Source organism: Polynucleobacter sp. 73C-SIWE (assembly GCF_018882465.1).
Classification (GTDB): Bacteria; Pseudomonadota; Gammaproteobacteria; order Burkholderiales; family Burkholderiaceae; genus Polynucleobacter.
In genome coordinates this window covers 457544-568474 of record NZ_JACVOK010000001.1, presented here as the reverse complement: position 1 = coordinate 568474, position 110931 = coordinate 457544, and the positions used below count along the sequence as shown (strand labels likewise).

General features: G+C 46.0%; 123 protein-coding genes, 8 tRNA genes, 3 rRNA genes and 1 pseudogene (2 of these 135 only partly in view). 111 read left to right on the top strand and 24 right to left on the bottom strand.

Annotated elements, in window-relative coordinates; translation table 11 throughout:
- The 14 genes from rsmG to priA form a co-directional block, all read left to right on the top strand.
- Positions 1 to 297 carry the 3' end of a 16S rRNA (guanine(527)-N(7))-methyltransferase RsmG gene (gene rsmG / locus ICN17_RS03010; RefSeq protein WP_216236077.1) on the top strand. 372 nt of this gene lie to the left of the window's left edge, so only the last 297 of its 669 coding nucleotides appear in the window; its start codon lies beyond the left edge, outside the window; it ends in the stop codon at positions 295 to 297.
- Positions 298 to 316: 19 nt separating this feature from the next.
- Positions 317 to 1087, top strand: coding sequence for a ParA family protein (locus ICN17_RS03005; protein ID WP_216236076.1), 771 nt, complete (start codon positions 317 to 319; stop codon positions 1085 to 1087).
- A 22-nt stretch (positions 1088 to 1109) separates the two neighbouring features.
- Positions 1110 to 2003, top strand: a complete 894-nt coding sequence (locus tag ICN17_RS03000) for a ParB/RepB/Spo0J family partition protein (RefSeq protein WP_216236075.1) — start codon at positions 1110 to 1112, stop codon at positions 2001 to 2003.
- 6 nt (positions 2004 to 2009) lie between these two features.
- Positions 2010 to 2513 (top strand): ATP synthase subunit I, encoded by a 504-nt coding sequence (locus ICN17_RS02995; RefSeq protein WP_216236074.1) that lies wholly within the window; start codon positions 2010 to 2012, stop codon positions 2511 to 2513.
- A 31-nt stretch (positions 2514 to 2544) separates the two neighbouring features.
- Positions 2545 to 3435, top strand: a complete 891-nt coding sequence (gene atpB / locus ICN17_RS02990) for a F0F1 ATP synthase subunit A (RefSeq protein ID WP_216236073.1) — start codon at positions 2545 to 2547, stop codon at positions 3433 to 3435.
- A gap of 42 nt (positions 3436 to 3477) precedes the next feature.
- Positions 3478 to 3744, top strand: a complete 267-nt coding sequence (gene atpE / locus ICN17_RS02985; RefSeq protein WP_028818346.1) for a F0F1 ATP synthase subunit C — start codon at positions 3478 to 3480, stop codon at positions 3742 to 3744.
- Between the two features lie 63 nt (positions 3745 to 3807).
- On the top strand, positions 3808 to 4278 hold the full coding sequence (locus ICN17_RS02980) for a F0F1 ATP synthase subunit B (protein ID WP_068947668.1): 471 nt from the start codon (positions 3808 to 3810) through the stop codon (positions 4276 to 4278).
- 1 nt (position 4279) lies between these two features.
- The gene (locus ICN17_RS02975; RefSeq protein WP_087908778.1) at positions 4280 to 4816 is read left to right on the top strand and encodes a F0F1 ATP synthase subunit delta; all 537 of its coding nucleotides are present in this window, start codon (positions 4280 to 4282) and stop codon (positions 4814 to 4816) included.
- 45 nt (positions 4817 to 4861) lie between these two features.
- A complete protein-coding gene (gene atpA / locus ICN17_RS02970; RefSeq protein WP_216236072.1) occupies positions 4862 to 6403 on the top strand; it encodes a F0F1 ATP synthase subunit alpha in 1542 nt (513 codons plus the stop codon).
- Positions 6404 to 6420: 17 nt separating this feature from the next.
- Positions 6421 to 7290 carry a F0F1 ATP synthase subunit gamma gene (gene atpG / locus ICN17_RS02965; protein WP_216236071.1) on the top strand — a complete coding sequence of 290 codons (870 nt, stop codon included), beginning with the start codon at positions 6421 to 6423 and terminating at the stop codon, positions 7288 to 7290.
- Positions 7291 to 7344: 54 nt separating this feature from the next.
- Positions 7345 to 8745, top strand: a complete 1401-nt coding sequence (gene atpD, locus ICN17_RS02960; RefSeq protein ID WP_087908781.1) for a F0F1 ATP synthase subunit beta — start codon at positions 7345 to 7347, stop codon at positions 8743 to 8745.
- Between the two features lie 21 nt (positions 8746 to 8766).
- Entirely contained in the window at positions 8767 to 9183 is a 417-nt protein-coding gene (locus tag ICN17_RS02955; RefSeq protein WP_087908782.1) for a F0F1 ATP synthase subunit epsilon, read from the top strand.
- Between the two features lie 9 nt (positions 9184 to 9192).
- Positions 9193 to 10311: a uroporphyrinogen decarboxylase gene (gene hemE, locus ICN17_RS02950; RefSeq protein ID WP_370625957.1), complete on the top strand. Its 1119-nt coding sequence runs from the start codon at positions 9193 to 9195 to the stop codon at positions 10309 to 10311.
- A gap of 264 nt (positions 10312 to 10575) precedes the next feature.
- The gene (gene priA / locus ICN17_RS02945; protein WP_216236069.1) at positions 10576 to 12708 is read left to right on the top strand and encodes a primosomal protein N'; all 2133 of its coding nucleotides are present in this window, start codon (positions 10576 to 10578) and stop codon (positions 12706 to 12708) included.
- Between the two features lie 7 nt (positions 12709 to 12715).
- Here the strand turns inward: priA and gcvH are convergent, their stop codons facing one another.
- The 4 genes from gcvH to ICN17_RS02925 all read right to left on the bottom strand — a co-directional run bounded on the left by gcvH (position 12716) and on the right by ICN17_RS02925 (position 14704).
- Complete coding sequence (gcvH, locus tag ICN17_RS02940; protein ID WP_216236640.1) at positions 12716 to 13108, bottom strand: glycine cleavage system protein GcvH; 393 nt, start codon at positions 13106 to 13108, stop codon at positions 12716 to 12718.
- 67 nt (positions 13109 to 13175) lie between these two features.
- Complete coding sequence (locus ICN17_RS02935; RefSeq protein WP_129560400.1) at positions 13176 to 13361, bottom strand: hypothetical protein; 186 nt, start codon at positions 13359 to 13361, stop codon at positions 13176 to 13178.
- A gap of 42 nt (positions 13362 to 13403) precedes the next feature.
- On the bottom strand, positions 13404 to 14546 hold the full coding sequence (locus ICN17_RS02930; RefSeq protein ID WP_370625938.1) for a fatty acid desaturase: 1143 nt from the start codon (positions 14544 to 14546) through the stop codon (positions 13404 to 13406).
- Between the two features lie 82 nt (positions 14547 to 14628).
- Positions 14629 to 14704 (bottom strand) — tRNA-Arg (locus ICN17_RS02925).
- A 102-nt stretch (positions 14705 to 14806) separates the two neighbouring features.
- Here ICN17_RS02925 and ICN17_RS02920 point away from each other — a divergent pair.
- A complete protein-coding gene (locus tag ICN17_RS02920) occupies positions 14807 to 15037 on the top strand; it encodes a hypothetical protein (RefSeq protein WP_255538261.1) in 231 nt (76 codons plus the stop codon).
- A 6-nt stretch (positions 15038 to 15043) separates the two neighbouring features.
- Here the strand turns inward: ICN17_RS02920 and rsmI are convergent, their stop codons facing one another.
- Positions 15044 to 16030: a 16S rRNA (cytidine(1402)-2'-O)-methyltransferase gene (gene rsmI / locus ICN17_RS02915; protein WP_255538260.1), complete on the bottom strand. Its 987-nt coding sequence runs from the start codon at positions 16028 to 16030 to the stop codon at positions 15044 to 15046.
- Between rsmI and ICN17_RS02910 the strand changes: the two genes are divergently transcribed.
- From ICN17_RS02910 to ICN17_RS02900, 3 genes are all read left to right on the top strand, one after another.
- Positions 16029 to 16631, top strand: coding sequence for a phosphoheptose isomerase (locus ICN17_RS02910; protein WP_087908786.1), 603 nt, complete (start codon positions 16029 to 16031; stop codon positions 16629 to 16631). The genes rsmI and ICN17_RS02910 overlap by 2 nt on opposite strands.
- A 74-nt stretch (positions 16632 to 16705) precedes the next feature.
- Complete coding sequence (locus ICN17_RS02905; protein ID WP_255538259.1) at positions 16706 to 17317, top strand: BON domain-containing protein; 612 nt, start codon at positions 16706 to 16708, stop codon at positions 17315 to 17317.
- 21 nt (positions 17318 to 17338) lie between these two features.
- On the top strand, positions 17339 to 17698 hold the full coding sequence (locus ICN17_RS02900; protein ID WP_216236067.1) for a c-type cytochrome: 360 nt from the start codon (positions 17339 to 17341) through the stop codon (positions 17696 to 17698).
- Positions 17699 to 17701: 3 nt separating this feature from the next.
- Here the strand turns inward: ICN17_RS02900 and ICN17_RS02895 are convergent, their stop codons facing one another.
- Positions 17702 to 18358 (bottom strand): GNAT family N-acetyltransferase, encoded by a 657-nt coding sequence (locus ICN17_RS02895; protein ID WP_216236066.1) that lies wholly within the window; start codon positions 18356 to 18358, stop codon positions 17702 to 17704.
- Positions 18359 to 18833: 475 nt separating this feature from the next.
- Between ICN17_RS02895 and ICN17_RS02890 the strand changes: the two genes are divergently transcribed.
- From ICN17_RS02890 to dsbD, 53 genes and pseudogenes are all read left to right on the top strand, one after another.
- A 16S ribosomal RNA gene (locus tag ICN17_RS02890) occupies positions 18834 to 20366 on the top strand.
- 59 nt (positions 20367 to 20425) lie between these two features.
- Positions 20426 to 20502: transfer RNA gene (locus tag ICN17_RS02885), tRNA-Ile, on the top strand.
- A 30-nt stretch (positions 20503 to 20532) separates the two neighbouring features.
- Positions 20533 to 20608: transfer RNA gene (locus ICN17_RS02880), tRNA-Ala, on the top strand.
- Positions 20609 to 20876: 268 nt separating this feature from the next.
- A 23S ribosomal RNA gene (locus ICN17_RS02875) occupies positions 20877 to 23750 on the top strand.
- 105 nt (positions 23751 to 23855) lie between these two features.
- Positions 23856 to 23969 (top strand): 5S ribosomal RNA (gene rrf, locus ICN17_RS02870).
- Together the 16S, 23S and 5S rRNA genes with 5 tRNA genes alongside form the textbook arrangement of a ribosomal RNA operon.
- Before the next feature lie 105 nt (positions 23970 to 24074).
- Positions 24075 to 24159: transfer RNA gene (locus ICN17_RS02865), tRNA-Tyr, on the top strand.
- A 5-nt stretch (positions 24160 to 24164) separates the two neighbouring features.
- A tRNA-Gly gene (locus ICN17_RS02860) sits at positions 24165 to 24238 on the top strand.
- A 20-nt stretch (positions 24239 to 24258) separates the two neighbouring features.
- Positions 24259 to 24333 (top strand) — tRNA-Thr (locus ICN17_RS02855).
- 64 nt (positions 24334 to 24397) lie between these two features.
- Positions 24398 to 25588: an elongation factor Tu gene (tuf, locus tag ICN17_RS02850; protein ID WP_087908789.1), complete on the top strand. Its 1191-nt coding sequence runs from the start codon at positions 24398 to 24400 to the stop codon at positions 25586 to 25588.
- A 15-nt stretch (positions 25589 to 25603) separates the two neighbouring features.
- Positions 25604 to 25679: transfer RNA gene (locus tag ICN17_RS02845), tRNA-Trp, on the top strand.
- Positions 25680 to 25699: 20 nt separating this feature from the next.
- Positions 25700 to 26077 carry a preprotein translocase subunit SecE gene (gene secE / locus ICN17_RS02840; RefSeq protein WP_216236065.1) on the top strand — a complete coding sequence of 126 codons (378 nt, stop codon included), beginning with the start codon at positions 25700 to 25702 and terminating at the stop codon, positions 26075 to 26077.
- Between the two features lie 7 nt (positions 26078 to 26084).
- A complete protein-coding gene (gene nusG, locus ICN17_RS02835; RefSeq protein ID WP_087908791.1) occupies positions 26085 to 26657 on the top strand; it encodes a transcription termination/antitermination protein NusG in 573 nt (190 codons plus the stop codon).
- Between the two features lie 147 nt (positions 26658 to 26804).
- Positions 26805 to 27236 carry a 50S ribosomal protein L11 gene (gene rplK, locus ICN17_RS02830; RefSeq protein ID WP_011901890.1) on the top strand — a complete coding sequence of 144 codons (432 nt, stop codon included), beginning with the start codon at positions 26805 to 26807 and terminating at the stop codon, positions 27234 to 27236.
- Between the two features lie 2 nt (positions 27237 to 27238).
- Positions 27239 to 27940, top strand: coding sequence for a 50S ribosomal protein L1 (gene rplA / locus ICN17_RS02825; protein ID WP_216236064.1), 702 nt, complete (start codon positions 27239 to 27241; stop codon positions 27938 to 27940).
- Positions 27941 to 28177: 237 nt separating this feature from the next.
- Positions 28178 to 28696 (top strand): annotated as a pseudogene (gene rplJ / locus ICN17_RS02820) (50S ribosomal protein L10); the annotation flags it as partial.
- Between the two features lie 156 nt (positions 28697 to 28852).
- Positions 28853 to 29230: a 50S ribosomal protein L7/L12 gene (rplL, locus tag ICN17_RS02815; RefSeq protein WP_087908794.1), complete on the top strand. Its 378-nt coding sequence runs from the start codon at positions 28853 to 28855 to the stop codon at positions 29228 to 29230.
- Between the two features lie 227 nt (positions 29231 to 29457).
- On the top strand, positions 29458 to 33558 hold the full coding sequence (gene rpoB, locus ICN17_RS02810) for a DNA-directed RNA polymerase subunit beta (protein ID WP_087908795.1): 4101 nt from the start codon (positions 29458 to 29460) through the stop codon (positions 33556 to 33558).
- A gap of 1 nt (position 33559) precedes the next feature.
- Positions 33560 to 37822, top strand: a complete 4263-nt coding sequence (gene rpoC / locus ICN17_RS02805; RefSeq protein WP_216236637.1) for a DNA-directed RNA polymerase subunit beta' — start codon at positions 33560 to 33562, stop codon at positions 37820 to 37822.
- 176 nt (positions 37823 to 37998) lie between these two features.
- Positions 37999 to 38379 (top strand): 30S ribosomal protein S12, encoded by a 381-nt coding sequence (gene rpsL / locus ICN17_RS02800; RefSeq protein WP_068947691.1) that lies wholly within the window; start codon positions 37999 to 38001, stop codon positions 38377 to 38379.
- A 159-nt stretch (positions 38380 to 38538) separates the two neighbouring features.
- Positions 38539 to 39009: a 30S ribosomal protein S7 gene (gene rpsG / locus ICN17_RS02795; protein WP_068320103.1), complete on the top strand. Its 471-nt coding sequence runs from the start codon at positions 38539 to 38541 to the stop codon at positions 39007 to 39009.
- Between the two features lie 27 nt (positions 39010 to 39036).
- Positions 39037 to 41139 carry an elongation factor G gene (gene fusA, locus ICN17_RS02790; RefSeq protein WP_087908797.1) on the top strand — a complete coding sequence of 701 codons (2103 nt, stop codon included), beginning with the start codon at positions 39037 to 39039 and terminating at the stop codon, positions 41137 to 41139.
- 49 nt (positions 41140 to 41188) lie between these two features.
- Positions 41189 to 42379 (top strand): elongation factor Tu, encoded by a 1191-nt coding sequence (tuf, locus tag ICN17_RS02785; RefSeq protein ID WP_087908789.1) that lies wholly within the window; start codon positions 41189 to 41191, stop codon positions 42377 to 42379.
- A gap of 117 nt (positions 42380 to 42496) precedes the next feature.
- Positions 42497 to 42808: a 30S ribosomal protein S10 gene (gene rpsJ, locus ICN17_RS02780; RefSeq protein WP_011901899.1), complete on the top strand. Its 312-nt coding sequence runs from the start codon at positions 42497 to 42499 to the stop codon at positions 42806 to 42808.
- Between the two features lie 197 nt (positions 42809 to 43005).
- The gene (rplC, locus tag ICN17_RS02775) at positions 43006 to 43662 is read left to right on the top strand and encodes a 50S ribosomal protein L3 (RefSeq protein WP_087908909.1); all 657 of its coding nucleotides are present in this window, start codon (positions 43006 to 43008) and stop codon (positions 43660 to 43662) included.
- A gap of 11 nt (positions 43663 to 43673) precedes the next feature.
- Positions 43674 to 44294 carry a 50S ribosomal protein L4 gene (gene rplD / locus ICN17_RS02770; protein WP_087908798.1) on the top strand — a complete coding sequence of 207 codons (621 nt, stop codon included), beginning with the start codon at positions 43674 to 43676 and terminating at the stop codon, positions 44292 to 44294.
- A complete protein-coding gene (rplW, locus tag ICN17_RS02765; protein WP_068947693.1) occupies positions 44291 to 44605 on the top strand; it encodes a 50S ribosomal protein L23 in 315 nt (104 codons plus the stop codon). The genes rplD and rplW overlap by 4 nt, the downstream gene beginning before the upstream one ends.
- Positions 44606 to 44607: 2 nt before the next feature.
- Positions 44608 to 45438, top strand: a complete 831-nt coding sequence (gene rplB, locus ICN17_RS02760; protein ID WP_216236063.1) for a 50S ribosomal protein L2 — start codon at positions 44608 to 44610, stop codon at positions 45436 to 45438.
- Between the two features lie 19 nt (positions 45439 to 45457).
- Positions 45458 to 45736, top strand: a complete 279-nt coding sequence (rpsS, locus tag ICN17_RS02755; RefSeq protein ID WP_087908800.1) for a 30S ribosomal protein S19 — start codon at positions 45458 to 45460, stop codon at positions 45734 to 45736.
- 7 nt (positions 45737 to 45743) lie between these two features.
- The gene (gene rplV, locus ICN17_RS02750; RefSeq protein ID WP_201721455.1) at positions 45744 to 46076 is read left to right on the top strand and encodes a 50S ribosomal protein L22; all 333 of its coding nucleotides are present in this window, start codon (positions 45744 to 45746) and stop codon (positions 46074 to 46076) included.
- A gap of 8 nt (positions 46077 to 46084) precedes the next feature.
- Positions 46085 to 46912 carry a 30S ribosomal protein S3 gene (gene rpsC / locus ICN17_RS02745; RefSeq protein WP_087908802.1) on the top strand — a complete coding sequence of 276 codons (828 nt, stop codon included), beginning with the start codon at positions 46085 to 46087 and terminating at the stop codon, positions 46910 to 46912.
- Between the two features lie 2 nt (positions 46913 to 46914).
- Positions 46915 to 47328 (top strand): 50S ribosomal protein L16, encoded by a 414-nt coding sequence (gene rplP / locus ICN17_RS02740; RefSeq protein WP_071464443.1) that lies wholly within the window; start codon positions 46915 to 46917, stop codon positions 47326 to 47328.
- A 14-nt stretch (positions 47329 to 47342) separates the two neighbouring features.
- Entirely contained in the window at positions 47343 to 47537 is a 195-nt protein-coding gene (rpmC, locus tag ICN17_RS02735) for a 50S ribosomal protein L29 (protein WP_216175961.1), read from the top strand.
- 12 nt (positions 47538 to 47549) lie between these two features.
- Positions 47550 to 47819, top strand: coding sequence for a 30S ribosomal protein S17 (rpsQ, locus tag ICN17_RS02730; RefSeq protein ID WP_011901909.1), 270 nt, complete (start codon positions 47550 to 47552; stop codon positions 47817 to 47819).
- Between the two features lie 184 nt (positions 47820 to 48003).
- The gene (gene rplN, locus ICN17_RS02725; RefSeq protein ID WP_011901910.1) at positions 48004 to 48372 is read left to right on the top strand and encodes a 50S ribosomal protein L14; all 369 of its coding nucleotides are present in this window, start codon (positions 48004 to 48006) and stop codon (positions 48370 to 48372) included.
- Between the two features lie 9 nt (positions 48373 to 48381).
- The gene (gene rplX, locus ICN17_RS02720; protein ID WP_068947698.1) at positions 48382 to 48690 is read left to right on the top strand and encodes a 50S ribosomal protein L24; all 309 of its coding nucleotides are present in this window, start codon (positions 48382 to 48384) and stop codon (positions 48688 to 48690) included.
- Between the two features lie 16 nt (positions 48691 to 48706).
- Complete coding sequence (gene rplE, locus ICN17_RS02715; RefSeq protein ID WP_015420243.1) at positions 48707 to 49249, top strand: 50S ribosomal protein L5; 543 nt, start codon at positions 48707 to 48709, stop codon at positions 49247 to 49249.
- A 9-nt stretch (positions 49250 to 49258) separates the two neighbouring features.
- Positions 49259 to 49564, top strand: a complete 306-nt coding sequence (rpsN, locus tag ICN17_RS02710) for a 30S ribosomal protein S14 (protein ID WP_071464445.1) — start codon at positions 49259 to 49261, stop codon at positions 49562 to 49564.
- 24 nt (positions 49565 to 49588) lie between these two features.
- Positions 49589 to 49984, top strand: a complete 396-nt coding sequence (gene rpsH, locus ICN17_RS02705) for a 30S ribosomal protein S8 (protein WP_068947700.1) — start codon at positions 49589 to 49591, stop codon at positions 49982 to 49984.
- 10 nt (positions 49985 to 49994) lie between these two features.
- Positions 49995 to 50528 carry a 50S ribosomal protein L6 gene (rplF, locus tag ICN17_RS02700; protein WP_216139837.1) on the top strand — a complete coding sequence of 178 codons (534 nt, stop codon included), beginning with the start codon at positions 49995 to 49997 and terminating at the stop codon, positions 50526 to 50528.
- A 13-nt stretch (positions 50529 to 50541) separates the two neighbouring features.
- A complete protein-coding gene (gene rplR / locus ICN17_RS02695; protein ID WP_087908806.1) occupies positions 50542 to 50895 on the top strand; it encodes a 50S ribosomal protein L18 in 354 nt (117 codons plus the stop codon).
- An 18-nt stretch (positions 50896 to 50913) separates the two neighbouring features.
- The gene (rpsE, locus tag ICN17_RS02690; protein ID WP_068947703.1) at positions 50914 to 51432 is read left to right on the top strand and encodes a 30S ribosomal protein S5; all 519 of its coding nucleotides are present in this window, start codon (positions 50914 to 50916) and stop codon (positions 51430 to 51432) included.
- 24 nt (positions 51433 to 51456) lie between these two features.
- The gene (rpmD, locus tag ICN17_RS02685; protein ID WP_087908807.1) at positions 51457 to 51645 is read left to right on the top strand and encodes a 50S ribosomal protein L30; all 189 of its coding nucleotides are present in this window, start codon (positions 51457 to 51459) and stop codon (positions 51643 to 51645) included.
- 24 nt (positions 51646 to 51669) lie between these two features.
- Positions 51670 to 52110, top strand: a complete 441-nt coding sequence (gene rplO, locus ICN17_RS02680; RefSeq protein ID WP_216236062.1) for a 50S ribosomal protein L15 — start codon at positions 51670 to 51672, stop codon at positions 52108 to 52110.
- Positions 52111 to 52128: 18 nt separating this feature from the next.
- Positions 52129 to 53466: a preprotein translocase subunit SecY gene (gene secY / locus ICN17_RS02675; RefSeq protein WP_216236061.1), complete on the top strand. Its 1338-nt coding sequence runs from the start codon at positions 52129 to 52131 to the stop codon at positions 53464 to 53466.
- Positions 53467 to 53470: 4 nt separating this feature from the next.
- The gene (infA, locus tag ICN17_RS02670; protein ID WP_068320132.1) at positions 53471 to 53689 is read left to right on the top strand and encodes a translation initiation factor IF-1; all 219 of its coding nucleotides are present in this window, start codon (positions 53471 to 53473) and stop codon (positions 53687 to 53689) included.
- Between the two features lie 34 nt (positions 53690 to 53723).
- Entirely contained in the window at positions 53724 to 53840 is a 117-nt protein-coding gene (gene rpmJ, locus ICN17_RS02665; RefSeq protein WP_012357167.1) for a 50S ribosomal protein L36, read from the top strand.
- A gap of 24 nt (positions 53841 to 53864) precedes the next feature.
- Entirely contained in the window at positions 53865 to 54230 is a 366-nt protein-coding gene (gene rpsM / locus ICN17_RS02660; RefSeq protein WP_068947707.1) for a 30S ribosomal protein S13, read from the top strand.
- Positions 54231 to 54248: 18 nt separating this feature from the next.
- Entirely contained in the window at positions 54249 to 54656 is a 408-nt protein-coding gene (gene rpsK / locus ICN17_RS02655) for a 30S ribosomal protein S11 (protein WP_011901923.1), read from the top strand.
- A gap of 117 nt (positions 54657 to 54773) precedes the next feature.
- The gene (gene rpsD, locus ICN17_RS02650) at positions 54774 to 55397 is read left to right on the top strand and encodes a 30S ribosomal protein S4 (protein ID WP_087908810.1); all 624 of its coding nucleotides are present in this window, start codon (positions 54774 to 54776) and stop codon (positions 55395 to 55397) included.
- 23 nt (positions 55398 to 55420) lie between these two features.
- Positions 55421 to 56401: a DNA-directed RNA polymerase subunit alpha gene (rpoA, locus tag ICN17_RS02645; protein ID WP_071464451.1), complete on the top strand. Its 981-nt coding sequence runs from the start codon at positions 55421 to 55423 to the stop codon at positions 56399 to 56401.
- Between the two features lie 16 nt (positions 56402 to 56417).
- Positions 56418 to 56813 (top strand): 50S ribosomal protein L17, encoded by a 396-nt coding sequence (rplQ, locus tag ICN17_RS02640; RefSeq protein WP_087908811.1) that lies wholly within the window; start codon positions 56418 to 56420, stop codon positions 56811 to 56813.
- A 67-nt stretch (positions 56814 to 56880) separates the two neighbouring features.
- The gene (gene cutA, locus ICN17_RS02635; protein ID WP_216236060.1) at positions 56881 to 57231 is read left to right on the top strand and encodes a divalent-cation tolerance protein CutA; all 351 of its coding nucleotides are present in this window, start codon (positions 56881 to 56883) and stop codon (positions 57229 to 57231) included.
- A 2-nt stretch (positions 57232 to 57233) separates the two neighbouring features.
- Positions 57234 to 58904: a protein-disulfide reductase DsbD gene (gene dsbD / locus ICN17_RS02630; RefSeq protein WP_255538255.1), complete on the top strand. Its 1671-nt coding sequence runs from the start codon at positions 57234 to 57236 to the stop codon at positions 58902 to 58904.
- 18 nt (positions 58905 to 58922) lie between these two features.
- Here dsbD and hemB read toward each other — a convergent pair whose 3' ends face one another.
- Together hemB and yihA are read right to left on the bottom strand one after the other, a co-directional pair.
- Positions 58923 to 59957: a porphobilinogen synthase gene (gene hemB / locus ICN17_RS02625; RefSeq protein WP_216236058.1), complete on the bottom strand. Its 1035-nt coding sequence runs from the start codon at positions 59955 to 59957 to the stop codon at positions 58923 to 58925.
- Entirely contained in the window at positions 59935 to 60600 is a 666-nt protein-coding gene (gene yihA / locus ICN17_RS02620; protein WP_216236057.1) for a ribosome biogenesis GTP-binding protein YihA/YsxC, read from the bottom strand. The genes hemB and yihA overlap by 23 nt, the downstream gene beginning before the upstream one ends.
- Positions 60601 to 60715: 115 nt before the next feature.
- On the opposite strand from yihA, the gene ICN17_RS02615 reads away from it, so the two are divergent.
- Entirely contained in the window at positions 60716 to 61444 is a 729-nt protein-coding gene (locus ICN17_RS02615; protein ID WP_216236056.1) for a cytochrome c, read from the top strand.
- A gap of 71 nt (positions 61445 to 61515) precedes the next feature.
- On the opposite strand, the gene lysA is transcribed toward ICN17_RS02615, so the two are convergent.
- The gene (lysA, locus tag ICN17_RS02610) at positions 61516 to 62814 is read right to left on the bottom strand and encodes a diaminopimelate decarboxylase (protein ID WP_216236055.1); all 1299 of its coding nucleotides are present in this window, start codon (positions 62812 to 62814) and stop codon (positions 61516 to 61518) included.
- The gene (locus tag ICN17_RS02605; protein ID WP_216236054.1) at positions 62814 to 63005 is read right to left on the bottom strand and encodes a lipoprotein; all 192 of its coding nucleotides are present in this window, start codon (positions 63003 to 63005) and stop codon (positions 62814 to 62816) included. Before ICN17_RS02605 ends, lysA begins: the two co-directional genes overlap by 1 nt.
- Positions 63006 to 63052: 47 nt before the next feature.
- Here ICN17_RS02605 and cyaY point away from each other — a divergent pair, with 47 nt between their 5' ends.
- Positions 63053 to 63436, top strand: coding sequence for an iron donor protein CyaY (cyaY, locus tag ICN17_RS02600; RefSeq protein ID WP_216236053.1), 384 nt, complete (start codon positions 63053 to 63055; stop codon positions 63434 to 63436).
- 4 nt (positions 63437 to 63440) lie between these two features.
- Here the strand turns inward: cyaY and aroB are convergent, their stop codons facing one another.
- From aroB to ICN17_RS02580, 4 genes are read right to left on the bottom strand one after another with little or no spacing between them, the layout of a single operon-like run.
- The gene (gene aroB, locus ICN17_RS02595; protein WP_255538322.1) at positions 63441 to 64523 is read right to left on the bottom strand and encodes a 3-dehydroquinate synthase; all 1083 of its coding nucleotides are present in this window, start codon (positions 64521 to 64523) and stop codon (positions 63441 to 63443) included.
- A 16-nt stretch (positions 64524 to 64539) separates the two neighbouring features.
- On the bottom strand, positions 64540 to 65064 hold the full coding sequence (locus ICN17_RS02590) for a shikimate kinase (protein ID WP_216236051.1): 525 nt from the start codon (positions 65062 to 65064) through the stop codon (positions 64540 to 64542).
- A gap of 12 nt (positions 65065 to 65076) precedes the next feature.
- A complete protein-coding gene (locus ICN17_RS02585; protein WP_255538254.1) occupies positions 65077 to 66198 on the bottom strand; it encodes a type II and III secretion system protein in 1122 nt (373 codons plus the stop codon).
- Positions 66195 to 66887 carry a hypothetical protein gene (locus tag ICN17_RS02580; RefSeq protein WP_216236050.1) on the bottom strand — a complete coding sequence of 231 codons (693 nt, stop codon included), beginning with the start codon at positions 66885 to 66887 and terminating at the stop codon, positions 66195 to 66197. The genes ICN17_RS02585 and ICN17_RS02580 overlap by 4 nt, the downstream gene beginning before the upstream one ends.
- 141 nt (positions 66888 to 67028) lie before the next feature.
- Between ICN17_RS02580 and ICN17_RS02575 the strand changes: the two genes are divergently transcribed.
- The 16 genes from ICN17_RS02575 to hisD all read left to right on the top strand — a co-directional run bounded on the left by ICN17_RS02575 (position 67029) and on the right by hisD (position 85562).
- A complete protein-coding gene (locus tag ICN17_RS02575; RefSeq protein WP_216236049.1) occupies positions 67029 to 69368 on the top strand; it encodes a penicillin-binding protein 1A in 2340 nt (779 codons plus the stop codon).
- Between the two features lie 12 nt (positions 69369 to 69380).
- Complete coding sequence (locus tag ICN17_RS02570; RefSeq protein WP_216236048.1) at positions 69381 to 70085, top strand: transposase; 705 nt, start codon at positions 69381 to 69383, stop codon at positions 70083 to 70085.
- 184 nt (positions 70086 to 70269) lie between these two features.
- A complete protein-coding gene (locus tag ICN17_RS02565) occupies positions 70270 to 75015 on the top strand; it encodes a glutamate synthase-related protein (RefSeq protein ID WP_216236047.1) in 4746 nt (1581 codons plus the stop codon).
- 38 nt (positions 75016 to 75053) lie between these two features.
- On the top strand, positions 75054 to 76517 hold the full coding sequence (locus ICN17_RS02560) for a glutamate synthase subunit beta (RefSeq protein WP_216236046.1): 1464 nt from the start codon (positions 75054 to 75056) through the stop codon (positions 76515 to 76517).
- A gap of 10 nt (positions 76518 to 76527) precedes the next feature.
- The gene (locus ICN17_RS02555; RefSeq protein ID WP_216236045.1) at positions 76528 to 77379 is read left to right on the top strand and encodes an ABC transporter ATP-binding protein; all 852 of its coding nucleotides are present in this window, start codon (positions 76528 to 76530) and stop codon (positions 77377 to 77379) included.
- The gene (gene mlaE, locus ICN17_RS02550) at positions 77379 to 78176 is read left to right on the top strand and encodes a lipid asymmetry maintenance ABC transporter permease subunit MlaE (RefSeq protein WP_216236044.1); all 798 of its coding nucleotides are present in this window, start codon (positions 77379 to 77381) and stop codon (positions 78174 to 78176) included. Before ICN17_RS02555 ends, mlaE begins: the two co-directional genes overlap by 1 nt.
- 21 nt (positions 78177 to 78197) lie before the next feature.
- On the top strand, positions 78198 to 78680 hold the full coding sequence (gene mlaD / locus ICN17_RS02545; protein ID WP_216236043.1) for an outer membrane lipid asymmetry maintenance protein MlaD: 483 nt from the start codon (positions 78198 to 78200) through the stop codon (positions 78678 to 78680).
- Positions 78680 to 79438, top strand: a complete 759-nt coding sequence (locus tag ICN17_RS02540) for a VacJ family lipoprotein (protein ID WP_255538253.1) — start codon at positions 78680 to 78682, stop codon at positions 79436 to 79438. Before mlaD ends, ICN17_RS02540 begins: the two co-directional genes overlap by 1 nt.
- Positions 79439 to 79500: 62 nt before the next feature.
- Positions 79501 to 80142 (top strand): phospholipid-binding protein MlaC, encoded by a 642-nt coding sequence (locus ICN17_RS02535; RefSeq protein ID WP_216236042.1) that lies wholly within the window; start codon positions 79501 to 79503, stop codon positions 80140 to 80142.
- Positions 80143 to 80169: 27 nt separating this feature from the next.
- The gene (locus ICN17_RS02530) at positions 80170 to 80427 is read left to right on the top strand and encodes a lipid asymmetry maintenance protein MlaB (RefSeq protein ID WP_216236041.1); all 258 of its coding nucleotides are present in this window, start codon (positions 80170 to 80172) and stop codon (positions 80425 to 80427) included.
- 4 nt (positions 80428 to 80431) lie between these two features.
- Positions 80432 to 81184, top strand: coding sequence for an ABC transporter ATP-binding protein (locus tag ICN17_RS02525; RefSeq protein WP_216236040.1), 753 nt, complete (start codon positions 80432 to 80434; stop codon positions 81182 to 81184).
- Positions 81181 to 81969 carry an ABC transporter permease gene (locus ICN17_RS02520; RefSeq protein WP_216236039.1) on the top strand — a complete coding sequence of 263 codons (789 nt, stop codon included), beginning with the start codon at positions 81181 to 81183 and terminating at the stop codon, positions 81967 to 81969. Before ICN17_RS02525 ends, ICN17_RS02520 begins: the two co-directional genes overlap by 4 nt.
- Positions 81970 to 82004: 35 nt before the next feature.
- Entirely contained in the window at positions 82005 to 82253 is a 249-nt protein-coding gene (locus tag ICN17_RS02515) for a BolA family protein (RefSeq protein WP_216236038.1), read from the top strand.
- Positions 82254 to 82296: 43 nt separating this feature from the next.
- Complete coding sequence (gene murA / locus ICN17_RS02510) at positions 82297 to 83571, top strand: UDP-N-acetylglucosamine 1-carboxyvinyltransferase (protein WP_216236037.1); 1275 nt, start codon at positions 82297 to 82299, stop codon at positions 83569 to 83571.
- 20 nt (positions 83572 to 83591) lie between these two features.
- Complete coding sequence (hisG, locus tag ICN17_RS02505) at positions 83592 to 84218, top strand: ATP phosphoribosyltransferase (RefSeq protein ID WP_216236036.1); 627 nt, start codon at positions 83592 to 83594, stop codon at positions 84216 to 84218.
- Between the two features lie 21 nt (positions 84219 to 84239).
- Entirely contained in the window at positions 84240 to 85562 is a 1323-nt protein-coding gene (gene hisD / locus ICN17_RS02500; protein ID WP_216236035.1) for a histidinol dehydrogenase, read from the top strand.
- Between the two features lie 23 nt (positions 85563 to 85585).
- On the opposite strand, the gene hisC is transcribed toward hisD, so the two are convergent.
- Positions 85586 to 86653: a histidinol-phosphate transaminase gene (hisC, locus tag ICN17_RS02495; RefSeq protein ID WP_216236034.1), complete on the bottom strand. Its 1068-nt coding sequence runs from the start codon at positions 86651 to 86653 to the stop codon at positions 85586 to 85588.
- 116 nt (positions 86654 to 86769) lie between these two features.
- On the opposite strand from hisC, the gene hisB reads away from it, so the two are divergent.
- The 10 genes from hisB to tatC are packed head-to-tail and all read left to right on the top strand — an operon-like array spanning position 86770 to position 92442.
- On the top strand, positions 86770 to 87357 hold the full coding sequence (gene hisB / locus ICN17_RS02490; RefSeq protein ID WP_215376713.1) for an imidazoleglycerol-phosphate dehydratase HisB: 588 nt from the start codon (positions 86770 to 86772) through the stop codon (positions 87355 to 87357).
- 49 nt (positions 87358 to 87406) lie between these two features.
- Entirely contained in the window at positions 87407 to 88069 is a 663-nt protein-coding gene (gene hisH / locus ICN17_RS02485) for an imidazole glycerol phosphate synthase subunit HisH (protein ID WP_216236033.1), read from the top strand.
- A gap of 18 nt (positions 88070 to 88087) precedes the next feature.
- Entirely contained in the window at positions 88088 to 88849 is a 762-nt protein-coding gene (hisA, locus tag ICN17_RS02480) for a 1-(5-phosphoribosyl)-5-[(5-phosphoribosylamino)methylideneamino]imidazole-4-carboxamide isomerase (RefSeq protein WP_216236032.1), read from the top strand.
- Positions 88849 to 89607: an imidazole glycerol phosphate synthase subunit HisF gene (gene hisF, locus ICN17_RS02475; protein ID WP_216236031.1), complete on the top strand. Its 759-nt coding sequence runs from the start codon at positions 88849 to 88851 to the stop codon at positions 89605 to 89607. The genes hisA and hisF overlap by 1 nt, the downstream gene beginning before the upstream one ends.
- Before the next feature lie 33 nt (positions 89608 to 89640).
- Positions 89641 to 90060 carry a phosphoribosyl-AMP cyclohydrolase gene (hisI, locus tag ICN17_RS02470; RefSeq protein ID WP_370625937.1) on the top strand — a complete coding sequence of 140 codons (420 nt, stop codon included), beginning with the start codon at positions 89641 to 89643 and terminating at the stop codon, positions 90058 to 90060.
- 31 nt (positions 90061 to 90091) lie between these two features.
- Positions 90092 to 90493, top strand: a complete 402-nt coding sequence (locus ICN17_RS02465; protein ID WP_216236030.1) for a phosphoribosyl-ATP diphosphatase — start codon at positions 90092 to 90094, stop codon at positions 90491 to 90493.
- Positions 90494 to 90499: 6 nt separating this feature from the next.
- Complete coding sequence (locus ICN17_RS02460; protein WP_215374785.1) at positions 90500 to 90856, top strand: histidine triad nucleotide-binding protein; 357 nt, start codon at positions 90500 to 90502, stop codon at positions 90854 to 90856.
- 16 nt (positions 90857 to 90872) lie between these two features.
- Positions 90873 to 91094, top strand: a complete 222-nt coding sequence (tatA, locus tag ICN17_RS02455; RefSeq protein ID WP_087908848.1) for a Sec-independent protein translocase subunit TatA — start codon at positions 90873 to 90875, stop codon at positions 91092 to 91094.
- Positions 91095 to 91143: 49 nt separating this feature from the next.
- Positions 91144 to 91620: a Sec-independent protein translocase protein TatB gene (gene tatB, locus ICN17_RS02450; protein ID WP_216236029.1), complete on the top strand. Its 477-nt coding sequence runs from the start codon at positions 91144 to 91146 to the stop codon at positions 91618 to 91620.
- 27 nt (positions 91621 to 91647) lie between these two features.
- On the top strand, positions 91648 to 92442 hold the full coding sequence (tatC, locus tag ICN17_RS02445; protein ID WP_216236028.1) for a twin-arginine translocase subunit TatC: 795 nt from the start codon (positions 91648 to 91650) through the stop codon (positions 92440 to 92442).
- Here tatC and ICN17_RS02440 read toward each other — a convergent pair.
- Positions 92418 to 93878 carry a tetratricopeptide repeat protein gene (locus ICN17_RS02440; RefSeq protein ID WP_216236027.1) on the bottom strand — a complete coding sequence of 487 codons (1461 nt, stop codon included), beginning with the start codon at positions 93876 to 93878 and terminating at the stop codon, positions 92418 to 92420. The genes tatC and ICN17_RS02440 overlap by 25 nt on opposite strands.
- A 208-nt stretch (positions 93879 to 94086) precedes the next feature.
- Between ICN17_RS02440 and ICN17_RS02435 the strand changes: the two genes are divergently transcribed.
- The 5 genes from ICN17_RS02435 (at position 94087) to ICN17_RS02415 (ending at position 98676) form a co-directional block, all read left to right on the top strand.
- The gene (locus ICN17_RS02435; RefSeq protein WP_216236026.1) at positions 94087 to 95307 is read left to right on the top strand and encodes a porin; all 1221 of its coding nucleotides are present in this window, start codon (positions 94087 to 94089) and stop codon (positions 95305 to 95307) included.
- Positions 95308 to 95500: 193 nt separating this feature from the next.
- Positions 95501 to 96412: an amino acid ABC transporter substrate-binding protein gene (locus tag ICN17_RS02430; RefSeq protein ID WP_216236025.1), complete on the top strand. Its 912-nt coding sequence runs from the start codon at positions 95501 to 95503 to the stop codon at positions 96410 to 96412.
- A 22-nt stretch (positions 96413 to 96434) separates the two neighbouring features.
- Positions 96435 to 97226, top strand: a complete 792-nt coding sequence (locus ICN17_RS02425; RefSeq protein WP_216236024.1) for an amino acid ABC transporter permease — start codon at positions 96435 to 96437, stop codon at positions 97224 to 97226.
- 11 nt (positions 97227 to 97237) lie between these two features.
- On the top strand, positions 97238 to 97906 hold the full coding sequence (locus tag ICN17_RS02420; RefSeq protein WP_216236023.1) for an amino acid ABC transporter permease: 669 nt from the start codon (positions 97238 to 97240) through the stop codon (positions 97904 to 97906).
- Between the two features lie 35 nt (positions 97907 to 97941).
- Positions 97942 to 98676, top strand: coding sequence for an amino acid ABC transporter ATP-binding protein (locus tag ICN17_RS02415; RefSeq protein WP_216236022.1), 735 nt, complete (start codon positions 97942 to 97944; stop codon positions 98674 to 98676).
- Between the two features lie 13 nt (positions 98677 to 98689).
- Here ICN17_RS02415 and ICN17_RS02410 read toward each other — a convergent pair whose 3' ends face one another.
- Positions 98690 to 99868: a Do family serine endopeptidase gene (locus ICN17_RS02410; protein ID WP_216236021.1), complete on the bottom strand. Its 1179-nt coding sequence runs from the start codon at positions 99866 to 99868 to the stop codon at positions 98690 to 98692.
- Positions 99869 to 99889: 21 nt separating this feature from the next.
- Positions 99890 to 100309: a large conductance mechanosensitive channel protein MscL gene (gene mscL, locus ICN17_RS02405; protein ID WP_216236020.1), complete on the bottom strand. Its 420-nt coding sequence runs from the start codon at positions 100307 to 100309 to the stop codon at positions 99890 to 99892.
- A gap of 136 nt (positions 100310 to 100445) precedes the next feature.
- Between mscL and petA the strand changes: the two genes are divergently transcribed.
- The 6 genes from petA (at position 100446) to ICN17_RS02375 (ending at position 104500) form a co-directional block, all read left to right on the top strand.
- Positions 100446 to 101048, top strand: a complete 603-nt coding sequence (gene petA / locus ICN17_RS02400) for a ubiquinol-cytochrome c reductase iron-sulfur subunit (RefSeq protein ID WP_087908858.1) — start codon at positions 100446 to 100448, stop codon at positions 101046 to 101048.
- A 10-nt stretch (positions 101049 to 101058) separates the two neighbouring features.
- Positions 101059 to 102459: a cytochrome bc complex cytochrome b subunit gene (locus ICN17_RS02395; RefSeq protein ID WP_216236019.1), complete on the top strand. Its 1401-nt coding sequence runs from the start codon at positions 101059 to 101061 to the stop codon at positions 102457 to 102459.
- Positions 102460 to 102488: 29 nt separating this feature from the next.
- Positions 102489 to 103262 (top strand): cytochrome c1, encoded by a 774-nt coding sequence (locus ICN17_RS02390; RefSeq protein WP_370625936.1) that lies wholly within the window; start codon positions 102489 to 102491, stop codon positions 103260 to 103262.
- Positions 103263 to 103359: 97 nt separating this feature from the next.
- Positions 103360 to 103971 carry a glutathione S-transferase N-terminal domain-containing protein gene (locus ICN17_RS02385; protein ID WP_028819209.1) on the top strand — a complete coding sequence of 204 codons (612 nt, stop codon included), beginning with the start codon at positions 103360 to 103362 and terminating at the stop codon, positions 103969 to 103971.
- Positions 103972 to 103999: 28 nt separating this feature from the next.
- Positions 104000 to 104407, top strand: coding sequence for a ClpXP protease specificity-enhancing factor (locus ICN17_RS02380; protein ID WP_087908861.1), 408 nt, complete (start codon positions 104000 to 104002; stop codon positions 104405 to 104407).
- Between the two features lie 17 nt (positions 104408 to 104424).
- Positions 104425 to 104500 (top strand) — tRNA-Thr (locus ICN17_RS02375).
- 57 nt (positions 104501 to 104557) lie between these two features.
- Here the strand turns inward: ICN17_RS02375 and ICN17_RS02370 are convergent.
- Positions 104558 to 105907, bottom strand: coding sequence for an MFS transporter (locus ICN17_RS02370; RefSeq protein WP_216236018.1), 1350 nt, complete (start codon positions 105905 to 105907; stop codon positions 104558 to 104560).
- A gap of 173 nt (positions 105908 to 106080) precedes the next feature.
- Here ICN17_RS02370 and ICN17_RS02365 point away from each other — a divergent pair, with 173 nt between their 5' ends.
- A complete protein-coding gene (locus ICN17_RS02365; protein ID WP_216236017.1) occupies positions 106081 to 106665 on the top strand; it encodes a phasin family protein in 585 nt (194 codons plus the stop codon).
- Between the two features lie 80 nt (positions 106666 to 106745).
- On the opposite strand, the gene rmuC is transcribed toward ICN17_RS02365, so the two are convergent.
- From rmuC to hemA, 5 genes are all read right to left on the bottom strand, one after another.
- Entirely contained in the window at positions 106746 to 108020 is a 1275-nt protein-coding gene (rmuC, locus tag ICN17_RS02360; protein ID WP_216236016.1) for a DNA recombination protein RmuC, read from the bottom strand.
- A gap of 14 nt (positions 108021 to 108034) precedes the next feature.
- On the bottom strand, positions 108035 to 108343 hold the full coding sequence (gene grxD, locus ICN17_RS02355; protein ID WP_087908865.1) for a Grx4 family monothiol glutaredoxin: 309 nt from the start codon (positions 108341 to 108343) through the stop codon (positions 108035 to 108037).
- Between the two features lie 97 nt (positions 108344 to 108440).
- Positions 108441 to 109292, bottom strand: coding sequence for a peptide chain release factor N(5)-glutamine methyltransferase (gene prmC / locus ICN17_RS02350; RefSeq protein WP_216236015.1), 852 nt, complete (start codon positions 109290 to 109292; stop codon positions 108441 to 108443).
- 6 nt (positions 109293 to 109298) lie between these two features.
- Positions 109299 to 110378: a peptide chain release factor 1 gene (prfA, locus tag ICN17_RS02345; protein ID WP_216236014.1), complete on the bottom strand. Its 1080-nt coding sequence runs from the start codon at positions 110376 to 110378 to the stop codon at positions 109299 to 109301.
- Positions 110379 to 110931, bottom strand: the final stretch of a protein-coding gene (hemA, locus tag ICN17_RS02340) for a glutamyl-tRNA reductase (protein ID WP_216236013.1). The gene runs 764 nt beyond the window's last position; the window shows 553 of its 1317 coding nt (coding positions 765-1317); its start codon lies beyond the right edge, outside the window; it ends in the stop codon at positions 110379 to 110381. It abuts the gene before it with no gap.

Sequence of the window (110931 nt, the reverse complement as noted above, 5' to 3'; positions counted from 1 at the left end):
GAAATCTTAAGTGAGCGCGTTGAAGATGTTGCAGTGCAACAACCAGGTCAGTTTGATGCCGTTATTTCTAGGGCCTTTACCAATCTGGCTCGCTTTTTAGACTTGTCATTACCTTTTTTAAAGCCTGACGGCCTAGTGTTTGCAATGAAAGGTAAGCGCGCAGATGAAGAGATGCAGGCGGTTTGTATGAATGACTGGCGCTTACTGGCAGACCAACCCTTGCATATACCTAATTTATCGGTGGAAAGACGCCTTTTGGTCTTGAGCCCCATGAGAAAATCACTCCTCACCCCTTAAGCAAAGTCACAAAGTAGCTATGGCAAAAATATTCTGTATCGCAAATCAAAAAGGCGGCGTTGGCAAAACCACCACCGCTGTAAATTTGGCCGCAGGCCTAGCTGGGCTTAAGCAACGAGCGCTATTGGTAGATTTGGATCCGCAAGGTAATGCCACCATGGGCTCGGGCATTGAGAAGGCAGATTTAGAGAACAGTATTTATCAAGTTTTAATTGGTTTGGCATCAGTGAAAAATTGCGCGCAACGTTGTGAGAGTTCTGCTTATGACGTATTGCCTGCTAATCGTGATTTAGCTGGTGCAGAAATTGAGCTAGTAGATATCGATGCGCGCGAATCTCGTTTAAAAGATGCTTTAGCTGAAGTGGCAAATGATTACGATTTTATTTTGATCGATTGTCCGCCTGCGCTGTCATTACTAACACTCAATGGATTGTGTGCCGCAAACGGCGTCATTGTCCCGATGCAGTGTGAATATTTTGCGCTCGAAGGTTTGTCGGATTTAGTGAACACCATTAAACAAGTGCATGCAAATTTAAATCCTGATTTAGTGATCATTGGTTTATTGCGCGTGATGTTTGATGCGCGCATGACGCTGCAACAACAAGTTTCTGATCAGCTGTTAGAGCACTTTGGCGACAAAGTATTTAAGACAATTATTCCGCGCAATGTACGCCTGGCCGAAGCCCCGTCTTACGGGCTTCCTGGCGTTGCATTTGATAAGTCATCGCGCGGTGCAAAAGCCTATTTAGAGTTTGGTGCGGAGATGGTTGAGCGCATCAAACACATGTAATTTTTTTAGAAGATAAAACACCATGGTTGCAATTAAGAAAAAAGGTTTGGGTAGAGGGCTAGAGGCGTTGCTCGGAGAGAAGAGTTCTCAAGCAAATTCAACAGCAGAAATTAATCGCTTGCCATTGACTGCATTGCAGGCCGGCAAGTATCAACCTCGTCAAAAAATGGAAGTTGGTGCTTTGCAAGAATTAGCAGAGAGCATTCGTGAACAAGGCGTGATGCAGCCGCTATTGGTCAGACTTGTATCGCCAGGAAAGTACGAAATCATCGCCGGCGAACGACGCTTTCGTGCGGCCACAATTGCTGGTCTAAAAGAAGTTCCAGTTTTGGTTTCTAGCGCAGATGATCAAGCAGCAGCAGCAATGGCTTTGGTCGAGAACATGCAGCGGGAAGATTTAAATCCCCTTGAGGAGTCACAAGGCCTGGCGAGATTGATCGAAGAGTTTGGCTTTACACATGAACAGGCTGCAAAAGCGGTAGGAAAGTCTCGCAGTGCCATTACTAACCTCTTGCGCCTGGCCCAGCTCGCAAAACCTGTGCAGGCAATGCTTTTGGCTGGTGATATCGATATGGGCCATGCCCGCGCCCTATTGCCCCTCCCGGGAGCTAGCCAGGTTGCTTTGGCTCAAAGAATTGCCGCACAAGGCCTGTCTGTTCGTGAGGCGGAAAAAATGTCAGCCGCTTTAGCAATTGCTGGGGGCCAGATTGGTGACAAAAAGCCCAAAAGCAAGACTGGCGTCACTTCGCCAAGTCGCGACCCTGATATGCGTCGTCTATCTCAAGAAATGGCCGATTTAATTGGCTTAAACGTCGAATTTAAGTTCAAAGGTAAGGGCGGCGAGCTTCGCATTGGCTTTAGCCAGTTTGATGAGCTTGATTCCTTATTAAAAAAGTTGGGTATTGCGGCTGATTAGTGGCCCATGAGAAACAATTTTGTGAATAAAAACCAGCCAACAAGCGCTCATCAATGGGATGAAATCGAGGAAGACTCCTTTAAAACTCTCAGCAAAGACGAGATGGATGCCTTGCGCAAAGCAAAACCGCGTAATTTTGCTTCAATCAACTCATGGTGGGTTGTTCTGAGTCAGGTTGTGATCACCCTAGTAATTGCTAGTGCCTGCTATGTTTTTTCAAGTCTGGCTGACAAAAACGTTTATACTTATTCGGCTTTAGTAGGCGGTTTGATTGGATTTTTGCCTTCCGCGTTGTTTTTGATGCGCATAGAGGCGGCAAAAAAGAGTGTCAAATCTAGCCCCGGCGGCTTTTTGGCGGCAGTGGTTTCTGGTGAATTTATCAAAATCCTAGCAACTATCGTTTTGTTCATAGGCTTTGCCCTAAAGCAGCCTGATTTGAAATGGATCCCGTTGCTTGTTACTTATTTGGCTACCCTCAAGTGTTACTTGTTGGCGTGGTTTTGGAAGTAACAAGAAGCAAATAAACAAGGACAAGTAATAGATGTCTAGCGAAGTTAACGCAGCAGCAGAAGTTGGCCACCACGCGGCTAAAGAAGCGCTCACACCTACAGCCTACATTGCAGAACATCTGCAGAACCTCAACAATATTGGTGGGCCACAGCAATCCATTATTGATTTCAGCGTTATTCATTTAGACACCATGTTCTGGACCACCCTTATGGGGTTGATCGCAGTCCTTTTGCTGGTAATTGCAGCACGTAGAGCTTCCCCTGGCGTACCAGGCCGCTTTCAATGTTTGGTTGAAATGCTAGTTGAGATGGTCGAGACCCAGTCAAAGGGAATAGTTCATGGCGACAGATCCTACATTGCTCCTTTGGCACTATTCGTTTTTTGCTGGATTATTCTTCTAAATACTCTGGACTTGGTTCCGGTGGATTGGGTTGTTGGTGTAAATCACTTTATTGAAGGTTTTGGTGTTCACGTGCCGCACCACAAGATTGTTCCAACTACCGACCTGAATGCCACCCTTGGCATGTCTTTCTCAGTATTGCTATTGGTCTTCTTCTACAGCTTTAAAGTAAAAGGCCTTGGCGGCTTTATGCATGAGCTTGTCTCAGCTCCATTCGGTGCAAAGTGGTACTTAGCCCCATTCAATTTAATCCTTAACATTATTGAGTATGTTGCTAAAGGCGTTTCTTTGGGGATGCGACTTTTTGGAAACATGTATGCGGGCGAATTGATCTTTTTGTTGATCGCTCTCTTAGGAAGTATGTGGACCTTTAATTTTGATTTGTACATGCTTGGCTTTGTGGGCAACGTGCTCGCCGGCTCTGCTTGGGCAATCTTCCACATCTTGGTCATTTTGTTGCAAGCATTTATTTTCATGATGTTGACTTTGGTTTATATAGGCCAAGCTCATAGTCACCATTAACTTTTTTATTTTTAACCTCACTTTCAATACTTAGGAGTAAACATGCAAGCATTCTTAGCCAACATTCAAGGACTAACCGCTATCGGTATTGGCCTCATCATCGGCCTCGGCGCTTTAGGAGCCTGTTTGGGCATTGGCCTTATGGGTGGTAAGTTCATTGAGGGCGCTGCCCGTCAACCAGAACTCATCAACGAATTGCAAACCAAAATGTTCCTGTTGGCTGGTTTGATCGACGCTGCGTTTTTGATCGGCGTTGGTGTTGCAATGTTGTTTGCTTTCGCAAACCCACTGCTCGCAGTTATTAAGTAATTGTTTTGGCGTGGATGACCATAAGGTCATCCAACCGTTCTCAACAATACTGAAAGGAATATCGTGAATCTGAACGCGACCCTATTCGCGCAAATGATCGTCTTCTTCGTCTTATGGTGGGTTGTTGCACGCTTCGTGTGGCCACCACTGGTTAAGGCGCTAGATGAGCGTTCAACCAAAATTGCTGATGGTTTGGCTGCTGCCGAGCGTGGAAAAGAAGAATTGGCACTTGCAAACAATGCTGCTGAATTAGAGCTCTCAAAAGCACGTCAAGAAGGTGTTCTGCGTGTAGCTGAGGCAGAAAAGCGCGCACAAATGTCGGCCGATGAAATCCGTGCAAACGCACAAGCTGAAGCAACCCGCATTATTTCTCAAGCGAAAGAAGATGCAGACCAACAGGTAACACGCGCTCGCGAAGTTTTGCGTGCGGAAGTTGCTGTATTGGCTGTTAAAGGTGCTGAGCAAATTTTACGTCGGGAAGTAGACGCTAAAGCTCACGGCGCCTTGCTTGATCAACTCAAGGCAGAGCTTTGATATGGCTGAGTTAGCCACGATTGCTCGCCCCTATGCTGAAGCGCTTTTTCAAAGCGCCAAGCCTGCTGAGCTTGCTTCAATGTTGGAGCAGCTCAACGAGTTGGCTCAGCTTGCTGCGCTACCAGAAGTTGCTGGTTTATCCAATAACCCAAAAGTTTCTGCAGAAGATTTGACTAAGCTTTTAACCGGCATGGTGAAGACGAAGTTAGATGGAAAAGTAGCGAGCTTTTTAAGTCTTGTGAATCAAAGCCATCGCTTAGCAGCCATCCCTGAAATTGCAAGTCAATTTGAGGCGATGAAGAATAAGAGCGAAGGTGCAGCAGAAGTAATGATTACCAGTGCATTCCCTATAGAGGGAAGCGCATTAAATGATTTGTTGTCAAGTTTGAAGAAGCGCTTTGGGGGTAAAGATTTGCGCCCTACTATTCAGATTGATCCAACCTTGATTGGCGGTGTTCGCGTTCAAGTTGGTGACGAGGTAATGGATAGTTCCGTAAAGGCACGGTTAGCTCAAATGCAAGCAAGTCTTGGCGCATAAGTTATCCCTATTAAGAACATACGAAATAAGACCCAGGAGTAAGTAATGCAACTCAACCCTTCCGAGATCAGCGAGCTGATCAAAAGCCGAATTAGCGAAATGGGCGTTGATACCCAGTCTCGCAACGAAGGCACTGTAATTTCAGTGACCGACGGTATTTGCCGTGTACACGGTTTGTCTGGTGTGATGCAGGGCGAAATGTTGGAGTTTCCAAACAACACAATCGGCCTTGCTTTGAACCTTGAGCGTGATTCTGTTGGTGCTGTGGTGTTGGGTGAGTACACCCATATTAAAGAAGGCGACTCAGTTAAATGTACCGGCCGTATTTTGGAAGTTCCAGTTGGCCCAGAGTTGCTCGGTCGAGTTGTAAACGCGCTTGGTCAGCCGATTGATGGCAAAGGCCCAATTAATACCAAGTTAACTGACTTTATTGAAAAAGTTGCTCCTGGCGTTATCGCACGTCAATCTGTTAGCCAGCCAGTTCAAACTGGTTTGAAGGCGATTGATGCGATGGTTCCAATTGGCCGTGGTCAGCGTGAGTTGATTATTGGTGACCGCCAAACAGGTAAGACAGCTGTTGCAGTTGACGCGATCATTAACCAAAAAGGTAAAGGCGTTTATTGCGTTTACGTTGCTATTGGTCAAAAAGCTTCTACTATTGCTAACGTTGTTCGCAAGCTCACCGAATTGGGCGCGATGGAGTACACCGTAGTTGTTGCTGCTAGTGCCTCTGAGTCTGCAGCGATGCAGTACCTCTCTGCATACGCAGGTTGCACCATGGGTGAATACTTCCGCGATCGCGGCGAAGACGCTCTCATTGTTTACGATGACTTGACCAAGCAAGCGGTTGCTTATCGTCAAATTTCCCTGTTGCTCCGCCGCCCACCAGGCCGCGAGGCTTATCCTGGCGACGTGTTCTACCTCCACTCACGCTTGCTCGAGCGCGCTGCTCGTGTAAATGCTGAGTATGTTGAGAAATTCACCAATGGTGCAGTAAAAGGCAAAACCGGTTCTTTGACAGCATTGCCGATTATTGAAACTCAAGCAGGAGACGTTTCTGCTTTCGTTCCAACCAACGTGATTTCGATTACCGACGGCCAGATCTTCTTGGAAACTGACTTGTTTAATGCTGGTGTACGTCCTGCGATTAACGCCGGTATTTCTGTTTCACGCGTTGGTGGTGCAGCCCAAACTAAAGTCATTAAGAAATTGTCTGGTGGTATTCGTACCGACTTGGCGCAGTATCGTGAATTAGCAGCTTTTGCTCAGTTCGCATCTGATCTTGATGAAGCAACCCGCAAGCAGCTCGAGCGTGGCCGTCGCGTTACAGAATTGTGTAAGCAAGCTCAGTACAAGCCACTCCAAGTTTGGGAAATGGCTGCTTCGCTGTATGCCGTTAACAATGGCTTCTTTGATGATCTCGAAGTGAAGAACGTATTGGCATTCGAAAAAGGTTTGCAAGACCACTTGAAATCTAAATACGCCGACCTAGTTGGACGTATTGAAGAAACTAAAGATCTCAGCAAAGATGACGAAACTGCTTTGCGTGCTGCAATTGAGGATTACAAGCGCTCAGCCTCTTTCTAAGAGGGCTCGCATAAATCATGGCAAGCACAAAAGAGATACGATCAAAGATCAAGAGCGTGCAAAACACGCGCAAGATCACGAAGGCAATGGAAATGGTCGCCGCATCCAAGATGCGTCGCGCCCAGGAGCGCATGCGTAATGCGCGTCCTTATGCTGAAAAAATTCGTGAAATTGTTGCCAACCTTTCTAAGGCTAACCCCGAGTTCCGCCCTGCTTACATGGCAACTCGTGAAGTGAAGAAGGCCGGCACTATTTTGGTTACAACAGATAAAGGCTTGTGCGGTGGCTTAAATACCAACGTCTTGCGTTTGATTGCTAACCAAGTGCGCGATTTGCAGGAAAAAAATATTGAGATTGCGTACACCGCAATTGGCTCAAAAGGCCTGCAGTTTTTGAATCGCTCAAAAGCAAAGCTGATTTCTCAAACAATTCAAATTGGTGATACACCGCATTTGGATGTGTTGATTGGTGCAATTAGCGCCCAATTAGAGGCGTTTGAGCGTGGCGAGATTGATGCTGTTTATTTGGCATACACCCGCTTTGTTAATGCAATGAAACAAGAGCCTGTTTTGGAAAAGCTCTTACCTTTGGAGCCAGCCGAGCTGACTCCCGAAGACAAAGCAGGCCCATCTTGGGACTACATCTACGAACCTGACGCAGAGTCCATTTTAAATGGCTTATTAAAGCGTTATGTTGAAGCAATGATTTATCAAGCTGTTGCTGAAAATATGGCTTCTGAGCAATCTGCTCGCATGGTCTCGATGAAGGCCGCTTCAGATAACGCAAAGAACGTGATCGGCGAATTGCAATTGGATTACAACAAAACACGACAAGCTGCTATTACCAAAGAGCTGTCTGAAATTGTTGGTGGAGCGGCTGCGGTTTAAGCGGTCAGCATTTAGGAATACGAAAGAATTCAGGAATTAAAAGCGGAGAAAGCGATGAGTAACGGAAATATCGTGCAATGTATCGGTCCAGTGGTGGACATTCAGTTCCCACGCGACAAAATGCCAAGCATCTATGATGCGTTGACATTAGTTGATAGTGGTGAAAAATCATTTGCTGAAAAAGGTTTGACCTTTGAAGTTCAGCAACAAATCGGTGATGGCGTAGTCCGCGCAATTGCCATGGGTGCAAGCGATGGTTTGCGTCGTGGTATGGAAGTCAAATCTACTGGTAAGCCTATTTCTGTTCCTGTGGGTCCTGCAACATTGGGCCGTATTATGGACGTTTTGGGTCGCCCAATTGATGATGCAGGTCCGATTGCTACTGAAGAGCGTCGCGCTATTCACCAGCCAGCGCCAAAGTTTGATGAACTCTCCCCTTCGATTGACTTGCTCGAAACCGGTATTAAGGTTATTGACTTAGTTTGCCCGTTTGCTAAAGGCGGTAAGGTTGGCTTGTTCGGTGGTGCGGGTGTAGGTAAGACCGTAAACATGATGGAACTGATTAACAACATCGCCAAGCAACACTCAGGTTTATCAGTGTTTGCTGGTGTTGGTGAGCGTACTCGTGAGGGTAATGACTTTTACCACGAGATGAAAGAATCGAACGTTATCGACAAAGTAGCAATGGTGTTTGGTCAGATGAACGAGCCTCCTGGTAATCGTTTGCGCGTTGCGTTGACTGGTTTGACCATGGCTGAAGCATTCCGTGACGAAGGCCGTGACATTTTGTTCTTCGTTGACAATATTTACCGTTACACATTGGCCGGTACTGAAGTTTCTGCGTTGCTGGGTCGTATGCCTTCTGCTGTGGGTTATCAACCTACTTTGGCTGAAGAAATGGGTAAATTGCAAGAGCGCATTACCTCAACCAAGACTGGTTCCGTTACTTCTATTCAGGCCGTTTACGTTCCTGCGGATGACTTGACCGATCCGTCACCAGCGACAACCTTCTTACACTTAGACTCCACGGTTGTGTTGTCACGTGATATTGCTGCTTTGGGTATCTACCCAGCGGTTGATCCATTAGATTCCACCAGCCGTCAGCTTGACCCACAAGTGGTTGGTCAAGAGCACTATGAAGTCGCTCGCGATGTTCAGATGACATTGCAGCGCTACAAAGAATTGCGCGACATTATTGCGATTTTGGGTATGGACGAATTGTCACCAGAAGACAAATTGGCTGTATCACGAGCTCGTAAGATTCAGCGTTTCTTGTCCCAGCCTTTCCACGTTGCTGAAGTGTTTACTGGTTCGCCAGGCAAATACGTTCCATTGAAAGAAACCATCCGCGGTTTCAAAATGATCTGCAGCGGCGAATTGGATCACTTGCCTGAGCAAGCGTTCTACATGGTGGGTTCAATTGATGAAGCCATCGAGAAAGCTAAGAAGCTTTAATCGCTTTCATCTAGGGAAATTATGTCAAACATACATGTCGACGTAGTTAGTGCCGAGCAGTCCATTTTCAGCGGAGAGGCTAAGTTTGTAGCTCTTCCAGGCGAAGGTGGTGAGCTCGGTATCTTGCATGGCCACACCCCATTAATTACACGCATTCGTCCAGGCTCTGTTCGGATTGAAAAGGCAGATGGCGATGAAGAATTCGTGTTTGTTGCTGGTGGTTATTTAGAAGTTCAGCCAGATCGCGTCACCGTATTAGCGGATACCGCTATTCGTGGCCACGATCTTGATGAAGCAAAAGCCATCGAAGCTAAGAAACGTGCAGAAGAAGCAATGCAAAACCGTGGCACTGACTTTGATTTGGCTTTGGCCCAATCCGAGTTTGCTATGGCTGCTGCACAGTTGGCTGCTATTGCCCGCTTCCGCCGTAAGAAGTAAAACCCGGCCATCCCCTTGCTGCTAAACGATCGGTTCTTAAAAGCCTGCTTGGGCGAAGCGGTTGATCAAACACCGCTTTGGCTCATGCGTCAGGCTGGCCGATATCTCCCTGAATACAATGCAACCCGCGCTAAAGCTGGAAGCTTTCTAGGGCTCGCAAAAAATCCTGCATATGCTACCGAAGTAACCCTTCAGCCATTGGATCGCTATCCACTAGATGCGGCCATTTTGTTTTCTGATATTTTGACCATTCCAGATGCGATGGGATTAGGCCTCAAATTTACTGGTGGTGAAGGCCCAAGCTTTGATCACCCTCTTCGCACCGAAGAAGCGGTTAAAAAATTGCGCGTCGCCGATATGGGCGAACTGAAGTATGTATTTGATGCTGTTTCTGAAATTCGTAAAGCACTTATTCAAGACGGTAAGCAGCGCGTACCTTTGATTGGCTTCTCTGGAAGCCCATGGACATTGGCCTGCTACATGATTGATGGTTCTGGCTCCGATGATTTCCGTCATGCTAAAACCATGATGTTTAGTCGCCCTGATTTGTTGCAGCACATCTTGGATATCAACGCTCAATCGGTTGCTGCATATTTAACTGAACAAGCAAAAGCTGGCGCACAAGCGTTAATGATTTTTGATACCTGGGGCGGGATGTTGCCTGATGGTTGGTATCAGCAAATGTCTTTGGCATCGATGCAGAAGGTGATTTCCTTATTGCCACGCGAACATGAAGGCAGAAAAATTCCGATCATTATGTTTACCAAGGGCGGCGCAATTTGGTTAAACGATATGGCGCATGCTGGCGCTGATGTCATTGCAATTGATTGGACGATCTCGCTCAGCCGTGCTCGCAAGCAACTGCTCGCATTGAACAGACCTTTGGCGTTACAAGGCAACTTAGATCCTCTCATTCTGTTCTCTGAGCCAAAACAGATTGCAGAGCAGGCCAACCTCCTTCTAGAAGATTTGGCAGGTGCTCCGGCCCTTAAGCCAGGTCTGCACCCTCTAGATGGACATATCTTCAACTTGGGTCACGGAATCTCCCAATTTACGCCACCTGAAAGCGTAAGCGCATTGACAGAAACCGTAATTCAGCGCTCAAGAGCTCTTAGGTCAAAGCAATAATCCTGAGTACTCGCTAACTTAAGCTTGGAATTTTGATAAAAGTTATGCACAGATCAGTGCAAATTTCAAAATTCATGAAGATTCCGTATAAAGATAAACATTAACTTCCAGAGTTTATCCTAAACTATTGATTCATATAGATTTTTAATAAAAAGCTCAAAAATAGTGCAAATCTAGATAGCTGGTAAATTGGCTTATAAATCAGAATCATTGGATGATATCCACAGACTTATCCACAGGTAAAACGAAAGATTGAAGTAAATAATGGCTCCACCCATCGTGGTTCAGGTAGTTGTTGATAAGCCCTTGGCGCAGGGCTTTGATTACTTATGGGATTCTGAAAAGTTAGGGGCAGCTCCAAAAGTAGGACGGTTGGTAGAGGTGCCTTTTGGGCGTTCAAGTTTGGTCGGGCTTGTAATAAAAGTTAGTGCACACTCTGATTTTGAAATCGACAAACTAAAGTCAGTCACCAAGTTGGCCCCATTACCTGCTTTCGAGCCAGCAGCCCTAAGACTGATTAACTTTGCAAGCCAGTATTACATCCATGCGCTTGGAGAAACTATCATTCCAACAATTCCACAGATGTGGAAAAAGTCTGAGAATTGGGAAAAAATCCCCACAAAACTCATTGCTGCAGCAGAGAAGAAAAAGAAAAAAAGTCTGGAAGAGAAAAGCGAAGGATTGATTGGCGAAGCAGAATTAAATGCAGATCAAAAACAGGCGCTAGAAAAAATCCGCCAAGGCAGTAGAAAAAAAAATGAATTTAAAGCCATGCTGCTTCAGGGCCAAACAGGCAGTGGAAAGACTGCAGTCTTTTTGAATTGGTTAAGAGAGGCTCTGAGCGATGAAAGTGCGCAGGTATTGTTGCTTGTTCCTGAAATTAATTTAACTCCACAGCTTGAACGAAGAGTGCGCGCCTATTTTCCAGAAAAGAAAATGGTGGTACTTCATAGTGGGGTGACCGAGAAAGAAAGAGGCATTGCTTGGTTCGAGGCAATGACTGGTAAAGCACAAATTATTCTGGGAACCAGATTAGCGGCGCTGACCCCGCTCCCAAATTTGCGCGCAATCGTTGTAGATGAAGAGCATGACCCATCTTATAAGCAACAAGATGGCATTCGCTACTCAGCGCGAGACCTTGCCATTTGGCGTGCGCATGATGTGAAGGTGCCAATACTGCTTTCATCTGCCACGCCCTCTTTAGAAACATGGACGGCAGCAAAAGCTGGACGTTATGAGCACATTCGATTAGATCAGAGGGCGCAAGGCGCGGGACTGCCTAGAGTCCACCTCATCAATACCCGCGATCCTCAGAATCAATATAGCCCTGGGGATGTTGGTAGGCCTAAAGATAAAAGCCCAATTACAAAGACTTTAGCCAATGCGATTAGTAAAAATTTAGAAGATAAAAAACAAAGCTTAGTTTTAATTAACCGCAGGGGGTATGCCCCGGTATTAAGTTGCAACGCCTGTGCATGGCTTTCTAAATGTCAACAGTGCAGCTCATATATGGTGGTCCATAAAGCGGGCGCGCTGACTAAAAAATCGGTCTTAAGTTGTCATCACTGCGGTCTGGCAAAACCGATTCCAAGTCATTGCCCGGATTGTGGTAACGCCGATTTAAAAACTTTGGGTCAAGGCACACAAAAGATTGAAGATGCTATTGAGGAAATATGGCCTGCTGCTAGAGTACTGCGAGTTGATACTGATGCTAGTAGAGGCAGCAAGGGCACGGAAGAGCTATTCCAAGAGATCCATCAGGGCAAGGTAGACATTGTCGTTGGCACACAAATGATTGCCAAAGGACATGACTATCAAAATATTGGGCTTGTCGGCGTATTGGATGCAGATGGAAGATTGTTTTCTCAAGACTTTAGGGCTGCAGAAAGACTTTTTGCACAATTGGTGCAAGTGGCTGGTCGTGCGGGGCGCTCTGGCAAAGAGGGCCAGGCCAGTGGAGACATTTATATCGAGACCCAATATCCTGAGGCTGCAGTATTTCAGTATTTGCTGCGACATGATGTAGATGGATTTTTATCTCACACCACTCATGAGAGACAGGAGGCTGGACTCCCACCGTTTTCACATCAGGCTTTAGTGCACGCGGAGGCAAAAAGCCTGGACAAAGCAATTCAATTTTTAAGTGCTCTTAAGGGGAAATTAAAGTCCCAGGGCTTTATGTCTGACGGGCTTCGAGCCTATGATCCTGTTCCAAAAGCAGTCATGCGGGTTGCAGGCACCGAGCGCGCACAACTCTTGATCGAAGCCGATAGTCGCAAACAGTTGCAAGAAGTTTTGGAGGCAGTTGATCGAGAATTACGAGCCAACTCTCAAGGACGTATCAGTAAAACAACTCGTGTACGTTGGTTAATTGAGCGCGATCCAATCGCAATTTAATTTTTGCTTAGGCGCCAGCTGTGGTGTTGTATTGATTAAGATTCATCAATTGATCAAGCTCAGAGGCGAGACTGCTTGGAGAGGCTGGTTTGATTTTGAATAGCCAAACGCTATAAGGCTTTTCATTCACTATTTCAGGAGATGAATCTACTGCTTCATTTAGTGCAACAATCTCGCCGCTCAAAGGAGCATGGATGTCACTTGCCGCTTTGACAGACTCAATCACAGCAATTGCTTCACCCTGCTTGACCTGCTGGCCTAGTGTAGGGGCTTGAAAAAACATGACGTCACCCAAAGCCTCTTGTGCATGATTGCTAATTCCAACCCACACTAGGCCATCACTTTGGACATCGGCCCACTCATGAGTCACGGCAAATTTAAATGTGTCTTGGGTGTTCATTGGCAGCGTTTTATTTGGGATTGAATTTCGATCCCATGCGTGTGATGGCATTGACCATCACGGGGTATTAAGTTTTGGCTGAACCGGTACGGTGTGTACGGTTGTATAGGCAGCTGGCGCAAATCCAGCGTTGCTTACGATTGCTTGTTGGAATCCACGTGCCACCCTCAAGTCGTTTTTCGCGACTGCAAGAAGAGCAAAACTTAAGGCTCTGAGAGGTATCTTGGGTAGCAGCTGGAGTCGAGGTAGTCATGGGCAATCCGGGTAAGGCAAATCTTTATACAGAAGGTCTATTTTACCCGTTTTGTCCCACTGGGGCTGGGCTTAAGACAACCCTGACTGAATCGGCCGTTTTATTGCCATCAAAGTCTAGCCAAGCCTTGTTTTCAAAGTCATATAGCTTGCATTTGCGGGCAGTATCGAAGTACCAGTCCCAAGAGAACTTTTGCACAAAAATACGCTCTGGAAGGATGGTTTCCAGGGTGTTTTGGGCTTCTTGGAGCCGATAGAGGGGCACACTCATGTCCACGTGATGGGCCGTATGCTCCATGATGTGGTGCATTAAAGAGCCCCAAATCCAGTTAAATGTGAGGTGAACCGTAGTGGAAACAAACGGTTGGGCGCGTAACCACTCAGACTTTTTGTCATACCAAGAGACTGATGGGTGTGTATGGTGAACGTAGACTACGAAACCAATCATGCCGTTCCAGAATAAGAATGGAACTGCGAAACCAGTAATGAGTGCAACCCAAATAGATTGACCAGTAGCAATTGCTCCTGCAATTAAACAGGCAAGCCAAATGATTGCGAAACCAGTAACAAGCAAATTGTCTTTTAAGAAAATTGGGCGATCACCCGGTTTATTTTTAGCATTTGGGAAGTACTCGCGTCTCCACCAAATTTCAATCAAGTAATAAAAAACCGGACCCCAGCCACTGCGATAAAGGCGCTCTAGAGCCTTACGCCATGGGGATAGCGCGTCATACTCAGATTTAGATAGGGGCGCCCAAACAAAATCAAAACCTTTTAAATTTGTTTGACCATGGTGCACTACGTTGTGACCAACATCCCACAAGCTATAGGGTGTGAGTGACGGCAAAAATGCAATGCGTCCTAATACTTTGTTGAGTTCGCGATTTGGAGTAAAGCTTTGATGGCAAGCATCGTGACCCAAAATAAAGATGCGACCAGTTACAAATCCAGCAACTAAGCCGAAAATAATTTTGAGAAAAATGTTTTCAACAAAAATCGTGCCAGCAATACAGCCAAGCCATAAGGTTGCATCGATAAAGAGAAGCATGATTGCGCGGCCTGTTTCGCCTTGCGCCATTGGAATTAGCCAGCTCCGAATAATTTTGCGGTGCGGTAATGGCGCCTCAGGAGGCAGCGGATTAGTTAGGGACGGCTCTGAAAGGGCTGAATTTAGATGTGTAGACACGATAAGAATCAATAAGTTAGACTCAAATGATAGTGGTTTTTGCTTTTCTATGCATGACGTAGGTCAAAAACCCCTTCTGTTTTGGCGCGCCCGGCAGGAATCGAACCTGCGACCCTTGGCTTCGGAGGCCAATACTCTATCCACTGAGCTACGGGCGCCAGGAAAAACTGGATACCCCGCCATTGTAAGTGCCTATAGCCCTACTCTCTAGTTATAATCACCGCAAAACAACCCTAAAACCCAATAAATAATAAATTCCTATGAGCAACGAGCACGGAAATCTGATCAAGTCCCCAAAACAACTCATCATCATGGTGTTTGCAAGCTTTTTTGTACCCCTGATCATTATTTTGCTGTTAATGGTGTTTGTAAATAATGGCAAGCGTGGCGACTCTTTAACCACTAGCGAGCAATTAATCAAGCCCGTTGCGCAGCTCAATTTCCAAGACTCCAGCGCGCCAGCGGACCCTAAAGCGCCTGCTGCCAAGTAAATGTTTTTAGTTGCCTTGGTCTTTTGCATCTAGGGCAACTTGATAGGCTTCTTTTTTTGTAATTCCTAATGCTTGAGATAGAACCGCAGCAATTTCTTTGCTGCCTAGATAAGGGCTAAGAGCGTTTGCCCATAGCATTAGGGTGTCCTGCCCTGGAGCCTCATCAGAGCTAGCCTGGCGCCCCGCCACTAGAACAATAAATTCACCCTTCAAGCTCTCTGCATTTTCTAGCCATGATGGGAGTTCACTCGCTTCAATTGAAACAAGTTGCTCAAACTTTTTAGTTAATTCACGGCAAATATAGACTTGGCGTGTTGGCTCTAAAACAGTTGAAAGTAAAAGTAGTGTGTCGCGAATGTGATGTGGAGACTCAAAGAAGATGCTTGTTTTTTTGCTGCTGCAAATATCTTGCAATAGTGCATCTCGCTCCTTGGTTTTATTCGGCCAGAAGCCTAGGAACTGAAAACGCCCTTCTGAATTCAGCATCACCGAGCCGGATGCAGAGATTGCACAAGACACTGCACTGGCACCAGGAATGGGAAGCACTCGATACCCTGCCTTCTGTACTGCATGGACTAGCCTCGCCCCAGGATCTGAAACTCCAGGGGTTCCTGCATCCGATATATATGCCCAACGCTCACCGTTTGCAAGGCTTTGAATAACAGTTTGCGCACCTTCAACTTCATTATGTTCATGAAGTGCCAAACATTTTTTGTGGATGCCAAATTGCTGTAAAAGTGCTGCACTATGCCTGGTGTCCTCACAGGCAATGCCATCCACCGCATTTAATACATGTAACGCCCGCAAGGTGATATCCCCCATATTGCCGATTGGGGTGGCAACCATATAAAGGGCTCCAGCAGGCAAATCCTGTTGGTTCAAAAAATCAAATGAGCCTATTTCCATGGGGACATCTTCTGCGTAAGATTGGTGATAAGTAAGAGCATACGTTGCTTTAGAAATTAACCCCAGTTTGGCGCATAATATTGGCATGGATAAAAATACTATTGAAGCCCTGCGTAAGCGCGCATCACAACATTTTTTAGACAGCATTGCAGTAAAGCAAGAGGCTGAAAAAGTTCTTCCTGAATCTGTTGCTCGCGGCGTACTGGCAATGGTAGATTGTTTGAAGTCTGGCGGCAAAGTCATGGCCTGCGGCAATGGCGGTTCTGCTGCCGATGCTCAGCATTTTGCTGCTGAACTCATTGGCCGATTTGAGCGCGAGCGTGAAGAATTGGCGGCAATTGCATTAACGACAGACTCATCTATTCTGACCGCCGTTGGAAATGATTACAGTTACGACGATATCTTTAGCAAACAAGTCCGCGGGCTTGGAAAAAAGGGCGACATCCTTTTGGGAATTTCAACCTCCGGTAACTCTAAGAATGTTGTTAAAGCAATTGAAGCGGCAAAGAAGATGGGCATCAAAATTATTGCCTTTACTGGCAATGGCGGTGGCAAGATTGCTACTTTGCTCGATAAAGATGACATTCACTTGTGCGTTCCTTCCACTCGAACTGCGCGTATTCAAGAAACGCATTTAGTTTTGTTGCATGGCTTATGTGATGGCGTCGATCACGTTTTATACGACTAAATTTTTCAGTTCAATTCATTTCAGAAAACATACCAATGCGAACCTTCTTTTTCATTAAGCTTGTTGTTGCCGTAATGACAGTATCTCAACTGTCATCTTGCGCAGTTGTTGCAGTTGGAGGCGTCACTGCAACCGCAACTATATTGGCCGATCGACGCAGTCCAGGCGTGCAAGCAATTGACAAAGGAATTCAACTTGAAGCGAATAATGCTCTCGATAAAAAGTTTGGAGATAGGGCGCACATTAATGTCACTTCTTTTAATCAGAAGGTACTCTTAACTGGTGAAGTAAAAGATGCTGATATCAAGGGTGAGGCAGGGGCATACGTGAAGGCCATGAAGAATGCGCGTACTGTATATAACGAACTGATCATTGGCCCCAACAGCAGCTATACAGCCCGCGCAAATGACTCCTATTTAGAGTCTAAGATCAAAACACAAATGGTTTTTACAGAGAAACTGCCATCAAATTCAATGGCAATTGTTGCTGAAGGTAGCAGTGTTTACTTGATGGGGATCTTGACACAAGGTGAAGCAGATTTAGCTAAAAAAATTGCTAGCAACACAAACGGCGTGAAAGATGTATATGTTTATTTTGACATCATTTCTGATGCGGAAAAAGCGCGCCTAGAGAAGCAAGGTAAGGCTGAACAATCACAGCCAGATAGTCCGCCAAAATATCAGTAATCAGAATACAAAAAGCTGTAGATGTACGCGTTGCATAAAGCTATAAAAATATTTTTTTTATTTGCATTGCTTGCTTTGCATTTTCAGTCTGCGCATGCAAGCAGTGAAGACCAAAAAGCGTATGGAGTTGCAAAACAAAATGCATGTTTAGGTTGTCATGCAGTGAATAAAAAAATTGTTGGCCCTAGTTTCGAAGCGGTTGCACAAAAATATCAAGCCGACTCAAATGCACAAGCATTCCTAAAAAATAAAATTGCCAAAGGCGGGGCTGGCTCATGGGGCGTAGTGCCCATGCCTGCTAATGCAAAATTAAGTGACGCAGATTTATCACTCTTAACGAGTTGGATATTGCGCGGCGCACCGAATAAAAATCAAAACTAAAAATTAAGGCGCAAGTCCGGGTCTGCCTAAGAACCACCACCATGCTTGATTGGATCTTTTTAGGTTTTCTTTCAAGGCGTAATCCATATCGGCCCATTGCTCATTAGCTGCTTCTTCAACAATCGTTGCAGGGCTAGCTGGCAGTAATTTCAGGTAAGCATCCGCATCGCCATAAGCATATTCCACGCTCATGCCGGCCTTTTGTGCCAAATGCATCATTGCTTTGTTATTAGATAAACAGTGAACGTATAAGGTTTCAATGCGAGTATTGCGTGAATGCACGGCAGAGCGTTGCAGCAACGCCGTGCCAAAGCCCTGCGCGCGCCCTTCTGGCAATACGGAGACGCCAAATTCGGCAGCACGAGCTTGGCCCTTGATCTCTGGCAAATAAGCCAAGTGAGCCATTCCTACAAGGGTTAAATTCAAGTCAAAGATGCCAAAAATTGTGTCTTTATTGAAGTCTAGATGCTTTACGTAGTGCTCTATCACCTCATTTGGGGTTTGGGTGCCAAACCGTAGACGACGATCCTCATCATCCAGCCCCAATAAGTGCTGAAGTATCTCTTCCCTGTGCCCAGCATGCAGCTCCCTAACAGGGACAGCTTGCCCTGCCATATGAGGCTTACCGGGTAAGTGTTTACTCGCTAATTTATTGTGCATAGCAACAATTTTAGCAGAAAAGTCAGAAAATTTCAGGGTTTTCCCTAATTTATTGCCGATGTGCAAAAAAGCATCAAAAGGCGGTTTTGCTATTTACTCAACCCTAAAAATTTCTATAAAAAATGAACTTTTTGAAAAGAGGCCGAAATTTTTTTAAAAATTTATCCTATTGATTTAATTGGGGTTATTTTTAAAGTAGGAAAAAAAGAGCCCTTTTTTAGGAAAAAGACTGCGAAAGGTGTTGACAACCCTATTCGGGTATGTCATAGTCTCGCTTCTTCGCTGGATGTTTTTGAAAAACGATTCAGCCCTCTTTAAAAATTAGTCAACCGATAAATGTGGGTACTAGGCGAAAGCATCCAGTCCTTCGGGACAGATGTAAACAAATAGTACTCATAGACAGTAAAAAGATTTGGTTTTATTACCAAGTCAATTTCTTGAATGAGTGCGACGATCCGCAAGGATCACAGGAATTGAACTGAAGAGTTTGATCCTGGCTCAGATTGAACGCTGGCGGCATGCCTTACACATGCAAGTCGAACGGCAGCACGGGTGCTTGCACCTGGTGGCGAGTGGCGAACGGGTGAGTAATACATCGGAACGTACCTTATCGTGGGGGATAACGCAGCGAAAGCTGTGCTAATACCGCATACGCCCTGAGGGGGAAAGCGGGGGATCGAAAGACCTCGCGCGATTAGAGCGGCCGATGCCTGATTAGCTTGTTGGTGGGGTAAAAGCCCACCAAGGCGACGATCAGTAGCTGGTCTGAGAGGACGATCAGCCACACTGGGACTGAGACACGGCCCAGACTCCTACGGGAGGCAGCAGTGGGGAATTTTGGACAATGGGGGCAACCCTGATCCAGCAATGCCGCGTGAGTGAAGAAGGCCTTCGGGTTGTAAAGCTCTTTTGTCAGGGAAGAAACACCGGCTCTAACACAGTCCGGGAATGACGGTACCTGAAGAATAAGCACCGGCTAACTACGTGCCAGCAGCCGCGGTAATACGTAGGGTGCGAGCGTTAATCGGAATTACTGGGCGTAAAGCGTGCGCAGGCGGTTATACAAGACAGGCGTGAAATCCCCGGGCTTAACCTGGGAATGGCGCCTGTGACTGTATAGCTAGAGTGTGTCAGAGGGGGGTAGAATTCCACGTGTAGCAGTGAAATGCGTAGATATGTGGAGGAATACCAATGGCGAAGGCAGCCCCCTGGGATAACACTGACGCTCATGCACGAAAGCGTGGGGAGCAAACAGGATTAGATACCCTGGTAGTCCACGCCCTAAACGATGCTGACTAGTTGTTCGGGATTTACATCCTGAGTAACGTAGCTAACGCGTGAAGTCAGCCGCCTGGGGAGTACGGTCGCAAGATTAAAACTCAAAGGAATTGACGGGGACCCGCACAAGCGGTGGATGATGTGGATTAATTCGATGCAACGCGAAAAACCTTACCTACCCTTGACATGTCACTAACGAAGTAGAGATACATTAGGTGCTCGTAAGAGAAAGTGAACACAGGTGCTGCATGGCTGTCGTCAGCTCGTGTCGTGAGATGTTGGGTTAAGTCCCGCAACGAGCGCAACCCTTGTCTTTAGTTGCTACGCAAGAGCACTCTAAAGAGACTGCCGGTGACAAACCGGAGGAAGGTGGGGATGACGTCAAGTCCTCATGGCCCTTATGGGTAGGGCTTCACACGTCATACAATGGTGCATACAGAGGGTTGCCAACCCGCGAGGGGGAGCTAATCTCAGAAAATGCATCGTAGTCCGGATCGTAGTCTGCAACTCGACTACGTGAAGCTGGAATCGCTAGTAATCGCGGATCAGAATGTCGCGGTGAATACGTTCCCGGGTCTTGTACACACCGCCCGTCATACCATGGGAGTGGGTTTTGCCAGAAGCCGTTAGCCTAACCGCAAGGAGGGCGACTGCCACGGCAGGGTTCATGACTGGGGTAAAGTCGTAACAAGGTAGCCGTATCGGAAGGTGCGGCTGGATCACCTCCTTTCTAGAGAAAAGATGCTGGAGCTATAGTGCCCACACTTATCGGTTGACAATAAAAGCCACGGGTCTGTAGCTCAGCTGGTTAGAGCACTGTGTTGATAACGCAGGGGTCGTAGGTTCAAGTCCTACCAGACCCACCAATCAGCGTTGATATGGACTTAGTGGACGTTGGGGGATTAGCTCAGCTGGGAGAGCACCTGCTTTGCAAGCAGGGGGTCGTCGGTTCGATCCCGTCATCCTCCACCAACATCTAAATGTCAAAACTAAGCGAACACTTAATCGTTTAGTTTTGCCATTTATGGCTGTTCTTTAAAAATTTGAGTAAGCAAAGTGTCAAATGTTTCTTTGAGAGGACATTTGACAATGTAATAAGGGTAAAGATTGAATCATCAATCAGTAATACAAACGAGTTTTACCAAGTTCTTAACAAAGTACTTACAGTTTGGATTACGGCAAACATGTCAGAAGTAGAAGTAAAACCTGTAACGGTTACTAGCAATAGTGCTCGTTATAGGATCAAGTGAATAAGTGCACATGATGGATGCCTTGGCGATTACAGGCGACGAAAGACGTTATAACCTGCGATAAGCCCCGGGGAGCTGGTAAATAAGCTTTGATCCGGGGATTTCTGAATGGGGAAACCCACCACTTTTGTGGTATCCATACCTGAATACATAGGGTATGAGAAGCGAACCTTGTGAACTGAAACATCTAAGTAGCAAGAGGAAAAGACATCAACCGAGATTCCCAAAGTAGTGGCGAGCGAAATGGGAAGAGCCTTCTAGTGATAGCTCAGTAATTAACAGAATGGAATGGAAAGTCCAACAATAAAGGGTGATAGTCCCGTATGTGAAAATTATTGAGTGGTACTAGGCTAGAGACAAGTAGGGCGGGACACGAGAAATCCTGTCTGAATATGGGGGGACCATCCTCCAAGGCTAAATACTCGTAATCGACCGATAGTGAACAAGTACCGTGAGGGAAAGGCGAAAAGAACCCCGGGAGGGGAGTGAAATAGATCCTGAAATTGTGTGCATACAAACAGTAGGAGCCTCGTAAGGGGTGACTGCGTACCTTTTGTATAATGGGTCAGCGACTTACATTCAGTAGCAAGCTTAACCGAATAGGGAAGGCGTAGCGAAAGCGAGTCCGAATAGGGCGCTAGTTGCTGGGTGTAGACCCGAAACCAGTTGATCTATCCATGGCCAGGTTGAAGGTGCGGTAACACGTACTGGAGGACCGAACCCACTAACGTTGAAAAGTTAGGGGATGAGCTGTGGATAGGGGTGAAAGGCTAAACAAAACTGGAAATAGCTGGTTCTCTCCGAAAACTATTTAGGTAGTGCCTCGTGTATCACTGTAGGGGGTAGAGCACTGTCATGGTAGTGGGGTCCATTGCGGATTACTGCGCCATAGCAAACTCCGAATACCTACAAGTGCAAGCACGGGAGACAGACATCGGGTGCTAACGTCCGGTGTCAAGAGGGAAACAACCCAGACCGCCAGCTAAGGTCCCTAATATATGCTAAGTGGGAAACGAAGTGGGAAGGCTAAAACAGTCAGGAGGTTGGCTTAGAAGCAGCCATCCTTTAAAGAAAGCGTAATAGCTCACTGATCGAGTCGTCCTGCGCGGAAGATGTAACGGGGCTAAGCATATAACCGAAGCTGCGGATCACAGCAATGTGATGGTAGGAGAGCGTTCTGTAAGCCTGTGAAGGTGTCTTGTAAAGGATGCTGGAGGTATCAGAAGTGCGAATGCTGACATGAGTAGCGATAAAGGGGGTGAAAAGCCCCCTCGCCGTAAGCCCAAGGTTTCCTGTTCAACGTTCATCGGAACAGGGTGAGTCGGCCCCTAAGGCGAGGCAGAGATGCGTAGCTGATGGGAACAAGGTTAATATTCCTTGACCATTGTTAGATGCGATGGGGGGACGGATCGCGGAAAGTTGTCCGGGTGTTGGAAGTCCCGGTTCTTGCGTTGGAGATGGCTATTAGGTAAATCCGGTAGCGTAATTCAAGGGCGTGAGACGAGCGAATTTATTCGCGAAGCAATTGGAAGTGGTTCCAAGAAAAGCCTCTAAGCTTCAGTCTAACAAGACCGTACCGCAAACCGACACAGGTGGGCGAGATGAGTATTCTAAGGCGCTTGAGAGAACTCAGGAGAAGGAACTCGGCAAATTTGCACCGTAACTTCGGGATAAGGTGCGCCCTTGTAGTTTGACCGTGAACAACGGGAGGACGAAAGGGTTGCAATAAAAAGGTGGCTGCGACTGTTTAATAAAAACACAGCACTCTGCAAACACGAAAGTGGACGTATAGGGTGTGACGCCTGCCCGGTGCTGGAAGATTAAATGATGGGGTGCAAGCTCTTGATTGAAGTCCCAGTAAACGGCGGCCGTAACTATAACGGTCCTAAGGTAGCGAAATTCCTTGTCGGGTAAGTTCCGACCTGCACGAATGGCGTAACGATGGCCACACTGTCTCCTCCTGAGACTCAGCGAAGTTGAAATGTTTGTGATGATGCAATCTACCCGTGGCTAGACGGAAAGACCCCATGAACCTTTACTGTAGCTTTGCATTGGACTTTGAATCGGTCTGTGTAGGATAGGTGGGAGGCGTTGATAACAGGATGCTAGTTCTGTTGGAGCCAACCTTGAAATACCACCCTGATTTATTTGAGGTTCTAACCTTGGCCCGTTATCCGGGTCGGGAACAGTGCATGGTAGGCAGTTTGACTGGGGCGGTCTCCTCCCAAAGTGTAACGGAGGAGTACGAAGGTACGCTTGGTACGGTCGGACATCGTACCTAAAGTGCAATGGCAAAAGCGTGCTTAACTGCGAGACCGACAAGTCGAGCAGGTGCGAAAGCAGGTCATAGTGATCCGGTGGTTCTGTATGGAAGGGCCATCGCTCAACGGATAAAAGGTACTCTGGGGATAACAGGCTGATACCGCCCAAGAGTTCATATCGACGGCGGTGTTTGGCACCTCGATGTCGGCTCATCTCATCCTGGGGCTGTAGCCGGTCCCAAGGGTATGGCTGTTCGCCATTTAAAGAGGTACGTGAGCTGGGTTTAAAACGTCGTGAGACAGTTTGGTCCCTATCTGCCATGGGCGTTGGAGATTTGACGGGGGCTGCTCCTAGTACGAGAGGACCGGAGTGGACATTCCGCTGGTGTACCTGTTGTTTCGCCAGAAGCATCGCAGGGTAGCTATGAATGGAAGAGATAACCGCTGAAAGCATCTAAGCGGGAAACTTGCCTGAAGATGAGATCTCCCGTAGGTTTAACCTACATAAAGGGTCGTTGAAGACCACAACGTTGATAGGTCGGGTGTGGAAGTGCAGTAATGCATTAAGCTAACCGATACTAATTGCCCGTTAGGCTTGATCCTATAACCAGCACTATTGTGTTGGATGTTTGCCAGATTTAATCTGCATCCTTATTACATGCTTACTCAAATAGAGTTGTTGATTTATCAGCAACTCGACCCTCTACGCCCGGTGACCATAGCGAATTGGAACCACTCCTTCCCATCCCGAACAGGACAGTGAAACGATTCTACGCCGATGATAGTGCGGATTACCCGTGTGAAAGTAGGTAACTGCCGGGCACCAATGCGACGCCCAGACCCTTTTAGGTCTGGGCGTTTTTACTTGTGCAAAGCGATTAGAGAGATTGACAGAAACTCCGTTTGGAGTCAGAATATTGGGTTCGCGGAGGGGTGTCCGAGCGGCTAAAGGAGGCAGACTGTAAATCTGTTGGCTACGCCTACGTAGGTTCGAATCCTACCCCCTCCACCAGATGTGCGGGATTAGTTTAATGGTAAAACAGCAGATTTCCAATCTTCGGTCAAGAGTTCGATTCTCTTATCCCGCTCCAGAATTTGTAGCAAAAGATTGGCCCATGTGGCTCAGTGGTAGAGCACTCCCTTGGTAAGGGAGAGGTCGGCAGTTCGATCCTGCCCATGGGCACCAAGGTTTCGTTTTATTAATTGTGTATTTCGTGTTTGGTTTAAGAGTTAACTAAAGGCAGATAAAAATGGCAAAAGAAAAATTCGAGCGGACAAAACCGCACGTAAACGTAGGCACCATCGGTCACGTTGACCACGGTAAAACGACATTGACAGCAGCAATTGCAACCGTGCTCTCAAAAGCATTCGGTGGCGAAGCAAAAGCATACGATCAGATCGATGCTGCTCCAGAAGAAAAAGCCCGCGGTATTACGATTAATACAGCGCACGTTGAGTATGAGACAGCCAATCGTCACTATGCTCACGTAGATTGCCCAGGACATGCTGACTACGTGAAGAACATGATTACTGGTGCTGCTCAGATGGACGGCGCTATTTTGGTTTGCTCTGCAGCTGACGGCCCAATGCCACAAACCCGTGAGCACATCCTCTTGGCACGCCAAGTAGGTGTTCCTTACATCGTCGTTTTCTTGAACAAGTGCGACATGGTTGATGATGCTGAATTGCTCGAGTTAGTTGAAATGGAAGTGCGTGAGCTTCTATCTAAGTATGACTTCCCAGGCGATGACACACCAATCATCCAAGGTTCTGCTAAGTTAGCTTTGGAAGGCGACGAAGGCCCATTGGGCAAAGAAGCCATCATGAAATTGGCCGAAGCATTAGACACTTACATCCCAACTCCAGAGCGCGCTATTGATGGTGCGTTCTTGATGCCAGTAGAAGATGTGTTCTCCATCTCTGGTCGCGGTACTGTAGTAACAGGCCGTATCGAGCGCGGTATCGTTAAGGTTGGTGAAGAGATCGAAATTATCGGTATCAAGCCAACATTGAAAACTACTTGTACTGGTGTTGAAATGTTCCGCAAATTGCTCGACCAAGGTCAAGCAGGCGATAACGTTGGTATCTTGTTACGCGGTACAAAACGTGAAGAAGTTGAGCGCGGCCAAGTATTGGCTAAGCCAGGCTCCATCACCCCACATACCCACTTTACAGCCGAGGTTTACATCTTGGGTAAAGATGAAGGTGGTCGTCATACTCCATTCTTTAACAACTATCGTCCCCAGTTTTACTTCCGCACAACGGACGTAACCGGTTCTATTGAGTTGCCAAAAGACAAAGAAATGGTGATGCCTGGTGATAACGTCACGATTACCGTCAAACTCATCGCGCCAATCGCGATGGAAGAAGGTTTACGTTTTGCGATCCGTGAAGGTGGCCGTACTGTTGGCGCCGGCGTGGTTGCAAAGATTTTGGCTTAAGTAGTTTTTTAATAAAGGGGTGTAGCTCAATTGGCAGAGCGTTGGTCTCCAAAACCAAAGGTTGGGGGTTCGATGCCCTCCGCCCCTGCCACGATTTGAACTGAAAGTAATATGTCTCAACAAACTGTAAGTCAATCTGAAGAAAAGAGCAGCTGGGTCTCAGGACTCGCTGCTTTAATCGTTGTTGCTGCGTTAGTTCTTTACTACACGCTCATCGATCAATCTTTATGGGTGCGCTTGGGTGTTTTGTTTGGAGGCATTGCTGCTGCAGTTTTGATTGTGGCAATTTCACCGGATGGGCGTCGCTTTATCGCCTATGCGAAAGATTCTTGGTATGAAGTAAAAAAGGTTGTTTGGCCGACTCGTAAAGAGACCACCCAAATGACTCTAGTCGTATTTGGCTTTGTTGTGATCATGTCCCTGTTTTTATGGATTGCAGACAAATTGATTGAATGGCTAGTTTTTTCAGTCTTTTTAGGCTGGAAGTGAGTAAAAAATGATTGATTCTGAAGTAGCCGCAAATCCACAAGCTACTGGCAATATGCGCTGGTACGTTATTCACGCCTATTCCGGTATGGAAAAGAGCGTCAAAAAGGGCCTTGAAGAGCGTATTGCACGTTCTGGCATGCCCGAGAAATTTGGCCGTATTTTGGTCCCTTCCGAAGAGGTTGTGGAGATCAAATCCGGCACAAAATCAGTAACAGAGCGTCGTTTCTTCCCAGGATATGTCCTGATTGAGATGGAAATGACCGATGAGAGCTGGCATTTGGTGAAAAATACCCCAAAAGTGACCGGTTTCGTAGGCGGTGTTCGCAACCGACCAAGCCCGATTTCTACCGCAGAAGTTACCAAAATCATGGATCAAATGCAGGCTGGGGTGGATAAACCTAAGCCTAAGACCCTATTTGAGGTGGGTGAGATGGTCCGCGTTAAAGAAGGTCCGTTTACAGACTTCAACGGAAACGTTGAGGAAGTGAACTATGAGAAGTCAAGATTACGCGTTTCTGTTACAATATTTGGCCGCGGTACCCCAGTTGAGCTGGAGTTCGGTCAGGTAGAAAAGATGTAAAAACAAGGGCTTAGTCCTGTTTTGCAGTGCAGTAGTTTAAGTGGTTAGCAATAACCGAGGAGCGGAGCTAGAAAGCCAAAAACTAGCGAAGCGTTTACTCAACGGCGGTCTTTCCTAATGAGGTTAGGCGCGCTTTAAGGAGCACACATGGCAAAGAAGATTATTGGCTTTATCAAACTGCAGATCCCTGCAGGTAAAGCAAATCCATCACCACCCGTAGGCCCAGCATTGGGTCAGCGCGGTCTTAACATCATGGAATTCTGTAAGGCGTTTAATGCTCAAACTCAGAGCATGGAACCTGGCCTGCCAATTCCAGTCGTGATTACAGCGTTCGCTGATAAGAGCTTCACATTCATCATGAAGACTCCTCCAGCAACCATCATGATTAAGAAGGCTGCAAAGATCGAAAAAGGATCACCACGTCCTCATACCGATAAGGTAGGAAAAATTACACGTGCTCAAGCGGAAGAAATCGCTAAAGCAAAAATGCCAGATTTGACAGCAGCCGATATGGACGCAGCTGTTAGAACAATCGCTGGTAGCGCCCGTTCCATGGGCATCACTGTGGAAGGTCTCTAATCATGACTAAATTATCTAAACGCGTTAAAGCAATTCAATCTAAGGTTGATCGCAACAGGTTCTATTCATTAGAAGATGCATTGAGCCTCGTTAAAGAGTGCGCAACTGCTAAGTTTGATGAGTCTATTGACGTTGCTGTTCAGTTGGGTATTGATGCTAAGAAATCTGACCAAGTTGTGCGTGGCGCAGTAGTGCTCCCAGCTGGTACAGGTAAGCATGTTCGTGTTGCTGTTTTTGCACAAGGCGAAAAAGCTGAACAAGCTAAAGCTGCTGGTGCAGAAATCGTTGGCATGGAAGATCTTGCTGAGCAAATTAAAGGCGGCAAAATTGATTTCGACGTTTTGATCGCATCTCCAGACACAATGAAAATTGTTGGTACTTTAGGTCAAGTATTGGGCCCACGTGGCTTGATGCCGAATCCAAAAGTCGGAACTGTGACTCCTGACGTTGCTACCGCAGTGAAGAATGCAAAAGCTGGTCAAGTTCAGTTCCGTGTGGACAAGGCCGGTATCGTGCACGCAAGCATTGGTCGTCGTTCATTCGAGCCGACTGCATTGAAGTCAAACTTGCTCGCATTGCTCGAGGCTTTGAATAAAGCAAAGCCACCTGCATCTAAGGGAATTTACTTAAAGAAGGTTGCCGTAAGCAGCACCATGGGTGCAGGCGTACGTGTAGACCAAGCATCGTTACAGGCAGCTCAATAAGTAGCTTGTAACAAAAAAGAACTTTGGGTCGACTCCTGCTCTTTGAGTGGGAGTCGAACATCAAAGACCGTTGGTGAGTTAGTTGCTTGTAAAGAGTTAATTCTTAATCGTTACGAAAGTAATAGCCAGCGCAGATGGCGACCCTGAAAAGATTTTCACAAGAGTCTTTGTGAACAAATGATCAGACGCTGGTGTGTAACCCCAACTGGAAACAGTTGGTTTTTATGGAGTTAAACCGTGCCTTTGAATGTACAAGACAAAAAAGCGATTGTTGCTGATGTCGGCGCTCAATTGGCTGGAGCCCAAACTGTCGTGCTCGCTGAATACCGTGGTATTCCAGTAGAGCAGTTGACAAAGCTACGTGCTAGCGCACGTGACCAAGGTGTATATCTTCGCGTTTTGAAGAACACATTGGCACGCCGTGCTGCACAAGGCACACAGTTTGAGCCTCTTGCTGATTCGATGGTTGGCCCCTTGATTTACGGCATCTCTGCTGATCCGATTGCTTCGGCAAAAGTATTGCAGGGCTTTGCTAAGACTCAAGATTTGCTAGTCATTAAAGCTGGCTTATATAACGGCAAGTTGTTAGACGTTGCAGGCGTAAAAGCGCTCGCAACTATTCCAAGCCGCGACGAGTTGTTGTCTCAGTTGCTAGGTGTGATGTTGGCGCCGGTATCTGCGATGGCTCGCGTATTGGGCGCAGTAGCAGCACAAAAGGCAGCTGGAGCACCCGCTCCGGTAGCAGCACCTGTAGCAGAAGCAGCAGCCCCAGCAGCAGTCGTTGCTGAAGCCGCAGCTCCTGAAGCAGCCGCTGAGCCTGCAGCCGCAGCCCCAGAAGCTGGAACAGAAGCAAACGAAACCCCTGCCGCTGAATAAGCGACAGATTAACTATTTAAGTATTAGGAGCTAAAAATGGCGATTACTAAAGAAGAAATCATTGATGCAGTAGGTAGCATGTCCGTTATGGATTTGAACGACTTGGTTAAAGCGTTCGAAGAGAAGTTTGGCGTTTCAGCTGCGGCGATGGCTGTTGCTGGTCCTGCTGGAGCAGGCGGTGGCGGTGCTGCTGCTGAAGAGCAGACAGAATTCACTGTTAACTTGCTCGAAGCTGGCGCAAACAAGGTATCAGTAATTAAGGCAGTTCGCGAAATTACTGGTCTTGGCTTGAAAGAAGCTAAGGACTTGGTTGACGGTGCACCGAAGCCAATCAAAGAAGCTGTTGACAAGAAAACTGCTGAAGAAGCCAAGAAGAAGCTTGAAGAAGCTGGCGCTAAAGCAGAACTCAAGTAATACAAACTTTGCTAGCGCTTCCCAAAAAGGGGCGTTAGCTACATTGGGTTTGACCATTAGTGGTCAAACCCGATTTCATTTCTGATTGAAATCGGGTTTGCCTTCTGATACGACTGCAGAATGCAAGTTTGGTCGGACACTAGATCTTTACGATTTAGTGTTGTCCGCCAGTGATTGGTAGTGGCCAATCGCCAAATCTTTGTACAGTCGCTGAATTCGGAGATGAAATGAACTATAGCTTCACCGAACGCAAGCGAGTCCGTAAAAGCTTTGCTAAGCGAGTAAATAACCACCAGGTTCCGTACCTGATCGCAACGCAGCTGGAATCCTACGCTAAATTTTTACAGGCTGAAAAGCCAGCAATGTCTCGTCTTACTGAGGGGCTTCAAGCTGCCTTTACATCAGCATTCCCAATTGTGTCTAACAATGGCTATGCACGTATGGAATACGTGTCGTACCAGTTATCACAGCCACCATTTGACGTTAAAGAATGTCAACAACGTGGTTACACATACCACTCTGCCTTACGCGCAAAAGTTCGCTTGATTATTTATGATCGCGAAGCGCCGACTAAGGTTAAAGAAGTAAAAGAGAGCGAAGTCTACATGGGTGAAATTCCGCTCATGACAGAAAACGGCTCTTTCGTGATCAATGGCACTGAGCGCGTGATCGTTTCTCAGTTGCATCGTTCCCCAGGCGTGTTCTTTGAACACGATAAGGGCAAGACACATAGCTCAGGTAAGTTGCTGTTCTCAGCACGCATCATTCCTTACCGTGGCTCATGGCTCGATTTCGAGTTTGATCCAAAAGATATTCTGTATTTCCGCGTTGACCGTCGTCGTAAGATGCCTGTCACCATTTTGCTCAAAGCAATTGGTTTAAATAACGAACAGATTCTTGCGAATTTCTTCAATTTTGATCATTTCGCGTTGACCGCTAATGGCGCCTCAATGGAATTTGTTCCAGAGCGTTTGCGCGGCCAATTGGCTAACTTTGATGTGCTCGATAAGAATGGCGTGGTAGTCATTCAAAAAGACAAGCGTATTAATGCAAAGCATATTCGTGAACTCGAAGCTGCTAAGACAAAAACGATCGCTGTACCAGATGACTATTTGGTTGGTCGTGTGGTTGCGCGCAATATTGTTGATCCAGATTCTGGTGAAATCTTGGCTTACGCTAATGATGAAATCACTGAAGAGTTATTGGCTACATTGCGCGATGCTGGCATCAAGCAGTTGGAAACTATTTATACCAACGACTTGGATTCTGGTGCGTACATTTCTCAGACATTGCGTACAGACGAAACTGCTGATCAAACAGCAGCACGTATCGCTATCTACCGCATGATGCGTCCTGGTGAGCCTCCAACAGAAGATGCTGTTGAAGCGTTGTTCCAGCGCTTGTTCTATAGCGAAGATACATACGATTTATCTCGTGTTGGCCGTATGAAGGTCAATAGCCGTTTGAACCGTCCAGAAATGGAAGGTCCAATGGTTCTCTCAAACGAAGATATTCTCGACACGATTAAGTCTCTCGTAGATTTACGTAACGGCAAAGGTGAAGTAGACGATATCGATCACTTAGGTAATCGTCGTGTACGTTGCGTTGGCGAATTGGCTGAAAACCAATTCCGTGCTGGTTTGTCACGTGTCGAGCGTGCGGTTAAAGAACGTCTCGGTCAAGCCGAAACAGAAAACCTCATGCCGCATGATTTGATTAATAGCAAGCCAATCTCTTCCGCTATTCGTGAGTTCTTCGGTTCCTCGCAGTTGTCCCAGTTTATGGACCAAACCAACCCACTTTCAGAGATCACCCACAAGCGTCGTATTTCTGCATTGGGACCTGGTGGTTTGACCCGCGAGCGCGCAGGCTTCGAAGTGCGTGACGTGCATCCAACCCACTACGGACGCGTTTGCCCAATCGAAACTCCAGAAGGACCAAACATTGGTTTGATCAACTCACTCGCGCTATTTGCACGTTTGAATGAGCATGGCTTCCTCGAGACTCCATACCGCAAGGTTTCTAATAGCAAGGTAAGCGATGAAGTGGTTTACCTCTCTGCGATTGAAGAAGCCAAGTATGTGATCGCTCAGGCGAATGCAACGATCGACAAAAACGGTAAATTGGCTGACGAATTGGTTTCTGCTCGTCAAGCTGGTGAAACCATGATGGTTAGCCCGGAGCGCATCGATTTCATCGACGTTGCTCCTAGTCAGATCGTTTCTGCTGCGGCCTCACTTGTTCCATTCTTAGAGCACGATGATGCGAACCGTGCCTTGATGGGCGCGAACATGCAGCGTCAAGCAGTTCCTTGCTTGCGTCCAGACAAGCCATTGGTTGGTACTGGTTTAGAGCGAATTGTTGCGGTTGACTCCGGCACTGTTGTATTGGCTAACCGCGGCGGTATCGTGGATTACGTTGATGCAAACCGTGTCGTTATTCGCGTCAATGATGATGAAACTGCGGCCGGTGAAGTTGGTGTGGATATTTATAACCTCATCAAATACACCCGTTCAAACCAAAATACCAATATCAATCAACGTCCAATCGTTAAGGTTGGCGATCGTGTAGCCCGTGGCGACGTAGTTGCTGACGGCGCATCTACCGATCTAGGCGAATTGGCCTTGGGTCAAAACATGACTGTGGCGTTTATGCCATGGAACGGTTACAACTTCGAAGATTCAATCTTGATCTCTGAAAAAGTGGTTGCTGATGACCGTTATACCTCTATTCATATTGAAGAGTTGTCGGTTGTTGCTCGTGATACCAAGCTTGGTTCAGAAGAAATTACTCGCGATATCTCCAATTTGGCAGAGTCACAACTCTCCCGCTTGGATGAGAGCGGTATCGTTTACATCGGTGCTGAAGTTGAAGCTGGCGACGTATTGGTTGGTAAGGTAACTCCAAAGGGCGAGACTACTCTCACTCCAGAAGAGAAGCTCCTCCGTGCGATCTTCGGTGAAAAGGCATCTGACGTTAAAGATACTTCTTTGCGTGTTCCTTCAGGAATGATTGGTACCGTGATTGATGTTCAAGTCTTCACCCGTGAAGGTATTGAGCGCGATGCCCGCGCACAGTCAATCATTCAAGAAGAATTACAACGCTATCGTTTGGACTTAAACGACCAGTTGCGTATTGTTGAAGGCGATGCCTTCATGCGTTTAGAAAAACTGTTGGTTGGCAAAGTTGCTAACGGCGGCCCTAAGAAGTTAGCTAAAGGCACCAAGATCGACAAGGATTACCTTGCTGATTTGGATAAATACCATTGGTTTGATATTCGTCCATCAGATGATGATGTTGCTTCTCAAGTTGAGGCAATTAAATCTTCTATTGAAGCGAAGCGTAAGCAGTTTGATGAGGCTTTTGAAGAGAAGCGTACCAAGCTTACCCAGGGCGATGATTTGCAGCCTGGCGTAACGAAGATGGTGAAGGTGTACTTGGCTGTTAAGCGTCGCTTACAGCCTGGTGACAAGATGGCTGGTCGTCACGGTAACAAGGGCGTGGTTTCTAAAATCGCCCCTGCAGAAGACATGCCATTTATGGCTGACGGACGCCCTGTAGACATCGTCTTGAACCCATTAGGTGTTCCTTCCCGTATGAACGTTGGCCAGATCTTGGAAACCCACTTAGGTTGGGCTGCCCAAGGTATTGGTAAGCGTATCGACGAGATGGTTCGCGAACACGCTAAGCAAACTGAATTACGTAAGTTCTTCAAGCAGCTTTACAACGAAACTGGTCGTATCGAAGACATCGATAATTTCACTGATGAGCAAATTACTGTTTTGGCCGAGAATCTTCGCCAGGGCTTGCCATTTGCAACACCAGTGTTTGACGGCGCTACTGAAGCAGAAATCGGACGCATGCTCGAGTTGGCTTATCCACAAGATGTTGCGACATCTTTGAAGATGACTCCATCACGTCAGCAAATGATTTTGTGCGACGGCCGTACTGGCGATCAATTTGAGCGTCCAGTAACTGTTGGTGTAATGCATGTCTTGAAACTCCACCATTTGGTCGACGACAAGATGCATGCACGTTCAACCGGACCTTACTCATTAGTAACGCAACAGCCATTGGGCGGTAAAGCCCAGTTTGGTGGTCAGCGCTTTGGTGAGATGGAAGTTTGGGCCCTCGAAGCATACGGCGCTTCATATGTCTTGCAGGAAATGCTGACAGTGAAGTCCGATGACGTCGCAGGCCGTACCAAGGTTTACGAAAACATCGTCAAGGGCGAGCACACGATTGATGCTGGCATGCCCGAATCCTTCAACGTGCTGGTAAAAGAAATCCGTTCGTTGGGTATTGACATTGACATGGAGCGCAACTGATATGAAAGCATTGCTCGATTTATTTAAGCAAACGCAGGGCGAAGAACAGTTTGATGTCATCAAAATTGGTCTCGCATCTCCTGAGAAAATTCGCTCATGGTCTTTTGGTGAAGTACGCAAACCAGAAACCATCAACTATCGAACTTTTAAGCCCGAGCGTGATGGTTTGTTCTGCGCCAAGATTTTTGGACCAACCAAAGACTACGAGTGCTTATGCGGTAAGTACAAGCGCTTAAAGTTCCGCGGCGTTATCTGTGAGAAGTGCGGCGTTGAAGTTACTCTCGCTAAGGTACGCCGTGAGCGCATGGGCCACATTGAGTTGGCAGCCCCTGTAGCGCACATCTGGTTCTTGAAGTCCCTGCCATCCCGTTTGGGTATGGTTCTCGATATGACATTGCGTGATATCGAGCGCGTTCTCTACTTTGAAGCATATGTAGTGGTTGATCCTGGCATGACTCCTGAGGGCGCGATGAAGCGCGGTCAGATTATGTCTGAAGATGAATATATTGCTAAGACTGAAGAGTATGGTGACGGTGCGTTCACCGCCATCATGGGCGCGGAAGGCATTCGTGATCTCTTGCGTTCGATTGATATCGATCGTGAAGTAGAGACGATTCGTGCTGACTTGAAAGCTACTGGTAGCGATGCCAAGATCAAGAAATACGCTAAGCGCTTAAAAGTGCTTGAGGCGTTCCAGACTTCAGGTATTAAGCCTGACTGGATGATCATGGAAGTATTGCCAGTATTGCCGCCTGAATTGCGCCCATTGGTGCCATTGGATGGCGGTCGCTTTGCTACCTCCGATTTGAACGACCTCTATCGTCGTGTGATCAACCGTAATAACCGTTTAAAGCGTTTGTTAGAGTTGCGCGCACCAGAGATCATCGTTCGTAACGAAAAACGCATGTTGCAAGAAGCGGTTGACTCATTACTCGACAACGGTCGTCGTGGTAAGGCTATGACTGGCGCTAACAAGCGTCCTCTCAAGTCCTTGGCTGAGATGATCAAAGGTAAGAGCGGTCGTTTCCGTCAAAACTTGTTGGGTAAACGTGTTGACTACTCTGGTCGTTCAGTCATCGTGGTTGGTCCGACATTGAAATTGCATCAGTGCGGCTTACCAAAATTGATGGCTTTGGAATTATTCAAGCCATTTATTTTCAACAAGCTTGAGACTTTAGGAATTGCAACCACGATTAAGGCTGCAAAGAAAGAAGTTGAAAGTCAGACTCCAATCGTTTGGGACATTCTCGAAGAAGTGATTCGTGAACACCCAATCATGCTCAACCGTGCGCCTACATTGCACCGTCTCGGTATCCAGGCTTTCGAGCCAATGCTGATTGAAGGTAAAGCAATCCAATTGCACCCATTAGTCTGCGCGGCATTTAACGCGGACTTTGACGGTGACCAAATGGCGGTTCACGTTCCTTTGTCGCTCGAAGCGCAAATGGAAGCACGTACCTTGATGTTGGCTTCGAACAACGTATTGTTCCCAGCTAACGGCGAGCCATCAATCGTTCCTTCACAGGACGTGGTGTTGGGTCTGTACTACGCTACACGCGACAAGATCAACGGTAAGGGCGAAGGCATGGTTTTCGCCAACATTACTGAGGTAGTACGCGCATACGAAGCAGGTCAGGTTGAATTGGCTTCTCGTGTTGCTGTGCGTATTACTGAGTATGAGATCGTGGATAAGAAGGCAGAAGGCGATGCGCGTTTTGTCCAGAAGACCAAGATCTATCAAACATCAGTTGGCCGTGCAATCTTGTCTGAAATTCTGCCTAAAGGCATGTCTTTCGAGGAAATCAACAAGCCTTTGAAGAAAAAAGAAATCTCACGCTTGATCAACACTTCGTTCCGTAAGTGCGGTTTGCGTGAAACAGTGATTTTTGCTGACCGTCTCTTGCAGTCTGGTTTCCGTTTGGCGACCAATGCTGGTATCTCTGTTGCGATTGACGATATGTTGATCCCAACTTCTAAAGAGCGCATCATCACCGAGGCTTCTGCCAAGGTTAAAGAGTATGACAAGCAGTTCATGTCAGGCCTTGTAACCAATCAAGAGCGTTATAACAACGTGGTTGATATTTGGGGTGCTGCAGGCGACCAAGTTGGTAAGGCAATGATGGATGAGTTGTCACACGTTGACGTGCTCGACCGTAACGGCAAGACTGTGCGTCAAGAATCCTTTAACTCCATCTACATGATGGCGGATTCTGGTGCGCGTGGATCTGCAGCACAGATTCGTCAGTTGGCCGGTATGCGTGGTTTGATGGCTAAGCCAGATGGCTCCATCATTGAAACCCCAATTACTGCGAACTTCCGTGAAGGTTTGAACGTATTGCAATACTTCATCTCAACTCACGGTGCTCGTAAGGGTCTGGCTGATACAGCGTTGAAGACAGCAAACTCTGGTTACTTGACACGTCGTTTGTGCGACGTTACTCAAGACCTCGTGGTTATTGAAGAAGATTGCGGTGCAACTTCCGGCGTAACAATGAAAGCGCTTGTTGAAGGCGGCGAAATTATCGAAGCATTGCGTGACCGTATTTTGGGTCGTGTATGTATCGGTGATATCGTTCATCCAGACACACAAGAAGTCATCGTTCCGAATGACACCTTGCTTGATGAAGATCATGTTGATCAAATCGTGGCATTGGGTATCGACGAAGTTAAAGTTCGCACAGTATTGTCTTGTTTAACTCGCTTCGGTTTGTGCGCTAAGTGCTACGGACGTGACTTAGGTCGCGGTGGTTTGGTAAACGTTGGCGAGGCAGTAGGCGTTATCGCTGCTCAGTCCATTGGTGAGCCAGGCACACAGTTGACTATGCGTACCTTCCACATCGGTGGTGCAGCGTCACGTGCTTTGGTTGCAAGCAATATTGAAGCCAAGTCTAACGGTGCCCTGAAGTTCTCCGGTACGATGCGTGTTGTGAAGAACGCGAAGGGTGAGCAGATCGTGATTTCACGCTCTGGCGAAGCCTTGATCGTTGACGAGAATGGTCGCGAGCGCGAGCGTCATAAAGTGCCTTACGGTGCAACTCTCTTGTTGAAAGAGGATGCACCGGTTAAGGCTGGCGCAAGCTTGGCAACCTGGGATCCATTAACACGTCCGATTATTTCTGAGTATGCTGGGGTGGCTCGCTTTGACAACGTTGAAGAAGGCGTAACCGTTGCTAAGCAGGTTGATGAGGTTACTGGTCTTTCCACTTTGGTGGTAATTGACGGTAAGCGTCGCTCTGCTGCAAGCAAAGGCGTTCGCCCAATGATCAACTTAGTTGATGAAAAGGGTAACGAAGTTATGATCGCCGGTACTGATCACCCAGTAAACATTGGCCTCCAAGTGGGCGCCTTGATTACTGTTAAAGATGGTCAGAAGGTTGAAGTTGGTGAAGTGTTGGCTCGTATTCCAATCGAATCACAGAAGACTCGCGACATTACCGGTGGTTTGCCACGCGTTGCAGAATTGTTCGAAGCACGTTCACCAAAAGATGCAGCCGTATTGGCGAAAGTTACTGGAACAGTTTCCTTCGGTAAAGAAACCAAAGGTAAACAACGTTTGGTGATTACTGATATGGACGGCGAAGCCAATGAATTCTTGATTCCGAAAGAGAAGCAAGTTCTTGTTCATGACGGTCAAGTTGTGAATAAGGGCGAGATGATTGTGGAAGGCCCTGCCGATCCGCATGACATCTTGACTCTCAAAGGTATCGAAGAGTTGGCAATCTACATTGTTGATGAAGTACAGGACGTTTATCGTCTCCAGGGTGTGAAGATTAATGACAAGCACATTGAAGTCATCGTGCGTCAGATGTTGCGTCGTGTTCAGGTAACTGATCCAGGCGATACATCCTTTATCACTGGTGAACAAGTTGAGCGCTCTAAGCTGTATGACGCTAACGATGCTGTGATTGCCCAAGGTAAGCACCCAGCTCAGTTCGACAACGTATTGCTAGGTATTACTAAGGCATCCTTGTCGACCGACAGCTTTATTTCAGCGGCTTCTTTCCAAGAAACCACTCGTGTATTGACCGAAGCCGCAATTATGGGCAAGACCGACACACTCCGCGGACTCAAGGAAAACGTCATTATTGGTCGTCTGATCCCTGCTGGTACCGGCTTGTCTTATCGCCGTGCACGCAAGGTCAGGGAGCAATTTGAGCGCGATCGCGCTCAAATGATTGCCGCCGAAGAGGAGGCAATGGCCAATATGCCTGTAGAAATTGAGGCTGAAGTCGTTGCTCCTACTGGGGAGGCTGATCCAAGCTAATTTGGTAATTCTGGCCAGAAATGGCCAGTTTTTTCCTTCGAGGTTGACGGAAAAGGCTGGCCAAGCTAGAATGCTGAGTTCTACTGATTCAGAAGAGGGTCTTTTTGACCTAGAAATTCTCTAAGTCATTGATTTTCTTAAAGAAAGCAACAAAGAAGTACTAACCGAGCTATTTTATGCCAACAATTAATCAATTATTACGCAAGCCAAGAACAAGGCTTACCGTTAAAAGCAAGAGCCCTGCGCTGCAAAACAGCCCGCAGCGCCGTGGTGTATGTACACGTGTGTACACAACCACTCCTAAAAAGCCTAACTCTGCGCTTCGTAAAGTAGCCAAAGTTCGCTTAACCAATGGTTTTGAAGTGATTTCATACATTGGTGGTGAAGGCCATAACCTCCAGGAACACTCAGTAGTGTTGATCCGCGGTGGTCGTGTAAAGGACTTGCCAGGTGTGCGTTATCACATCGTTCGCGGTTCTTTGGACCTGCAAGGCGTTAAAGATCGTAAGCAAGCCCGTTCTAAGTACGGTGCTAAGCGCGCTAAGAAAGCTGCTTAATTTTTAAGAGTTAAGCAGTAGTTTTTTGTAGTAAGTCGTTGTTTGTCAGACTCAAAAGACAAGTAAGTGGTTGTTCCGTTTAGAAGTTTTTCTAAATAGTAGGGCAACCGGAGCGGGTGATTCATGTGAGCCACCCCTAACTGAACTGAAGGAGTAGTTATGCCACGTCGTCGTGAAGTTCCCAAACGGGAAATTTTGCCGGATCCAAAATTCGGCAATGTTGAAGTAGCTAAATTCATGAACGTCCTGATGTTGGACGGCAAGAAATCGGTTGCAGAGCGTATCGTTTACGGTGCCTTTGATCACATCGAGAAAAAAGCAAATAAAGAACCACTCGAAATTTTTTCAACCGCCATGGGCAACGTTAAGCCAATGGTTGAGGTTAAGAGCCGTCGTGTTGGTGGTGCTAACTATCAAGTTCCTGTTGAAGTTCGTCCATCACGTCGTTCCGCCTTGGCAATGCGCTGGTTGCGCGAAGCCGCTAAGAAGCGTGGCGAAAAATCGATGGCTCAACGTTTAGCCAACGAATTATTAGAAGCTGCTGAAGGTCGTGGCGGCGCAATGAAGAAGCGTGAAGAAGTTCACCGTATGGCAGAAGCTAATAAAGCTTTCTCACATTTCCGCTTCTAATCCAATAGTTAAGAAAAGGCACCAACAGTGGCACGTAAAACCCCCATCGACAAATACCGCAATATTGGTATTTCTGCGCACATTGACGCAGGCAAGACAACTACTACAGAACGCGTTTTGTTCTACACCGGTGTTAATCACAAAATCGGTGAAGTACATGATGGCGCAGCTACCATGGACTGGATGGAGCAAGAGCAAGAGCGTGGTATCACGATTACTTCTGCTGCTACCACCACGTTCTGGAAGGGTATGGCAGGAACAATGCCTGAGCACCGTATCAACATTATTGATACCCCAGGACACGTAGACTTCACTATTGAAGTTGAGCGCTCGATGCGCGTTTTGGATGGCGCTTGCATGGTTTACTGTGCGGTAGGTGGAGTACAGCCACAGTCAGAAACAGTTTGGCGTCAAGCTAACAAGTATCAAGTTCCCCGTTTGGCTTTTGTGAATAAGATGGACCGCACTGGCGCGAACTTCTTCAAGGTCTATGACCAAATGAAGACTCGCCTCAAGGCAAACCCAATCTTGATCCAGATTCCAATCGGCGCAGAAGAAAACTTCAAAGGCGTTGTTGACTTGGTGAAGATGAAGGCCATCTACTGGGATGAGGCTTCACAAGGCACTAAGTTCACTTACGAAGATATTCCTGCAGAATTGCAAGCTTCTGCTGAAGAGTGGCGCGAGAAAATGCTCGAAGCTGCTGCGGAGAGCTCAGAAGAGTTGATGGAAAAATATCTCGGTGGCGAAGGCTTAACCGAAGAAGAAATTAAAGGCGCATTGCGTCAACGTACTATTGCTAATGAAATCGTTCCAATGTTGTGCGGAACCGCATTCAAAAACAAAGGCGTTCAGGCGATGTTGGATGCAGTAGTTGAATTGCTCCCATCCCCATTAGACGTGCCACCAGTTCCATGCGAATTGGAAGACGGTTCACCTGCTACGCGTGAAGCATCTGATAGCGCGAAGTTTTCTGCATTGGCATTCAAGATCATGACTGACCCATTTGTTGGCCAGCTCATCTTCTTCCGCGTTTACTCAGGCGTAATGAAGTCTGGCGACACCATCTATAACCCAATTAAGGGTAAGAAAGAGCGTGTTGGTCGTTTATTGCAGATGCATGCAAACCAACGTGAAGAAATTAAAGAAGTTTATGCAGGTGATATCGCTGCAGCTGTTGGTCTTAAAGATGCAACAACTGGCGAAACTTTGTGTGATCCAGACAGTATCGTGATTTTGGAGCGCATGGTATTCCCAGAGCCAGTGATCTCACAGGCTGTTGAGCCAAAGACAAAAGCTGACCAAGAAAAAATGGGCCTTGCTTTGAATCGCTTGGCACAAGAAGATCCTTCTTTCCGTGTGAAGACTGATGAAGAATCAGGCCAAACCATTATTTCTGGAATGGGCGAGCTCCACTTGGAAATTTTGGTTGACCGTATGAAGCGCGAGTTCAGCGTAGAAGCAACTGTCGGTAAGCCACAAGTTGCTTACCGCGAAACAATTCGTAAAGTTTGCGAAGAGATCGAAGGTAAGTTTGTTAAGCAGTCTGGTGGTCGCGGTCAGTATGGCCACGTGGTACTCAAGCTTGAGCCACAAGCCCCAGGTAAAGGTTTTGAATTCGTTGATGCTATTAAGGGTGGTGTTGTTCCACGTGAATACATCCCTGCAGTAGAAAAAGGAATTATCGAAACATTGAATTCCGGTATTTTGGCTGGCTATCCAGTTGTAGATATCAAAGCAACATTATTCTTCGGTTCATACCATGATGTTGACTCCAACGAAAACGCATTTAAGATGGCGGGTTCGATGGCATTCAAAGACGGTATGCGCAAAGCATCACCAGTGTTGCTTGAACCAATGATGGCTGTTGAAGTTGAAACACCAGAAGATTTCATGGGTAACGTAATGGGCGACCTCTCATCACGTCGCGGTATTTTGCAAGGTATGGATGACATTCCAGGGGGCGGCAAGATCGTTCGCGCTGAAGTGCCATTGGCAGAGATGTTTGGTTATTCAACTGGCTTGCGCTCGTTGACCCAAGGTCGCGCTACCTACACCATGGAATTTAAGCATTATTCCGAAGCACCTAAGAACGTTGCTGAAGCAGTTATGGCTGCTAAAGCGAAGTAATTTATCCACATTAATTTTGAATATTGACTAGCTAAGAAGGCAGACAAAAATGGCAAAAGAAAAATTCGAGCGGACAAAACCGCACGTAAACGTAGGCACCATCGGTCACGTTGACCACGGTAAAACGACATTGACAGCAGCAATTGCAACCGTGCTCTCAAAAGCATTCGGTGGCGAAGCAAAAGCATACGATCAGATCGATGCTGCTCCAGAAGAAAAAGCCCGCGGTATTACGATTAATACAGCGCACGTTGAGTATGAGACAGCCAATCGTCACTATGCTCACGTAGATTGCCCAGGACATGCTGACTACGTGAAGAACATGATTACTGGTGCTGCTCAGATGGACGGCGCTATTTTGGTTTGCTCTGCAGCTGACGGCCCAATGCCACAAACCCGTGAGCACATCCTCTTGGCACGCCAAGTAGGTGTTCCTTACATCGTCGTTTTCTTGAACAAGTGCGACATGGTTGATGATGCTGAATTGCTCGAGTTAGTTGAAATGGAAGTGCGTGAGCTTCTATCTAAGTATGACTTCCCAGGCGATGACACACCAATCATCCAAGGTTCTGCTAAGTTAGCTTTGGAAGGCGACGAAGGCCCATTGGGCAAAGAAGCCATCATGAAATTGGCCGAAGCATTAGACACTTACATCCCAACTCCAGAGCGCGCTATTGATGGTGCGTTCTTGATGCCAGTAGAAGATGTGTTCTCCATCTCTGGTCGCGGTACTGTAGTAACAGGCCGTATCGAGCGCGGTATCGTTAAGGTTGGTGAAGAGATCGAAATTATCGGTATCAAGCCAACATTGAAAACTACTTGTACTGGTGTTGAAATGTTCCGCAAATTGCTCGACCAAGGTCAAGCAGGCGATAACGTTGGTATCTTGTTACGCGGTACAAAACGTGAAGAAGTTGAGCGCGGCCAAGTATTGGCTAAGCCAGGCTCCATCACCCCACATACCCACTTTACAGCCGAGGTTTACATCTTGGGTAAAGATGAAGGTGGTCGTCATACTCCATTCTTTAACAACTATCGTCCCCAGTTTTACTTCCGCACAACGGACGTAACCGGTTCTATTGAGTTGCCAAAAGACAAAGAAATGGTGATGCCTGGTGATAACGTCACGATTACCGTCAAACTCATCGCGCCAATCGCGATGGAAGAAGGTTTACGTTTTGCGATCCGTGAAGGTGGCCGTACTGTTGGCGCCGGCGTGGTTGCAAAGATTTTGGCTTAAGGAAGTAGAAGTAAATAATTTTTAGCGGTTTGCTAACCGGTGACATCAGTGCTGCTGATGTCACCGTGCTCTTTAGATGTATAACGTGGCAGCACCACACCGCTCTTTGGAATTAATATGCAAAACCAAAAAATTCGTATTCGCCTTAAAGCATTTGATTACCGTTTGATCGACCAGTCTGCAGCTGAAATCGTTGATACAGCAAAGCGTACTGGTGCGGTTGTTAAGGGTCCAGTACCTTTGCCAACCCGTATTGAGCGTTTTGATATCTTGCGTTCACCACACGTGAACAAGACATCTCGCGATCAATTAGAGATCCGTACCCATCTCCGTTTGATGGATATCGTTGATCCTACTGAGAAAACTGTAGATGCTTTGATGAAATTAGACCTCCCAGCAGGTGTGGACGTCGAAATTAAGCTGCAGTAATGTAGTTTTTCCAGTCTTTGCTATTGCCAAGACTGGACTTTCGGGATAGAATCTAAGGCTTCGCTCAATTATTTGGGCGGAAATTTAGGCTTTATCAGCATTAAAAACGTTGTAAGTTATTGATTTAGAAGTACTTTTACTTGTAAATCACTTAAATTAATTTTGCCGACCAATCGAAGTCGGCGTGGAGCATGAATATGAGCTTAGGCTTAATCGGCCGCAAGGTCGGCATGACCCGTCTATTTACGGACGAAGGGGATTCAATTCCCGTGACCGTAATCGACGTGAGCGACAACAGAGTCGCTCAAATCAAGACCCAGGCAACTGATGGCTATGATGCTATCCAGTTGGCACATGGCACACGTAGAGCTACTCGCGTTACCAAAGCAATGGCTGGTCACTTCGCTAAAGCAGGGGTGATGGCTGGTAACGGTCTCAACGAATTCCAATTAGACGCAGCAAAAATTGCAGAAATGACACCAGGACAAGTAATTCCTGCTGAAGCTGCATTTACTGCTGGTCAAAAAGTGGACGTGCAAGGTGTTTCTATCGGTAAAGGCTACGCAGGTACCATCAAGCGTTATCACTTCGCTTCTGGTCGCGCATCCCACGGTAACTCACGTTCACACAACGTACCAGGCTCTATCGGTATGGCACAAGATCCAGGTCGTGTTTTCCCAGGTAAGCGCATGACTGGCCACCTTGGTGACGTTACACGTACCGTACAAAATTTAGTCATCGCACGCATTGATGCAGAACGTAATCTCATCATGGTTAAAGGCGCCATTCCAGGTGCCCCAGGCGGTAAAGTTATTGTTACTCCAGCGGTGAAAACACCGTTGAAGAAGAAATAAGGAGAGCGAATATGGAACTTAAGCTTCTCCAAGACAACGGTACTCTAGGTGCAGGCGTACAAGCCTCACCAGAAGTATTCGAGCGCGAATATAACGAAGCATTGGTACACCAGGTTGTAGTGGCTTACCAAGCAAATGCACGTAGCGGTAACCGTGCACAAAAAGACCGTGAGCAAGTTAAGCACACAACCAAAAAACCTTGGCGTCAAAAAGGTACTGGTCGTGCACGTGCTGGTATGAGCTCTTCCCCGCTGTGGCGTGGAGGTGGTCGTATATTCCCAAATTCTCCTGAAGAGAATTTCAGCCAAAAAGTAAACAAGAAAATGTACCGCGCTGGTATGAGATCAATTTTGTCTCAGTTGGCTCGCGAAGGTCGTTTGAATGTAGTTGATCAATTTAATCTTGATGCTCCAAAGACTAAAGTTTTAGCTGACAAAGTTAAAGCAATGGGCTTGGATTCAGTCTTGATCATTGTTGATCAGGTTAGCGAGAATTTGTACTTGGCATCACGTAACTTACATAAAGTTGCCGTTGTTGAGCCACAGCACGCTGATCCATTGGCTTTGGTTCAATACAAAAAGGTATTGGTAAGCAAAGCAGCGATCGCAAAAATTGAGGAGTTGCTGAAATGAGCCAAGTCCGTAAAAACGATCACAACCTAATGAAGGTTCTGCTTGGTCCTGTTATCTCTGAAAAAGCCACTATGGTTGCAGAGAAAAACGAACAAGTAGTTTTCCAAGTTGCTCGCGATGCTAACAAGAGCGATGTGAAACAAGCAGTTGAATTGCTCTTCAAAGTGCAAGTTGACTCAGTTCAAATCGTGAATCAAAAAGGTAAGCCCAAGCGCTATGGCCGTTTTGAAGGTCGTCGTGACCACACTAAGAAGGCCTATGTGAATTTGAAGCCAGGTCAAGAAATTAACTTTGAAGCGGAGGCGAATTAATCATGCCTTTGATGAAGACAAAACCGACCTCACCAGGTCGTCGTTCAATGGTCAAGGTGGTAAATCCTGACCTGCACAAGGGTAAACCTTTTGCAGCGTTGGTAGAGCCACAATTCCAAAAAGCGGGTCGTAACAATAATGGTCACATCACTACCCGTCATAAAGGTGGTGGTCATAAGCATCACTATCGTGTTGTTGATTTCAAACGCAATGACAAAGATGGCATTCCAGCAAAAGTTGAACGCTTGGAATACGATCCAAACCGCAGTGCAAATATTGCATTGATCGTGTTTGCTGATGGTGAGCGTCGCTACATTCCTGCTGCTAAAGGCATGTCTGTTGGCCAAGCAATCATGAATGGTTCAGAGGCGCCAATCAAATCTGGTAATAACTTACCGATTCGCAATATTCCAGTTGGTAGCACTATTCACTGCGTTGAAATCCTCCCAGGCAAGGGTGCTCAAGTAGCGCGCTCTGCTGGCGGTTCAGCAGTATTGTTAGCTCGTGAAGGTGTATACGCTCAAGTGCGTTTGCGCTCCGGTGAAGTTCGCCGTGTTCTGATTGAGTGCCGCGCCACTATTGGTGAAGTTGGCAATGAAGAGCACAGCTTGCGTCAAATTGGTAAAGCAGGTGCAAATCGCTGGCGTGGTATTCGCCCAACCGTTCGCGGTGTGGCAATGAACCCAGTAGATCACCCACACGGTGGTGGTGAAGGTAGAACTGGCGAAGGCCGTGTACCTGTATCTCCATGGGGCACTCCAACCAAAGGTTATCGCACACGTCGCAATAAGCGCACAACTTCGATGATCGTTCAACGTCGTCAAAAACGTTAAGCGATAAGGATAAATAGATATGACACGTTCAGCTAAAAAAGGCCCATTCTGCGACGCCAGCTTAGTAAAAAAAGTTGAAGTTGCACAAGCCAACAAGGACAAAAAGCCGATCAAAACTTGGTCACGCCGTTCAACAATTCTTCCAGACTTTATCGGTCTGACAATTGCTGTACACAACGGTCGTCAACACGTTCCGGTTTATGTATCAGAAAACATGGTGGGTCATAAGTTAGGCGAATTTGCCTTGACCCGTACTTTCAAAGGTCACGCTGCTGACAAGAAAGTTGTGAAGAAGTAAGGGGATGATGATGGAAGTTAAAGCTATTCACCGCAGCGCCCGCATTTCAGCGCAAAAGACACGTTTGGTCGCTGACCAGATTCGTGGTTTGCCGATTGCTCGCGCATTAAACATTTTGAATTTCAGCCCCAAGAAAGCTGCCTTCATTGTGAAAAAAGTAGTTGAATCAGCGATTGCAAATGCTGAACACAATAAAGGTGCCGACATTGATGAGCTCAAGGTATCAGCGGTAATCGTTGATAAAGCAACATCCTTGAAGCGCTTCACTGCACGCGCTAAGGGTCGTGGCAATCAAATCGAAAAACAAACTTGTCACATTAGCGTGACCTTGAGTAACTAAGGAAAGATATGGGCCAAAAGATAAACCCCACCGGATTCCGACTCGCGGTAACGAAGAATTGGACATCACGTTGGTATGCAAACAATACTGACTTCGCAAAGATGCTGAAAGAGGACGTAGATGTCCGTAGCTATTTGAAGAAGAAGTTGAAGAATGCATCTGTTAGCAAAGTTGTGATCGAGCGTCCTGCTAAGAACGCACGCATCACTATCTATAGCTCACGTCCAGGCGTTGTCATCGGTAAAAAAGGCGAAGATATTGAAGTTCTCCGTCGCGAATTACAAAAGCGTATGGGTGTTCCAGTTCACGTGAACATTGAAGAAATTCGTAAGCCAGAAGTTGACGCGCAATTGATCGCTGACTCTATTACTCAGCAGCTCGAAAAACGCATCATGTTCCGTCGTGCAATGAAGCGTGCAATGCAAAGCGCAATGCGTCTTGGCGCACAAGGCATCAAGATCATGTCTTCTGGTCGTTTGAACGGTGCAGAAATTGCTCGTCGCGAATGGTACCGTGAAGGTCGTGTTCCACTTCACACATTGAAAGCTGATATTGATTACGCAACATCAGAAGCAGAAACAACCTACGGCATCATCGGTGTAAAAGTTTGGGTTTACAAAGGCGATACATTGGGTCGCGGTGCAGAAGCTCAAGTAGCTGCTCCATCTGCTGAACCAGCTGCCGAAGAAAAGAAAACTCGTCGTGCTCCAAGCAAAACAGCTGCTCGTAAACCAGCTGCTGGCACTGACAAGCCATTAGTTGCTGCTAAACCAGCAGTAAAGCGTGTGCGTAAGGTTGAAGCACCTGCCGCAGATACGCAGAAGTCAGGAGAGTAAGCATGCTACAACCAAAGCGTCGTAAGTATCGTAAGGAACAAAAAGGCCGTAACACTGGCGTGGCAACACGCGGTAGTTCTGTAGCCTTTGGTGACTTTGGATTGAAGGCCGTTGGCCGTGGCCGTCTGACTGCTCGTCAAATCGAGTCAGCACGTCGCGCAATGACCCGTCACATTAAACGTGGTGGCCGTATCTGGATTCGTATCTTCCCAGATAAGCCAATTTCACAAAAACCTGCTGAAGTACGTATGGGTAACGGTAAAGGTAACCCAGAGTACTACGTAGCTGAAATTCAACCAGGCAAAGTGCTTTACGAGATGGATGGTGTGGATGAGACTTTGGCGCGCGAAGCTTTCAAGCTTGCCGCCGCTAAGTTGCCTTTGCAGACCACTTTCGTGATTCGCCACTTAGGTTGATCGGGATAGAGATTATGAAAAATAAAGAATTAGCAGCTAAAGATCTGACTGGCTTGAACGCAGAATTGACAGAGCTCTTAAAGACTAACTTTAAGCTCCGTATGCAAAAAGGCACTCAGCAACTCACTAATACCAGCCAATTGGGTAAAACTAAGCGCGACATCGCTCGTGTGAAGACATTTATTGCCCAAAAGACTGCACAGAAATAAGGAAAAAGGGATATGACAGAATTATCTAAACCCTTGCGCCGCACCCTTGTGGGCCGCGTTGTTAGCGACAAAATGCAAAAAACTGTGACGGTGTTGGTTGAGCGTCAAGTAAAGCATCCAGTGATTGGTAAGTACGTTGGCCAGTCCAAAAAGTACCACGCTCATGACGAAGCTGGCACATACAAGATGGGTGATACCGTTGAAATTGCTGAATCTAAGCCAATTTCACGCACTAAATCTTGGGTTGTGACCCGTTTGGTAGAGGCTTCAAAGGGTATTTAAGGCATTTTTAAGGGATTTTGGCGAAGATTCTTCCCAAATCCCTGTTTTACGTAGTAGAATAGAAGGCTTCTCTAGTTTTATTGGAGAAGCAGTGTTTTTCATTAATTCCGGGCTTTAGCTTTCGTTAAAGTCCATAGACGGAACCAAGACTGTTTGCCTTTGGCCAATAAGTTGGGGATTAGAAATGATACAAACCGAAAGTAGATTGCAGGTCGCCGATAACACAGGCGCCAGTGAAGTTTTGTGCATCAAGGTATTGGGCGGCTCTAAGCGTCGTTACGCCAGTATCGGTGATGTCATCAAAGTCAGCGTTAAGTCAGCTGCTCCACGTGGCCGTGTAAAAAAAGGTGATATTTATAACGCTGTTGTTGTTAGAACGGCTAAGGGTGTTCGCCGTCCAGACGGTTCATTGATTAAGTTCGATGCAAACGCTGCGGTATTGCTCAACGCTAAGTTAGAGCCAATTGGCACACGTATCTTCGGACCAGTGACGCGCGAATTGCGTACTGAGAAGTTCATGAAGATCGTTTCTCTCGCCCCCGAAGTTATTTAAGAGGCTGATATGAAAAAGATTCGTAAAGGTGATTCCGTAGTTCTCTTGACTGGCCGCGATAAGGGCAAGCAAGGAACTGTTACAGCCGTTCTCGATGAGAAGTTAGTCATCGAAGGCGTGAATATTTATAAAAAGAGCGTTAAGCCAAACCCAGCTGCTGGTGTAACCGGCGGCATGATTGACAAGACGATGCCTGTTCACATTTCTAATGTGGCTTTGGTTGACGGTAACGGCAAACCATCACGTGTTGGTATCAAACTCGTTGACGGTAAAAAACAGCGTTTCCTCAAAACCACTGGCGCAACATTAAGCGCATAAGGGGCATGGAGAAATTATGAGCACACGTTTTCAAGAGCACTATCAAGCTAAGGTCGTTGCTGATTTGATCGCCAAGTTTGGCTACAAATCAGTAATGGAAGTTCCACGCATTACCAAAGTAACCCTGAATATGGGCTTGGGCGATGCAGTGAACGACAAGAAAATTATCGAAAATGCAGTTGGTGATTTAACTAAGGTTGCAGGCCAAAAGCCAGTTGTAACTAAGGCTAAAAAAGCGATTGCTGGTTTCAAAATTCGTCAAGGCTACCCAATCGGCGCCATGGTGACATTGCGCGGTCAGCGCATGTACGAATTCTTGGATCGTTTCGTTACTGTTGCATTGCCACGCGTACGTGACTTCCGTGGAATCTCCGGTAAAGCATTTGACGGCCGCGGTAACTACAACATCGGCGTTAAAGAACAGATCATTTTCCCTGAAATTGAATACGACAAGATTGATGCCCTCCGTGGTCTCAATATCAGTATTACGACGACTGCTAAAACTGACGAAGAAGCAAAAGCTTTGTTAGCAGCATTCAAATTCCCTTTCCGCAATTAAGAGGCTAACGTGGCAAAACTATCCCTGATTGAGCGCGAGAATAAGCGCGCAAAAACTGTAGAGAAGTACGCTGCCAAGCGTGCTGAACTCAAAGCGATCATCGCTGATCAATCCCGCAGCGATGAAGAGCGTTATGAAGCTCGCTTGAAGCTACAGGCACTTCCACGTAACGCAAGCCCGATTCGTCAAAGAAATCGTTGTTCATTAACCGGTCGCCCACGCGGCACATTCCGTAAGTTCGGTTTGGCTCGTAGCAAGATTCGTGAAATCGCCTTCCGTGGCGAAATCCCCGGTTTAACCAAGGCCAGCTGGTAAGCGGCGAAAGAATTAGGAGAACTCATGAGTATCAGCGATCCAATCGCCGACATGTTGACCCGGATCCGCAATGCGCAAGCAGTGCAGAAACCACTAGTCACAATGCCGTCGTCAAAAGTTAAAGTAGCTATTGCAAAAGTTTTGCAAGATGAAGGCTATATCGAAAGTTTTGAAATCAAAGGTGAAGCAGCTAAGCCAGTGCTCCACATTGATCTTAAATACTATGCGGGCCGTCCTGTTATCGAGCGTATCGACCGTGTATCCACACCAAGTCTGCGTATCTATAAAGGCCGCCATGACATTCCAGAGGTAATGAATGGCTTGGGCATTGCAATTATTTCCACCCCTCAAGGCGTAATGACAGACCGTAAAGCACGTGCAACAGGCGTGGGCGGCGAAGTTATTTGCTACGTAGCTTAAGGAGCGAAATATGTCCCGCGTAGGTAAATCACCAATTACAGTTCCTAAGGGCGCTGAAATCAGCATCAACGGTGCAAACATTACTGTTAAAGGCCCATTGGGTACTTTGACACATAACTTGCATCCTTCTGTTGGTTTGAAGCAAGCAGACGGCGTATTGACAGTTGTTTTAAATAACGACTCACCAGAAGCTGGTGCCCAGTCAGGTACAGCCCGTGCTTTGGTTAATAACATGGTTGTTGGCGTTACTTCTGGCTTTGAGCGCAAGCTCAGCTTGGTAGGCGTTGGTTATCGTGCTCAAGCCCAAGGCGAAACATTGAAGTTGCAGTTGGGTTTCTCGCACGACATTATTTACAACCTGCCAAAGGGTGTAAAAGCTGAGACCCCATCTCAAACCGAAATCATTATTAAAGGTTCCAACAAGCAGCAAGTTGGCCAGGTCGCAGCTGAAGTTCGCGCATACCGTTCACCAGAGCCATACAAAGGCAAGGGTGTTCGCTACGTGGATGAGGTTGTGCATCTGAAAGAAACTAAGAAGAAGTAAGCGAGATTAGAAAATGAATAAAGACGAATCCAGACAAAGACGTGCTCGGCAGACTCGCATTCGCATTGCCGAAGCATTGGCAAATCGCTTAACAGTTATCCGTAGCAATTCACATATTTCTGCACAGGTTTATAGCCCATGCGGAACCAAGGTTGTAGCAGCTGCTTCAACAATGGAAAAAGATTTGCGTCAGGCGATCAAAAACGGCGGCAACGCTGAAGCTGCAAAACAAATCGGCAAGTTAGTTGCTGAGCGTGCTGTTAAGGCAGGCATTGTTGATGTTGCTTTTGACCGTTCCGGTCATCGTTACCACGGCCGTATTAAGGCCTTAGCTGAAGCTGCGCGTGAAGCCGGCCTGAAGTTCTAATAGGGTTTAGGAAAAAACATGGCAAAAATGCAAACTAAGATGCAAAACGAAGAGCGTGATGATGGTCTTCGCGAGAAGATGATCGCTGTTAATCGTGTAACTAAAGTAGTTAAGGGTGGTCGTATTCTCGGCTTCGCTGCACTCACTGTAGTTGGCGATGGCGATGGCCGCATCGGCATGGGTAAAGGCAAATCAAAAGAAGTTCCAGTTGCTGTTCAAAAAGCAATGGACGAAGCTCGTCGCAAGATGATCAAAGTTTCCTTACGTAAAGGCACTTTGCAGCACACCGTTACTGGTCAGCATGGCGCATCACGCGTTTTGATCTCTCCAGCTAAAGACGGTACTGGAATTATTGCTGGCGGCCCAATGCGCGCGATTTTCGACGTAATGGGTGTAACTAACGTTGTTGCTAAGTCACTTGGTTCTACAAACCCATACAACTTGGTTCGTGCAACGATTGATGGTTTGAGCAAGATGAGTACTCCTGCTGAGATTGCTGCTAAACGCGGTAAGTCGGTTGAAGAGATTCTCGGCTAAGACCAAAAGATTAGGAATCTATAAATGACAACATCTAACACTAAAGTCAAACTGCAATTAGTACGCAGCTTGATCGGCACACGCGAAAGCCATCGTGCAACTGTACGTGGCTTAGGCCTTGGTCGTATCAATTCAGTTTCTGAATTGGAAGACACTCCAGCTGTTCGCGGCATGATTAATAAAGTTTCTTATCTAGTTAAAGTTGTTAGCTAACTAGCAAGTAAATAGGCGAAGAATATGCAACTCAATACACTCAAGCCCGCAGAGGGCTCCAAGAAAAACCGTCGTCGCGTAGGTCGCGGCATTGGTTCTGGTCTTGGTAAAACTGCTGGCCGTGGTCACAAAGGTCAAAAATCCCGTTCCGGCGGTTTCCACAAGGTTGGATTCGAAGGTGGTCAGATGCCTATGTACCGTCGTTTGCCAAAACGCGGTTTCGTATCTTTGACACGTCGTCACGTTGGCCAAATTACTTTGAACGACTTAGCAAAAATCAACTTGCCAGAAGTGGACTTGTTGGTATTGAAAGCTCATGGCTTTGCTGGTGAGCAAATCAATGCAGTGAAAGTTGTTAAAACTGGTGAACTCAAGATTGCTGTAACTCTCAAGGGCATTACAGCTACTGCCGGCGCTAAAGCAGCTATCGAAGCGGCTGGCGGCAAATTAGTTGAAGCAGCTTAATAGGCCTTTTCAGTAAATATGGCATTAGCACCTACCACTAACGCAGGCACTGCAACAGCAGGAGGCAAGTTTGGCGAATTACGTCAGCGCTTGATCTTCTTGGTGTTGGCTTTGCTCGTGTTCCGTTTGGGTGCTCACATTCCAGTTCCTGGTATTGATCCAGACCAATTGGCCCAGTTATTCGCAGGTCAAAAAGACGGCATCTTGGGAATGTTTAACTTGTTCTCAGGCGGCGCTTTATCCCGCTTTACTGTGTTTGCTTTGGGAATCATGCCTTACATTTCTGCATCGATCATCATGCAGTTAATGACCATTGTTGTTCCCTCTTTAGAGGCTTTGAAAAAAGAAGGCCAAGCAGGTCAACGTAAGATTACTCAGTACACCCGCTACGGAACTGTACTCTTGGCTACTTTCCAAGCATTGGGAATTTCTGTTGCCTTGCAAGCTCAACCTGGGTTGGTCATTAACCCGGGCTTGATGTTTGAATTAAATACTGTGGTTACTTTAGTCACTGGCACGATGTTCCTAATGTGGCTCGGTGAGCAAATTACTGAGCGCGGTTTAGGTAACGGTATTTCCATCATTATTTTCGGCGGTATCGTATCCGGTTTGCCTTCCGCGATCGCTAGCTTGCTTGAGTTAGTGCGCACTGGTTCAATGAATATTATTTCTGCACTGTTGATCGTTGTGATTTGCATTGCAGTGACTTATTTTGTGGTGTTTGTAGAGCGTGGTCAGCGCCGTATCTTAGTAAACTACGCTAAGCGCCAAGTTGGTAACAAGATTTATGGCGGACAGTCTTCTTACTTCCCATTGAAGTTAAATATGGCTGGCGTTATTCCTCCAATTTTTGCTTCTTCTATTATTTTGTTCCCTGCAACGATTGCTGGCTGGTTTACATCAGGCGAGCCAACCAATATGTTCAGCAGAATTATTAAAGACTTGGCTGCGACTTTAGCCCCAGGTCAGCCTGTGTACACCATTCTGTACGCAGCAGCGATTATTTTCTTCTGCTTCTTCTATACCGCTTTGGTGTTTAACAGCCGCGATACTGCTGAGAATTTAAAGAAGAGCGGTGCATTTATTCCAGGCATTCGCCCAGGCGATCAAACAGCCCGTTATATCGACAAGATCTTGGTACGTTTGACATTAGCTGGTGCGATTTATATGGTTTTGGTTTGCTTGTTGCCAGAATTTTTAGTCTTGAAGTACAACGTGCCGTTCTATTTCGGCGGTACTTCATTGTTGATTATTGTTGTTGTTGCAATGGATTTCATGGCTCAAGTTCAGTCATTCGTGATGCAGCAGCAGTACGGCTCTTTGATGAAAAAAGCCAACTTTAAGATGGGCGCCTAACTGAATGTCTAAAGACGATGTAATTCAGATGGCGGGTGAGGTTGTAGAGAATTTGCCGAATGCGATGTTTCGCGTGAAGCTTGAAAACGGACATGTGGTTCTTGGGCACATTTCCGGAAAGATGCGGATGCATTACATCCGTATTTTGCCGGGAGATAAGGTGACGGTGGAGATGACTCCTTACGACCTGACGCGCGCCAGAATCATATTCCGAGCGAAGTAAAGATTAAGTAGTACCTATTTTTAAGAGGTGAGTTATGAAAGTTTTAGCATCCGTTAAGTGTATTTGCAGAAATTGCAAGATCATTAAGCGCAAACGCGTTGTGCGCGTGATCTGTTCTTCAGACGCACGTCATAAGCAGCGTCAAGGCTGATCTGGTTAATTAAGAGGAAATCTCATGGCACGTATCGCTGGGGTAAACATCCCAAATCATCAACATACTGTTATCGGTTTAACAGCAATTTTTGGTATTGGCACAACTCGTGCACGCAAAATTTGCCAGACCACAGGTGTTGCAATCGACAAAAAAGTTAAAGACCTTACTGACGCTGACTTGGAAAAGTTGCGTGATGAAGTAGGTAAGTTCATCACCGAAGGTGACCTTCGTCGTGAAGTAACTATGAGCATCAAACGTTTGATGGACTTAGGTTGCTATCGTGGCGTACGTCATCGTAAGGGCTTGCCTGTACGTGGACAGCGTACTAAGACAAATGCGCGTACCCGTAAGGGCCCACGTAAGTCCGGCATCGCACTGAAGAAATAATCAAGAAAGTTTATTGACATGGCAAAACAACAATCCGCTTCCGCCGCTTCACAGCGCGCTCGTAAGAAGGTTAAAAAGAACGTTGCTGACGGCATCGCACACGTTCATGCTTCTTTTAACAACACCATCATTACGATCACTGATCGTCAAGGAAATGCGCTTTCATGGGCAACTTCTGGCGGCCAGGGCTTCAAGGGCTCACGTAAATCAACACCTTTTGCTGCTCAGGTAGCTGCAGAAGTTGCTGGTAAAGCAGCCGTTGAATGCGGTATTAAGAACTTGGAAGTTCAGATCAAGGGTCCAGGCCCGGGTCGTGAATCAGCAGTTCGCGCATTGAACTCTTTGGGTATCAAGATCACTGAGATTCAAGACGTTACTCCAGTTCCACACAATGGTTGCCGTCCTCCTAAGCGTCGTCGTATTTAAGCTAGGAAGTTGGTAGTACAAGTTTTAGTAGTTTTTTATTAAAAGCCCACTGTTCATCTGAATTAAAGGGTGAACTCACCGCCTGTCGTAAGACTGCGGCAAAGAAAGGAAAGCATCGTGGCACGTTACTTAGGGCCTAAGGCCAAATTAGCACGTCGGGAAGGTACCGACTTATTTTTAAAGAGCGCACGTCGCGCCCTGTCAGACAAGTGCAAGTTAGATACTAAGCCTGGTCAACATGGTCGTACATCTGGCTCAAGAACATCTGATTACGGTAATCAATTGCGTGAAAAGCAAAAGGTTAAACGTATCTATGGCGTATTAGAGCGTCAATTCCGTCGTTACTTCGCAGAAGCTGAGCGTCGTAAGGGCAATACTGGTGAAACATTGCTCCAGTTGCTTGAGTCACGTCTCGACAACGTGGTTTATCGCATGGGCTTTGGTTCCACGCGCGCAGAAGCACGTCAGCTGGTTTCTCACGGCGCCATCACATTAAATGGTAGCGCAGTGAACATCCCGTCTATTCAGGTTAAGCCTGGTGATGTGGTTGCGATTCGTGAAAAAGCGAAGAAGCAGGCGCGTATTACAGAATCACTCAATTTGGTTCAGCAAATGACTGCTATCAGCTGGGTTTCAGTTGACGCAGCTAAGCTGGAAGGAACATTCAAGCAAGTGCCTGACCGTGAAGAAATTAGCGGTGAAATTAATGAAAGTTTGATCGTCGAATTGTATTCACGCTAATTAGGCACTCTCAAGGAAAAAATATGCAAACAAATTTGCTCAAGCCAAAAATTATTTCTGTTGAAGCGCTTACCGCCAACCAAGCTAAGGTTGTTATGGAGCCGTTCGAGCGTGGTTATGGCCACACACTCGGAAATGCATTACGTCGCGTACTCTTGTCCTCGATGGTTGGTTATGCACCAACTGAAGTAGCTATTGCAGGTGTAGTTCATGAATATTCCACTTTAGATGGTGTTCAAGAGGATGTAGTAAACCTCTTGTTGAACCTCAAAGGTATCGTATTTAAATTACAGTCCCGTGATGAAGTCACTATCAATTTGCGTAAAGAAGGCCCAGGCGTCGTTACTGCAAAAGATATCGACTTACCGCACGATGTAGAAATCATTAATCCTGATCACGTGATCGCTCATTTGTCTGCTGGTGGCAAGTTAGATATGCAGATCAAGGTTGAAAAAGGCCGTGGCTATGTTCCAGGTAACGTACGTCAATACAACGACGAAACAACCAAGATCATTGGCCGCATCGTATTGGACGCTTCATTTAGTCCAGTAAGCCGTGTTAGCTATGCAGTTGAGTCTGCTCGTGTTGAGCAACGTACCGACCTCGATCGTCTCGTAATGACTATCGAAACAAACGGTGTGTTGTCTCCTGAGGAAGCAATTCGTCAGGCAGCTAGCATCTTGGTTGATCAGTTGGTTGTATTCGCAGCTCTTGAGAGCAGTGAAGTTTCTGGCGATCTCGCACCAAGCCGCTCTTCAATGGTTGATCCAATGTTGATGCGTCCAGTTGATGATCTCGAGCTCACAGTGCGCTCTGCAAACTGCTTGAAGGCTGAGAATATTTACTACATCGGTGACTTGATTCAACGTACAGAGAATGAATTGTTGAAGACGCCTAATTTGGGTCGTAAGTCTTTGAATGAAATTAAAGACGTATTGGCTGCTCGTGGCTTAAGTCTTGGCATGAAACTCGAAAGCTGGCCTCCAGCTAACCTCGAGAAATAATTAGAAAGGAAGCATCATGCGTCACGGAAACGGCTTACGCAAACTCAATAGAACATCTTCACATCGCTTGGCGATGCTGCGCAATATGTCCAATTCCCTTTTGGAGCACGAAGTCATTAAAACGACTTTGCCAAAAGCAAAAGAATTGCGCATGGTTGTTGAGCCTTTGATTACCTTGGGTAAAAAAGACAACCTAGCAAACCGTCGCTTGGCATTCAATCGCACTCGTGATCGCGATATCGTGGCTAAACTCTTCACAGAGCTCGGTCCACGTTACGCAACACGTCCAGGTGGCTACCTTCGTATTTTGAAGTTTGGCTTCCGTCATGGCGACAATGCACCTATGGCATTGGTAGAGTTGGTTGATCGCCCAGAAGTTGAAGAAACAGCAGTTGTAGCTGAAGAGGCTTAAGCTTCCTAGCTATTTAAAAAGCCAGGCTTCGGTCTGGCTTTTTTCATTTACGGGTTATAAATACAGCATGCCTCAAAACTCTACTGAAAATGCCGATGACCTCTTGGTGGTCGTGACTAGCCTCCCAAATATGGAGGCTGCTACAGCCTTGGCTAGAGCGTTGGTAGAGGCCAATCTTGCGGCTTGTGTCCAGATGAGCGAAGGGCTGTATTCAGTCTATCGCTGGGAAGGAAAGGTTTGTGAAGAGCAAGAGGTTCTTTTGTCGGCCAAAACTATTGCACACCGATGGGATGAGATTTGTGCATTCATTAAAGAAAGCCACCCTTATGATCTTCCAGAGATTCTGGCTTTTTCTCCAAAGCAATATGAGCAGCAATATGGTGACTGGGTGCAAGCTGAGGTAAATTCAAGTCCATGAGAATGCCATCCTTTCTGAAAATGCTTATCGCATTACTTGTGCTGTTATCAACACAAGTTTTTGCTGCGCAAGACTTCTTGCCGCCAGAAAAAGCATTTCGGGTGGAGGCGACTTGGTTAGATAATTCGAATCAGATTGAGGTTGAATTTATTCCTGCCAAGGGCTATTACATCTATCAAGAATCACTTAAATTTGATGTCGGCACAGAGGCTTCGAAGCTATATAAAATAAGCCCTGTACTGCCATTGGGCATCGAAAAGTTTGATGAAACTTTTCAGAAAAAACTGCAGGTTTATAAGCAGTCATTCATGGTTTTATTGACCGTCAAACCCGTTACCGGAAAGCCGATTCATGCAGAGGTAACTCTACAAGGTTGTGCTGAGGCCGGTATTTGCTACCCACCCATGACGCTGAAGTTTTTACTTACTGGACCTGGTGTAAAAGCAGCGCCAATACCTGAAGTGCTTGGTGGTGCGCAAAACATAGAGAAGACTCAGGGTGAGTTTAGCCTAGCAGATTTATGGCGTGAGCGAGATGACGTCAATACTATCAGTCGCTTTTTAGCGAACACTTCTACTGCTTATTTATTCTTGGCTTTCTTTGTATTGGGCCTTGCTTTAGCATTCACGCCTTGCGTGTTGCCAATGCTGCCAATTTTGTCGAGCATCATCTTTGGCTCCCAAGGCGGTAAAACAATTTCTAAAGGGCGCGCAAGCCTTTTAGCTCTCTCTTATGTTTTGGGTATGGCCTTGATCTACGCGTTAGCTGGAATCTTGATGGCAGCTCTTGGTGGAAGCGTTCAAAGAGTCCTGCAAAGCCCGGTTGCATTAGTTGCCTTTGCCTTGCTGCTATTAGCCCTGTCAGGCAGCTTATTTGGCCTCTATGAGCTTCGTTTGCCTCATTCCTGGCACCAGCATGTCGATAAGCTGGCAGGCCGCCAGAAGGGTGGTAGCGTCTTTGGTGCCTTTGCCTTGGGGGGCATTTCTACTTTGGTAGCTAGCCCCTGCATTACTGCCCCGCTAGCGGGAGTTTTAGCCTTCATTGCACAAACGGGCTCCATGAGTCTAGGCGCAGGCTTGCTATTCGTGATGGCCTTAGGAATGGGCCTGCCACTCCTTTTTATTGCGGTTGAGGCGCGGATTCTGATTCCGTCCACTGGAATCTGGATGATCTGGCTTCAACGGACTTTAGGTGTTTTGCTAGTGGCAACTGCAGCCTGGATTGCATCTCCTTTAATTCAAAAAACGGATCAAGTTGGCAGTGAAAAAACAATCAATGGGCAAAAAGTACATCAGGTTGGCGACCTCTCTTTCTTGGTAATTCAGTCGCCAGCGGAATTGGATACACAGTTAATCAAAGCAAAGCAAGAGCAAAAATTAGTCATGCTCGATTTCTATGCTGATTGGTGCATCAGTTGTAAAGAGATGGAATTGAATACTTTTGCTAATGCAGAGGTTGGTAAAGAATTAAAACAATTTATCTTGCTGCAAGCGGATGTAACTTCAAACAGTTCGGACAATCAAGCATTGTTGAAGCGCTTTGGCTTATTTGGGCCGCCAGGTATTTTGATTTTTAATCAAAATTCCGAAGAGCTCAAGGCTCAGAGAGTGATTGGCTATATGCCGCCGCAGCGTTTTGTTGAGCGTTTAAAGCAGGTAATTAATCAGAAGTAATCCAGTCACTTCTTGAGCTTATTTTCCTGCTGCACTTGCTTTCAGTAAGCGTGCTGCCTCAAGTGAAAAGTAAGTGAGGATGCCATCTGCGCCAGCACGTTTAAATGCGAGCAAAGATTCCATCATCACCGCATCATGATCAAGCCAACCATTTTGTGCAGCAGCTTTAAGCATGGCATATTCACCACTGACTTGATAGGCGTAAGTGGGGTAATCAAACTCTTCTCTAACCCGGCGCACGATATCTAAATAAGGCATGCCAGGTTTGACCATCACCATATCGGCACCCTCGCTAATATCGAGCGCAACCTCCCGCAAAGCCTCGTCGCCATTGGCGCAATCCATTTGATAAGTTTTTTTGTCTGCCTTACCTAGGTTCTTTGCTGAGCCTACGGCATCTCTAAAGGGACCATAAAACGCAGAGGCATATTTAGCTGAATACGCCATGATGCGCGTGTGAATTAACTTCTTGTTTTCGAGTGCTTCCCGAATTTTTCCGATACGGCCATCCATCATGTCTGATGGTGCAACGATATCGACACCAGCCTCTGCTTGAGCAATCGCTTGCTGAACCAAGATCGCAGTAGTTTCATCATTGAGAATGCGACCCTGATCATCGAGCACACCATCCTGGCCATGACTTGTGTATGGATCAAGCGCGACATCAGTCATGATGCCTAAATTAGGGAAGCGTTTTTTGAGCTCACGAACTGCATTGGGAACCAAACCCTTTGGATTAAAGGCTTCTTTACCATCTGGCGTTTTTAATGCCGCGTCAATCACAGGAAATAAAGCAAGCACAGGAATGCCTAGATCAACACATTCTTGTGCAACTGGAAACAGTAAATCTAAAGAAACACGATTAATGCCAGGCATAGAAGCAACGGATTCTGATTTGCCTTGGCCCTCAAGGAGAAACACCGGATAAATGAGATCACTTGCCGAAACAGTGTTTTCTTGCATGAGGCGTCGCGACCAGTCATCGCGACGCATGCGGCGAGGGCGGTGCCCTGGAAAATGGAGCAAAGAGTTAGCTTGTGATTTCTTGTTCATGAATGTCTGCTTCAAATAACCATTTAATAATTAAATTATCTGCTTCTTCAAGGCCAATGCGTTTTGTACTTGAAAATAATTGTGCCGTAAGTTGCTTGGACTCACCAGCCCCATCAGGTAGTGCAGGGTCGTATTGTTGTAATTGCTTCCTGACAGCCTCAAGGGCATGCTTGCACTCACTTTTATTGAGTTTGTCGCATTTGCTCAGCAAAATGTGGATTGGTTTGCCAGTGGGTACAAACCATTGAATCATCTGTTCGTCTAGGTCGGTAATGCCGCGTCTGGCATCCACAATCAGGATCATGCCTACCAACTGCTCACGCTCCTGCAGATAGTCACTGAGCAGGCTATTCCAGCGGTATTTGGTCTCATGGTTTACTGCCGCATAGCCATAGCCGGGTAAGTCCACTAAATAGGCTAAAAGCTCATCCTTGGCGAAAAGCCCAAAATAGTTGATATGTTGGGTACGTCCGGGCGTTTTACTGGCAAAAGCGAGTCTTTTTTGATTGCACAGAACGTTAATGGCGCTGGATTTGCCGGCGTTTGAGCGACCTGCAAAGGCCACCTCACGGAGTGGCATGGCAGGCAGGCAATGGGTGTCATTGACTGTGGTGGCGAAGCGGGCTTGAAAGAGTTTAGACATGTCCTGAAGCTATTGTAAAATCACGCCAAATCATGAAATATCTCATGGTGTTGGGTAAAAAGGTTGTAAATGCAGGGCCCAAACACTTTTAGGAATTTTTGCCAAGGTAAACATAATGCGTCAAAGCTCCAAAATCTCCAAATTAACTGGCCTACGTGCTGGTTTTGCGCTTTTCTCTATTTTCGCCCTGATCGGTATTTCTGGAGCTGCTATTGCTGCCGATACTGCTCCAATGGCTCCACCAGCAGCTGAAGCTAAGGCCGCTGCGCCAGCTAAACCAAAGATTGATCCTGCCGTTGGCGAGGCCCTTTACTCCAATGGAGATGCAAGCCGTGGTGTGACTGCTTGTATTACTTGTCATGGCCCTAAAGGGCAGAGCGCGGTTAGTGCGTGGCCTAAGTTATCTGCACAGCATGCAGCCTACACGGCTAAGCAATTGAAAAACTTTAAAGAAGGCACTCGTGCTAATCCAATCATGATGGGTATGTCTGCAGCATTGACTGAACAAGACATGCAAAACATTTCTGCTTACTTATCTAAGCAACCAATTTCACAAGGCGTTGCACAAAACAAAGAAACAATTGCCTTGGGTCAAAGCATATACCGCGGTGGTATTGCCGCTAAAGGTGTGCCAGCTTGTGCTGCGTGCCACAGCCCTACAGGCGCTGGCATCCCTGCTCAATACCCGCTCTTAGGCGGCCAATGGGCTGACTACACAAATGCTCAGTTACTTGCATTCCGTGAAGGTGTTCGTAAAAATAGCAGCCAAATGACTGCGATTGCTACCAAACTTTCTGATCAAGAAATGAAAGCGGTTGCTGATTACATGGCTGGTCTGCATTAAAAAATACTCAGCTTTAAATAAAAAGCCCGCTCATTAAGCGGGCTTTTTATTTATACCAATTGTATGAAAAATTAATTAGGCAAGATTGTTTCGCTTGCAAATAGTTCTGCAGTCTTTTCGCGAGCACGAATAACGTAAGCATTTTTTCCGTCAACCATAATCTCTGCTGGTTTTGGGCGGGTATTGTAGTTTGATGCCATGACAAAACCATATGCTCCAGCAGAAAGAATTGCTAAAAGATCGCCTTCTTCCACAGCAAGTGTGCGATCTCTACCCAGCCAGTCACCAGATTCACAGACAGGGCCAACTACATCATAGGTCGAGCTCTTAGCTGATTTGGTTTGAGCGGCAACAATGCCATGATGTGCTTCGTATAGGGCTGGACGCATTAGCTCTGTCATTGCAGCATCGACAATGCAGAAGTTTTTTTCTACACCGGGCTTGAGGTATTCAACTGTTGTGAGCAGAACACCAGCATTACCAACCAAAGATCGACCTGGCTCAAGCACAATATCTAAATGAGCAAAGCCACGGTTTGCCACATGATTCAAAAGAGTATTGGTAAATTCAGTAATGTCTGGAGGCGTTTCATCGCTGTAAGAGATGCCGAGGCCACCACCTAAATCAAGATGGTGAATCATAATCCCTTCTCTTTTGAGATTCTCAACCAAGTCTAAGACTTTATCCAAAGCATCTAAGTAGGGTGCAGTAGTCGTAATTTGCGAACCAATATGACAGTCAATTCCAACCAAATCAATCTGAGGGAGTTGACTGGCTTCACGATACGTTTTCAAAACCTCGTGATACGCAATCCCAAATTTATTTCCTTTTAAGCCTGTAGAAATATATGGATGCGTTTTTGCATCGACATCTGGATTGACACGCAGAGAGATAGGGGCTCGGCAGTTCAGTTTGCTTGCTACACGATTAATGTTGTGAAGCTCGGCGATGGATTCAACGTTAATACATTTAACTCCAGCTTGAAGAGCGCTAGCAATTTCAGTAGCAGATTTACCAACGCCCGCAAATACCAGGCTTTTGGGATCAGCGCCAATTGCTAATGCGCGTGCTAATTCGCCACCGCTTACCAAGTCAAATCCTGCGCCGAGTTTTTTGAAGCAATCAATCACAGCCAAATTACTATTGGCTTTCATGGCGTAATGTACGCGGGCGCGGCGTTTACCTTGCTGATCAATGCAAGCTTTGTCATAAGCTTGGTACGCTTCAGTCAATGCTTTTTTGCTATAGACATACAGTGGCGTACCAAATTCTTTTGCTAAATCTGCGAGCGGAATTTCTTCGGCATACCATGCGCCTTCACGCTCAGTAAATCCAGATAATTGAGGAAGTGCAATTGCTTTACTTGTCATTACTTGGCCGATGATGAATTGTTAGTGCTAGCAGGAGTTTGTGGTGGATAGAGCTTACCTTGAGGTTCAGGCTCTGTGGGTGCTGGAGGCACATTTGGTACATTTGGCATATATAGAGGACCCCTAACCCCACATCCAACAAGGGCTATTAGGAGGGTAATACCGAGGGCTCTATTGAGAATCGCTATCATGAATGTCTCTAAAACGAATGATTGAATATAGCATGCAGGACTCCGGGATGAATCCAAATAACTCGAGCGTGGAAACTATCGATGACAAGCAGTTTTACCAGTTGGGGAGCAATCTATTGCAGTCTATCGAGGTGGCTTTAGAGGCTGCCGATGATGAATTAGATCTGGATTTGGATGTAGAGCGCCAGGGAGGCAATGTGATTAATATCCGCTTTAAAGATAAAAGCGTGATTGTGGTTAATACCCAGCCACCTTTACATGAGATTTGGGTCGCAGCAAAGTCTGGCGGCTATCACTATCGTTGGGCCGGAACCATGAACAAGCCTTTGTGGCTCGATACTAAAACTGACCGAGAGCTCTTAAATGATTTGACTGAGTTTGCCAGTGCTCAGGCTGGTCAGCCCGTGAAGATTGGGCTGATTAAAACTTAAAACCTTAGGCTGCACCAGTAGCAGTTAAGGTTTCGATTACTTGGGTGTCGGGCACGCTCTTAATTTGAGCCTTGCCAATTTTTTCCAAGATGACATAGCGAATCTGCCCACCCTCTGTTTTCTTATCCACTTGCATGAGTTCCATATAGCGTTCTGCACCAAATTTAGGCGGAACAATAGGTAGGTTCATAGATTTGATGATTGTGGTTAGCCGTTCTAACTCAGCCTCAGTAATCAGCTTAAGGCGACAAGATAAGTCAGCACCCATCACCATGCCGCAGCCAACAGCTTCACCATGCAACCACTCGCCGTAACCCATTCCAGCCTCAATGGCATGTCCAAAGGTATGCCCAAAGTTCAAGGTTGCACGAATACCGCCTTCTCTCTCGTCTGCAGAAACAACTGCAGATTTAATTTCGCATGAACGCAGTACAGCATGCCCCATCGCATCGGTATCGCAGGCTAGCAATCTAGCTGCATTGACTTCAATCCAGTCCAGGAATTTGGCATCGGCAATAGCGCCATGTTTCACTACTTCAGCAAGGCCAGCAGAAAGTTCTCTAGGGGGCAAAGTCTTGAGTGTGTTCAGATCAGCAATGACAGCAGCCGGTTGATGAAAGGCTCCAATCATATTTTTCCCTAAAGGATGATTGATGCCAGTCTTTCCGCCAACGGATGAGTCAACCTGCGCCAGCAAGGTGGTAGGGACTTGTATGAAGCGAATGCCGCGCATGAAGCTCGCAGCAGCAAAGCCTGTCATATCGCCAATCACACCGCCACCTAAAGCAACCAACATGGTTTGACGATCTGCCCCGAACTTTAAAAGATCATCAAAAATGAGCTGAAGATTTTTCCAGTCTTTGTATGACTCCCCATCAGGCAGGGTAATTGTTCTAACAGGTTTACCAAAGGCTTCTAAAGTCTTAATCAGGCGGGCAGCATAAAGTGGCGCAACCGTAGTATTGGTAACAATGTAAATTGAGCTTGCTTTTTCACAAGCACTAAATAAGCTTGCTTGATCAATCAGGTCAGTGCCGATATAAATTGGATAGCTGCGGTTGCCAAGATCAACTTCAAGTGTTTTCATCATAGTGCCAATGTATTTAAGCGGAAAGTTCAAGTTGCATGATTAAGGTATTGACCAACTGATTGACGCTGGGCTTGCCAGTTTCAATCACATGATCTGCTATTTCGCGGTAAAGCGGGTCGCGAATGGCATACAAATTTTCTAGAATTTTTTTAGGGTCACCATTACGAAGTAAGGGGCGTCCTTCGCCGCCTTTAGTGCGGTGCCAAAGTTCATTTGGATTTGCATGTAGGTAAATCACGGTGCCACGCTCGCTGAGTGCTTGACGATTGCCTGCAAGCAAAACAGCACCACCACCTGTGGCCAGCACAATCTCATGTTCAGCAGTAATGTCTTGAATGGCTTGCGCCTCTCTTTTGCGAAACCCTTCTTCACCTTCCATCTCAAAGATGACAGGGATTTTCACGCCACAGCGCTCTTCAATGACATGGTCAGCATCTAGGAAGCGGCGCCCTAATTTTTTGGCCAGCACTTTTCCTACGGTCGACTTTCCGGCACCCATAAGGCCGATCAGAAAGATGTTGTTTGTCGAAGAGTTCACACTTCGATTTTATTAGGGTTTGTCGAGAACGGTAGGGGTTAAGAAGACAAGTAGTTCAGTTTTGTCTTGTAATTTGGATTTATGGCGAAATAAGTGGCCTATTACTGGAATATCTCCCAGCAGGGGGACTTTGGCTTCATCTTCCCTTGCGGTTGTTTGAAAGATGCCTCCGATAATCACCGTTCCACCATTTTCAACCGTGACCTCTGAACTCAGGCTTTTGGTATCGATGGCGTATCCCTGCTCTGTTTTCATGCCAATAGTGTCTTTATTAATCCCAACTAGCATCGATATTCTTCCGTCAGGATGAATTTTTGGCAAAACCTCCAGGCGCAAATTTGCCTTCCGAAATTGCAACTTGCTACCATTTTGTGAGGTGGTTTGATAAGGAAGCTCCGTGCCTTGTTCGATAGTGGCCTTTACCTGATCTCCGGTCATGATGCGTGGATTAGAGAGAATTTTTCCTTGGCCATCGGTCTCAAGGGCCGACAATTCCGCTTGTATGAGCCGACTGCCATGCCTAGAAATGAGAGTTGCCGCCAGTGTTGCAGGATTAAATCCACTTAAGCCTGCACCAGCTAGATCAAAATTACCTGAAACCTTTTTTTCTGGGTTGCTGCCCAAAGAGCTCGCTTGGTAGCTAAGCTTCACTCCTAACTCGCGAGCAAAGCGTTCATCAGCCTCCACAATGCGAGCCTCAATCAGTATTTGTCTTGGACTATTAATGTGGTCACCACCAAAGGGCAAAGCTGCATCTTCCCGACGATGCTTTTGAAATGCAGCAATTTCTGCATGGGGACCAATCCAGTAAATATCACCATTGCGAAGAAGCCGTAATCCTCTGCTTGCGAGAATCGAATGAAGAGCTGTTTGCCAGGGAGTGTTATTGAGTTCAACCGTCAACCTTCCCTTGATAGATTCGCTTAATAAAAAGTTGGTATTGGCAAGTTTTGCAAGTGCCTGTAAAAGCTCTGTCACTTCAATATCGGTAAATTGCAAACTAATAGGCGCTTCCATTAAGTTTTGCGCCGGGAGATTTGCGCGAATTGGGCTGACTAGAAAAATGAACAAAAGGCCAAAATAAAGACTGAATTTTTGTATGTTTACCTTCATGAATGTTGGGCTTTGCTTCATTCGGTTTTAGAGGGTTTGAGGTTGAGAGTTTTGCCTTGAGCGTGGGTAAGGGTGGCGGCGTCTTTATCAAGTTGGGTTAATCGCCATTCCCCCAAAACCAGCCCACCTTTTTGAAGCATCACATTACTTTTACCGGTGTGAAAAAACGCTTGTTGGGAGTTTCCTATTCGACTTGTACCCAGGTAACGCCAGCGACGGAGTTCAAGCTCATGAGGCAGGGCTTGAGGCTTGGGAATAGGCTTAGTAATGGGTCTGTTTTCCTTTAATAAGTGAATACTCACTTCTAATAAGTCAATTGCCTCATATAACTTGTCTTGTTCCAGCTCTAAATCAGAGCGCAATAAAGCAAACTCCTGTTTAAGCGCTGCAATCTGCTTGTAAGACTCTTGGTTTAAAGCTTCTGAACCCGTCTTAAGTGATTCATAGGCCATTAATAGCGCTATACCAATAGCGATTAACAAGACTCCTAATACGGCAAATCCCCCCAACTTTTGGAGTTGATTGAATACCTCGGGGCTGCTGAAATTTTTTAGTCCGATACGTTCTTTGGACTGGTGTGGCGACTCCGGAGATAGGTACCTTGGTGAGTTAGGTTTTCGAATTCCATGAGGATCAGGAATGGCTGGATCATCACCAAGCTCACTCAGAATCGCATCAAAAGATTGGGGGGAAATATGGCGAGATGGCATGCCCGTATTGTTTAAGTTTAGATAGGGAATAGATATCAGTCTGGCTTGAAGATCTTGTCAGTAAAGATGACGAGCAAAGCTCAAAAACAAGGGTTTTGGAGCTTTTAGAAAAAATGCTTAAGCACCCTATAATTTGATCTTATGGCCCTCCCCCCAAAAGACAAGCCGCCGCAAAATCAGCGACCAATCCGTCAACCAGACAGAGGTCCGCGGTATTCCCCGGTTGGGCCAGGCTCACCACGTAAATCTGCTAGCAATCCACTGGTGAAGGCTGTGCTGATTATGGGCGTCGTATTTGCCGTGGTGGTGATGCTATTGATGGGCTACGCCTTTCTGGTTGCTAAACCCAATTTGCCAAAAATTTCGGCTTTAACGGATTACAACCCAAAAACACCTTTGCGTATTTTCACAGCCGATAAGGTATTGATTGGTGAGTTTGGTGAAGAGCGGCGCAAAGTGATTCCCTTAGATGAAATCCCGCAAACCATGCGTAATGCTGTTTTGGCGATTGAGGATGATCGCTTTTACTCTCACGGCGGCGTTGACTATGTCGGTATTTTGAGGGCCACCCTAACCAATCTTCGGGGGCATTTATCCCAGGGAGCTTCAACCATTACGATGCAGGTGGCTCGAAACTTTTTTTTGAGTAATGAGAAAACATTCAGTCGCAAAATTTATGAAGTTTTACTTGCTTGGGAAATTGAGTCTCAACTCACAAAAGACAAGATCCTCGAGATCTATATGAATCAAATTTTCTTGGGTCAAAGAGCTTATGGTTTTTCGAGTGCTGCGCAGATTTATTTTGGTAAAGAATTAAAAGACATCACGATTGCAGAATCTGCAATGTTGGCTGGCTTACCTAAAGCCCCATCGGCCTACAACCCAGTAACGAATTTTCGTCGGGCAAAGATTCGTCAAGAATATATCTTGCAGCGTATGCGCGATCTTGGTTATATCTCTTCAGAGAACTACCAAAAGGCCATGATTGAGGAGTTACATATTCGCGGCCTTGGTAATGAATTTGCAGTACGTGCTGACTTTCCTGCAGAAATGGTACGCCAGTTATTGTTTGCTCAGTACGGTGAGGCCATTTACTCTCAGGGAATCGATGTCTACACTACGATCTTAAAAGCAGATCAAGATGCTGCCTATAAGGCTGTGCGTCGCGGTATTTTTGAGTATGACTTACGGCATGCCTATCGAGGGCCCGAGGGCTTTATTGATCTTCCAGAAGATCAAGTAAAACGTCAGCGTGCGATTGATGAGGCTTTACTTGCTTATCCACAATTAGACGACTTGCAATCTGGCGTTGTTCTCGATGTGAAGCCTAAAGAAATGCAAGTCATGATTGCTACTGGCGATACGATTACCTTGAAGGGTGATGGTATGAAATTAGCCTCAGCATCCATTACCGATAGTACACAACCTAAAAAACGTTTACGCCCAGGCGCAGTGGTGAGATTGCTTTTAGATGGCGGTGTTTGGAAGTTAGCGCAGTTGCCGCAGGTGGAGGCAGCCTTTGTCTCCATGAATACAGAAACAGGCGCGATCCTGTCCTTGGTTGGAGGTTTTGATTTCCGTCGCAATCAATTCAATCACGTCACTCAAGCGCTACGCCAGCCAGGATCTTCCTTCAAACCTTTTATTTATGCGGCTGCAATTGAAAAAGGCTATACCCCAGCGACCATGGTGAACGATGCCCCTTTGTCGATTGGCAGCATGGAGACTGGCAGTCAGGCTTGGGAACCAAAAAACTACGATGGTAAGTACGAAGGCATGATGCGCTTACGCAATGCATTGGCTAAATCGAAGAACTTGGTTTCTGTTAGGATTATTCGCGCGATTGGTCCTTCCTATGCCCAAGAATATATTCAGCGTTTTGGTTTTGAACCTGAGAAACACCCGCCTTACTTAACCATGGCTTTGGGCGCTGGCTCCGTTACACCTTTACAGATGGCCTCAGCTTATAGCGTCTTTGCAAATGGCGGTTATAGGGTAGATCCATTTTTGATCGACAAGATGATTGGGTCCAAAGGAGAAATTTTGTTTGAGGCAAAGCCTGCACGTGTTGGCGATGGGGCTCCTCGAGTTTTAGATGCGCGTACTGCATTTGTGATGGACAGCATGTTGCAAGAGGTAACTAAAACCGGCACCGCTGCCTCCGCCAGACCTAAATTGGGTCGAAACGATATCGCTGGTAAAACAGGTACTACTAATGATTCGCATGATGCCTGGTTCGCTGGCTACAACCCTAAAGTTGTTGCAGTTGCTTGGATTGGTTTTGATAAGCCAGCCAGCTTAGGCGATCGTGAAACTGGTGGCGGTCTTGCTTTGCCTATGTGGATTTCTTATATGTCTGTTGCATTGAAAGATGTGCCACAGGAGGCGCGTGAGGTTCCTAGCGGCGTGACACAGGTAGATGGCGATTGGTTTATTCCTGAGTTTTCTCGTAGTGGCGGCGGCCCACGCGAACTACAGTAGTTCGTATTCCAAATGGCCCGGCAAGCGCGTACTGTAATACCTGGCCAAGCAATGCATGTCATGGTTCGTGGTAATAATCGAGAAACACTTTTCTTTAGCGACGAAGATCGTCGTATCTACTTAGAGTGGTTGCGTGAGGCTGCAAGACAATTTGGATGTTCAGTCCATGCTTTTGCTTTAATGCCAAATCATGTGCATTTACTCATGACCCCGCAACATGAAGATTCGCTTGCGAAAACAATGCAGTCTTTAGGCCGACGTTATGCTCAATATTTCAATCAACAGCATCATCGCTCTGGCACGATTTGGGAGGGACGTTATCGCTCCTCATTAATTGACCCAGATTATTTTTTACGTTGCCAGCGCTATATCGAACTCAACCCCGTTAGGGCGGGGTATGAATCAAGCCCCCAAGATTCCAGTTGGACTAGCTTTGCCACCCATATTGGAGGAAAGGCAGAGTCTTGGTTGGTGGATCATCAGCACTTTTGGAAATTGGGTAACACCCCCTTTGAAAGGCAAATGAAATGGGCCGAGTTTGTGAAGGAGGGCGCACCCCACTGGGAAGACCGGCAAATTACTGAGTCTTTGCTCAGATCAAAGCCCTGGGTTAGTGATATTTACGCAAAGAAGGTATTTAAAGATTCCCCGGATTTTCCTAAAATTCGGCATCGTGGCCGTCCTAGAAAAATTAATTCAATAAATTCAAGTGCTTAGGATGCATTAGGCATGCACATCCGAGTTAGGATTCGTGACTCTGTCCCTATTTCAGTAATTCATTTTGGTGCGGTACCTAAATAAATGTGACAGACTCATTTTATTTCTATTGCATCGATATGGGTATTCCCCTATATTTGATCCTCCAAAAGTTATCAGGCCTTTGTCGCCCCTCGGAAATACTATGACTACACAATTCAATACTGATCTACGCCCAATTGCTCAAGGTCTCTATGACCCACGTAATGAACATGATGCTTGCGGGGTAGGATTTGTCGCGCACATCAAGGGTAAGAAATCACACGAGATCGTTGCTCAAGGCTTAAAGATTCTTGAGAACTTAGATCACCGGGGTGCAGTGGGTGCCGATCCTTTAATGGGTGACGGCGCAGGAATTTTGATTCAAATTCCAGATACCTTGTATCGCGAAGAAATGACCAAGCAGGGTGTCACATTGCCACCATTTGGTGAGTACGGTGTGGGCATGATTTTCTTGCCAAAAGAACATGCATCACGTTTAGCTTGCGAACAAGAATTAGAGCGCACTGTGCGTTTAGAAGGTCAAGTTGTTTTGGGTTGGAGGGATGTGCCGGTAGACGTGAAGTTGCCAATGTCTCCAACCGTGCAAATGACAGAGCCATTCATTCGTCAAATTTTCATTGGCCGCGGCCGCGACATCATGACAACCGATGCGCTTGAGCGCAAGTTGTATGTGATTCGTAAAACAGCGAGCCATGCAATTCAAGATTTGCATTTAAAGCACGGCAAAGAATATTTTGTTGCATCAATGTCTGCACGTACTATTGTTTATAAGGGTTTGCTGTTGGCCAACCAAGTGGGCGCTTATTACCAAGATTTGCAAGATAAGCGTACCGTATCAGCTCTTGCACTAGTTCATCAGCGTTTCTCCACCAATACTTTCCCTGCATGGGAATTGGCTCACCCATATCGCATGATTGCGCATAACGGCGAAATCAATACCGTTAAGGGTAACGTCAATTGGGTTAATGCACGTGAGGGCGCGATTAGCTCACCAGTATTAGGCGACGACTTGCAAAAATTGTGGCCATTGATTTATCCGGGTCAATCTGACACCGCTTGCTTTGATAACTGCTTAGAGCTTTTGGTGATGTCAGGTTATCCATTAGCGCAAGCGATGATGATGATGATTCCTGAGGCATGGGAACAGCATGCATTGATGGATGACAATCGCCGCGCTTTCTATGAATATCACGCAGCCATGATGGAGCCATGGGATGGCCCAGCTGCAATGGCATTTACCGATGGTCGTCAAATTGGCGCAACTTTGGATCGTAATGGCTTGCGTCCAGCGCGCTATTACGTAACGGATGATGATTTGGTCATCATGGCTTCTGAAGCTGGTGTATTGCCAATTCCGGAAAACAAGATCGTTCAAAAATGGCGTCTACAGCCAGGCAAGATGTTCATGATCGACATGGAACAAGGCCGCATCATTGATGACGTTGAGCTCAAGAATGCCGTGTCAAAAGCCAAGCCATACAAGAGTTGGATTGATGCAGTTCGCGTGAAGCTAGATGAAGTGGATGCTAGCAAAGCTGACTTGGTCGATGAAAAAACAACGATTCGTCCAGCGGCTAAATTATTGGATCGCCAACAAGCGTTTGGTTACACCCAAGAAGACATTAAATACCTCATGGCCCCAATGGCCATGAATGGTGAAGAGGCTATCGGCTCTATGGGTAACGACAGCCCATTGGCTGTGCTTTCTAATAAGAACAAGCCTCTCTATAACTACTTCAAGCAATTATTTGCGCAGGTAACCAATCCCCCGATTGACCCAATTCGTGAAAATATGGTGATGTCATTGGTGTCATTCATTGGGCCAAAGCCCAATTTATTAGATACCAATAATATCAACCCTCCAATGCGTTTGGAAGTTAGCCAACCCATTTTAGATTTTGATGACATCACCAAGATCCGTCATATTGGTCACTACACCAACGGTAAGTTCCGCTCTTATGAGTTGGATATCTGCTATCCAGCAGCATGGGGTAAGGCTGGCATAGAGGCGCGCTTAGCATCATTGTGTGCAGAAGCTGCTGATGCAGTGCGTTCTGGTTACAACATCTTGATTGTGAGTGATCGTCAAGTGGATGAGAAGCATGTTGCTATTCCTGCATTGTTAGCCACTTCAGCCATTCATCAGCATTTGGTGGAAAAAGGTTTGCGTACTAGCGTAGGCCTAGTGGTTGAGACTGGTAGTGCGCGTGAAACACATCACTTCGCACTTCTAGCAGGTTACGGTGCTGAAGCTATTCATCCATATCTCGCGATGGAAACATTGACCGATATGGCTAAAGGCCTATCAGGCGATTTATCTGGTGAAAAAGCGGTTAAGAACTTTGTTAAAGCAGTTGGCAAGGGCTTGCAAAAAGTGATGTCCAAGATGGGCATCTCAACTTATATGTCTTATACCGGCTCACAGATTTTTGAAGCGATTGGCTTGAACCATGAAATCATCAATCAGTATTTCAAGGGCACTCCATCTAACGTAGGTGGTATTGGTGTCTTTGAGGTAGCTGAAGAAGCTTTGCGTATGCACGCTGCTGCGTTCAGCAATGACCCAGTGCTAAGCAATATGCTGGATGCTGGTGGTGAATATGCCTTCCGTATTCGTGGTGAGAACCACATGTGGACTCCAGATACGATTGCGAAGTTACAGCACAGTACTCGTATTGGTGCAGAGAAGGGCTATCAAACTTATAAAGAGTACGCCAACATCATCAATGACCAAACTAAGCGTCAGATGACTCTGCGCGGCTTATTTGAATTCAAGATTGACCCTGCAAAAGCTATTCCATTGGATGAAGTTGAGTCTGCAAAAGAAATCGTGAAACGCTTTGCAACGGGTGCGATGTCTTTGGGTTCGATTTCTACGGAAGCACATGCGACCTTGGCAATTGCGATGAACCGTATCGGCGGCAAATCCAATACCGGCGAGGGTGGCGAGGATCCAAATCGTTATGTAAACGAACTCAAGGGCATTCCAATTAAGAAGGGCGAAACGCTCGCCAGTGTTTTAGGTAGCGACGTTGTAGAAGCCAACATCCCATTGCTGGATGGTGATTCATTGCGCTCGAAGATTAAACAAGTTGCCTCAGGTCGTTTCGGTGTAACTACTGAGTATTTACGTTCCGCAGATCAAATTCAGATCAAGATGGCGCAAGGTGCTAAGCCAGGTGAAGGCGGTCAATTACCAGGCGGCAAAGTATCTGATTACATTGGTAAGTTGCGCTTCTCTGTACCAGGCGTTGGTTTAATTTCTCCGCCTCCACACCATGACATTTACTCTATCGAAGATATTGCTCAGCTGATTCACGATTTGAAGAACGTCAATCCAAAAGCAGATGTTTCTGTGAAGCTGGTATCTGAAGTTGGTGTAGGTACGGTTGCAGCAGGTGTTGCTAAGGCCAAAGCAGATCACGTGGTGATTGCTGGACACGATGGCGGTACCGGCGCTTCACCACTATCCTCCATTAAGCATGCTGGTTCACCATGGGAATTGGGTTTAGCTGAAACTCAGCAAACTTTAGTTCTTAATGGCCTGCGTAGCCGTATTCGCGTTCAGGCTGATGGTCAAATGAAAACTGGTCGCGACGTGGTAATCGGTGCTTTATTAGGCGCAGACGAATTTGGTTTTGCTACAGCCCCATTGGTGGTTGAGGGTTGCATCATGATGCGTAAGTGTCATTTAAATACTTGCCCAGTTGGTGTTGCTACTCAAGATCCGGAGTTGCGTAAGAAGTTTTCTGGCAAGCCAGAGCATGTTGTGAACTTCTTCTTCTTTATTGCTGAAGAAGCGCGCGAGATCATGGCGCAATTGGGTATTCGGAAGTTTGATGACTTGATCGGCCGTGTTGACTTGCTAGATACCCGCAAAGGGATTGATAACTGGAAGGTGCATGGTTTGGATTTCAGCAAGATCTTTGCTGAGCCTCAAGTGGCTTCAGATGTCCCACGCTATCAAGTGCTGACACAAGATCATGGTTTAACTAGCGCGCTTGACAATATCTTGATCGAGAAGAGCGCACCCGCTTTAGAGAGTGGTGAGAAAGTTTCGTTCATTGTTCCAGTGAAGAACGTGAATCGCACTGTTGGCGCAATGCTCTCTGGAGAAGTGGCTCAACGCTATGGTCATGCTGGTTTACCTGACGACACCATCCATATTCAGTTGAATGGCACTGCGGGCCAAAGCTTTGCAGCTTTCTTGTCCCGCGGTATTACCCTGGACTTAGTGGGTGATGGCAACGACTACGTCGGCAAAGGCTTATCTGGTGGACGCGTAATTGTCCGCGCATCGCATGAGTTCCGTGGAGATACTGCTAAGAACATCATTGTTGGTAACACTGTTTTGTATGGCGCGATTGCTGGTGAAGCCTTCTTTAATGGTGTTGCAGGCGAACGTTTTGCAGTACGTAATTCTGGCGCTACTACCGTTGTTGAAGGTACTGGCGACCACGGTTGTGAATATATGACTGGTGGAACGGTGGTGGTGCTTGGCACTACTGGACGGAACTTTGCTGCCGGTATGAGTGGTGGTATTGCTTATGTTTACGACGAAGATGGCATGTTTGATAAACGTTGTAATACCAGTATGGCAAGCCTAGAAAAAGTATTGCCATCTGCAGAGCAAATTGCCAAGATGCCTAAGTCTGAGTGGCATGCCCCGGTTGATGTTAAAGATGGCGGTGAACGCTTAACAGACGAGCAAATCTTGAAGGGCTTAATTGAGCGTCATTTCCGTTACACAGGTTCAGAGCGCGCTAAAGCCCTCTTAGCTGATTGGGAAAATTCTCGTACGCGTTTTGTCAAGGTTCTCCCAACTGAGTACAAACGTGCTCTAGGTGAGTTATGGGATAAGGCACAAAACAAAACTGTTGCTGCTTAATTAATACGGATATTAAGAAAAGATACTAAGGATTCGATATGGGTAAGGTCACTGGATTTATGGAGTTTGAGCGCGTCGATGAAACCTACGAAGCGCCAGTTAAACGCCTCCATCATTACAAAGAGTTTGTCGCCGCTTTAACCGACGAAGAAGCTAAAGTTCAAGGCGCGCGTTGCATGGATTGTGGCATTCCATTCTGCAATAGCGGATGCCCAGTGAACAACATCATTCCCGACTTTAATGATTTGGTGTTTCATAACGATTGGAAAAATGCTTTAGACGTTTTGCAATCTACCAATAATTTCCCAGAATTTACTGGCCGTATTTGTCCAGCACCTTGCGAAGCAGCCTGCACGCTAGGCATTAACCGCGCTCCTGTTGGCATTAAGTCCATTGAGCATGCCATTATTGATAAAGGCTGGGAGAGTGGTTGGGTGAAGCCTCAGCCATCTAAAACCAAGACTGGTAAAAAAGTAGCCGTTGTTGGTGGCGGCCCTGCTGGTATGGCGGCTGCTCAGCAATTAGCGCGCGTCGGCCATGACGTCACCGTGTTCGAAAAGAATGATCGCATTGGCGGCTTGCTACGCTATGGCATTCCTGATTTCAAAATGGAAAAGTGGTTGATTGATCGTCGTGTAGAGCAGATGCAAGCTGAAGGCGTGAAATTTGAAACTGGTGTTTTCGTTGGAAAAGAAGCGATTGGTGCGGAGGTAAAAAATTACTCCACTAAAACAGTTTCGCCTGATCAGTTGATGAAAGACTTTGATGCAGTAGTCATTACCGGCGGCGCAGAGCAGCCACGTGATCTACCAGTACCTGGCCGCGAATTGGCTGGTGTGCACTATGCCTTAGAGTTTTTGATTCCACAAAACAAAGAGAATGCTGGCGATTTCAAAAATGAAATCCGTGCCACTGATAAGCATGTCGTAGTTATTGGTGGTGGTGATACTGGCTCTGATTGTGTTGGAACATCGAATCGCCATGGCGCCACAAAAATTACTCAGTTCGAACTGCTTCCGCAACCTCCTGAAGAAGAGAATAAGCCGTTGGTATGGCCATATTGGCCAACCAAGCTGCGCACCTCCTCTTCACACGAAGAAGGTTGTGATCGCGATTGGTCGGTTGGAACAAAGCGTTTTGAGGGTAAAAACGGCGCAGTAGAAAAGTTAATTGGCGTGCGTTTGGAGTGGAAAGACGGCAAGATGGCTGAAGTTCCAAATTCCGAATTTGAGATCAAGGCAGATTTAGTACTTTTGGCTATGGGATTTGTTTCTCCAGTTCAGCAAGTGCTCAATGCTTTTGGCGTTGAGAAAGATGCGCGTGGCAATGCTAAAGCTACTGTCGATGGCCAAAATGCTTATCAAACTAACGTTCCAAAGGTTTTTGCAGCTGGTGATATGCGCCGCGGACAATCTTTGGTAGTTTGGGCAATTCGTGAAGGGCGCCAATGTGCTCAGGCGGTAGATGAATATTTGATGGGTTCATCTGTTTTACCCCGATAATATCGGGGATATGAACACTGTCCACCCAAATTCTTTGGATGCAAGCACGCAGTCTGTAGGAGAAGTTGTCGTTTCTATTAAGGACGTCAACTTTTCTTATGCTCCAGGTGAGCGACAGATTTTGTCGGGCCTTAATATGGAGTTTCGTCGCGGCCAAGTGGTCGCAGTGATGGGTGGATCTGGCTGCGGTAAAACTACGATCCTGCGTTTAATTGGCGGTCAATTTACTGCACAATCTGGCCAAGTTTTATTTGAAGGTCAAGACATCGGCAAGATGACTGGCGATCAATTAATGAATGCCCGTCGTCGCATGGGTATGTTATTTCAGTTTGGTGCTTTGTTTACCGACCTCAGCGTTTTTGAAAACGTTGCATTCCCATTACGCGAACATACTGATTTAAGCGAAGAGCTTTTACGCTCCTTAGTATTAATGAAGCTTAACGCAGTTGGCTTACGTGGTGCTCGTGATTTAATGCCATCGCAAATTTCTGGTGGCATGGCAAGGCGTGTTGCTCTTGCTAGAGCAATTGCTTTAGATCCTCCGCTCATCATGTATGACGAGCCTTTTGCAGGCCTAGACCCAATCTCTTTAGGTATTACTGCACGACTAATACGAGATCTCAATAATGCCCTCGGAGCCACGAGTTTATTGGTTACGCACGATGTTGAAGAGACTTTTGAAATTGCTGATTACGTTTACTTCATTGCTAATGGTCGTATTGGTGCACAAGGTACACCCGCTGAATTAAGTCGCTCTACGGATCCTTTTGTTAGACAATTTTTGGATGCTGCACCTGATGGGCCAGTACCTTTCCATTACCCGGGTCAAAGCTTGGCTGAAGATTTTGGAGTGGGTGCGTAATGACTACTTTTCAAAAACTTCTAGATTTATTCGGAGACCTTGGGTTTTTTGTTCGTCGTAATTTGAGTAGTCTTGGGCTTGCTACAAGAATGTTTGTAGCAGTCATTTTGCGTTCAGGATTTTTACTGAAAAGACCTCGCCTCGTCATCGATCAAATCCTCTTTGTTGGGAATCACTCTTTTGTGATCATTGCGGTGTCTGGTTTATTCGTAGGATTTGTATTGGGATTGCAAGGCTACTACACCTTAAATCGCTATGGCTCAGAGCAGGCATTAGGTTTATTGGTGGCACTGTCTTTAACCCGTGAATTAGGACCTGTCATTACTGCTCTTCTATTTGCCGGTCGCGCCGGTACTTCATTAACGGCAGAAATTGGTTTGATGAAAGCCGGCGAGCAGCTCAGCGCAATGGAGATGATGGCTGTTGATCCCTTAGGCAGGGTGATTGCTCCAAGACTGTGGGCTGGCATTATTTCTATGCCAATTTTGGCAACCATCTTTACTGCAGTAGGCGTGATGGGTGGCTATTTTGTAGGCGTTCCTCTGATTGGCGTTGATTCTGGGGCCTTTTGGTCTCAAATGCAGGGTGGTGTAGATCTCTTTGCAGATATCGGAAACGGTTTAATTAAGAGTATGGTCTTTGGTGTGGCAGTGACGTTTATTGCCCTTTATCAGGGTTATGAGGCCAAACCTACGCCTGAGGGCGTATCGCAGGCTACCACTCGGACAGTGGTGATCTCCTCTTTATCGGTTTTAGCATTGGATTTCCTGCTAACCGCAATGATGTTCTCGAACTAGAAAGAATAAACTGGGGCTCTTATGAGAAAAAGTGCAATTGATATTTGGGTAGGAATCTTTGTTGCTATTGGTTTGTTGGCAGCTTTATTTCTAGCTTTAAAGGTTGGCAATATGAATGCAGTGTCATTTGCGCCCACTTATAAAATTTCCGCACGCTTTGACAACATTGGCGGATTAAAACCTCGTGCACCAGTGAAGAGTGCTGGGGTGGTAGTTGGACGTATTGCTAATATTTCTTTTGATGACAAAACTTATCAAGCAACTGTTGTGATGACGATTGAAGATTCTTATAAGTTTCCAAAAGATTCATCAGCAAAGATTTTGACTTCAGGCTTATTGGGCGAGCAATATATTGGCCTTGAAGCTGGCGGCTCAGATGATTTTCTCGCTAATGGTGAAAAAATTACTCAGACCCAATCAGCAATCGTTTTAGAAAACCTCATTAGTCAGTTTCTCTATAACAAGGCAGCAGATAGCGGGCAAGACAAGGGCGCAGCAAGGTAATGCCCTCCCTAGTCAAGTTCATGAGCAGGGCTAGACAATGCGTCTTGTTGTGTATCGTTTCCGTCTTAGTGGGCTGTGCCTCAATCCCTGCGGGAGTTCAGCCTTCACCACAAGATCCCTGGGAGTCATTCAATCGTTCAGTCTTTGAGTTCAATGAAGGTCTTGATGCCTATTTGTTGAAGCCAGTCGTTGCTGGTTATCGTTTTGTTTTGCCTGAATTTGTTCGTGAGGGTATTTATAACTTTTTTAGTAACTACAACGATATCTACACTGCTTTGCAGAATATGTTGCAGGGTAAGCCTGACTTTGCATTTAATGATTTGATGCGTGTAGTGGTCAATACCACTTTTGGCTTGGGTGGATTAATTGATATGGCCACCCCTGGTGGTTTGGAAAAGCACAAGGAAGACTGGGGTCAAACTTTTGGTGTTTGGGGAGTGCCTGCTGGCCCATACGTGGTATTGCCCTTCTTTGGACCAAGTAATGTGCGAGATACTTTTGGTACGGTTGCTGATTTAGAGTCCGATTACTTATTTAGACTTCTCCCGGATGTTGCACTACGTAATAGTCTTACAGCTTTGCGTGTTGTAAATGCTCGCAATACCTATTACGAAGCAGGTGATTTGTTGGATGGGGCTGCGATTGATAAGTACAGCTTTATGCGAGATGCATACATTCAGCGTCGTCAGTATCAAATTAATGAGGGCCGTGATGATCAGGAGCCTACGATGCCGGTTTACCAGAATCCTTACGAGTAAGTGATTTGCTGGAGAGGCTAAAATTAGCCTCAATCTAGACGGAAATAGCGAGATAATTGGATATGAAAAGCTTTAAAAAATTGACCAAGTTTTTGGCAGCGGGTTTGCTTTTAATCTCTGGCGCCGTCTTTGCGCAAACGCCTGATCAAACCACTGCTCCTGATGCGCTCATCAAGATGGTAGTGTCGGATGTCATGTCCTCGGTCAAGGCAGACCCAGATATTCAGAAGGGTAATATTCCCAAGATTGTCGAGTTAGTTGAAAAGAAAATTGTTCCCTATACCGACATGCGTCGTACCACTGAAATGGCGATGGGCCCTAATTGGAAGAAAGCTACCCCTGAGCAACAAAATCAATTGGTGATGGAATTCAAAAACTTATTAATCCGCACTTACTCTGGTGCCTTGAGCCAACTGCGTGATCAGACTGTTCAATTTAAGGCGCTTCGTGCGGCACCAGATGATAAGGAAGTGGTTGTCAAAACTGTTGTCCTTGGTCGTGGAGATCCAGTCCCCTTGGATTACCGCCTAGAGAAAACCGATAAAGGTTGGAAGGTCTACGATATGAACATCATGGGTGTTTGGTTGGTTGAGGCATACCGCAATCAGTTTTCAAATCAGATTAGTCAAAATGGAATTGATGGCCTTGTGAAGTTTTTGCAAGATCGCAATAAGCAGTTAGCCAGTGCTAAGCCAGCGAATTAATCACAACATTCATTTAGACATTTTTCGATGACCTTTTTTTTACCGACAACTGTTACGCAGGAAAATGTTCTGCAGTTAGAAAAAGAAGGCTTGTTGAATTTGGCGAACTTAAGAACGATTGATTGTTCTGCCCTAAAAGATTTTGATTCTACGGTGCTAACTGTTCTGCTGGCATGGCAAAAGAAGCTCCAGGCTGATGGTCAGTCGCTGTCTATAGAGCATGCTCCCGAGAAGCTGAAAGTGTTGGCCAGTGTATATGGCGTATCTGCATTGCTAGGCTTGTAATAGCATGCACCCTGCAATTTCAATTCAAAATATATCCAAGCATTACGGGGCGCTACAGGCTCTAGATCATGTTTCTTTGACCATCGAGCCCGGTGAATTTTTTGGCCTCCTGGGTCCTAATGGTGCTGGCAAAACTACACTGATTTCTATCTTGGCAGGCTTAGTGACGCCAAGCATGGGTCATGCAGCCATTATGGGCGCAGACGTACAAAAGACTTTTCGCGAGGCGCGTCGCATGTTGGGCGTTGTTCCTCAAGAATTGGTATTTGATCCTTTCTTCACTGTTCGTGAAACCTTACGTTTTCAATCTGGTTACTTTGGCATTCGCAATAACGATGCGTGGATTGATGAGATCATCGCTAATCTTGATCTCACAGCAAAGGCTGATAGCAATATGCGTTCTTTGTCGGGCGGCATGAAGCGCCGTGTATTGGTTGCCCAGGCATTAGTACACAGACCACCAGTGATTATTTTAGATGAGCCAACTGCTGGAGTGGATGTAGAGTTACGCCAGTCTTTATGGCAATTCATTAGTAGACTGAATCAAGATGGGCATACGATTGTGTTGACGACACATTACTTAGAAGAGGCTGAAGCCTTGTGTCAGCGCATTGCCATGCTCAAGCAAGGCAAGATTGTTGCGCTTGATACCACCGCTAATCTGTTGGCGCGTTATGGTTCAGTCAAAAAAGATGGTGAAGGTAAGACCGATCTGGAAGAGGTTTTTGTCAACATCATGTCTGGGGGTGCTTTATGAAGCATGGACTCAGTAGACCCCCCTTAGAGTATGGCAGCGGTTTCCCCACATTGCTCCGCAAAGAAATACTGCGCTTTTACAAGGTTGGATTTCAGACTGTAGCTGCACCAGTATTAACAGCCGTTTTATATCTCATGATTTTTGGTCATGTTCTTGAAGGTAGAGAAGTCTATGGCCGTTTGAGTTATACGGCCTTCTTGATACCGGGTTTGGTCATGATGAGTGTTTTGCAAAATGCATTTGCTAATACCTCATCATCTTTAATACAGTCGAAGGTTACTGGCAACCTAGTATTTGTTTTGCTTGCCCCTTTGAGTCATTTCGAATTCTATGCGGCCTATATTTTGGCGGCTGTTTTTCGTGGTGTCGTGGTGGGCTTGGGTGTATTGATTATTACCGCTTGGTATGGCTTGCCAGCAATAGAGCATCCATTATGGATTCTGACTTTTGCATTTTTGGGCGCTGCAATCTTGGGTAGCTTGGGTTTGATTGCTGGCATCTGGGCAGATAAATACGATCAACTGGCTGCTTTTCAGAACTTTGTCATCATGCCTGCCACTATGTTGTCAGGCGTTTTCTACTCGATTCATTCGTTACCACCAGCATGGCAAGTAGTTTCTCATTTCAACCCATTTTTTTACATGATTGATGGCTTCCGTTACGGCTTCTTTGGGGTTTCTGACATTTCTCCATGGAATAGTTTGGTAATCGTGGCCTGTTTCTTTATTGTGGTTTCAGTGATTGCTTTGCGCTTGTTGCAAAAGGGCTATAAGCTCCGCCATTAAGTATTCACATGATTACGTTTTATTAGGAGAGATGGATGTTTCCAACCCCAGAGCAAATTGAGGGCTATATCAAGCAGGGCATCACCTGTACCCACATTCAGGTGGAGGGTGATGGCCAGCATTTTTTTGCAACGATTGTGAGCCCAGATTTTGAGGGTAAGCGTTTAGTGCAACGCCACCAATTGGTATATGGCGCAATGGGCGATCGTATGAAAGCAGAAGTACATGCTTTATCAATTAAGGCTTTTACACCCCAAGAGTTTGCTCAAAACCCTGCAACCTAAATATTAATCACAGACCTACAGTAGTTTTTATTGGAATCGTTTCATGGATAAATTAAGAATGGTTGGCGGCACCCCTCTCAAAGGTGAGGTAGTGATCGCAGGAGCCAAAAATGCAGCTCTGCCAATTCTTTGTGCCTGCCTACTTACCGATCAACCGGTCGTATTGCGTAACGTCCCAGATTTACAGGATGTGCGTACGATGCTCAAGCTCTTGCAAGAAATCGGTATCACAGTCAATTTTCCGGATGCTAGTGATCGTAGTCATTTAGTGCTGAGTGCTGCGGTAATTAAGAGTTCAGAAGCGACCTATGAAATGGTAAAAACCATGCGTGCCTCCATTTTGGTTTTAGGTCCGTTATTAGCCAGAATGCACAGCGCTAAGGTTTCTTTGCCGGGTGGTTGCGCCATTGGTGCTCGGCCTGTGGATCAGCATATTAAAGGCCTAAAGGCCATGGGCGCAAGCATCAAGATTAAGAGCGGCTATATCCAAGCAGAGACAAAGCCACCAACTGATCGCCTCAAGGGCGCATCAATTTTGACTGACATGATTACGGTAACGGGCACAGAGAATTTATTGATGGCTGCTACCTTAGCTTCAGGCACTACCATTTTAGAAAATGCGGCTCGTGAACCAGAGGTTGGCGATCTTGCTGAATTGCTAGTCAAGATGGGCGCAAAGATTTCTGGCATTGGTAGTGATCGCTTGGTGATCGAGGGGGTTGAAAAACTTCATGGTACTGAACATTCTGTGATTCCAGATCGTATTGAGGCAGGTACATTCCTATGTGCAGTTGCTGCTGCAGGCGGCGAGGTGGTGGTGAAGCATTGCCGCCCCGATACTTTAGATGCGGTGATGGTCAAGCTCAAAGAAGCTGGTTTACAAATGGAAGTGGGCCCTGATTGGATTAAAGCTTCTATGCAAGGACGCCCTAAGGCAGTCAGTTTTCGTACTTCAGAGTACCCAGCTTTTCCAACCGATATGCAGGCGCAATTGATGGCTGTGAATGCAGTCGCCGATGGCAGCTCAATGATTACTGAAACCATTTTCGAGAATCGTTTTATGCACGTTCAAGAGTTAAATCGTTTAGGTGCAGATATTGCAATCGAGGGAAATACCGCGATTGCGCAGGGTGTTGAAAAGCTCTCGGGTGCGATTGTGATGGCTACTGACTTACGTGCCTCTGCTAGTTTGGTAATTGCTGGCTTGGCGGCTCAAGGTGAAACTCAGGTTGACCGGATCTACCATTTGGATCGTGGCTACGACCGCATGGAGCATAAATTGACGCTGTTGGGCGCAAAGATTGAGCGCATAAAGTAAGGCTGATGGATAATTAGTCCATGAAATTGACTTTAGCCCTCTCCAAAGGGCGCATCTTCGAAGAGACTGCAGAGATCTTATCCAAGGTCGGTATTGTGCCGAAGGAGGATCCTGAAAAGTCACGCAAGCTCATTATTGAGACTTCAAATCCAGATATTCGCTTGATTATCGTGCGCGCCTCAGATGTACCAACTTATGTGCAATTTGGAGGTGCTGATTTCGGCGTAGCCGGTTTAGATGTGCTGATGGAAAAAGGCACAGACGGCCTTTATGTGCCATATGATCTCAATATTGCCAAGTGCCGCATGTCGGTTGCAGTGCGGGAAGGCTTTGATTATGCGGCAGCAGTGAAGCAAGGCTCTCGTTTAAAGGTTGCTACCAAGTACGTTAATTGCGCACGTGAACACTTTGCTAATAAAGGTGTACATATCGATACGATTCAGCTTTATGGATCTATGGAGCTAGCCCCGCTTGTAGGTTTGGCGGATGCAATTGTGGATTTAGTCTCCACAGGTAATACGCTTAAAGCCAACGGTTTACTTGAAGTTGAGCCAATTGCTGATATCAGCGCGCGTCTGGTGGTAAACCAAGCTTCTTACAAACGCAAGCGTGTGCAACTGCAACCTATTTTTGAATTGCTAAAGTAAGGCGTATTACTTTTCGCTCAAATGTCTGCACAAATCAAAGTCAAGCGCCTCAGCAGCCAAGATGCGGGTTTCAAAGAAACCCTGCTCTCTAGCCTTTCCTTGCCTATGGCTGACGATGAGGCCATTGACGCTTCGGTCGCCAAGATTCTTTTGGCAGTTAAGGAGAATGGCGATTTAGCTGTTTTAGATTTCACGAAACAATTTGATCGTTTAAATGTCGCCAGCGTCTCTGAATTAGAAATCCCAAAAAAAGATTTAGAGCAAGCTTACAAGTCTTTATCTGCAGAGCAAAAGAATGCTTTAGATGTCGCCGCACAAAGAGTGCGCGCATACCACGAGAAGCAAAAGATGGAAGCCGGTTGCCATTCTTGGGAATATGAAGAAGCAGATGGTACGCGCTTAGGTCAAAAAGTGACGCCACTAGATCGCGTCGGAATTTATGTTCCTGGCGGTAAAGCTGCTTACCCATCTTCTGTACTCATGAATGCCATCCCTGCAAAAGTAGCTGGTGTTGAGCAAGTCATTATGGTTGTGCCAACACCGGATGGTTCTCGCAACCCATTAGTGTTAGCTGCCGCCTACTTAGCCGGTGTTGATCGTGTTTTTACTATTGGCGGAGCGCAAGCTGTTGGCGCCCTAGCTTATGGCACGCATACTATTCCATCGGTAGATAAAATTGTTGGGCCCGGTAATGCGTATGTTGCTGCCGCAAAGCGCAGAGTATTTGGAATTGTCGGCATCGACATGATTGCTGGCCCCTCGGAAATTTTAGTGCTTTGCGATGGCTCCAGTAATCCCGATTGGATTGCAATGGATCTATTTTCTCAGGCAGAGCATGATGAGCAGGCCCAATCGATTTTGCTTTGTCCTGATGCTGCATTTATTGAGCAAGTACAAGCCAGTATCAATAAGCTGCTATCAGAGATGCCAAGAGCCAAAGTCATTGAAGCATCTTTGACGAATCGTGCCTTATTAATTCAGGTAAAAGATATGAGCGAAGCTTGCGAGATTGCTAATGCGATCGCTGCAGAGCACTTAGAGATTTGTGCAGCAGATCCACGTAAGTGGGCAGAGAAGATTCGCCATGCTGGTGCGATCTTTATGGGTAATTACACCAGTGAGTCCCTTGGGGATTACTGTGCTGGACCAAATCACGTCCTGCCAACTGCACGCACAGCACGTTTCTCATCACCGTTGGGTGTGTATGATTTTATTAAGCGCTCCAGCATGATTGAAGTAAGCGAAGCTGGGGCTCAGGCCTTAGGTTCAGTCGCTAGCACTCTGGCTCATGGAGAGGGCTTGCAAGCCCATGCACGCGCTGCTGAGATGCGGCTTAAAAAGTAACTCAAAAATCAATTCGATTTAAATTACGCGAGGATTTCTTTTAAAGCGGCGACGAGTTCGCCGCTTTGTTCATCTGTGCCAATCGTAATGCGTAAGAAATTTTCTATACGTGGCAATTTAAAGTGGCGCACGATGATGCCGCGATCTCGCAAAGCTTGGTAGAGCTTTTCCCCGGCATACTCTGGGTGGCGAGTGAAGATAAAGTTTGCAGTTGACGGAAGCGTTTCAAAGCCTAAATCTTTTAAATCTCCGACTAATTTACTGCGAGTTTGCATGACTTTTGCAGAGGTCATTTCAAGATGCGCTTGATCTTCAATTGCAGCGATGGCGCCTGCTTGTGCAAGGCGACCAAGAGGGTAGGAGTTAAAGCTATTCTTGACCCGCTCTAAGCCTTCAATCAAGGTTGGGTGACCAACTGCAAAACCAACACGTAAGCCAGCAAGCGCCCTTGATTTTGAGAGTGTGTGCACTACAAGAAGGTTTTCTGGGCAAGCTGTCCCGCGCAATAAGGGAATACAAGACTCCGTGCCGTAATCGACATAAGCTTCATCAATGACAACTACGGAATCTTTATTTTGAGAAAGTAAAGATTCAATTTCAGAGCGTGCGATGGATCTGCCAGTGGGTGCATTTGGATTCGGGAAAATAATTCCTCCGTTGGGAGCTTTGTAGTTCCCTAAATTGATCTCAAACTCTTCTCCAAGTGGCACCGCCTTGTAGTCAATTTCAAATAGCTTGCAGTAGACCGGATAAAAGCTGTAAGTGATATCTGGAAAGTGAACTGGTTTGCTATGTTTGAGTAGACCAGCAAAAACATGAGCTAGAACTTCATCTGAGCCATTTCCTAAAAACACTTGGTTTGGGTTTAGATCATGCAATTTAGCAATGGCTTGTTTGAGTGCAGCGCCCTCTGGATCGGGGTAAAGGCGTAAATCTTCGTTATTCTGGGCATCAATTGCAGCTAGAGCTTTGGGCGAGGGTCCATAAGGACTTTCGTTGGTATTGAGCTTTACCAGCCGCTGCATTTGCGGCTGCTCCCCAGGGACATAAGGGGTTAAGGTTTGAACAACAGGGCTCCAAAAACGGCTCATTAGGGTACTCGGCTCAAAAATCAGAAAGAAAGTGAAGCAATATCTGCATTTATAAATCTTCTAGGAATGATATTATGAGGCTTCAATCAACACTTCGCCTCGCGGCGCAATGAAGCATGCGGCAAGCCGACGTTACCCGAAACACTTCGGAAACCAAAATTCAAATTTCCATCAATTTAGATGGTACTGGTAAGGCTGAGCTGGCCTCCGGTGTCCCTTTTCTGGATCATATGCTCGATCAGATTGCCCGTCACGGCATGATTGATCTCAAAGTGGTTGCCAATGGCGATACCCATATTGATGATCACCACACTGTTGAAGATGTGGGAATTACTTTGGGCCAGGCTTTTGCTAAGGCCGTTGGCGATAAAGCGGGTATTACCCGTTATGGCCACTCCTATGTTCCTTTGGATGAAACCCTGTCTCGTGTTGTGATCGATTTCTCTGGTCGCCCAGGTTTAGAGTTCAACGTACCGTTTACTCGCGCTCGAGTGGGTGACTTTGATGTTGATCTCAGTATTGAGTTCTTCCGTGGTTTTGTGAATCACGCCGGAGTAACTTTGCATATCGATAATTTGCGTGGCATTAATGCGCACCATCAGATTGAAACCGTGTTCAAGGCCTTTGGCCGCGCTTTACGTATGGCTTTGGCTATTGACCCACGGGCATCTGGTGCCGTTCCTTCAACTAAAGGCAGTCTCTAATTTAGACACTCATAGTTGCTCTGTAGATAACAGCGAAAGATAAGCTAAATTGGCGCAAACTATTGCGATCGTTGATTATGGAATGGGTAATCTCCGTTCCGTATATCAAGCATTTCATCATGTAGCTCCTGATGACAATGTCTTGATTGCACACAAGCCCGAAGAAATTCTCTCTGCAAATCGTGTTGTCTTACCTGGTCAAGGTGCAATGCCGGATTGTATGAAGCATCTTGAGGAGTCGGGTTTATTACAAGCTCTGTTAGAGGCATCCAAAAACAAACCCCTACTTGGAGTATGTGTAGGCGAGCAGATGCTGTTTGATCAAAGTGCTGAAGTGCGAGCGGCACAAAAGAGTCAGTGGACACCGTGTCTGGGACTGATTCCCGGCGAAGTACGCCGTTTTGAGTTAGCCGGCAAGAAACAGACTGATGGCTCAGCATATAAAGTCCCGCATATGGGGTGGAACCAGGTCCGCCAAGACTCTAAGCACCCCTTATGGAGCGGTATTCCTGACTTAAGCAGCTTTTATTTTGTCCACAGCTACTATGTTGTGCCGCAGCGCAAAGAAGATATTGCAGGCTCTACAGAGTACGGGGATTGGTTTACTTCTGCGGTGGCGCGAGATAATATTTTCGCTACACAATTTCATCCAGAAAAAAGTGCAGAATACGGATTAAAGCTTTATCAAAATTTTGTTTCTTGGCAACCTTAATACTTTTAACCTTTAGATATGCTGCTGATTCCTGCAATTGATCTCAAAGATGGCCACTGTGTTCGACTTGAACAAGGTGATATGGATAAAGCTACAGTTTTCTCTGAAGATCCTGGTGCGATGGCAGCACACTGGATTAGTAAGGGTGCGCGTCGCTTGCACCTAGTCGATCTCAACGGTGCATTTGCAGGCAAACTCAAAAATGAATCTGCCATTAAATCGATTCTCAAAGCAGTTGGAGATGAGATACCCGTTCAATTGGGTGGAGGTATTCGTGATCTTGAAACTATTGAGCGTTTATTAGATGACGGTATTAGCACGGTAATTATTGGCACTGCTGCAGTGAAGAATCCAGGTTTTGTGCAAGATGCTTGTACTGCATTTCCTGGCCATGTGATGGTTGGTTTGGATGCTCGCGATGGCAAGGTGGCTACAGATGGTTGGAGCAAGATTACCGGCCATGAAGTGATTGATCTTGCTAAGAAGTTTGAAGACTGGGGCGTTGAAGCCATTATCTATACCGACATTGGGCGTGATGGCATGCTCAAGGGTGTCAATATTGATGCCACTATTAAGCTGGCGCAGGCTATTCGTATTCCAGTCATTGCTAGCGGTGGCCTCTCGAACAACAAAGATATTGAGGCTCTCTGTAAAGCAGAGGAGGAGGGTGTGATGGGCGTTATTGCTGGCCGCTCTATCTATGCCGGAGATCTTGATCTTGCAGTAGCTCAAAAGTATGCGGATGAGTTAACTCTGAAGTACATGAAGAAAATTATCTAGTGTTAACAAAACGCATTATTCCTTGCCTTGATGTCACTGCAGGGCGCGTTGTTAAGGGTGTGAATTTCGTTGGCTTGCGCGATGCAGGTGATCCTGTAGAAATCGCTAAACGTTATGACACTCAAGGTGCCGATGAGCTTACATTCTTAGATATTACTGCTACATCTGATGGCCGCGATCTGATTTTGCACATCATTGAAGATGTGGCTTCCCAAGTATTTATTCCTCTCACCGTTGGCGGCGGTGTGCGCGCTGTTGCTGATGTACGTCGCTTACTCAATGCTGGCGCAGATAAAGTGAGTATGAATTCTTCAGCAGTAGCCAATCCTGATTTAGTTTCAGATGCTGCTGCTTATTACGGCTCACAATGTATTGTGGTTGCGATTGATGCTAAACAAACTCCTTCTGGTAATTGGGAGGTATTTACCCATGGCGGTAGAACAGCCACAGGTATTGATGTCGTAGAGTGGGCCAGTGAAGTAGCTAAACGTGGCGCCGGTGAAATTTTGCTGACCAGCATGAATCGCGATGGCAGCAAAGATGGCTTCGATTTAGCTTTAACGGCGGCTGTGAGCGATCTAGTCTCTGTACCAGTAATTGCATCTGGTGGCGTTGGTAATTTGCAGCATTTGGTCGATGGGATTACCAAAGGCCATGCGGATGCCGTATTAGCGGCCAGTATTTTTCATTATGGCGAGTTCACTGTAGGGCAGGCAAAAGAATATATGGCCGCCCAAGGAATTCCGGTTCGGATTTAGCCTGTCTTCCAAGATTCGCTGTAAAGTTTAGGTATGACGCAATACCCAGATAAACCTCAGAGCACATTCACTCCAATTCAGTCTTTGCAAGCTGGCGCTTGGCTTGATGCTGTGGCATGGAATGAACACGGTTTGGTGCCTGCAATTGCACAAGAGGTCGGCAGTAAAGATGTTTTGATGATGGCCTGGATGAATCGTGACGCTTTGTTGGCAACCTTACGTTCTGGTGAGGCTGTCTATTGGACGCGTTCTAGACAAAAGCTTTGGCACAAAGGCGAAGAATCTGGCCATATCCAGAAAGTAAAAGAAATTCGTTTGGATTGTGATGGCGATACGATTTTGCTCATGGTTGAGCAAAAAGATAGCATTGCCTGTCACACTGGTGAGCACAGCTGTTTCTTTTTTCAGTGGGACTCTGTTAAATCTGCTTGGGTTGATGAGTCTGCGAAGTAGGCTTGCCCAATAAAAGACATAAAATAATCGAATGACTAGCTCTACGAATAAACCTTCTAATTTGGATTCTGCATTCGCGCATTTAGCCGATGTCGTGGATCAACGTCGTGATGCTTTTAAGGCAGGACAAGCCGATCCCAAGACCTCCTATACTGCTTTGCTCTTTTCAAAGGGTGATGATGGAATTTTGAAAAAGATTGGTGAAGAGGCAACCGAGGCAGTCATGGCTGCTAAAGATGCCCGAAGTGCGAACTTGGCTCCTGAGCAGCAAAAGTTGCTGGTAGCCGAAATGGCAGACCTTTGGTTCCACTGTTTGATTGCCTTGTCACAATTTAACTTGCGACCTGAAGATGTGATTACTGAGCTAGATCGCCGCTTGGGCACCTCTGGAATCGAAGAAAAGGCAGCCAGAAAAGCCGCTGGTAAGGAATAAATACCCATGTCGCATGATCCAAATTGCCTGTTTTGCAAGATTTCACAAGGTTTGATCCCATCTCAAAAGGTCTATGAGGATGAGGAAATCTACGCTTTTAAAGATATCAATCCAGCCGCACCAGTGCATTTTTTGATGATTCCCAAGAAACATATACCCATGTTGGAGTCAGCAGAAAGCATTGATGCCCCATTGCTGGGTAGAATGATGGAATTAGCACCGCGTCTTGCCAAAGAGCAAGGCTGTCGTCCCGGCAAGGATGGTGGCTTTCGTTTGATGGTGAATAATGGTGCAGATGGAGGGCAGGAGGTTTATCACTTGCATTTGCATGTGATGGGCGGTCCGCGCCCCTGGAAAAAATAATCCAAGGAGATTCAAAATGGGCTCATTTAGCATTTGGCATTGGTTAATTGTTTTGGTCATCGTGATGTTGGTATTTGGTACCAAGAAATTACGCAATATCGGCCAAGATTTGGGTGGTGCTGTTAAAGGTTTTAAAGATGGCATGAAGCCAGGCGATGAACCTAAAGAGCAAATCCAGCAAGCTGCTGCAACAACAGAAAAAACTGTTGATGTGCACGCCAAAGACATTAACAAGTGATTCTTGTTAGCGCAATAGAAATCCATGTGGTTTTTAGAAGACTGCTTCAATGATTGATCTTGGAGTTTCAAAACTTGCGCTTATTGCAGTAGTTGCTTTAATCGTAGTGGGTCCAGAGCGCCTACCAAAAATTGCTCGTATGGCGGGTAATTTATTTGGTCGTGCACAGCGCTACATGGCCGACATTAAATCTGAAGTTAATCGCCAGATGGAAGTAGAGGAATTTAAAAAGTTCCGGGAAGAAAGCGCTTCCGCCTTCAAGGAAGTTGAGAACAGTATCAACTCCACTGTTCAAGAAGCTAATACCAATCTGAGCGATCAGGCCGATATTTTCGAAACCAGTTTTGAGAAGCTACCGCTTGATGAGAGGGCGGTATGGGATAAGACCAAGCGTCAAGGTCGCAATAGCTGGGGCGTTAGGCGTGCAGCCAGACCGGTCTGGTTTAAACGCTCAGCCGGCGTGCGCACACGAGTTCAATCGGGCGCCGCCAGGATGAAACGCTTTCATCACAGCGCTATCAAATAAATAAAACAAGAATAAAAATACTTTCGCATGTCAGAAAATCATTCCACTGAAGAGTCAGGTTTACAAGAATCTTTTCTCTCGCATTTATTTGAATTGCGTGATCGTGTTATCAAAGCAGCTTTAGCAATTATTGTTGTCTTTGTTTGCCTGGTCTATTGGGCGCCTGATATTTTTCATTTATTTTCACAACCTTTGCTAGATTCATTACCAGCAGGGGGCAAGATGATTGTGACGGATGTCACCGGTTCATTCTTTGTTCCGATGAAAGTCACCATGCTGGTGGCATTTTTGATTGCATTACCCGTGGTGATTTATCAATTATGGGCTTTTATTGCGCCAGGCTTATATCAACATGAGCGTAAGCTGGTGGTTCCATTGGTGGTGAGTAGTTACAGCTTATTTATTTTTGGTATGGCCTTTGCTTACTTCTTGGTATTCCCGACCGTGTTTAATTTCATGGCTAGCTACAACGCACCATTGGGCGCTGAGATGTCTACAGATATCGATAAGTACCTGAGCTTTGCCATGAATACTTTTTTAGCCTTCGGTATTACGTTTGAGGTACCAGTAGTAGTGGTTGTTCTTGTGCGTATGGGTATTGTGCCTTTGGCTAAGCTGAAAGAAATTCGCCCCTACGTTATTGTGGGCGCCTTTGTGATTTCTGCAGTCGTGACCCCGCCCGATGTTCTATCCCAATTGCTCTTGGCGGTTCCGATGACTTTGCTCTATGAGCTGGGCTTATTTATTGCACGCTTCTATACGCCTAAACCTGCAGATGATGAGGCTGCTAAAGAAGATCAAGCTAGTTCAGCGTCAGTCTGATTTTTAGATTTTTTAGAAAAAGTATCTGTTAGCCAATTAGTAACGCGATCAAAGCGATAGCGTCTTTGTCGGAGGTTACCTTCAATATCCAGTTCGGCACCAGCAAACGCCTTGCCTGCGGCCAAAAGAGTGCGACGTTGTTGAATCGTATCAATCTGAATCAGTCGCGGCAAAATCTTCGGTAATTCCCAGCGAATATCAACCGCTACACAGTGTTCATGTTGTAGCTGACCTACTTCGCAAAGCAGTAACTCTGCTTTACTAAAGTTAAATTGATTGGCAATGACGATGCGATGGCACAGTAACAACCAATCTTCATCTAATTTATGTTCAGCATGATGATTAATAGCACGCTCAGCATATTGCGCTAGCTCAAACCATTCATTGGATTTGGGGTCCGGGCAGCTTTCTAAAATTTTGCTGAGTAAATCTTTGGCCTCTACTACACCTTGCTGATGCGCTTGCCAGACCCAATATGATGCTTGCAAGCCACGCACCTTTTCTTCAGACTTTTCGCGCTTACGCCATAGATTGGCACCTTTGCGTAGTTGTGCTTCTGCGTGCCCTAAGTCAGCAGCACGATCAAAGCAGCGATCGCTTTCTGAGGCGTTATATCCTGAGAATTGAGGGCGGCGATAAATTTCACCTAATGCATACCAAGCATCACGATCCCCATCTTTGGCTGCGAGCTCTAGCCAGTAAGCCGCTTTTTTAAGCGAAGCGTTAGATTTGTTATCACCGCCATCTAATTGAGCGAGACGCAATCCCAAAGTCAGCTTTGCAATAGTGAGCCCAACTTCTGCCGCTTGCAAAAGAGCGGCTTCATTTTTCTCCTCAAGCCAAGCGCCCCATAAAGTGGAAAGAGCCTCATTTTTGGGTTGTAGCTTGATGAGTAATTCTCTAGCAGAGCTTGTGTATGGCGAATCGATTTTAGAAAGTTCTTCTAGGTATTCTTTGGCAAGTTTTTGAAGACCAATAAAATCGATACCGACTATTTTTTCAACGGAGGGTGAAATCACTGTTTTATCCACCCAATCGCCAAGTTGAGTTTGAGTCTCTTGATAGGCCGGGTTAATTAGAAGATTAGCGAGCTGCCATTTGGCGGCCAGGCTAGAGGTATCCTGAACTGTTTTTTCAGCCACCTCCCAGAACGACCCCCAGCCAAAGCTAAATGCAGGTGAATTGAAAGTCTCCACTAGGGGAATGCTGGCAACTTGATCTAAAAGACCAGAAATTTCATCTTGAATTGAAGCAGACCCCTCAAGCCCTTGATTTATAATAGAAAAATAGGATTTTTCGAACCAAATCAAGGCATTAGTTGGCTGAATTGGAGTTTTAAATGCCCCAGTCATATAGGCCTGTGCTAACTTTTGTTGCGCTAATACATCACCCAAACGGGCTGAACTGAGGATTTTTAGGAATTCGCGACTTGCCATATGACAATTTTGGCAGCTGAGGCCCATAAAGGACAGAAAACAAAGGCCTTGTTGCCGAGATACAACGAAGAAAGCAAAAAAACTACCTTTCCACAAGCAAAAAGAGCTCTTAATTACCCTTACCTCCAGTCGAGGCGGGCATTACAAGCAAAATTCAATGGTCCCGGTTTTATTTGGGCATTACTTTTAATTTTTGGAGATTTAAAGAATGAAAAAATCGCTATTAGCAGTTGCAGCAATGACAGCATTTGCTGGCGCAGCTCAAGCTCAGTCCAGCGTAACCGTTTACGGTCTCTTGGATGTTGGTTACACAGGCGGTAACGCACGTGCGCAAACATCATCAACAGTAGTTAAAGAATCTGTTAGCCGTATTAGTAACAGCATGGAATCTGGTAGCCGTCTTGGTTTCCGTGGCAATGAAGATTTAGGTGGCGGTACTTCTGCGATCTTCACATTTGAATTGGGTATTCAGCCAGCTGGTAATGCAGGTTCAAACACGACTGGTCTCGGTACAGCTGCAGTTACTGCTGGTACAGCTACTTGGGCTCCTAACGTACGTCAAGCTTTTGTTGGTTTCGAGAAAAAAGGCATGGGTAACGCACGTATTGGTACACAAAACACCTTGTTCTGGGAACAGGCTGGCTCGAATACAACTGGTCAGTTGGCTCAGACTTACGGCAGCATGTTAGCCCCATCAACTGACGGTGCTTTCTTTACATCTTCAAGTAACGCTACTTCTGCTGGTTCAACATCTGCTGCTTACACTGCTAGAACAACTAACACTGTTCGTGTAGCGACTGAGCGTATGGCTGGTTTGATTGGTAAGGCTGCCTATACACAGAGTAATTCAAATAGTACAGCCGCAGGTACTGCAGGTTACATCGGCGCTGAAAACACTCAAACTGGTTACCAGTTCGCGTTGGACTATGTATTCCAAAAAGCTAACATTCAGGCTTCTTATGCATCGTTTAGCTCTGATAATCCTTACAACTCGACTACCTTAACTACTACGAATACCGTATATTGGGGTAGCGGCACACAAGGTAATAACGTTAAAGATAACCAAGCTTTGATTACAGCTAGCTATGACTTCGGTATTTTGAAGGCATACGCAGGTTGGACAAATCGTAAGGTTGAATCTTCATTGAATAGCAATGCTTTCATCAAGCGTACGGCACAAGAAGTTGGTGTACGTAGCTTTATTACACCAACTATCGAAGGTTGGGCTTCTATTGGTAATGGCCGTTTCAGCGCATTCGGTACAGATCAACCTACAGCTAACATCGCTGGTTACCAAGCTGGTGCTAACTATTGGTTGAGCAAGCGTACAAACTTGTATGCTATTTATGGCCAAAACAACACATCAAGCACAAGCAATGGTGCTTACAACTTGCAACAATATTCTATTGGCGCACGTCACACTTTCTAATTTAACGCTAGCGTAAGCTAGTTTGAGTTTAGAAATGCAGTACAAAACCTGCTATGGAAACATAGCAGGTTTTTTCATTTGAGGCTTACGTTATACATAAAAATTACATATAAAATCATCAAATAATGCTTTATATTGCAAGGGTGATATAAAGTCATTTGCCTTACCTACTTATTTACTGAAAGTGAGCCCCATGAAAAAGAATCAATTAAGTCAGTTTGCTGCTGCTGTTTTCTTTGTCGGAGTATCGGTTAGTGCATTTGCTGCAAGTCCTACTTTAGATAAGATTAAATCTTCTGGTGCCGTCACTATGGGCGTGCGCGAGTCATCCATACCGATGTCCTATACCACAGGCGATAGCCGCTTTGATGGCTACCACGTTGAAGTTTGCCGCATGATTTTGGGTGACATTAAAGATAAGTTAGGCATGAGCACAATCCGCATTAACTACCAGCCTGTGACATCACAAAACCGCGTACCTTTAGTGCAAAACGGTACCGTTGATATTGAGTGCGGCACAACAACGAATAATAGTACTCGTGCTAAGGATGTTGGCTTTGCTAATACCTTGTATGTTGAGGAAGTGCGTATTGCAGTTAAAGCAAATTCTGGAATTAATTCAATTTCTCAATTAGCAGGTAAGAAAGTTGCCACTACTACTGGCACAACCTCTGTTCAATTGCTGCGCAAACATGAAAAAGCCAATGGTGTGAACTTTGATGAAGTATTCGGTAAAGACCATGCTGATAGCTTCTTGTTATTAGAGTCTGGCCGTGCTGATGCATTTGTAATGGACGGTTCTATTTTGGCGGGCAATATTGCGAACTCCAAGAATCCAAAAGATTTCAAAATTGTTGGTGAGGTGCTTGCTACTGAGCCAATCGCCATCATGGTTCCCAAGAATGATCCTGAGTTCAAGGCTGCTGTGAATGCTGCCATTGCCAAGATTGTTGCCAATGGAAAAATGCCTGGACTGTGGAATAAGTGGTTCTTGTCACCAATTCCACCAAAAAATGCTGTCGTCGGTCTTGAGTTATCTCCAGCTACCAAAAATGCTTGGGCAAATCTTAATGACAAGCCAGCCGAAGACTACAACAAGAAGTAATTTAACTAATTAAGCTTCTAATATGGCATTGGATTTCGGTGTTTTTTGTAAAAGCACCATTGATGGAGAAGTAGTTGAACACTGCTTCTCCTCTATTTTTTGGCTTGGACAAAATGCAGATGCCAGTTATCTTGACTGGCTGATGAAAGCTTGGGGTTGGACCTTGGCCGTAGCAGGTTTGGGTCTGACCATTGCCTTAATTGTGGGCGTCATTATGGGCACCCTGAGGACTTTGCCGGATAGCGGAATAGCTAGCAGATTACTTGTTCGGCTCTCAACGGCTTGGGTAGAGCTATTTAGAAATATTCCCGTTTTAGTTCAGGTATTTCTTTGGTATCACGTTATTCCCGCATTTGTTTTGCCCTTAAAGGCGCTCCCATCGTATTGGCTGGTCAGTATTGCATTGGGGTTTTTTACTTCCGCTCGTATAGCGGAGCAAGTGCGCGCAGGCATTCAATCTTTACCTAGCGGACAAAGAGCCGCCTCAACCGCCCTTGGCTTAACTACACCACAAACCTATCGTTATGTCATATTGCCTATGGCATTACGTATAGTCATTCCTCCACTTACCTCGGAGAGTATGAATGCCATCAAAAACTCTTCAGTTGCTTTTGCAGTCTCAGTCCCCGAGCTCACTTTATTTGCAATGCAGGCTCAAGAAGAAACCTCCCGTGGCGTGGAAATTTACTTGGCAGTGACTCTGCTGTATGCCTTATCAGCCTTTGCCGTCAATCGTGTGATGACTTTTATAGAAAAAAGAAGTCGCATCCCTGGTTTTATTGTCGCATCGAATGATGCAAGTCCGGCTCATTAAATGGCGATGATATGTTGAGCTTAGACTTAAGTTTTTATAACTGGGAACTCTTTACAAATTATATTCTGAAGGGGTTGCTATTTAGCGTGCAGCTCACTGTCATTGCGACAGTTGGCGGTATTGTGGTTGGCACTTTCTTGGCCTTGATGAGGTTATCAGGCAAGCCTATCTTGGTCTATCCCGCAACGTTTTATATCAATACCATGCGCTCCATTCCATTGGTAATGGTGATCCTGTGGTTTTTCTTATTAATCCCAATGCTTATCGGCAAACCTATCGGAGCAGATTTATCGGCCACGATTACTTTTATTGCATTTGAGGCCGCCTTCTTTGCGGAGATTGTGAGAGCTGGGATTCAGTCAGTGCCTAGGGGTCAGGCTTATGCGGGTGAAGCTTTAGGCATGACCTATGGGCAAAATATGCGCTTGGTAGTTTTACCCCAAGCTTTTAGGAATATGATTCCGGTCTTCATGACGCAGACTATTATTCTGTTCCAAGATACCTCCTTGGTTTATGCAATTGGCGCCTACGACTTATTAAAAGGTTTTGAGATTGCCGGCAAAAATTATGGCCGCCCAATTGAGACTTATATTTTGGCTGCCGCTACTTATTTCATTATCTGTTTTTCACTGTCTAAAGCAGTGCGCGCTATTCAGGCAAAAGTTGCCATTATTCGTTAATTATTTTTTGATCGCTACATACTACATAGACCATCATGATTGAACTCCAAAACGTTTCTAAATGGTATGGCTCCTTTCAGGTCTTGACGGATTGCACGACTACAATCAATAAGGGTGAGGTGGTGGTGATTTGTGGTCCCTCAGGATCGGGCAAGTCAACTTTGATTAAAACGATCAATGCTCTTGAGCCGTTTCAAAAAGGGGGAATTACTGTTGACGGCATTAATTTGCATGATCCCAAAACAAGTCTTCCCAAGCTACGGGCGCGGGTTGGTATGGTGTTTCAGAATTTCGAGCTATTTCCTCATTTAAGTATTACTGAGAATCTCACACTGGCTCAAATTAAAGTCTTGGGTCGATCGAGCGATGAAGCTAAAACCCATGGTCTAAAGTATCTCGAGCGTGTTGGACTCATCGCGCAAAAAGATAAATTTCCTGGCCAGCTTTCGGGTGGTCAGCAGCAGCGGGTTGCGATTGCTCGTGCTTTAAGTATGGACCCCATTCTGATGTTGTTTGACGAGCCCACCTCAGCGCTCGATCCAGAGATGGTAGGCGAAGTTTTAGATGTCATGGTTAAGCTTGCTAACGAAGGCATGACAATGTGCTGTGTTACTCACGAGATGGGCTTTGCTCGTAAGGTTGGTAACCGTGTGATCTTTATGGATCAGGGCCGCATTATTGAGGACTGCAGCAAAGACGAATTTTTTGGCAATCCAGAGGCTCGCTCTCCAAGAGCCAAAGACTTCCTGTCAAAGATATTGGCCAACTAGCAGGCATGTCTCATTAATTGAGCGTTTTTGGTTTTGGGCGCTTTCCAGCTTGAACCTTAAGCTCTAATGCTTTGTCTTTGCGCAAAACTTTCAGGGTCGCCTCATTACCTGGGCCTACTTGTGCGATTTGATTTAATAGTTGCCTTACGTCCTTGGTGCTATTGCCATCAACAGAGAGGAGCACATCCCCAGGCTTAACCCCACCCCTTGCCGCAGGGCCGCCCTCCAGCACCCCAGAGATCAGGACTCCAACGGTCGTACTGGGCAAGCCAAGGGATTCTGAGAGCTCTTTCGATAGGTTCTGAGGCTCAACCCCAATCCAGCCCCTAGTGACACCCCCATTTTTAAGTATGGATTCCATTACTTGTTTGGCTAGGTTTACTGGAATGGCAAAGCCAATTCCCATCGACCCGCCGTTATTTGAATAAATAGCGGTATTGATGCCAATCAAATTACCTCGAGTATCTACTAGAGCACCGCCTGAATTTCCAGGATTAATTGCTGCATCAGTTTGAATGAAGTTTTCAAAAGTATTGATACCCACATGGTCACGACCCATTGCAGAAACAATTCCGGATGTTACGGTTTGGCCAACTCCAAATGGATTGCCAATAGCTAGCACTACATCACCCACATGAACAGATTCAATTTTTCCTAGAGTAATAGGGGTTGGTAATTGCTTGGGCTCAATTTTTAAAACAGCGATATCTGTTTCTGGATCACTCCCAATAATTTTTGCTTTGACTTTTCTGCCGTCTGCTAACGCAACATCAATTTCATCTGCATCACTGATAACATGATGATTGGTCAGAATAATTCCTTCGGGACTCACTAAAACCCCAGAGCCTAGGCTGGATATAGGTTCCTCGTCGGGCGGCTGGTCACCAAAAAAGAATTTGAATAAAGGATCGGTAGGATTTTGTTTGCTTCCTTTGCGTGTTTTTGGTTTTGCAGAATTCTTGCTAGTGAAGATATTGACAACCGCAGGCATCGATTTTTTCACAGCATCATGGTATGAGCCCGGATTAATAGCACTGCCGTCATAGGCGCCTTCTTTAAGCGTAACGTTTTCAACAAGTGAGCCAATACCTTCACCCGATATCCAGCTTGGTTTCAGAGTGGCAACAATGAATATTGCTGCAAGAAGAATGGTTACCGTTTGTGCAAACAGCAACCATAAGCGATTAAACATTTCCTAATATGCTTTACTAAATTATTTCTTGAGACTGTCGCGAATCTCGCGCAGCAAAACTACATCCTCCGGAACTGGTGGAGGAGGTGTATCCATAAGGCGAATCCTGTTGACTACTTTGACCATTTGAAAAATCACAAAGGCCAACAAAACGAAATTAATCGAAATGGTGATGAAGTTGCCATAGGCAAAAATGGGCACCCCCGCCTTTTTGAGGGCATCGAAGGTTCTGGGTACTCCCTCCGGGATATGGCCAAGGACAACAAAGAGATTCGTAAAGTCGATATGACCCCCTAAAAGGGTTGAAATCACCGGCATAACAATGTCATTTACTAGGGAATCGACGATTTTCCCGAAAGCCCCGCCAATAATCACGCCAACTGCTAAATCTATGACGTTGCCCTTGACGGCAAAGTCCCGAAATTCCTTTAAAACGCTCATTTCAGCTTCCTTTTTTCACCAAATACCAATTATGCAAAGATTAACCCCATAACTTTCCTACTCACCCCACTTTTTACTTTAAAATGCTAGGTTTAAGCAATTTCCACCCATAAATACCCTTTTAGGAATTTTGTAAATGAGTGACAAGCCCTGTATGGACAAGGATCGCCGTAATTGGCTGATCGCCACTTCGGCAGTTGGAGGCGTAGGTGCAGCCGCAGCCCTTTACCCTTTTGTAGACAGTTTTGAGCCTTCTGAGCGCGCTAAGGCCGCGGGTGCCGCTGTTGAGATTGATATTAGTGGCATGCAGCCAGATGAAATGAGAATGGTCGAATGGCGCGGAAAGCCTGTTTGGGTGGTTCGTCGTACCCCTGAGCAAGTTGCTGAGCTGTCTAAGATAGATGGCGAATTAGCTGATCCCGATTCATTACGTGATCCAGCCCAATTTACTCCTGCTTATGCTCAAAACCAATGGCGCTCTATTAAGCCTGAGTACCTCGTAGTTGTTGGTATTTGCACGCACTTAGGATGCTCTCCAACAGCAAAATTTGAATCAGGAGCTCAACCTTCTTTACCAAATAACTGGCCAGGAGGTTTCCTTTGCCCATGTCATGGTTCGACATTTGATATGGCCGGCCGTGTATTTAAAAATAAACCAGCACCAGACAATATGGAAGTACCGCCACATATGTATTTGAGCGATACCAAGATTCTGGTTGGCGAAGATAAGAAGGCCTAAGGAGAGATAAATGGCATTTCACGAAAAAGAAGTTCCTGCAGACGCCTCCGCAGCCGTAAAGCTAATGGCATGGGTTGACTCACGTCTTCCAGTTACTGATGCATTTAAGCGGCATATGAGTGAGTACTATGCTCCGAAGAACCTGAATTTTTTCTACATCTTTGGCGCATTAGCAATTGTTGTTTTAGCAATTCAGATCATTACCGGCATTTTCTTGGTGATGAACTACAAACCTGATGCAGCTAAAGCTTTTGAATCTGTTGAATACATCATGCGCGAAGTGCCATGGGGTTGGTTAATTCGCTACATGCACTCAACTGGCGCCTCAATGTTCTTTGTGGTGGTCTATCTCCATATGTTCCGTGGTTTGATTTACGGTTCTTATCGTAAGCCACGTGAACTTATCTGGATTTTCGGTTGCGCAATTTTCTTGTGCTTAATGGGCGAAGCCTTCTTTGGATACTTGCTCCCTTGGGGTCAAATGTCTTACTGGGGTGCTCAAGTGATTGTGAACTTGTTTTCTGCAATTCCTTTTATTGGCCCAGACTTGTCTTTATGGTTGCGTGGCGACTATGTGGTTGGCGACGCGACTCTGAACCGCTTCTTTGCATTCCATGTGATTGCTATTCCACTAGTGTTAATTGGTTTGGTAGCAGCCCACATTTTGGCTTTGCATGAAGTGGGTTCCAATAATCCTGATGGCGTTGAAATTAAAAATAATTTAGATGCAAATGGCCATCCAGTGGACGGTATCCCATTCCATCCTTATTACAGCGTGCATGACGTGATGTACTTGGGCGGCTTCCTCATTATTTTTGCAAGCATTGTTTTCTTTGCTCCAGAGATGGGCGGATATTTCTTAGAAGCAAATAACTTCATCCCGGCTAATCCGTTTGTAACGCCAACGCACATTGCGCCAGTGTGGTACTTCACACCGTTCTACTCAATGTTGCGTGCAACTACCTCTAATTTCTTATTGCCTTTGTGGATCTTCTTGGCAGTCATTCTAGGAATGTTTGCGAGGACTTCAAGCGATAAAAGAGTGAAGGGTGCATGCGTAGCAATTGCACTAGCTTTGGCTGCTGGCTTCTATGCATTTGATGCGAAATTCTGGGGTGTTGTCATTATGGGTGGCTCAGTAGTCATTCTGTTCTTCTTGCCTTGGCTTGACTATTCCCCAGTGAAATCGATTCGTTACCGCCCTAAGTTCCATAAATATATCTATGGTGTATTTATTGTTACTTTTGTAATTTTGGGTTACTTGGGTATCGAGCCACCATCACCAGTGTTTGAAAAGATTTCTCAGATTTGTACGATTTATTATCTGGGCTTTTTCTTAGCAATGCCTTTCTGGAGCAAGCTTGGGACATTCAAGCCAGTTCCGGACCGCGTTACTTTTGAATCCCATTAATTCAGACACCAGAGAAATTAGGAAATAGTATGAAACGAATTCTGCAAACTTTGATGGGCGTCTGCCAAGCAACAGTATTGGTCGCTGCTCTCGGCTTTGGTGCTACTGCGAATGCAAGCGAAGGTGGCTTTCCTTTGGATAAGGCACCGGACCGCGTTAGTAGCAATGCTTCCTTACAAAATGGCGCCAAAATATTTGTAAACTACTGCTTGAACTGCCATTCGGCTACAAGTATGCGTTACAACCGCTTGCGCGATATTGGCTTGACCGACCAGCAAATCAAAGACAATCTCATTTTCACCGATGCCAAAGTGGGTGATTTGATGACTATCTCCATGACACCAAAAGAAGGTAAGGCATGGTTTGGTAAGACTCCTCCAGATTTATCTGTAGAGGCTCGTGCTCGTGGAACGGATTGGCTTTACACCTATTTCCGTACTTTCTATAAAGATGATGCAACTCAAACTGGTTGGAACAACTTGGTATATCCAAACGTTGGTATGCCACATGTGCTTTGGCAGTTACAGGGTGAGCGTGCTGCGAACTTTGAGGAGCGCAAAGATCCACATGATCCAAGCAGAATGGAAAAGGTATTTGTTGGTTTTGAGCAGTTAACTCCCGGCACCATGAAGTCTCAGGAGTATGACGACAACATTGCTGACTTAGTGGCTTTCATGTCTTGGATGGCTGAGCCAGTTCAATTGGAGCGTAAGCGTTTGGGTGTTGTAGTGCTCTTGTTCTTGGCGATCTTTACCCTCTTGGCATGGCGCTTGAATAAAGCGTACTGGAAAGACGTTCACTAATCATTTGATGAGCCCTGTCACGAGGGCTCATGACTGAAAAGATTTAACGCTGTTGTGCGTTTGTTGTATTGAAGTAGAAATTTAAGGAAATCAATTTATGATGGTGTTGTACTCGGGTACTAACTGCCCATTCTCGCAACGCTGCCGCTTAGTGCTTTTTGAAAAAGGCATGGATTTTGAAATCCGTGATGTCGACCTGTTTAACAAGCCAGAAGACATCTCGGTCATGAATCCTTATGGCCAAGTTCCTATTTTGGTTGAGCGCGATTTAATTCTGTATGAATCAAACATCATTAATGAATATATTGATGAGCGTTTTCCTCATCCACAATTGATGCCGCCTGATCCAGTAGCACGTGCACGTGCACGCCTCTTCTTGTTTAATTTCGAGAAAGAGCTCTTCGTTCACGTTGCTGCTTTAGAGAACGAAAAAGGCAAGGCTGCTGAAAAGACACATGAGAAAGCTCGCCTGGCAATTCGTGATCGCTTGACACAGTTGGCACCTATTTTTGTGAAGAATAAGTACATGCTCGGCGATGAGTTCTCAATGTTGGATGTTGCTATTGCGCCGTTGTTATGGCGTCTTGAGCATTACGGCATTGATCTTTCTCGTAATGCCGCAGCTCTCTTGAAATATGCCGAGCGTATCTTTAGTAGACCTGCTTATATCGAAGCTTTGACTCCTTCAGAAAAGGTAATGCGCCGCTAAGCTTTACTAGCGGTTCATATCTGTCGGCATGTCTGACGTTCCAAGTAATAAACCCTACCTAATCCGTGCTCTACATCAGTGGTGCACGGATTTTGGTTTTACGCCCTTCATAGCCGTCTTTGTGGACTCAAGGGTTGAAGTCCCAATGGAGTTTGTGAAGAATGATGAAATCGTTTTAAACCTCTCCTTAGAGGCTTGCCATCAATTGCAGATGGAAAATGATTGGATCAGCTTTCAGGCGAGGTTTGGCGGTATTCCAAGAAAAATTATGGTTCCTGTTACTCATGTCTTGGCTATTTACGCTAGAGAGAATGGCCAGGGAATGTCTTTTCCGTTTGATCCAAAGCAGGCGCGGGACTTGCATATTGCAGATGCCTCAGACGGGGTAGCTGAAAAGCCTAAAACGAGCAGACCTTCCTTGAAGATTGTGAAATAGGCTAAAATATCACCGTTGCCCCTTTAGCTCATCTGGTAGAGCAACTGATTTGTAATCAGTAGGTGGTCTGTTCGAGTCGGACAAGGGGCACCAAATATTCTAAAGCTTCTAAGTTAAACGTCTTAGAAGCTTTTTTCTTTTATTGCTCAGCTAAAGATTGAGATTGACCTTATTTGTCTCTGGCAAATATAAAACTGCAATCACTGCGGCGCTAGCCAAAAAAATTGTTGGGTACCAAAGTCCGGCAAGATCATTTCCCCATTGTTGATTTAGCCAAGTCACGATAAGCGGTAAAAGTCCGCCTATCCATCCCGCTGCTAGGTTATGTGGAAGGGTTGCAGCGCTATTGCGAGTCTTAGCAGGAAATAGTTCTGCTAAAAGTGCTGTTTGAGGGCCCACGACTAATGCAAGAGAAAGAGATAGGCCAGTTAAAAGGAGCCCAATCAATATCAGTGGGCTATTGGCATTTGGTAATTGAAGATACTGTTGCCCTAAATCTTGAAGTATCTGGAATGCAGGCTGTATAAAAATGGCACCCAATAAAAGACCGCTAATCACAACAGGCTTACGCCCAACTTTGTCTGATAGCCAGCCAGCAAATAAAGTGAGCGGAAATAGGGCTAAAGTCGCATAAACACTGAGTTGATCCACAACTGCCGGCGGCAGTTTGATAGAAGCCTTCAAAAAAATCGAGGTATAAACCTGCACACAGAAAAAGAGTACTGCTCCACCAGCAGAAATGCAGAAGAAAAGTAAAAACATGCGCTTGCGTGTTTGGGGGTCTCGAAAATTGCTGAGCAATGGATGATCGGTTTTTTGGCTACTTTTACTAAGCTCTAAAAACACAGGCGTTTCTTCTAGAGCCATGCGAGCTTTAAATGCAATGATTAACAAGACGATCGAGATCCAAAATGGCACTCGCCAGCCCCATGCTTCAAATTGCTCTGGCGAAAGATAAATTCTGAGTAGGGCTATTTGCAGGGTGGAAAACAAAATTCCAAGCGGCCCCATTAGTTGTAGAAAACTAGTCTTAAGCCCTCTGTATTCATTACCTGCGTGTTCGGCCAGGTATACGGCACTACCGCCAATTTCACCGCCAGCGGACAAGCCTTGCAGTAAGCGCAGGCTAACCAAGCAAATTGGAGCCCAAATACCGATTTGAGCATAGGTGGGTAAAAAGCCTACGCAAAAGGTGGCTATCCCCATGAGGGCAATGGTGATCATAAATACTGGTTTTCTGCCGATGCGATCGCCCATAGAGCCAAATATGGCAGCCCCAATGGGACGCACTACCATTCCAACGCCAAAAGTCGCCAGGCTGGCTAATAGACCAGTGCTTGGGTCACTTGAGGGGAAGAAGAGGGGGGCAAAAACAACCGCCAAAGTGGCAAAGGTGAGAAAGTCATACCACTCTAAAAAAGTCCCAAAACAGGCCGCAATCGCTACTTTTCGGTAGGAATGGGAGCCTTCTATTTTTTTTATGCTATTGATTTTATTCAATTTAATTCTTTTTTAAAATATTTGTTGCAAAGCAGCAAAAAGTTCTTGATTTGTCATATTTGTTCAGTTACAGTTTGATGGTGCAGTGCAATATTTAAGGTATATCAAGCTTTCCACCTCTTAAATCGTGCGCTTAATTGATTAGTTGTACCACTTAATTTCTGGAGAAATACATGAACCAAGATCAAATCACCGCTAAATTGTCCCAAATAAATAGCAAAGGCCTCGAGGCTTCATTTTCTTTGAGCGAAGCTGCTTTGGAAAATGCTCAGAAATTGGCTGAGTTGAACTACGCTGCCTCTAAAGATGTTTTAGTAAATACTCAAGATGGCATTCAACAAGTTTTGACAGCAAAAGATCCAAAGCAAGTTACTGAACTTCTCAATGCTGAAACATTTCAAGCTGCTGGTAGCCAAGCAGTTGCATACCAAAAGAAAGTGAGCAAAGTATTGCGTGATGGCAATAAAGAATTGGCAAACGTTGTTGATGTAAGCATCGACCAAATGCAAGATGGTTTCCAAGATTGGATTAACACTGTTGCTGCTAATGCACCTGCTGGTTCTGATGCATTCTTATCTTCATTCAAGACTGTATACGGTAGCGCATTGCAAGGTTTTGAACAGTTCCGCGCTGCTAGCAAAGAAGCTTTTGCTACTGCAGAAAAAAACGCTGATCAAGCAATTGACGCTCTTCAAGGTCAAATGGTTCAAGCTAAGAAAGCTGCTACACCTGCATCACGTGCACGCAAATCTGCTTAATCAGTCGAATTAGATTTAGAAGTCAGTTTTAAAAACCCCCGCCTGGCATGAGCTAGGCGGGGGTTTTGTTTTATGAGGTTTTATTCTAAATCTGCAGAAGATTCAATTAATGGCGTAGATAAGTTTTTAATAGGCTTGACGCCGAGCTCACGAACTTTTTCAGCAGTACGAATAAGATTGCCTTTGCCAGACTTCAGTTTATTAAAGGCATCGTGGTAACTTGTTTGGGCTTGATCTAAGCGTTGGCCCAGCTTTTCTAGATCTTCTACAAAACCTACGAACTTGTCATACAAGCTACCACATTGTTTAGCAATCTCAAGTGCATTCCGGTTTTGCTGATCCTGTCTCCACAGATGAGCCACAGTACGTAAAGTTGCCATCAAAGTACTTGGGCAAACTAAAACAATGTTTTTGGCTAAAGCTTCTTGATACAGATTGGGCGCAGTCTTTAATGCCAATAAGAATGCTGGTTCAATTGGTACAAACATCAAGACAAAATCTACAGAGCCAACGCCATATAAGGAGCTATAGTTCTTTCCAGATAAGCCTTGTATATGTTGGCGCAAAGATTGGATATGGGCTGCCAGCTCTTGTTCTGCAACGATTGGATCGGTTGTTTCCGCATGTCTTGCATAAGCCGTAATTGACACCTTGCTATCTACCACCAGGCTTCTGCCTTCAGGCAGCTTAATCATAACGTCGGGCTGTAGGCGAGATCCATCCGATTGAGTATGGCTATCTTGCACCACATACTCTTCACCTTTACGTAAACCGGAAGATTCAAGGATTGACTCAAGAACAAGTTCTCCCCAATTACCTTGTACTTTTGAATCGCCTTTAAGAGCTTGAGTTAAAGAACGTGTCTCATCAGACATGCGTAGATTGAGATTAGCCAAGCGCTCGATCTCGCTTTTAAGAGCAAAGCGTTCGCGTGCTTCATTGCCATAAGAGGTGCTGACCTGTTCTTTAAACTCAGTCAGCTTAGTTTGCAATGGTTTGAGAAGTGCATCTAAGCTTGCAGCATTTTGTTCGGTAAAGCGCTTAGATTTATCTTCCAAAATTTCATTGGCTAAATTCTTAAACTGGTTAGTTAAGGCCTCTTTGGCTTCATTGAGAGATTCAATTCTTCCTAGGCCTTGTTTACGCTCAGAATCTAGCTCCGCTTCAAGACGAATAGCAGTTTGCAGCGCTTGATCTCTCTCTTCGCGAAGACTGACTGCAAGTGCGGCTTGTATTTGTGCTTCTTGCTCGGTGCGTGATAGTGCGGAGCGTAAGTTAAGCGCATAAACTAAAAGGCCTGCACATAGAGCAAATGGCAGGCCAAATAGCAGCAGTGAGCTGAGATCAAAAGTCACAGAGCTAAATTGAATTAGGCTTTGACTAGTTTTTGGAGCTCACCAGACTCGAACATGGCAGTCATGATGTCTGAGCCACCGATGAACTCACCGTTGATGTAGAGCTGAGGAATCGTTGGCCAATTAGCGAACTCTTTAATACCTTGACGAATGTCTGCGCTCTCTAATACGTTAACAGTGTGAAGTTTTTCAACACCGCTAGCACGCAAAATATTGATGGCATTGCCAGAGAAGCCGCACTGAGGAAATTGTGCTGTTCCTTTCATGAACAGGACAACAGGGTGGCTGGTAACGATTTCTTTGATTTGAGCTTGTGTATCCATAAATTCTTTCTAGAAAAACAATAAAGCGGTAAAAAAGGTTTGGAAATGCTATTACTATGATTTTAAGACTTAATGCAAAAAAGGGTGATTCCAGATCTTATTTTCGGGCAGATGCTACCCGCTGATGCCCAGCCAAATCCTTATGGGTTTGAATATCGCTTAATCCTGCAGCTTTCATAAGGCTAACCACGGCCTCTGACTGATCAAATCCATGCTCAACTGCAAGAAGACCCATGGGTTTTAAGTGGGACCTAGCCCCCTGAATTATTACCTCAAGACAGCTCAGTCCATTGGCATGATCGGTGAGCGCAGAGATGGGCTCAAAGCGTAGATCACCCTGCGTGAGATGGACATCTTGATTGGCGATATATGGAGGGTTACTTAAGACGACATCAAAAAGGACTTGATCACCCAAGGCTTCGTACCAGTTACCTTGCGCAAATTGGACGCGAGCCTCAAGACCTAAGTGTTTGGCGTTAGTAGCAGCGATTGCTAAGGCTTCTGAACATTGGTCAGTTGCCGTGATCATGACGCTTGAGGTCTCATGTGCAATAGCCAGAGCAATGGCTCCAGAGCCGGTACCTAGGTCAAGGACATTAGCAGATATAACTTCTGTTTCAAGCCGCTGAATTTCTCGAAGTCCTATTTCAACCAAGAGCTCAGTTTCTGGGCGTGGTATTAGCACACCCGGCGCAACAAATAACTCAATATTGTGAAAGCCTCTCTTACCAATCAGGTATGCAATGGGCTCTCCAGCCATCCTTTTGGATTGCAATTCTTGCCATGCTAAGTTTGCTTCCAGGCTTAGCGTCATATCATCGCGTGAGAGCAATGCTGAGCGTGGCAGTTGATAGTGTTGATCCAGAATATGGGCCATTAACAGGCGTGCTTCACTTGCAGGAAGTGGTGAGCTCCTTAGTAAAGAGCGCAGATTTAAATCTGGGTTCATCAAATTTTAGTTATCACCCAAAGCAGCGAGGAGTTCGGCTTGATGCTCTGATGCTAGGGCATTGCAAAGGTCGTCAATGTCTCCATCCATCATGGCATCAATCTTATAGAGCGTCAGATTAATACGGTGATCTGTAATTCGTCCTTGCGGGAAATTGTAGGTCCGAATACGGTCGCTGCGATCTCCAGAGCCAATCAACGATTTACGGGTTTGCGCTTCAAGCTGATGCTTCTCTCGTTCACGCGCATCCATAATGCGTGAAACCAGAACTTTCATAGCTTGCTCACGATTGCGGTGTTGACTGCGATCGTCTTGGCACTCAACAACAGTACCAGTTGGTAAGTGGGTAATCCGCACTGCAGAGTCAGTTTTATTAATGTGTTGACCACCAGCACCAGAGGCACGGAAGGTATCGATACGCAGCTCAGCAGGATTGATTTTGACAGCCTCTAATTCATCTGCTTCCGGCATCACTGCTACCGTACAAGCCGATGTATGAATACGTCCTTGAGTTTCTGTTTGAGGAACACGTTGTACGCGGTGACCGCCCGACTCGAATTTCAGGCGTGAGTACACGGCCTGACCAACCAAGCGCAGTACAACCTCTTTGTAACCACCTAAATCGGATTCAGCAGAGCTCACTACTTCTACCTTCCAGCCTTGTCGTTCTGCAAAGCGGGTATACATGCGCAATAGGTCACCTGCAAAGAGCGCGCTTTCATCGCCGCCAGTACCTGCTCTGATTTCTAGGAAGACATTACGTTCATCGTTCTCATCTTTAGGCAGCAAGAGCTTTTGCAGTGTTCCTGCAAGTTCTTCCATAGTGGTTAAAGCCTGCTTTTGTTCTTCATCTGCAAAGTCCTTCATCTCAGGATCTTTCCGCATTTCTTCGGCCGCTTGCGCATCGGCTTCGGCCTGCTTATACAGCCCAAATTGCTCAACAACAGTAGCGATATCAGAATGTTCACGCGTGAGCTTCCGATAGGCATCCATGTCTTTGGTTGCCTCTTCAGAGGTTAATAGAGAATTGAGTTCGGCTAAGCGCGTGTCTAGATGTTCTAGCTTAGCCCGCATGCTAGGCTTCATCTAATGGTCTTCGGGCTTAGTGTGGGAGGCGAATAGTTTTGGTAGGAGTTTAATGAGGGCGTCACGCTCAGCCCCATTGGAGTGCTGTAGTGCATGCAGGGAGCCATGTAAAAATTTATTTGTTAATCCTTGCGCCATCGCATTGAGAACTTCTTGTGGATCATCGCCACGCATTAAACGTTTCATCGCGCGCTCTAATTCAAGCTGCCTTAAGCGTTCGCCTTGAGTCTGAATATCTTGAATAATGGGTACAGCGTTACGTCCGTGCATCCAATGCATAAAATTGCCAACGCGATCTTCAATGATGGCCTCCGCTTGACTTACTGCCGCTTGGCGTAAATTAGCACCAGTCTTAATCATGATGCCGAGATCATCTACGGTGTAGAGGTACACGTCATCTAGTCGTGAGATTTCTGGTTCAAAGTCACGGGGAACAGCAAGATCAATCATCACCATCGGCTTATGGCGGCGCTGTTTGAGAGCGCTCTCAACCATGCCCAAACCAATAATGGGTAAGGATGAGGCGGTGCTAGAAACAATAATGTCAAATTCA

What these genes read in the sequence shown, in the direction of transcription:
- ICN17_RS03005 (WP_216236076.1), top strand. Translation starts at nt 317, where the DNA reads ATGGCAAAAATATTCTGTATCGCAAATCAAAAAGGCGGCGTTGGCAAA.
- ICN17_RS03000 (WP_216236075.1), top strand. Translation starts at nt 1,110, where the DNA reads ATGGTTGCAATTAAGAAAAAAGGTTTGGGTAGAGGGCTAGAGGCGTTG.
- ICN17_RS02995 (WP_216236074.1), top strand. Translation starts at nt 2,010, where the DNA reads ATGAGAAACAATTTTGTGAATAAAAACCAGCCAACAAGCGCTCATCAA.
- atpB (WP_216236073.1), top strand. Translation starts at nt 2,545, where the DNA reads ATGTCTAGCGAAGTTAACGCAGCAGCAGAAGTTGGCCACCACGCGGCT.
- atpE (WP_028818346.1), top strand. Translation starts at nt 3,478, where the DNA reads ATGCAAGCATTCTTAGCCAACATTCAAGGACTAACCGCTATCGGTATT.
- ICN17_RS02975 (WP_087908778.1), top strand. Translation starts at nt 4,280, where the DNA reads ATGGCTGAGTTAGCCACGATTGCTCGCCCCTATGCTGAAGCGCTTTTT.
- atpA (WP_216236072.1), top strand. Translation starts at nt 4,862, where the DNA reads ATGCAACTCAACCCTTCCGAGATCAGCGAGCTGATCAAAAGCCGAATT.
- atpG (WP_216236071.1), top strand. Translation starts at nt 6,421, where the DNA reads ATGGCAAGCACAAAAGAGATACGATCAAAGATCAAGAGCGTGCAAAAC.
- atpD (WP_087908781.1), top strand. Translation starts at nt 7,345, where the DNA reads ATGAGTAACGGAAATATCGTGCAATGTATCGGTCCAGTGGTGGACATT.
- ICN17_RS02955 (WP_087908782.1), top strand. Translation starts at nt 8,767, where the DNA reads ATGTCAAACATACATGTCGACGTAGTTAGTGCCGAGCAGTCCATTTTC.
- priA (WP_216236069.1), top strand. Translation starts at nt 10,576, where the DNA reads ATGGCTCCACCCATCGTGGTTCAGGTAGTTGTTGATAAGCCCTTGGCG.
- gcvH (WP_216236640.1), bottom strand. Translation starts at nt 13,108, where the DNA reads ATGAACACCCAAGACACATTTAAATTTGCCGTGACTCATGAGTGGGCC.
- ICN17_RS02935 (WP_129560400.1), bottom strand. Translation starts at nt 13,361, where the DNA reads ATGACTACCTCGACTCCAGCTGCTACCCAAGATACCTCTCAGAGCCTT.
- ICN17_RS02920 (WP_255538261.1), top strand. Translation starts at nt 14,807, where the DNA reads ATGAGCAACGAGCACGGAAATCTGATCAAGTCCCCAAAACAACTCATC.
- ICN17_RS02910 (WP_087908786.1), top strand. Translation starts at nt 16,029, where the DNA reads ATGGATAAAAATACTATTGAAGCCCTGCGTAAGCGCGCATCACAACAT.
- rsmI (WP_255538260.1), bottom strand. Translation starts at nt 16,030, where the DNA reads ATGCCAATATTATGCGCCAAACTGGGGTTAATTTCTAAAGCAACGTAT.
- ICN17_RS02905 (WP_255538259.1), top strand. Translation starts at nt 16,706, where the DNA reads ATGACAGTATCTCAACTGTCATCTTGCGCAGTTGTTGCAGTTGGAGGC.
- ICN17_RS02900 (WP_216236067.1), top strand. Translation starts at nt 17,339, where the DNA reads ATGTACGCGTTGCATAAAGCTATAAAAATATTTTTTTTATTTGCATTG.
- ICN17_RS02895 (WP_216236066.1), bottom strand. Translation starts at nt 18,358, where the DNA reads ATGCACAATAAATTAGCGAGTAAACACTTACCCGGTAAGCCTCATATG.
- tuf (WP_087908789.1), top strand. Translation starts at nt 24,398, where the DNA reads ATGGCAAAAGAAAAATTCGAGCGGACAAAACCGCACGTAAACGTAGGC.
- secE (WP_216236065.1), top strand. Translation starts at nt 25,700, where the DNA reads ATGTCTCAACAAACTGTAAGTCAATCTGAAGAAAAGAGCAGCTGGGTC.
- nusG (WP_087908791.1), top strand. Translation starts at nt 26,085, where the DNA reads ATGATTGATTCTGAAGTAGCCGCAAATCCACAAGCTACTGGCAATATG.
- rplK (WP_011901890.1), top strand. Translation starts at nt 26,805, where the DNA reads ATGGCAAAGAAGATTATTGGCTTTATCAAACTGCAGATCCCTGCAGGT.
- rplA (WP_216236064.1), top strand. Translation starts at nt 27,239, where the DNA reads ATGACTAAATTATCTAAACGCGTTAAAGCAATTCAATCTAAGGTTGAT.
- rplL (WP_087908794.1), top strand. Translation starts at nt 28,853, where the DNA reads ATGGCGATTACTAAAGAAGAAATCATTGATGCAGTAGGTAGCATGTCC.
- rpoB (WP_087908795.1), top strand. Translation starts at nt 29,458, where the DNA reads ATGAACTATAGCTTCACCGAACGCAAGCGAGTCCGTAAAAGCTTTGCT.
- rpoC (WP_216236637.1), top strand. Translation starts at nt 33,560, where the DNA reads ATGAAAGCATTGCTCGATTTATTTAAGCAAACGCAGGGCGAAGAACAG.
- rpsL (WP_068947691.1), top strand. Translation starts at nt 37,999, where the DNA reads ATGCCAACAATTAATCAATTATTACGCAAGCCAAGAACAAGGCTTACC.
- rpsG (WP_068320103.1), top strand. Translation starts at nt 38,539, where the DNA reads ATGCCACGTCGTCGTGAAGTTCCCAAACGGGAAATTTTGCCGGATCCA.
- tuf (WP_087908789.1), top strand. Translation starts at nt 41,189, where the DNA reads ATGGCAAAAGAAAAATTCGAGCGGACAAAACCGCACGTAAACGTAGGC.
- rpsJ (WP_011901899.1), top strand. Translation starts at nt 42,497, where the DNA reads ATGCAAAACCAAAAAATTCGTATTCGCCTTAAAGCATTTGATTACCGT.
- rplC (WP_087908909.1), top strand. Translation starts at nt 43,006, where the DNA reads ATGAGCTTAGGCTTAATCGGCCGCAAGGTCGGCATGACCCGTCTATTT.
- rplD (WP_087908798.1), top strand. Translation starts at nt 43,674, where the DNA reads ATGGAACTTAAGCTTCTCCAAGACAACGGTACTCTAGGTGCAGGCGTA.
- rplW (WP_068947693.1), top strand. Translation starts at nt 44,291, where the DNA reads ATGAGCCAAGTCCGTAAAAACGATCACAACCTAATGAAGGTTCTGCTT.
- rplB (WP_216236063.1), top strand. Translation starts at nt 44,608, where the DNA reads ATGCCTTTGATGAAGACAAAACCGACCTCACCAGGTCGTCGTTCAATG.
- rpsS (WP_087908800.1), top strand. Translation starts at nt 45,458, where the DNA reads ATGACACGTTCAGCTAAAAAAGGCCCATTCTGCGACGCCAGCTTAGTA.
- rplV (WP_201721455.1), top strand. Translation starts at nt 45,744, where the DNA reads ATGATGGAAGTTAAAGCTATTCACCGCAGCGCCCGCATTTCAGCGCAA.
- rpsC (WP_087908802.1), top strand. Translation starts at nt 46,085, where the DNA reads ATGGGCCAAAAGATAAACCCCACCGGATTCCGACTCGCGGTAACGAAG.
- rplP (WP_071464443.1), top strand. Translation starts at nt 46,915, where the DNA reads ATGCTACAACCAAAGCGTCGTAAGTATCGTAAGGAACAAAAAGGCCGT.
- rpmC (WP_216175961.1), top strand. Translation starts at nt 47,343, where the DNA reads ATGAAAAATAAAGAATTAGCAGCTAAAGATCTGACTGGCTTGAACGCA.
- rpsQ (WP_011901909.1), top strand. Translation starts at nt 47,550, where the DNA reads ATGACAGAATTATCTAAACCCTTGCGCCGCACCCTTGTGGGCCGCGTT.
- rplN (WP_011901910.1), top strand. Translation starts at nt 48,004, where the DNA reads ATGATACAAACCGAAAGTAGATTGCAGGTCGCCGATAACACAGGCGCC.
- rplX (WP_068947698.1), top strand. Translation starts at nt 48,382, where the DNA reads ATGAAAAAGATTCGTAAAGGTGATTCCGTAGTTCTCTTGACTGGCCGC.
- rplE (WP_015420243.1), top strand. Translation starts at nt 48,707, where the DNA reads ATGAGCACACGTTTTCAAGAGCACTATCAAGCTAAGGTCGTTGCTGAT.
- rpsH (WP_068947700.1), top strand. Translation starts at nt 49,589, where the DNA reads ATGAGTATCAGCGATCCAATCGCCGACATGTTGACCCGGATCCGCAAT.
- rplF (WP_216139837.1), top strand. Translation starts at nt 49,995, where the DNA reads ATGTCCCGCGTAGGTAAATCACCAATTACAGTTCCTAAGGGCGCTGAA.
- rplR (WP_087908806.1), top strand. Translation starts at nt 50,542, where the DNA reads ATGAATAAAGACGAATCCAGACAAAGACGTGCTCGGCAGACTCGCATT.
- rpsE (WP_068947703.1), top strand. Translation starts at nt 50,914, where the DNA reads ATGGCAAAAATGCAAACTAAGATGCAAAACGAAGAGCGTGATGATGGT.
- rpmD (WP_087908807.1), top strand. Translation starts at nt 51,457, where the DNA reads ATGACAACATCTAACACTAAAGTCAAACTGCAATTAGTACGCAGCTTG.
- rplO (WP_216236062.1), top strand. Translation starts at nt 51,670, where the DNA reads ATGCAACTCAATACACTCAAGCCCGCAGAGGGCTCCAAGAAAAACCGT.
- secY (WP_216236061.1), top strand. Translation starts at nt 52,129, where the DNA reads ATGGCATTAGCACCTACCACTAACGCAGGCACTGCAACAGCAGGAGGC.
- infA (WP_068320132.1), top strand. Translation starts at nt 53,471, where the DNA reads ATGTCTAAAGACGATGTAATTCAGATGGCGGGTGAGGTTGTAGAGAAT.
- rpmJ (WP_012357167.1), top strand. Translation starts at nt 53,724, where the DNA reads ATGAAAGTTTTAGCATCCGTTAAGTGTATTTGCAGAAATTGCAAGATC.
- rpsM (WP_068947707.1), top strand. Translation starts at nt 53,865, where the DNA reads ATGGCACGTATCGCTGGGGTAAACATCCCAAATCATCAACATACTGTT.
- rpsK (WP_011901923.1), top strand. Translation starts at nt 54,249, where the DNA reads ATGGCAAAACAACAATCCGCTTCCGCCGCTTCACAGCGCGCTCGTAAG.
- rpoA (WP_071464451.1), top strand. Translation starts at nt 55,421, where the DNA reads ATGCAAACAAATTTGCTCAAGCCAAAAATTATTTCTGTTGAAGCGCTT.
- rplQ (WP_087908811.1), top strand. Translation starts at nt 56,418, where the DNA reads ATGCGTCACGGAAACGGCTTACGCAAACTCAATAGAACATCTTCACAT.
- cutA (WP_216236060.1), top strand. Translation starts at nt 56,881, where the DNA reads ATGCCTCAAAACTCTACTGAAAATGCCGATGACCTCTTGGTGGTCGTG.
- dsbD (WP_255538255.1), top strand. Translation starts at nt 57,234, where the DNA reads ATGCCATCCTTTCTGAAAATGCTTATCGCATTACTTGTGCTGTTATCA.
- hemB (WP_216236058.1), bottom strand. Translation starts at nt 59,957, where the DNA reads ATGAACAAGAAATCACAAGCTAACTCTTTGCTCCATTTTCCAGGGCAC.
- yihA (WP_216236057.1), bottom strand. Translation starts at nt 60,600, where the DNA reads ATGTCTAAACTCTTTCAAGCCCGCTTCGCCACCACAGTCAATGACACC.
- ICN17_RS02615 (WP_216236056.1), top strand. Translation starts at nt 60,716, where the DNA reads ATGCGTCAAAGCTCCAAAATCTCCAAATTAACTGGCCTACGTGCTGGT.
- lysA (WP_216236055.1), bottom strand. Translation starts at nt 62,814, where the DNA reads ATGACAAGTAAAGCAATTGCACTTCCTCAATTATCTGGATTTACTGAG.
- ICN17_RS02605 (WP_216236054.1), bottom strand. Translation starts at nt 63,005, where the DNA reads ATGATAGCGATTCTCAATAGAGCCCTCGGTATTACCCTCCTAATAGCC.
- cyaY (WP_216236053.1), top strand. Translation starts at nt 63,053, where the DNA reads ATGAATCCAAATAACTCGAGCGTGGAAACTATCGATGACAAGCAGTTT.
- aroB (WP_255538322.1), bottom strand. Translation starts at nt 64,523, where the DNA reads ATGAAAACACTTGAAGTTGATCTTGGCAACCGCAGCTATCCAATTTAT.
- ICN17_RS02585 (WP_255538254.1), bottom strand. Translation starts at nt 66,198, where the DNA reads ATGAAGCAAAGCCCAACATTCATGAAGGTAAACATACAAAAATTCAGT.
- ICN17_RS02580 (WP_216236050.1), bottom strand. Translation starts at nt 66,887, where the DNA reads ATGCCATCTCGCCATATTTCCCCCCAATCTTTTGATGCGATTCTGAGT.
- ICN17_RS02575 (WP_216236049.1), top strand. Translation starts at nt 67,029, where the DNA reads ATGGCCCTCCCCCCAAAAGACAAGCCGCCGCAAAATCAGCGACCAATC.
- ICN17_RS02570 (WP_216236048.1), top strand. Translation starts at nt 69,381, where the DNA reads ATGGCCCGGCAAGCGCGTACTGTAATACCTGGCCAAGCAATGCATGTC.
- ICN17_RS02565 (WP_216236047.1), top strand. Translation starts at nt 70,270, where the DNA reads ATGACTACACAATTCAATACTGATCTACGCCCAATTGCTCAAGGTCTC.
- ICN17_RS02560 (WP_216236046.1), top strand. Translation starts at nt 75,054, where the DNA reads ATGGGTAAGGTCACTGGATTTATGGAGTTTGAGCGCGTCGATGAAACC.
- ICN17_RS02555 (WP_216236045.1), top strand. Translation starts at nt 76,528, where the DNA reads ATGAACACTGTCCACCCAAATTCTTTGGATGCAAGCACGCAGTCTGTA.
- mlaE (WP_216236044.1), top strand. Translation starts at nt 77,379, where the DNA reads ATGACTACTTTTCAAAAACTTCTAGATTTATTCGGAGACCTTGGGTTT.
- mlaD (WP_216236043.1), top strand. Translation starts at nt 78,198, where the DNA reads ATGAGAAAAAGTGCAATTGATATTTGGGTAGGAATCTTTGTTGCTATT.
- ICN17_RS02540 (WP_255538253.1), top strand. Translation starts at nt 78,680, where the DNA reads ATGCCCTCCCTAGTCAAGTTCATGAGCAGGGCTAGACAATGCGTCTTG.
- ICN17_RS02535 (WP_216236042.1), top strand. Translation starts at nt 79,501, where the DNA reads ATGAAAAGCTTTAAAAAATTGACCAAGTTTTTGGCAGCGGGTTTGCTT.
- ICN17_RS02530 (WP_216236041.1), top strand. Translation starts at nt 80,170, where the DNA reads ATGACCTTTTTTTTACCGACAACTGTTACGCAGGAAAATGTTCTGCAG.
- ICN17_RS02525 (WP_216236040.1), top strand. Translation starts at nt 80,432, where the DNA reads ATGCACCCTGCAATTTCAATTCAAAATATATCCAAGCATTACGGGGCG.
- ICN17_RS02520 (WP_216236039.1), top strand. Translation starts at nt 81,181, where the DNA reads ATGAAGCATGGACTCAGTAGACCCCCCTTAGAGTATGGCAGCGGTTTC.
- ICN17_RS02515 (WP_216236038.1), top strand. Translation starts at nt 82,005, where the DNA reads ATGTTTCCAACCCCAGAGCAAATTGAGGGCTATATCAAGCAGGGCATC.
- murA (WP_216236037.1), top strand. Translation starts at nt 82,297, where the DNA reads ATGGATAAATTAAGAATGGTTGGCGGCACCCCTCTCAAAGGTGAGGTA.
- hisG (WP_216236036.1), top strand. Translation starts at nt 83,592, where the DNA reads ATGAAATTGACTTTAGCCCTCTCCAAAGGGCGCATCTTCGAAGAGACT.
- hisD (WP_216236035.1), top strand. Translation starts at nt 84,240, where the DNA reads ATGTCTGCACAAATCAAAGTCAAGCGCCTCAGCAGCCAAGATGCGGGT.
- hisC (WP_216236034.1), bottom strand. Translation starts at nt 86,653, where the DNA reads ATGAGCCGTTTTTGGAGCCCTGTTGTTCAAACCTTAACCCCTTATGTC.
- hisB (WP_215376713.1), top strand. Translation starts at nt 86,770, where the DNA reads ATGCGGCAAGCCGACGTTACCCGAAACACTTCGGAAACCAAAATTCAA.
- hisA (WP_216236032.1), top strand. Translation starts at nt 88,088, where the DNA reads ATGCTGCTGATTCCTGCAATTGATCTCAAAGATGGCCACTGTGTTCGA.
- hisI (WP_370625937.1), top strand. Translation starts at nt 89,641, where the DNA reads ATGACGCAATACCCAGATAAACCTCAGAGCACATTCACTCCAATTCAG.
- ICN17_RS02465 (WP_216236030.1), top strand. Translation starts at nt 90,092, where the DNA reads ATGACTAGCTCTACGAATAAACCTTCTAATTTGGATTCTGCATTCGCG.
- ICN17_RS02460 (WP_215374785.1), top strand. Translation starts at nt 90,500, where the DNA reads ATGTCGCATGATCCAAATTGCCTGTTTTGCAAGATTTCACAAGGTTTG.
- tatA (WP_087908848.1), top strand. Translation starts at nt 90,873, where the DNA reads ATGGGCTCATTTAGCATTTGGCATTGGTTAATTGTTTTGGTCATCGTG.
- tatB (WP_216236029.1), top strand. Translation starts at nt 91,144, where the DNA reads ATGATTGATCTTGGAGTTTCAAAACTTGCGCTTATTGCAGTAGTTGCT.
- tatC (WP_216236028.1), top strand. Translation starts at nt 91,648, where the DNA reads ATGTCAGAAAATCATTCCACTGAAGAGTCAGGTTTACAAGAATCTTTT.
- ICN17_RS02440 (WP_216236027.1), bottom strand. Translation starts at nt 93,878, where the DNA reads ATGGCAAGTCGCGAATTCCTAAAAATCCTCAGTTCAGCCCGTTTGGGT.
- ICN17_RS02435 (WP_216236026.1), top strand. Translation starts at nt 94,087, where the DNA reads ATGAAAAAATCGCTATTAGCAGTTGCAGCAATGACAGCATTTGCTGGC.
- ICN17_RS02430 (WP_216236025.1), top strand. Translation starts at nt 95,501, where the DNA reads ATGAAAAAGAATCAATTAAGTCAGTTTGCTGCTGCTGTTTTCTTTGTC.
- ICN17_RS02425 (WP_216236024.1), top strand. Translation starts at nt 96,435, where the DNA reads ATGGCATTGGATTTCGGTGTTTTTTGTAAAAGCACCATTGATGGAGAA.
- ICN17_RS02420 (WP_216236023.1), top strand. Translation starts at nt 97,238, where the DNA reads ATGTTGAGCTTAGACTTAAGTTTTTATAACTGGGAACTCTTTACAAAT.
- ICN17_RS02415 (WP_216236022.1), top strand. Translation starts at nt 97,942, where the DNA reads ATGATTGAACTCCAAAACGTTTCTAAATGGTATGGCTCCTTTCAGGTC.
- ICN17_RS02410 (WP_216236021.1), bottom strand. Translation starts at nt 99,868, where the DNA reads ATGTTTAATCGCTTATGGTTGCTGTTTGCACAAACGGTAACCATTCTT.
- mscL (WP_216236020.1), bottom strand. Translation starts at nt 100,309, where the DNA reads ATGAGCGTTTTAAAGGAATTTCGGGACTTTGCCGTCAAGGGCAACGTC.
- petA (WP_087908858.1), top strand. Translation starts at nt 100,446, where the DNA reads ATGAGTGACAAGCCCTGTATGGACAAGGATCGCCGTAATTGGCTGATC.
- ICN17_RS02395 (WP_216236019.1), top strand. Translation starts at nt 101,059, where the DNA reads ATGGCATTTCACGAAAAAGAAGTTCCTGCAGACGCCTCCGCAGCCGTA.
- ICN17_RS02390 (WP_370625936.1), top strand. Translation starts at nt 102,489, where the DNA reads ATGAAACGAATTCTGCAAACTTTGATGGGCGTCTGCCAAGCAACAGTA.
- ICN17_RS02385 (WP_028819209.1), top strand. Translation starts at nt 103,360, where the DNA reads ATGATGGTGTTGTACTCGGGTACTAACTGCCCATTCTCGCAACGCTGC.
- ICN17_RS02380 (WP_087908861.1), top strand. Translation starts at nt 104,000, where the DNA reads ATGTCTGACGTTCCAAGTAATAAACCCTACCTAATCCGTGCTCTACAT.
- ICN17_RS02365 (WP_216236017.1), top strand. Translation starts at nt 106,081, where the DNA reads ATGAACCAAGATCAAATCACCGCTAAATTGTCCCAAATAAATAGCAAA.
- grxD (WP_087908865.1), bottom strand. Translation starts at nt 108,343, where the DNA reads ATGGATACACAAGCTCAAATCAAAGAAATCGTTACCAGCCACCCTGTT.
- prmC (WP_216236015.1), bottom strand. Translation starts at nt 109,292, where the DNA reads ATGAACCCAGATTTAAATCTGCGCTCTTTACTAAGGAGCTCACCACTT.
- prfA (WP_216236014.1), bottom strand. Translation starts at nt 110,378, where the DNA reads ATGAAGCCTAGCATGCGGGCTAAGCTAGAACATCTAGACACGCGCTTA.